The organism is Leifsonia sp. NPDC058194 (genome assembly GCF_042883605.1).
Classification (GTDB): Bacteria; Actinomycetota; Actinomycetes; order Actinomycetales; family Microbacteriaceae; genus Leifsonia.
On sequence record NZ_JBHVVL010000004.1, the window covers coordinates 395,320 to 508,907 of the forward strand.

99 protein-coding genes, 2 tRNA genes and 1 pseudogene (1 of these 102 running past the window's edge) are annotated in these 113,588 nt (G+C 70.0%); 56 read left to right on the forward strand and 46 right to left on the reverse strand.

Going from position 1 to position 113,588, the window contains the following annotated elements:
• The 4 genes from ACFVU2_RS16775 to ACFVU2_RS16790 all read right to left on the reverse strand — a co-directional run.
• Positions 1–572 carry the 5' portion of a 3-hydroxyacyl-CoA dehydrogenase family protein gene (locus tag ACFVU2_RS16775; RefSeq protein WP_387876581.1) on the reverse strand. The gene continues 358 nt to the left of window position 1, outside the view, so only the first 572 of its 930 coding nucleotides appear in the window; its start codon is at positions 570–572; its stop codon lies beyond the left edge, outside the window.
• Positions 569–1,303: an enoyl-CoA hydratase/isomerase family protein gene (locus ACFVU2_RS16780; RefSeq protein WP_387876584.1), complete on the reverse strand. Its 735-nt coding sequence runs from the start codon at positions 1,301–1,303 to the stop codon at positions 569–571. Before ACFVU2_RS16780 ends, ACFVU2_RS16775 begins: the two co-directional genes overlap by 4 nt.
• A 92-nt stretch (positions 1,304–1,395) precedes the next feature.
• Positions 1,396–2,559, reverse strand: a complete 1,164-nt coding sequence (locus ACFVU2_RS16785; protein ID WP_387876586.1) for a low temperature requirement protein A — start codon at positions 2,557–2,559, stop codon at positions 1,396–1,398.
• Positions 2,556–2,984, reverse strand: a complete 429-nt coding sequence (locus ACFVU2_RS16790; RefSeq protein ID WP_387876588.1) for an Lrp/AsnC family transcriptional regulator — start codon at positions 2,982–2,984, stop codon at positions 2,556–2,558. Before ACFVU2_RS16790 ends, ACFVU2_RS16785 begins: the two co-directional genes overlap by 4 nt.
• A gap of 127 nt (positions 2,985–3,111) precedes the next feature.
• Between ACFVU2_RS16790 and pdhA the strand changes: the two genes are divergently transcribed.
• The 5 genes from pdhA to ACFVU2_RS16815 are packed head-to-tail and all read left to right on the forward strand — an operon-like array spanning position 3,112 to position 7,693.
• Complete coding sequence (gene pdhA, locus ACFVU2_RS16795; RefSeq protein WP_387876591.1) at positions 3,112–4,188, forward strand: pyruvate dehydrogenase (acetyl-transferring) E1 component subunit alpha; 1,077 nt, start codon at positions 3,112–3,114, stop codon at positions 4,186–4,188.
• Positions 4,185–5,216, forward strand: a complete 1,032-nt coding sequence (locus ACFVU2_RS16800) for an alpha-ketoacid dehydrogenase subunit beta (protein ID WP_387876594.1) — start codon at positions 4,185–4,187, stop codon at positions 5,214–5,216. Before pdhA ends, ACFVU2_RS16800 begins: the two co-directional genes overlap by 4 nt.
• The gene (locus tag ACFVU2_RS16805; RefSeq protein ID WP_387876597.1) at positions 5,213–6,562 is read left to right on the forward strand and encodes a dihydrolipoamide acetyltransferase family protein; all 1,350 of its coding nucleotides are present in this window, start codon (positions 5,213–5,215) and stop codon (positions 6,560–6,562) included. Before ACFVU2_RS16800 ends, ACFVU2_RS16805 begins: the two co-directional genes overlap by 4 nt.
• A gap of 9 nt (positions 6,563–6,571) precedes the next feature.
• Positions 6,572–6,709: a hypothetical protein gene (locus tag ACFVU2_RS16810; RefSeq protein WP_387876600.1), complete on the forward strand. Its 138-nt coding sequence runs from the start codon at positions 6,572–6,574 to the stop codon at positions 6,707–6,709.
• Between the two features lie 33 nt (positions 6,710–6,742).
• A complete protein-coding gene (locus tag ACFVU2_RS16815; protein ID WP_387876602.1) occupies positions 6,743–7,693 on the forward strand; it encodes a DMT family transporter in 951 nt (316 codons plus the stop codon).
• Here the strand turns inward: ACFVU2_RS16815 and ACFVU2_RS16820 are convergent.
• Together ACFVU2_RS16820 and msrB are read right to left on the reverse strand one after the other, a co-directional pair.
• Positions 7,677–8,228: a nitroreductase family protein gene (locus ACFVU2_RS16820; protein ID WP_387876605.1), complete on the reverse strand. Its 552-nt coding sequence runs from the start codon at positions 8,226–8,228 to the stop codon at positions 7,677–7,679. The genes ACFVU2_RS16815 and ACFVU2_RS16820 overlap by 17 nt on opposite strands.
• Entirely contained in the window at positions 8,225–8,629 is a 405-nt protein-coding gene (gene msrB, locus ACFVU2_RS16825; RefSeq protein WP_387876607.1) for a peptide-methionine (R)-S-oxide reductase MsrB, read from the reverse strand. The genes ACFVU2_RS16820 and msrB overlap by 4 nt, the downstream gene beginning before the upstream one ends.
• A gap of 183 nt (positions 8,630–8,812) precedes the next feature.
• Between msrB and ACFVU2_RS16830 the strand changes: the two genes are divergently transcribed.
• The 5 genes from ACFVU2_RS16830 to ACFVU2_RS16850 all read left to right on the forward strand — a co-directional run bounded on the left by ACFVU2_RS16830 (position 8,813) and on the right by ACFVU2_RS16850 (position 13,196).
• Entirely contained in the window at positions 8,813–9,106 is a 294-nt protein-coding gene (locus ACFVU2_RS16830; protein ID WP_387876610.1) for a DUF3263 domain-containing protein, read from the forward strand.
• A 22-nt stretch (positions 9,107–9,128) separates the two neighbouring features.
• The gene (locus ACFVU2_RS16835) at positions 9,129–9,677 is read left to right on the forward strand and encodes a LytR C-terminal domain-containing protein (protein ID WP_387876613.1); all 549 of its coding nucleotides are present in this window, start codon (positions 9,129–9,131) and stop codon (positions 9,675–9,677) included.
• A 185-nt stretch (positions 9,678–9,862) separates the two neighbouring features.
• Positions 9,863–10,066: a cold-shock protein gene (locus ACFVU2_RS16840; RefSeq protein ID WP_387876616.1), complete on the forward strand. Its 204-nt coding sequence runs from the start codon at positions 9,863–9,865 to the stop codon at positions 10,064–10,066.
• A gap of 228 nt (positions 10,067–10,294) precedes the next feature.
• Positions 10,295–11,914: a chaperonin GroEL gene (groL, locus tag ACFVU2_RS16845; protein WP_387876619.1), complete on the forward strand. Its 1,620-nt coding sequence runs from the start codon at positions 10,295–10,297 to the stop codon at positions 11,912–11,914.
• 211 nt (positions 11,915–12,125) lie between these two features.
• Positions 12,126–13,196, forward strand: a complete 1,071-nt coding sequence (locus tag ACFVU2_RS16850; protein WP_387876621.1) for a hypothetical protein — start codon at positions 12,126–12,128, stop codon at positions 13,194–13,196.
• 130 nt (positions 13,197–13,326) lie between these two features.
• On the opposite strand, the gene ACFVU2_RS16855 is transcribed toward ACFVU2_RS16850, so the two are convergent.
• On the reverse strand, positions 13,327–15,051 hold the full coding sequence (locus tag ACFVU2_RS16855; protein WP_387876623.1) for a sensor histidine kinase: 1,725 nt from the start codon (positions 15,049–15,051) through the stop codon (positions 13,327–13,329).
• Positions 15,052–15,114: 63 nt separating this feature from the next.
• Entirely contained in the window at positions 15,115–15,807 is a 693-nt protein-coding gene (locus ACFVU2_RS16860) for a response regulator transcription factor (protein WP_018191755.1), read from the reverse strand.
• 104 nt (positions 15,808–15,911) lie between these two features.
• Here ACFVU2_RS16860 and ACFVU2_RS16865 point away from each other — a divergent pair, with 104 nt between their 5' ends.
• Genes ACFVU2_RS16865 through ACFVU2_RS16880 form a run of 4 tightly spaced genes read left to right on the forward strand, consistent with a single transcriptional unit; the run spans position 15,912 to position 19,715 of the window.
• On the forward strand, positions 15,912–17,129 hold the full coding sequence (locus tag ACFVU2_RS16865) for an NAD(P)/FAD-dependent oxidoreductase (RefSeq protein ID WP_387876627.1): 1,218 nt from the start codon (positions 15,912–15,914) through the stop codon (positions 17,127–17,129).
• Positions 17,130–17,151: 22 nt separating this feature from the next.
• Entirely contained in the window at positions 17,152–18,027 is an 876-nt protein-coding gene (gene folP / locus ACFVU2_RS16870) for a dihydropteroate synthase (RefSeq protein ID WP_387876629.1), read from the forward strand.
• A complete protein-coding gene (locus tag ACFVU2_RS16875) occupies positions 18,020–18,787 on the forward strand; it encodes a pyrimidine reductase family protein (RefSeq protein ID WP_387876631.1) in 768 nt (255 codons plus the stop codon). Before folP ends, ACFVU2_RS16875 begins: the two co-directional genes overlap by 8 nt.
• Positions 18,774–19,715, forward strand: a complete 942-nt coding sequence (locus tag ACFVU2_RS16880) for an aminoglycoside phosphotransferase family protein (protein WP_387876633.1) — start codon at positions 18,774–18,776, stop codon at positions 19,713–19,715. Before ACFVU2_RS16875 ends, ACFVU2_RS16880 begins: the two co-directional genes overlap by 14 nt.
• 271 nt (positions 19,716–19,986) lie before the next feature.
• Here the strand turns inward: ACFVU2_RS16880 and ACFVU2_RS16885 are convergent, their stop codons facing one another.
• From ACFVU2_RS16885 to ACFVU2_RS16895, 3 genes are all read right to left on the reverse strand, one after another.
• Positions 19,987–21,630 carry a DNA repair helicase XPB gene (locus tag ACFVU2_RS16885; RefSeq protein WP_387876636.1) on the reverse strand — a complete coding sequence of 548 codons (1,644 nt, stop codon included), beginning with the start codon at positions 21,628–21,630 and terminating at the stop codon, positions 19,987–19,989.
• Positions 21,631–21,699: 69 nt separating this feature from the next.
• Positions 21,700–23,670 carry a helicase-associated domain-containing protein gene (locus ACFVU2_RS16890; RefSeq protein WP_387876637.1) on the reverse strand — a complete coding sequence of 657 codons (1,971 nt, stop codon included), beginning with the start codon at positions 23,668–23,670 and terminating at the stop codon, positions 21,700–21,702.
• Between the two features lie 23 nt (positions 23,671–23,693).
• Positions 23,694–23,990, reverse strand: coding sequence for a hypothetical protein (locus tag ACFVU2_RS16895; RefSeq protein ID WP_387876640.1), 297 nt, complete (start codon positions 23,988–23,990; stop codon positions 23,694–23,696).
• Positions 23,991–24,046: 56 nt separating this feature from the next.
• Between ACFVU2_RS16895 and ACFVU2_RS16900 the strand changes: the two genes are divergently transcribed.
• Complete coding sequence (locus ACFVU2_RS16900; RefSeq protein ID WP_021754477.1) at positions 24,047–24,427, forward strand: cold-shock protein; 381 nt, start codon at positions 24,047–24,049, stop codon at positions 24,425–24,427.
• Positions 24,420–25,331 carry a DUF3027 domain-containing protein gene (locus ACFVU2_RS16905; protein WP_387876643.1) on the forward strand — a complete coding sequence of 304 codons (912 nt, stop codon included), beginning with the start codon at positions 24,420–24,422 and terminating at the stop codon, positions 25,329–25,331. The genes ACFVU2_RS16900 and ACFVU2_RS16905 overlap by 8 nt, the downstream gene beginning before the upstream one ends.
• Here the strand turns inward: ACFVU2_RS16905 and ACFVU2_RS16910 are convergent.
• Together ACFVU2_RS16910 and serC are read right to left on the reverse strand one after the other, a co-directional pair.
• Positions 25,278–25,430 (reverse strand): annotated as a pseudogene (locus ACFVU2_RS16910) (DUF2530 domain-containing protein); the annotation flags it as partial. The gene ACFVU2_RS16905 and the pseudogene ACFVU2_RS16910 sit on opposite strands and share 54 nt — an antisense overlap.
• Positions 25,431–25,438: 8 nt before the next feature.
• Positions 25,439–26,554, reverse strand: a complete 1,116-nt coding sequence (serC, locus tag ACFVU2_RS16915; RefSeq protein WP_387876646.1) for a phosphoserine transaminase — start codon at positions 26,552–26,554, stop codon at positions 25,439–25,441.
• A 130-nt stretch (positions 26,555–26,684) separates the two neighbouring features.
• Between serC and ACFVU2_RS16920 the strand changes: the two genes are divergently transcribed.
• From ACFVU2_RS16920 to ACFVU2_RS16935, 4 genes are all read left to right on the forward strand, one after another.
• The gene (locus tag ACFVU2_RS16920; protein WP_387876648.1) at positions 26,685–27,380 is read left to right on the forward strand and encodes a metal-dependent transcriptional regulator; all 696 of its coding nucleotides are present in this window, start codon (positions 26,685–26,687) and stop codon (positions 27,378–27,380) included.
• 221 nt (positions 27,381–27,601) lie between these two features.
• A complete protein-coding gene (locus ACFVU2_RS16925) occupies positions 27,602–28,564 on the forward strand; it encodes a C40 family peptidase (protein ID WP_387876650.1) in 963 nt (320 codons plus the stop codon).
• A 399-nt stretch (positions 28,565–28,963) separates the two neighbouring features.
• Positions 28,964–29,461, forward strand: a complete 498-nt coding sequence (locus ACFVU2_RS16930; protein ID WP_387876652.1) for an HNH endonuclease — start codon at positions 28,964–28,966, stop codon at positions 29,459–29,461.
• Positions 29,462–29,502: 41 nt separating this feature from the next.
• A tRNA-Arg gene (locus tag ACFVU2_RS16935) sits at positions 29,503–29,574 on the forward strand.
• Between the two features lie 142 nt (positions 29,575–29,716).
• Here the strand turns inward: ACFVU2_RS16935 and ACFVU2_RS16940 are convergent.
• The 7 genes from ACFVU2_RS16940 to ACFVU2_RS16970 form a co-directional block, all read right to left on the reverse strand.
• A complete protein-coding gene (locus ACFVU2_RS16940; RefSeq protein ID WP_387876654.1) occupies positions 29,717–31,996 on the reverse strand; it encodes a 3'-5' exonuclease in 2,280 nt (759 codons plus the stop codon).
• 10 nt (positions 31,997–32,006) lie between these two features.
• Positions 32,007–38,312 carry a DEAD/DEAH box helicase gene (locus tag ACFVU2_RS16945; RefSeq protein ID WP_387876656.1) on the reverse strand — a complete coding sequence of 2,102 codons (6,306 nt, stop codon included), beginning with the start codon at positions 38,310–38,312 and terminating at the stop codon, positions 32,007–32,009.
• A gap of 2 nt (positions 38,313–38,314) precedes the next feature.
• A complete protein-coding gene (locus tag ACFVU2_RS16950) occupies positions 38,315–42,871 on the reverse strand; it encodes a class I SAM-dependent DNA methyltransferase (protein ID WP_387876659.1) in 4,557 nt (1,518 codons plus the stop codon).
• Between the two features lies 1 nt (position 42,872).
• The gene (locus ACFVU2_RS16955) at positions 42,873–45,656 is read right to left on the reverse strand and encodes a helicase-related protein (protein WP_387876661.1); all 2,784 of its coding nucleotides are present in this window, start codon (positions 45,654–45,656) and stop codon (positions 42,873–42,875) included.
• A 267-nt stretch (positions 45,657–45,923) separates the two neighbouring features.
• Positions 45,924–46,553 carry an SHOCT domain-containing protein gene (locus ACFVU2_RS16960; protein WP_387876663.1) on the reverse strand — a complete coding sequence of 210 codons (630 nt, stop codon included), beginning with the start codon at positions 46,551–46,553 and terminating at the stop codon, positions 45,924–45,926.
• A 9-nt stretch (positions 46,554–46,562) separates the two neighbouring features.
• Complete coding sequence (locus ACFVU2_RS16965; RefSeq protein WP_387876666.1) at positions 46,563–47,714, reverse strand: McrC family protein; 1,152 nt, start codon at positions 47,712–47,714, stop codon at positions 46,563–46,565.
• Positions 47,715–47,800: 86 nt separating this feature from the next.
• Positions 47,801–49,567: an McrB family protein gene (locus ACFVU2_RS16970; RefSeq protein WP_387876669.1), complete on the reverse strand. Its 1,767-nt coding sequence runs from the start codon at positions 49,565–49,567 to the stop codon at positions 47,801–47,803.
• 165 nt (positions 49,568–49,732) lie between these two features.
• Between ACFVU2_RS16970 and ACFVU2_RS16975 the strand changes: the two genes are divergently transcribed.
• Complete coding sequence (locus ACFVU2_RS16975; protein WP_387876671.1) at positions 49,733–50,449, forward strand: DUF6994 family protein; 717 nt, start codon at positions 49,733–49,735, stop codon at positions 50,447–50,449.
• Between the two features lie 57 nt (positions 50,450–50,506).
• Here the strand turns inward: ACFVU2_RS16975 and ACFVU2_RS16980 are convergent, their stop codons facing one another.
• The 3 genes from ACFVU2_RS16980 to arfB all read right to left on the reverse strand — a co-directional run bounded on the left by ACFVU2_RS16980 (position 50,507) and on the right by arfB (position 53,029).
• Positions 50,507–50,662, reverse strand: a complete 156-nt coding sequence (locus ACFVU2_RS16980; RefSeq protein ID WP_387876674.1) for a hypothetical protein — start codon at positions 50,660–50,662, stop codon at positions 50,507–50,509.
• 1,332 nt (positions 50,663–51,994) lie between these two features.
• Entirely contained in the window at positions 51,995–52,555 is a 561-nt protein-coding gene (locus tag ACFVU2_RS16985) for a dihydrofolate reductase family protein (RefSeq protein WP_387876676.1), read from the reverse strand.
• Between the two features lie 36 nt (positions 52,556–52,591).
• Positions 52,592–53,029 (reverse strand): alternative ribosome rescue aminoacyl-tRNA hydrolase ArfB, encoded by a 438-nt coding sequence (arfB, locus tag ACFVU2_RS16990; RefSeq protein ID WP_387876679.1) that lies wholly within the window; start codon positions 53,027–53,029, stop codon positions 52,592–52,594.
• 78 nt (positions 53,030–53,107) lie between these two features.
• Here arfB and ACFVU2_RS16995 point away from each other — a divergent pair, with 78 nt between their 5' ends.
• The 7 genes from ACFVU2_RS16995 to ACFVU2_RS17025 all read left to right on the forward strand — a co-directional run bounded on the left by ACFVU2_RS16995 (position 53,108) and on the right by ACFVU2_RS17025 (position 60,006).
• A complete protein-coding gene (locus tag ACFVU2_RS16995; RefSeq protein ID WP_387876681.1) occupies positions 53,108–53,332 on the forward strand; it encodes an RNA-binding S4 domain-containing protein in 225 nt (74 codons plus the stop codon).
• 119 nt (positions 53,333–53,451) lie between these two features.
• A complete protein-coding gene (locus tag ACFVU2_RS17000; protein ID WP_387876683.1) occupies positions 53,452–53,799 on the forward strand; it encodes a LysR family transcriptional regulator in 348 nt (115 codons plus the stop codon).
• A 407-nt stretch (positions 53,800–54,206) separates the two neighbouring features.
• Complete coding sequence (locus ACFVU2_RS17005; RefSeq protein WP_387876686.1) at positions 54,207–55,454, forward strand: extracellular solute-binding protein; 1,248 nt, start codon at positions 54,207–54,209, stop codon at positions 55,452–55,454.
• A 53-nt stretch (positions 55,455–55,507) separates the two neighbouring features.
• Positions 55,508–56,386: a carbohydrate ABC transporter permease gene (locus ACFVU2_RS17010; RefSeq protein WP_387876688.1), complete on the forward strand. Its 879-nt coding sequence runs from the start codon at positions 55,508–55,510 to the stop codon at positions 56,384–56,386.
• Entirely contained in the window at positions 56,373–57,290 is a 918-nt protein-coding gene (locus tag ACFVU2_RS17015; RefSeq protein ID WP_387876691.1) for a carbohydrate ABC transporter permease, read from the forward strand. Before ACFVU2_RS17010 ends, ACFVU2_RS17015 begins: the two co-directional genes overlap by 14 nt.
• A gap of 26 nt (positions 57,291–57,316) precedes the next feature.
• Entirely contained in the window at positions 57,317–58,759 is a 1,443-nt protein-coding gene (locus ACFVU2_RS17020; protein WP_387876692.1) for a glycoside hydrolase family 5 protein, read from the forward strand.
• Positions 58,760–58,776: 17 nt separating this feature from the next.
• Complete coding sequence (locus ACFVU2_RS17025) at positions 58,777–60,006, forward strand: ROK family transcriptional regulator (RefSeq protein WP_387876694.1); 1,230 nt, start codon at positions 58,777–58,779, stop codon at positions 60,004–60,006.
• Positions 60,007–60,031: 25 nt separating this feature from the next.
• Here the strand turns inward: ACFVU2_RS17025 and ACFVU2_RS17030 are convergent, their stop codons facing one another.
• A complete protein-coding gene (locus ACFVU2_RS17030) occupies positions 60,032–60,970 on the reverse strand; it encodes an Lrp/AsnC family transcriptional regulator (protein ID WP_387876697.1) in 939 nt (312 codons plus the stop codon).
• A gap of 225 nt (positions 60,971–61,195) precedes the next feature.
• Here ACFVU2_RS17030 and ACFVU2_RS17035 point away from each other — a divergent pair, with 225 nt between their 5' ends.
• The 5 genes from ACFVU2_RS17035 to ACFVU2_RS17055 all read left to right on the forward strand — a co-directional run bounded on the left by ACFVU2_RS17035 (position 61,196) and on the right by ACFVU2_RS17055 (position 67,920).
• Complete coding sequence (locus tag ACFVU2_RS17035; RefSeq protein WP_387876700.1) at positions 61,196–62,542, forward strand: MFS transporter; 1,347 nt, start codon at positions 61,196–61,198, stop codon at positions 62,540–62,542.
• A 3-nt stretch (positions 62,543–62,545) separates the two neighbouring features.
• Complete coding sequence (locus ACFVU2_RS17040; RefSeq protein WP_387876703.1) at positions 62,546–64,219, forward strand: amidohydrolase; 1,674 nt, start codon at positions 62,546–62,548, stop codon at positions 64,217–64,219.
• Positions 64,220–64,256: 37 nt separating this feature from the next.
• Positions 64,257–65,885, forward strand: a complete 1,629-nt coding sequence (locus ACFVU2_RS17045; RefSeq protein ID WP_387876704.1) for a thiamine pyrophosphate-binding protein — start codon at positions 64,257–64,259, stop codon at positions 65,883–65,885.
• Positions 65,886–65,954: 69 nt separating this feature from the next.
• The gene (gene speB / locus ACFVU2_RS17050; protein WP_387876850.1) at positions 65,955–66,938 is read left to right on the forward strand and encodes an agmatinase; all 984 of its coding nucleotides are present in this window, start codon (positions 65,955–65,957) and stop codon (positions 66,936–66,938) included.
• The gene (locus ACFVU2_RS17055; protein ID WP_387876707.1) at positions 66,931–67,920 is read left to right on the forward strand and encodes a C-terminal binding protein; all 990 of its coding nucleotides are present in this window, start codon (positions 66,931–66,933) and stop codon (positions 67,918–67,920) included. Before speB ends, ACFVU2_RS17055 begins: the two co-directional genes overlap by 8 nt.
• A gap of 10 nt (positions 67,921–67,930) precedes the next feature.
• On the opposite strand, the gene ACFVU2_RS17060 is transcribed toward ACFVU2_RS17055, so the two are convergent.
• Positions 67,931–69,043, reverse strand: coding sequence for a nuclease-related domain-containing protein (locus ACFVU2_RS17060; protein ID WP_387876709.1), 1,113 nt, complete (start codon positions 69,041–69,043; stop codon positions 67,931–67,933).
• 158 nt (positions 69,044–69,201) lie between these two features.
• Between ACFVU2_RS17060 and ACFVU2_RS17065 the strand changes: the two genes are divergently transcribed.
• The 5 genes from ACFVU2_RS17065 to ACFVU2_RS17085 all read left to right on the forward strand — a co-directional run bounded on the left by ACFVU2_RS17065 (position 69,202) and on the right by ACFVU2_RS17085 (position 74,156).
• Entirely contained in the window at positions 69,202–69,399 is a 198-nt protein-coding gene (locus ACFVU2_RS17065; RefSeq protein ID WP_387876712.1) for a hypothetical protein, read from the forward strand.
• Between the two features lie 121 nt (positions 69,400–69,520).
• The gene (locus tag ACFVU2_RS17070) at positions 69,521–70,057 is read left to right on the forward strand and encodes a hypothetical protein (RefSeq protein WP_387876714.1); all 537 of its coding nucleotides are present in this window, start codon (positions 69,521–69,523) and stop codon (positions 70,055–70,057) included.
• 130 nt (positions 70,058–70,187) lie between these two features.
• Positions 70,188–70,961 (forward strand): SDR family NAD(P)-dependent oxidoreductase, encoded by a 774-nt coding sequence (locus tag ACFVU2_RS17075; RefSeq protein ID WP_387876717.1) that lies wholly within the window; start codon positions 70,188–70,190, stop codon positions 70,959–70,961.
• Between the two features lie 186 nt (positions 70,962–71,147).
• A complete protein-coding gene (locus ACFVU2_RS17080) occupies positions 71,148–72,611 on the forward strand; it encodes an FAD-dependent monooxygenase (protein WP_387876720.1) in 1,464 nt (487 codons plus the stop codon).
• 138 nt (positions 72,612–72,749) lie between these two features.
• Positions 72,750–74,156 carry an LPXTG cell wall anchor domain-containing protein gene (locus tag ACFVU2_RS17085; protein WP_387876723.1) on the forward strand — a complete coding sequence of 469 codons (1,407 nt, stop codon included), beginning with the start codon at positions 72,750–72,752 and terminating at the stop codon, positions 74,154–74,156.
• Positions 74,157–74,388: 232 nt separating this feature from the next.
• On the opposite strand, the gene ACFVU2_RS17090 is transcribed toward ACFVU2_RS17085, so the two are convergent.
• The 4 genes from ACFVU2_RS17090 to ACFVU2_RS17105 form a co-directional block, all read right to left on the reverse strand.
• Positions 74,389–74,982: a hypothetical protein gene (locus ACFVU2_RS17090; protein ID WP_387876726.1), complete on the reverse strand. Its 594-nt coding sequence runs from the start codon at positions 74,980–74,982 to the stop codon at positions 74,389–74,391.
• On the reverse strand, positions 74,979–76,442 hold the full coding sequence (locus tag ACFVU2_RS17095) for an MFS transporter (protein WP_387876728.1): 1,464 nt from the start codon (positions 76,440–76,442) through the stop codon (positions 74,979–74,981). The genes ACFVU2_RS17090 and ACFVU2_RS17095 overlap by 4 nt, the downstream gene beginning before the upstream one ends.
• Positions 76,443–76,499: 57 nt before the next feature.
• Positions 76,500–77,228: a hypothetical protein gene (locus tag ACFVU2_RS17100; protein WP_387876730.1), complete on the reverse strand. Its 729-nt coding sequence runs from the start codon at positions 77,226–77,228 to the stop codon at positions 76,500–76,502.
• Between the two features lie 228 nt (positions 77,229–77,456).
• On the reverse strand, positions 77,457–78,551 hold the full coding sequence (locus tag ACFVU2_RS17105; protein ID WP_387876732.1) for an epoxide hydrolase family protein: 1,095 nt from the start codon (positions 78,549–78,551) through the stop codon (positions 77,457–77,459).
• Positions 78,552–78,614: 63 nt separating this feature from the next.
• Between ACFVU2_RS17105 and ACFVU2_RS17110 the strand changes: the two genes are divergently transcribed.
• The gene (locus tag ACFVU2_RS17110) at positions 78,615–79,235 is read left to right on the forward strand and encodes a DUF1992 domain-containing protein (protein ID WP_387876734.1); all 621 of its coding nucleotides are present in this window, start codon (positions 78,615–78,617) and stop codon (positions 79,233–79,235) included.
• Between the two features lie 21 nt (positions 79,236–79,256).
• Here the strand turns inward: ACFVU2_RS17110 and ACFVU2_RS17115 are convergent, their stop codons facing one another.
• The 3 genes from ACFVU2_RS17115 to ACFVU2_RS17125 are packed head-to-tail and all read right to left on the reverse strand — an operon-like array spanning position 79,257 to position 81,102.
• Positions 79,257–80,018 carry a hypothetical protein gene (locus ACFVU2_RS17115; protein ID WP_387876736.1) on the reverse strand — a complete coding sequence of 254 codons (762 nt, stop codon included), beginning with the start codon at positions 80,016–80,018 and terminating at the stop codon, positions 79,257–79,259.
• Positions 80,015–80,515, reverse strand: coding sequence for a DUF6114 domain-containing protein (locus ACFVU2_RS17120; protein ID WP_387876739.1), 501 nt, complete (start codon positions 80,513–80,515; stop codon positions 80,015–80,017). The genes ACFVU2_RS17115 and ACFVU2_RS17120 overlap by 4 nt, the downstream gene beginning before the upstream one ends.
• A complete protein-coding gene (locus ACFVU2_RS17125; RefSeq protein WP_387876742.1) occupies positions 80,506–81,102 on the reverse strand; it encodes a DUF6230 family protein in 597 nt (198 codons plus the stop codon). Before ACFVU2_RS17125 ends, ACFVU2_RS17120 begins: the two co-directional genes overlap by 10 nt.
• A gap of 150 nt (positions 81,103–81,252) precedes the next feature.
• Here ACFVU2_RS17125 and ACFVU2_RS17130 point away from each other — a divergent pair, with 150 nt between their 5' ends.
• Together ACFVU2_RS17130 and ACFVU2_RS17135 are read left to right on the forward strand one after the other, a co-directional pair.
• Entirely contained in the window at positions 81,253–81,843 is a 591-nt protein-coding gene (locus ACFVU2_RS17130) for a TetR/AcrR family transcriptional regulator (RefSeq protein ID WP_387876745.1), read from the forward strand.
• A 9-nt stretch (positions 81,844–81,852) separates the two neighbouring features.
• A complete protein-coding gene (locus ACFVU2_RS17135) occupies positions 81,853–82,446 on the forward strand; it encodes a TetR/AcrR family transcriptional regulator (RefSeq protein WP_387876748.1) in 594 nt (197 codons plus the stop codon).
• Here ACFVU2_RS17135 and ACFVU2_RS17140 read toward each other — a convergent pair.
• Together ACFVU2_RS17140 and ACFVU2_RS17145 are read right to left on the reverse strand one after the other, a co-directional pair.
• Positions 82,443–82,739, reverse strand: coding sequence for a hypothetical protein (locus ACFVU2_RS17140; protein WP_387876750.1), 297 nt, complete (start codon positions 82,737–82,739; stop codon positions 82,443–82,445). The genes ACFVU2_RS17135 and ACFVU2_RS17140 overlap by 4 nt on opposite strands.
• Before the next feature lie 116 nt (positions 82,740–82,855).
• Positions 82,856–83,761 (reverse strand): DsbA family protein, encoded by a 906-nt coding sequence (locus ACFVU2_RS17145; protein ID WP_387876752.1) that lies wholly within the window; start codon positions 83,759–83,761, stop codon positions 82,856–82,858.
• Between the two features lie 182 nt (positions 83,762–83,943).
• Here ACFVU2_RS17145 and ACFVU2_RS17150 point away from each other — a divergent pair, with 182 nt between their 5' ends.
• Positions 83,944–84,273, forward strand: a complete 330-nt coding sequence (locus ACFVU2_RS17150) for a hypothetical protein (protein WP_387876856.1) — start codon at positions 83,944–83,946, stop codon at positions 84,271–84,273.
• Positions 84,274–84,291: 18 nt separating this feature from the next.
• On the opposite strand, the gene ACFVU2_RS17155 is transcribed toward ACFVU2_RS17150, so the two are convergent.
• From ACFVU2_RS17155 to ACFVU2_RS17165, 3 genes are all read right to left on the reverse strand, one after another.
• The gene (locus ACFVU2_RS17155) at positions 84,292–85,548 is read right to left on the reverse strand and encodes an alpha-hydroxy-acid oxidizing protein (RefSeq protein ID WP_387876754.1); all 1,257 of its coding nucleotides are present in this window, start codon (positions 85,546–85,548) and stop codon (positions 84,292–84,294) included.
• A gap of 10 nt (positions 85,549–85,558) precedes the next feature.
• Positions 85,559–86,305 carry a FadR/GntR family transcriptional regulator gene (locus ACFVU2_RS17160; protein ID WP_387876757.1) on the reverse strand — a complete coding sequence of 249 codons (747 nt, stop codon included), beginning with the start codon at positions 86,303–86,305 and terminating at the stop codon, positions 85,559–85,561.
• Between the two features lie 156 nt (positions 86,306–86,461).
• Positions 86,462–87,907 (reverse strand): MDR family MFS transporter, encoded by a 1,446-nt coding sequence (locus ACFVU2_RS17165; protein WP_387876758.1) that lies wholly within the window; start codon positions 87,905–87,907, stop codon positions 86,462–86,464.
• A 75-nt stretch (positions 87,908–87,982) separates the two neighbouring features.
• Here ACFVU2_RS17165 and ACFVU2_RS17170 point away from each other — a divergent pair, with 75 nt between their 5' ends.
• From ACFVU2_RS17170 to ACFVU2_RS17195, 6 genes are read left to right on the forward strand one after another with little or no spacing between them, the layout of a single operon-like run.
• Entirely contained in the window at positions 87,983–88,579 is a 597-nt protein-coding gene (locus ACFVU2_RS17170; protein WP_387876761.1) for an ArsR/SmtB family transcription factor, read from the forward strand.
• A complete protein-coding gene (locus tag ACFVU2_RS17175) occupies positions 88,576–89,853 on the forward strand; it encodes an MFS transporter (RefSeq protein WP_387876762.1) in 1,278 nt (425 codons plus the stop codon). The genes ACFVU2_RS17170 and ACFVU2_RS17175 overlap by 4 nt, the downstream gene beginning before the upstream one ends.
• Positions 89,854–89,862: 9 nt before the next feature.
• The gene (locus ACFVU2_RS17180) at positions 89,863–93,624 is read left to right on the forward strand and encodes an AAA family ATPase (protein WP_387876765.1); all 3,762 of its coding nucleotides are present in this window, start codon (positions 89,863–89,865) and stop codon (positions 93,622–93,624) included.
• A gap of 29 nt (positions 93,625–93,653) precedes the next feature.
• On the forward strand, positions 93,654–93,881 hold the full coding sequence (locus ACFVU2_RS17185; RefSeq protein WP_387876766.1) for a ribbon-helix-helix protein, CopG family: 228 nt from the start codon (positions 93,654–93,656) through the stop codon (positions 93,879–93,881).
• A complete protein-coding gene (locus ACFVU2_RS17190; RefSeq protein WP_387876768.1) occupies positions 93,878–94,240 on the forward strand; it encodes a type II toxin-antitoxin system PemK/MazF family toxin in 363 nt (120 codons plus the stop codon). Before ACFVU2_RS17185 ends, ACFVU2_RS17190 begins: the two co-directional genes overlap by 4 nt.
• Before the next feature lie 20 nt (positions 94,241–94,260).
• Positions 94,261–94,446, forward strand: coding sequence for a hypothetical protein (locus tag ACFVU2_RS17195; protein ID WP_387876771.1), 186 nt, complete (start codon positions 94,261–94,263; stop codon positions 94,444–94,446).
• Between the two features lie 32 nt (positions 94,447–94,478).
• Here the strand turns inward: ACFVU2_RS17195 and mscL are convergent, their stop codons facing one another.
• Genes mscL through ACFVU2_RS17210 form a run of 3 tightly spaced genes read right to left on the reverse strand, consistent with a single transcriptional unit; the run spans position 94,479 to position 95,940 of the window.
• Positions 94,479–94,916: a large conductance mechanosensitive channel protein MscL gene (mscL, locus tag ACFVU2_RS17200; RefSeq protein ID WP_387876774.1), complete on the reverse strand. Its 438-nt coding sequence runs from the start codon at positions 94,914–94,916 to the stop codon at positions 94,479–94,481.
• A 43-nt stretch (positions 94,917–94,959) separates the two neighbouring features.
• Positions 94,960–95,316 (reverse strand): FmdB family zinc ribbon protein, encoded by a 357-nt coding sequence (locus ACFVU2_RS17205; RefSeq protein ID WP_387876777.1) that lies wholly within the window; start codon positions 95,314–95,316, stop codon positions 94,960–94,962.
• A gap of 39 nt (positions 95,317–95,355) precedes the next feature.
• Positions 95,356–95,940, reverse strand: coding sequence for a 5-formyltetrahydrofolate cyclo-ligase (locus ACFVU2_RS17210; protein ID WP_387876780.1), 585 nt, complete (start codon positions 95,938–95,940; stop codon positions 95,356–95,358).
• 59 nt (positions 95,941–95,999) lie between these two features.
• On the opposite strand from ACFVU2_RS17210, the gene galU reads away from it, so the two are divergent.
• The 5 genes from galU (at position 96,000) to ACFVU2_RS17235 (ending at position 100,372) form a co-directional block, all read left to right on the forward strand.
• On the forward strand, positions 96,000–96,953 hold the full coding sequence (gene galU, locus ACFVU2_RS17215) for a UTP--glucose-1-phosphate uridylyltransferase GalU (protein ID WP_387876782.1): 954 nt from the start codon (positions 96,000–96,002) through the stop codon (positions 96,951–96,953).
• A 59-nt stretch (positions 96,954–97,012) separates the two neighbouring features.
• Entirely contained in the window at positions 97,013–97,681 is a 669-nt protein-coding gene (locus tag ACFVU2_RS17220; RefSeq protein WP_387876784.1) for a GNAT family N-acetyltransferase, read from the forward strand.
• A 65-nt stretch (positions 97,682–97,746) separates the two neighbouring features.
• Positions 97,747–98,832 (forward strand): hypothetical protein, encoded by a 1,086-nt coding sequence (locus ACFVU2_RS17225; protein ID WP_387876786.1) that lies wholly within the window; start codon positions 97,747–97,749, stop codon positions 98,830–98,832.
• Positions 98,833–98,890: 58 nt separating this feature from the next.
• Positions 98,891–98,963, forward strand: a tRNA-Ala gene (locus ACFVU2_RS17230).
• A 182-nt stretch (positions 98,964–99,145) separates the two neighbouring features.
• The gene (locus ACFVU2_RS17235; RefSeq protein WP_387876788.1) at positions 99,146–100,372 is read left to right on the forward strand and encodes an MFS transporter; all 1,227 of its coding nucleotides are present in this window, start codon (positions 99,146–99,148) and stop codon (positions 100,370–100,372) included.
• 24 nt (positions 100,373–100,396) lie between these two features.
• On the opposite strand, the gene ACFVU2_RS17240 is transcribed toward ACFVU2_RS17235, so the two are convergent.
• Positions 100,397–101,308, reverse strand: coding sequence for an AraC family transcriptional regulator (locus ACFVU2_RS17240; RefSeq protein ID WP_387876791.1), 912 nt, complete (start codon positions 101,306–101,308; stop codon positions 100,397–100,399).
• A gap of 53 nt (positions 101,309–101,361) precedes the next feature.
• Positions 101,362–104,178, reverse strand: coding sequence for a LuxR C-terminal-related transcriptional regulator (locus tag ACFVU2_RS17245; protein ID WP_387876793.1), 2,817 nt, complete (start codon positions 104,176–104,178; stop codon positions 101,362–101,364).
• A gap of 121 nt (positions 104,179–104,299) precedes the next feature.
• On the opposite strand from ACFVU2_RS17245, the gene ACFVU2_RS17250 reads away from it, so the two are divergent.
• Entirely contained in the window at positions 104,300–106,234 is a 1,935-nt protein-coding gene (locus ACFVU2_RS17250; RefSeq protein WP_387876794.1) for an Ig-like domain-containing protein, read from the forward strand.
• Between the two features lie 8 nt (positions 106,235–106,242).
• Here ACFVU2_RS17250 and ACFVU2_RS17255 read toward each other — a convergent pair whose 3' ends face one another.
• Complete coding sequence (locus tag ACFVU2_RS17255; RefSeq protein ID WP_387876797.1) at positions 106,243–106,842, reverse strand: LysE/ArgO family amino acid transporter; 600 nt, start codon at positions 106,840–106,842, stop codon at positions 106,243–106,245.
• 68 nt (positions 106,843–106,910) lie between these two features.
• Here ACFVU2_RS17255 and ACFVU2_RS17260 point away from each other — a divergent pair, with 68 nt between their 5' ends.
• Positions 106,911–107,801: a LysR family transcriptional regulator ArgP gene (locus ACFVU2_RS17260; RefSeq protein ID WP_387876800.1), complete on the forward strand. Its 891-nt coding sequence runs from the start codon at positions 106,911–106,913 to the stop codon at positions 107,799–107,801.
• Here the strand turns inward: ACFVU2_RS17260 and ACFVU2_RS17265 are convergent.
• The gene (locus ACFVU2_RS17265) at positions 107,798–110,668 is read right to left on the reverse strand and encodes an aminotransferase (RefSeq protein ID WP_387876802.1); all 2,871 of its coding nucleotides are present in this window, start codon (positions 110,666–110,668) and stop codon (positions 107,798–107,800) included. The two genes, ACFVU2_RS17260 and ACFVU2_RS17265, sit on opposite strands and share 4 nt — an antisense overlap.
• A 103-nt stretch (positions 110,669–110,771) precedes the next feature.
• Here ACFVU2_RS17265 and ACFVU2_RS17270 point away from each other — a divergent pair, with 103 nt between their 5' ends.
• Positions 110,772–111,155 carry a DUF3054 domain-containing protein gene (locus tag ACFVU2_RS17270; protein WP_387876804.1) on the forward strand — a complete coding sequence of 128 codons (384 nt, stop codon included), beginning with the start codon at positions 110,772–110,774 and terminating at the stop codon, positions 111,153–111,155.
• Between the two features lie 12 nt (positions 111,156–111,167).
• Here ACFVU2_RS17270 and ACFVU2_RS17275 read toward each other — a convergent pair whose 3' ends face one another.
• Positions 111,168–112,382 carry a DUF445 domain-containing protein gene (locus ACFVU2_RS17275; RefSeq protein ID WP_387876853.1) on the reverse strand — a complete coding sequence of 405 codons (1,215 nt, stop codon included), beginning with the start codon at positions 112,380–112,382 and terminating at the stop codon, positions 111,168–111,170.
• Positions 112,383–112,432: 50 nt separating this feature from the next.
• Positions 112,433–113,545, reverse strand: coding sequence for a M24 family metallopeptidase (locus ACFVU2_RS17280; RefSeq protein WP_387876806.1), 1,113 nt, complete (start codon positions 113,543–113,545; stop codon positions 112,433–112,435).
• Positions 113,546–113,588 lie beyond the last annotated feature (43 nt).

Consider the following 113,588-nt stretch of genomic DNA (forward strand, 5'->3'; position numbering starts at 1 on the left):
TCGCGGACGACGATCGCCGTCTTGCCGACGGCCTCCACCCATCCCGTCGCGGCCGCGATCGCCGAGGGGGCGGAGGCCGTGCCGGCGACCACCTCGACCAGGGCGGAGGCGGGGACGGGGTTGAAGAAATGCATCCCGACGAAGCCGCCCGGGCGGCGCAGCGAGCGGGCGAGGCCGTCGATCGACAGCGACGAGGTGTTCGTGGCGAGCAGCGCGTCGGGCGTGAGCAGCTCTTCGGCGCGTCGCAGCGCTTCCGCCTTGAGGTCGGGGAGCTCGGGCACCGCCTCCACGACGAGCCGGGCGCCGGCCAGGGTCTCCCAGGCCGTGCCCACCGTGAGCATCCCCTCGCCCGGCGGGTCGTCGCCGCGCGCGACACTCGTCGCGACCGAGCGGTGGATGCGCTCCCGTGCTGCGTCCGCGGCGGTCGCGTCGCGCTCGACGACGCTCACGTGCGCTCCCGCCATCAGGAAGGCGTGCGCGATGCCCGCCCCCATCCGGCCCCCGCCGATCACGCCGACGGCGTCGACGGGTGCACCTGCGCCGGCACCTGCACCGCCGCTCGGGCTGTTCACCGGCGCCTCCGCTCGAGGAAGTCCGTCATCCGCCGGTGCTTCTCGGGCGAGTCGAAGAGCACCGCCTGCGCCTCCCGTTCCGCGCGGGGGTGCTCGCTCTCGGGCGCCGCCAGCACCGCCTTCGTGTAGCGCGTCGCGAGCGGATCGTTCGCCGCGACGCGGTCGGCGAGGGCGTGCGCGCCGGCGAGCAGCTCGTCGGGGTCGAGGAGCTCCGAGACCAGCCGGACGGCGAGCGCCTCCTCCCCGGTGAGCACGCGCCCGGCGAGCACCATCTCCTTCGCCAAGGGCTCTCCGACGAGGCGGGGGAGCCGCCAGAGCGCTCCGGCCGCCGCGATGATCCCGAGCCCGGTCTCCGGGTTGCCGATCCGCAGCCGCGGTGTGCCGAGGCGCAGATCGGCGGCGTAGGCGAGCTCGGCGCCGCCGCCGAGGGCATAGCCGTCGAGAGCGGCGATCACGGGCATCGGCAGCTCGGCGATGCGGGTGAAGATCGTCGCGTTGATGGCGTGGCGGGCGTCCACCGCCGTGCGTTCGCGCAGCTCGGCGATGTCGGCGCCCGAGGCGAACACGCCGCCGGAGCCGGTCAGGATCAGGATGCGCGGCGTGCGCTCGAGGGCGTCGCAGATCTCGTGCAGCTCGTCGACCATGCGCTGGTCGATCGCATTGCGCCGCTGGGGCCGGTCGAGCGTCACGACGACCCGGTCGGCGCTCTCGGCGATCCGCAGCGTCTCCATCGCGTCTCTCCCTCGAATCGCGAATTACCGAACGAACGTTCAGTGAGTAAATAGTCGCAGAGCGTCGCCGCGCTGGCAACCCGCGCCGCGGTTCAGGCGAGCGCCGCCCGCGCCCGTCGTCGCGCGCCCGCCTCGGCCGCCGCGACGACCAGCACCACGACGGCGGCCGCGCATCCCACGCACACGCCGCCCGGCAGGCCGAGCCCGGCGAACACCAGCAGCACCGGCAGCACCACCGCCGGGACGGCCCAGCGCAGCACCGCACGCCACGGATCCCCGAACCGCCGGGCGATGAAGGCGTTGGTGAGGTAGAACAGGGCGATCCCACCGCCGAGCGAGGCCGCGGACGCCGGTGCGAGCGTGTCCCCCGGGTGCGCGATCGCCGACGCGAGCGCACCGGAGATCGCCGTGACGCCGGCGACCAGGAGGAACGGCAGGAACCCGACCGTGTCGCGGATGCCCCGCACATCCCCGGCCGCGAGCAGCCGCTCCAGCCCGACCTCCATGGCCTCCACGCCGTAGAGGAAGAACGACCAGGCCAGCCCCGCCGTCACCACCAGTCCCAGCACGGCGGTGACGCCGGCCGCGACCGTCCACGCCTCGCTCGTCGCCGTGACGATGCTCAGCACCGACTCGCCCAGCACGATGATCACGAGCAGCCCGAACCGCTCGGCCAGATGCTCGACGTTTAGCCGGGAGAAGGCGCTGCCGCTCCAGAGCCGCGCCGTGCTCGTCATGAGCACGATCTCCAGCACCACGGCGAACGCCCACACCGCGTAGTCGATCGGGTGCGGCAGCGCGATCGAGACCAGCCACAGCAGTGCAGTCGCTCCGTTGTAGGCGAGGATCCGCACCCGGGAGGCGACGCCGTTGCCCCACGCGACCCGCACCCACATCCCGAGCAGCAGGAGGCGCAGACCGGCGTTCCCCGCCGCGAACAGCCACGCCCGGTCGCCGACCGCCTCCGGAGCGGCGACGGCCAGCGCACCGACGGCGAGCATCGCCGTCAGCATCACCGCGGACAGCCCGCGCCGGGTGAGGTCGGGGGAGACGTTCACGGTGAACGTCAGGTTGACCCACGACCACCACACCGAGGCGAACAGCGCCACGAAGATCCCGAGCGCTGCGAACGACGGATGCGCGTGCAGGCCGTGGGCGAGCTGGCCGACCAGCGCGACGAAGATCAGATCGAAGAACAGCTCCATCCAGTGGACGCGCGACGGGTCGCGGTCCCCGGCGAAGAGCGGCGCCCTCATCGCAGATCGTGGTCCTCGAACACGAGCGAGGTCTTGGTGTCGCGCACCGACGGGATGCTCGTCAGCTCCTCGAGGATCACCCGCCGCAGGTCCTCGTTGTCGCGTGCCCGCACCAGCAGGATCACGTCGAAGTCGCCGCCCACCAGCGCGAAGTGCTCGACCTCCGGGATGCGCCCGAGCGTGTCCCGCAGATCGTGCCATTCCGACTGGTCGACCCGCAGCGTCACGTAGGCGGAGGACGCCCGGCCCGACTTGCGGGGGTCGAGCTTGGCGGTGAAGCCCGTGATCACGCCCTCGTCGACCAGCCGGGCCACGCGGGCGTAGGCGTTGGCCCGCGACACGTGGGCGGACTCGGCCACCGCGGTGATGGAGGCGCGGCCGTCGCGGCGCAGAGCGTCCAGGATGCGTACGTCGATGTCGTCCATGGTGGGAGACATCCTGCCACGAACATCCCATCGGCGGCACTGTTCGTCTCGATGATGGGGGATCGGTGGCGCAGCGGGTCCAGTGAAGTCATCCTGAGAGTGAGCGACGTCTTTCGAAGGAGAAACGATGCACTCGGATGATCTGCTGCCCGGCGACACCCCGCTGAGGCTCATCGACGAGGAGGGCTCGGGCCACCCGCACGAGCACTACCCGTTCCCGTCCGCCGACCGCCTGCTCGACGGCTACCGGCGTCTCGTGCTGGGCCGTCGCCTCAACGAGCAGGCCGACGCGCTCGTCCGCCAGGGCAAGCTCGCGGTCTACCCCTCGTCGTACGGGCAGGAGGCCGCCGAGGTCGCGGCCGCCCTCGTGCTCGACGAACAGGACTGGCTGTTCCCGACCTACCGCGACACCGTCGCCGTGATCACTCGCGGGGTCGATCCGTTCGACGTGCTGCTGATGCTGCGCGGCGACTGGCATTCCGGCTACGATCCGCGCGAGCACAACGTCGCACCGCAGGCCACACCGCTCGCGACCCAGCTGCTCCACGCCGTCGGGTTCGCGCATGCGGCGCGCCTGCGCGGCGAGGACACCGTCGTGCTCGCCCTGTGCGGCGACGGCGCGACCAGCGAGGGCGACTTCCACGAGGCGCTCAACTTCGCCGCCGTGTTCCACCTCCCCGTCGTCTTCCTCGTGCAGAACAACGGGTACGCGATCTCCGTGCCGCTGCGCAGGCAGACGGCGGCGCCGAGCCTCGCTCACAAGGGGATCGGCTACGGGATGCGCGGCCGCCGTGTCGACGGCAACGACCTCGCCGCCCTCCTGTCCCTCCTGGGCGAAGCCGTCGACGAAGCGCGCGAAGGTGGCGGCCCGACCCTCGTCGAGGCCGTCACCTACCGCGTCAAGCCGCACACCAACGCCGACGACGCCACCCGCTATCGCACCGCGGACGAGGTGGAGCCGTGGCTCGCGCGCGACCCGTTGCTGCGGCTGCGCACCTGGTTGCGCGACCAGGGCCGGTTGAGCGACGGGGACGACGCCGAAGCGCACGCCCACGCCGAGAGCGTCGCTGCCAAGGTCCGCGGGCAGCTGGTCGCGGAGGCGGAGCCGCATCCCGAAGACCTCTTCGCCCACGTCTACGCCACGCCCACCCCGCAGCTGCGCGAGCAGGCGCAGCAGCTCGCCGCCGAGGAGGCCGCCCGATGACCCTCATGCACGACGCGCCCGCCGAACGCGCCGCGGGCGAGCCCGAGGTCCTGACGCTGAGCATGGCGCAGGCACTGAACCGCGCCCTCGCCGACGAACTGGCCGCCGATCCCGCCGTCCTGGTCTTCGGGGAGGACGTCGGCCCGCTCGGCGGCGTGTTCCGCATCACCGACGGTCTCACGGCCCGCTTCGGCGAGAACCGCTGCTTCGACACCCCGCTCGCCGAGGCCGGCATCGTCGGCACCGCGGTCGGGATGGCCATGAACGGGATGCGCCCCGTCGTCGAGATGCAGTTCGACGCGTTCGCCTACCCCGCCTTCGAGCAGATCGTCGACCACGTCGCCAAGATGGGCAACCGCACCCGCGGGCGCATCCGCCTGCCGATGGTCATCCGCATCCCCTACGCGGGCGGCATCGGGGGAGTCGAGCACCACTCCGACTCCTCCGAGGCGTACTACGCGCACACGCCCGGGCTCACCGTCGTCTCGCCCGCCACCCCGCAGGACGCCTACGGGCTGCTGCGCGCCGCCATCCGCCTGCCCGATCCCGTCGTGTTCCTCGAGCCGAAGAAGCTGTACTGGGGGACCGGACCCGTCGACACCTCCGCGCCGCTCCCGGAGATCGGGCGCGCCCGCATCGCACGTGCGGGCACGGACGCCACCCTCCTCGCCTACGGGCCGTCCGTCCCGGTCGCGCTCGCCGCGGCGGAGGCCGCCGCCGAGCAGGGGCGCAGCGTCGGCGTCGTCGACCTGCGCAGCCTCGTGCCGTTCGACGACGAGACGGTCTGTGCGGCCGTGCGCGCCTCCGGCCGCGCCGTCGTGATCGCCGAGGCGCCGGGCTTCGCCAGCATGGCGAGCGAGATCGCGGCGCGGGTCTCGGAGCGCTGCTTCCACCATCTGCTCGCGCCCGTGCGCCGGGTGACCGGGTTCGACACCCCGTTCGCCCCGCCCAAGCTGGAGTCCTATTACCTGCCGGGTGTGGATCGGGTCCTGGACGCGATCGACACGCTCCAGTGGGAGGACGCATGACCGCACGCGTCTTCGCCCTGCCCGACCTCGGCGAGGGTCTCGCCGACGCCGAGCTTGTCCGCTGGCTGGTCGCGCGCGGCGATGCGGTCGTGATCGATCAGCCCATCGCCGAGGTCGAGACCGCCAAGTCCGTCGTGGAGGTGCCGTCGCCCTTCGCGGGCGTCGTCGCCGCCTTGCACGGCGAGGAGGGCGAGACGATCGCGGTGGGTGCGCCGCTGCTGGAGGTGGAGGAGGCCGGCGTACCGGCCGCATCCGCCGAGCCGGCCGTATCCGCCGAGCCCGTCGCGTCCGCGGGCGGCTCGGGCCAGGTGCTCGTCGGTTATGGCACCACGGACGTGACCACCACGGGTCGCCGGGCCCGCGCGGTCTCCCTCCAGGCGCCTCCCGCAGCCGCACCCGCGCCGGAGGTCGCGCGCATCGTCCCCGTCGTGTCCCCGGTGGTCCGGTCCCTCGCCCGCAGCCACGGCGTCGACCTCGCGACGGTCCACGCCTCGGGGGACGGCGGTGTCGTCACCCGCGCCGACGTCGAAGCGGCCTTCGCCCGGCCCGACCGCGAACGCCTCGACCGCGAACCGGCCGACCGCGAACCGGCCGCAGGCGAGGGCGACGCCGACGCGCGCACCGGCCTCCTCGTGCGCTCCACCGAACCGTTCTCCCGGTTCCGCCGCACCGTCGCCGAGACGATGACGCGCAGCCGTGGCGAGATCCCCGAGGCGACGGTGTGGGTCGACGTGGATGCCACCGACCTCTGGAACGGACGTCGCCGCCTGCAGTTCGACGGCCGCACCCCGTCCCTGCTCTCCTTCGTCGCCCGCTTCGCCCTCGCCGCCCTCGCGCGGCATCCGGAGCTCGCCGGGCGCGTGACCGCCGACGGTGCCGGCCTGCAGACCTTCGACGGAGTGAACCTCGGCGTCGCCGTCGACACCCCGCGCGGGCTCGTCGTCCCGGCGATCCGCCGTGCCGACCTGCTCTCGGTGCGCGGGCTGGACGCCGAGTTCGACCGCGTCGCCCGGGCCGCGCGCGACGGAGCCCTCGCCCCGGCCGAGCTGACCGGATCCACCTTCACCATCAACAACTACGGCAGCCTCGGCGTCGACGGCAGCGCGGCGATCATCAACCACCCCGAGGTCGCCATCCTCGGCATCGGGCGCGTGCTGGAGCGGCCCTGGGTCGTCGACGGCGCGGTCGTCCCGCGCCGCATCGCCCAGCTCTCGCTCGTCTTCGACCACCGCGTGACGGACGGCGGCGTGGCCGCCGGCTTCCTGCGCGAGATCGCCGACGCGATCGAGTCGCCGCTCGGGGTGCTGGCCGACACGCCTCCGGCCGGCGGCGCGGGCCGGGCATAGGCTGAGCGCATGACCGACGAGAAGAACCCCGCGAAGGAGGACGGCGAGGACTACGACCTCTCCGTCGAGAAGCTGGTGGCGCCCGAAGAGAACATCGACTGGCTCCCTCACCCGGAGCCCACGGACGGCGAAGCGCCCGCCCCCTGATCGGCGATCACGGGCGGCGATAGGGTTGGGGGAGTGACCCCCCGTACCTTCCCCCTCTGGCTGGCGCTCCTCATCGCGATGGTCTGCGGTGCCGGAGTCGCCCTCCAGTCCCGCATCAACGGTGAGCTCGGCCGGCGGCTCGACGACGGCTTCACCGCCGCCGCGATCTCCTTCGGTTCCGGCCTCGTGATCCTGCTGGTCGCACTGGCGGTCGCCCCTGCCGGCCGGCGGGGCCTCCGCCGGGTCCGCGACGCATTACGCGGCGGCGAGCTGCGCTGGTGGTACGTCTGCGGCGGCGCGGCGGGCTCGTTCCTCGTGCTCTCGCAGGGTCTCACCGCGGCGGTCCTCGGGGTCGCGCTCTTCACCGTCTCGGTCGTCGCCGGCCAGACGGTGAGCGGCCTGGTCCTCGACCGGATCGGCCTGGGCCCCGGCGGACGCCGCCCGCTCACCCCGGCTCGCGTCGCCGGCGCGGTCATCGCTCTGCTCGCGGTCACGTGGGCCGTCTCCGCGCAGTTCGGCGGCAGCGTCCCGGTGTGGATGATGATCCTGCCGCTGATCGCCGGGCTCGGGATGGGCTGGCAGCAGGCCGTCAACGGCCAGGTCCGCGTCGTCGCCGAGAGCGCCCTGACCGCGACCTTCATCAACTTCGTCGTCGGCACCACCGTGCTGGTGGTGCTGATGCTCGTCCACTGGTCGCTCGCCGGGCTGCCGAAGCCGCTGCCGGCCGAGCCCTGGCTCTACTTCGGCGGGGCGATCGGCTGCGTGTTCATCGCGGGCGCCGCCCTGCTCGTGCGCATCACGGGCGTGCTGCTGCTCGGCCTGGCGACCGTCGCCGGTCAGCTCCTGACGGCCCTGCTGCTCGATCTGCTCGCGCCGACGTCGTCGGAGCCGGTGCCGTTCTCGACGATCGGCGGAACGCTGCTCGCCATCGTCGCCGTGGGCGTCGCGAGCGTGCGGTGGGGCTCGCTCAGTCGAGAACGCTGAGGTAGCGCTCCGCGGCCAGCGGCTTGCGGTGCCCTTCCTTGCTCCCGTCCGGGATCCCGCCCACATACAGCCAGCCGAGCAGACGCTCGTTCTTCGTCAGCCCGTGCATCTGATGCACCGCCTTGACGCGCGTCTGGTGGCCGGTGCGCCAGATGACGCCCCAGCCCGCATCGTGCAACAGCAGACTCAGGATGTGCGCGACGCCCGAGGCGACGGCGTCCTGCTCCCAGCCGGGCACCTTGCTGCTCTTCTTGCGGTCGGCGACGATCGCCAGCAGCAGCGGGGCGCGCAGGGGCTTGGTCGTGAGCTTCTCGGCCTCCGACCCGCGGGCCTTCGCGTCCTTCGCGAACGCGCGACCCAGGCGCAGCCGGGCGTCGCCGCGCAGCTCGATCACGCGCCACGGGTGCAGTGCGCTGTGGTCGGCGACCCGCCCCGCGGCGGCGACGAGGGGCAGCAGCTCCTCGTGCGTCGGCGCGGCGTCGGTCACCCGGGAGTACGACCGGCGCGCGCCGACCCGGGCGGGGAGGTCGCTCATCCGGCGTCCGGCGCGAAGTTCAGCGAGACCGAGTTCATGCAGTAACGGTCGCCGGTCGGCGTTCCGAGACCGTCGGGGAAGACGTGCCCCAGGTGCGAACCGCAGTTCGCGCAGCGCACCTCGGTGCGCACCATGCCGAGGCTGTCGTCCTCGAGCAGCTGCACGGCCTCCGGGCGCACCGACTCGTAGAAGCTCGGCCAGCCGCAGCCGCTGTCGAACTTGGTGCCCGACTTGAACAGCTCCGCGTTGCACGCCGCACAGGTGTACAGGCCGGCGCGCTCCTCGTCGAGCAGCTCGCCCGTCCACGGTCGTTCGGTGCCGGCTTCGCGCAGCACGGCGTACTGCTCGTCGCTCAGCTCCTCGCGCCACTGGTCGTCGGTCTTCGAGACCTGGTAATCCATGTGCGGTGCCTCCATGCGGGGTTCGGTGGTCTGACTACACCCTAAACGGGCGGAGTACGCCTCCTGTTCCCTGTTTCAACCGCGACCTGCCGCGGCCAAACGGCCAACACACAGGACCTCCCGCCTAGGATGAGCGGCGAGCGTTCAACGGAAGGCGGCGGTTCGAGGGAAGGCGGCACGCGCGTGGCCGAGGCTGCAGAGCACCACGGGTCAGAGCCCCAGCGGTCCGGCCTGAGCGAACGAGACACCGCGATCCTCGCCTTCGAACGCCAATGGTGGCGGCACGCCGGCGCCAAGGAGCAGGCCATCCGCGAGGAGTTCGGCCTTTCCGCCGCACGGTACTATCAGCTCCTCGGAGCCCTGATCGATCGTCCGGCCGCTCTCACGCACGACCCGATGCTCGTCAAGCGGCTGCTCCGGCTCCGCGAGACGCGGCAGGCCGCACGTCGGACCAGGGCGCTCCCCTCCGACGACTGACCTACGAGGAAACCACCCCAAGATGGCAGAGAAGTTCCCCCGCGACCGGTTCGACGAGATCCCGGGCGACATCCAGCGCGTCGGCGCGCACCGTGCCCCACGACCCCGTGGCCGCGGCTGGATCGCCGTCGGCTGGGCCGCACTCGCGGTCGTCGTGCTCGTCGGGGCCGGGATCTTCGGCCTGTCGCTCGTGAACGGGTCCATCTCGTTCACCGGCTCGACCTCCTCGGGGTCCGCGACGCCCACGCCGACGCCGACGCCGACCCCCACGATCGTTCCCACCGTGGATCCCAGCCTGACCGTGAACGTGCTCAACGGCACCGCGACGGCGGGCCTCGGCGGCAAGGTCGGCGACGTGCTGACGGCGGCCGGCTGGAAGGTCGGTGCGGTGGCCAACGCCGACATGACCGATCTGGCGAAGACGGTCGTCTACTACTCCGACCCGGCCAAGGAGGCGGCGGCCCTCGGCGTCGCCCAGTCGCTGCCCGGTGCGACCATCCAGAACACTCAGGATTTCGCAGACACGGGTGCCGACATCACGGTCGTCATCGGCTCCGACTACGCCGGCTGACGCCGTCCCGGGGTCGCGGGCCCGGTCACGGCCCGCGGAATCCCTTTGTTTCCGGCGTGTTTAACTTTCGGCGGAATTCGTAACGGTTTCGCAAAAAAGCTGGCAATCACCCGTATTCCACGCATTATTATCGGTCCAACGCGCGGCGCTGGACCGCGCCCGCGACACAGCAATGGGAGTAATGCATGGCGAACGGAACCGTGAAGTGGTTCAACGCTGAAAAGGGCTACGGATTCATCACCGTCGATGATGGGGGGCAGGACGTCTTCGTTCACTACTCCGCCATCGACATGTCCGGGTACAAGGTCCTCGAGGAGGGCCAGCAGGTCGTGTTCGAGGTCGGTTCGGGGAACAAGGGTCCCCAGGCCGAGTCGGTGCGCCTGGCCTAGAACCCAGCGATTCGACGAGTGGAGCGCCGCCCCGTGGGGCGGCGCTCTCCTGTGCGCGGGGCATCGACGCCCCGCGCACACTCGTCTCGCCGCCGCATCCACCGTGACGCGGCTCCTGCCTCGTCTTGCACTCCACCGCAGCGAGTGCCAGAATCGCTTTAGCACTCCATCTGATCGAGTGCTAACAGACGGAATCTTTCGCAGACGTCCGGGAGGGACGAGAAACACATGGCAAAGATCATTGCTTTCAACGAGGACGCGCGCCGCGGCCTCGAGCGCGGCCTGAACATCCTGGCCGACACGGTCAAGGTGACCCTCGGCCCGCGCGGCCGCAACGTCGTCCTCGAGAAGAAGTGGGGCGCCCCCACCATCACGAACGACGGTGTCTCCATCGCGAAGGAGATCGAGCTCGACGACCCGTACGAGAAGATCGGCGCGGAGCTCGTCAAGGAGGTCGCCAAGAAGACCGACGACGTCGCCGGTGACGGAACCACCACCGCGACCGTCCTCGCTCAGGCGCTCGTCAAGGAGGGCCTCCGCAACGTGGCCGCCGGCGCCGACCCGATCACCCTCAAGCGGGGCATCGAGAAGGCCGTCAAGGCCGTCACCGAGGAGCTCATCTCCAGCGCCAAGGAGGTCGAGACCAAGGAGGAGATCGCCGCCACCGCGTCCATCTCCGCCGGCGACACCACCATCGGCGACATCATCGCCGAGGCGATCGACAAGGTCGGCAAGGAGGGCGTCGTCACCGTCGAGGAGTCGAACACCTTCGGCACCGAACTCGAGCTGACCGAGGGCATGCGCTTCGACAAGGGCTACCTGTCGCAGTACTTCGTCACCGACCAGGACCGCCAGGAGGCGGTCTTCGAGGACCCGTACATCCTGATCGTCAACCAGAAGGTCTCCTCGATCAAGGATCTGCTCCCCATCGTCGACAAGGTCATCCAGGCCAACAAGCAGCTCCTCATCATCGCTGAGGATGTCGACGGCGAGGCCCTCGCGACCCTGATCGTCAACAAGATCCGCGGCATCTTCAAGTCCGTCGCCGTCAAGGCTCCGGGCTTCGGCGACCGTCGCAAGGCCATGCTGCAGGACATCGCGATCCTCACCGGCGGCCAGGTCATCTCCGAGGAGGTCGGCCTCAAGCTCGAGAACGTCACCCTCGACCTGCTCGGTCAGGCCCGCAAGGTCGTCATCACCAAGGACGAGACCACCATCGTCGAGGGCGCGGGCGACCCGGAGCAGATCGCCGGCCGCGTGGCCCAGATCCGCAACGAGATCGACGCGACCGACAGCGACTACGACCGTGAGAAGCTGCAGGAGCGCCTCGCCAAGCTCGCGGGCGGCGTCGCCGTCATCAAGGCGGGCGCGGCCACCGAGGTCGAGCTCAAGGAGCGCAAGCACCGCATCGAGGACGCCGTCCGCAACGCGAAGGCCGCCGTCGAGGAGGGCATCGTCGCCGGAGGTGGCGTCGCGCTCATCCAGGCAGGCAAGCTCGCCTTCGAGAAGCTGGAGCTCGTCGGTGACGAGGCGACCGGTGCGAACATCGTCAAGGTCGCCATCGAGGCGCCGCTGAAGCAGATCGCGATCAACGCGGGCCTCGAGGCCGGCGTCGTCGTCGAGAAGGTCCGCAACCTCCCGGTCGGACACGGCCTCAACGCCGCGACCGGCGAGTACGTCGACATGCTCGCTTCGGGCATCAACGACCCGGTGAAGGTCACCCGCTCGGCGCTGCAGAACGCGGCGTCGATCGCCGGCCTGTTCCTCACCACCGAGGCCGTCGTCGCCGACAAGCCCGAGAAGAACCCGGCTCCGGTCGGCGACCCGACCGGCGGCATGGACTTCTGAGTCCTGCCGCGTCGAGTCTTCTCACGCACTGAACGAGAGGGCGTCTCCCGCACGGGAGGCGCCCTCTCGTCGTTTCGATACGCCACCGTTATGCGCGGTGGGAGTGTGCCGCGGCTGCCACCGGATAGTCTTCTCGGCAGGGGGATGCAGCATGTGCCGCATCGGGAATGCGCCAGCATCGGCCAAGGCCGGGCGGGCGGGACGCGGAGGAATGGTGCGCTCACATCGTCTGTCCATCATCGGCGCAGCCGCCGTCCTGATCGCGCTGAGCGGCTGCTCGGCGCTCGGCCTGGGAGCGCCGGACGGGCCGGCCACCCGCACGCCGAGTCCGACGCCGACGCCGACGGCAGTCGCGCTGGACTGCCCGACGATCGTGGCCGGCACCGATCTGACCGCACTGCTCGGCGCGCAGGCGGCCGTCGTGACGACGCCTCCCGGCATCGTGGAGTCCGTCGCCGCAGGGGGTCCCCTGGCGCTGCCGGCCACCGGGGGTGCCGCCTGCCGCTGGAGGCACGGCGATGACACCCTGACCGTGGAGGTTCTCCCGCACGCGGCGGCCGCCTGGAAGACGCTCTCCGAGGCGAATCCGACCGTCGCCACGCCCGGGGCGGGTTATGACGGTGGAGCCTCGCTCGGAGGTGACTGCACCCTGGTTCCGACGGTCTCGTGCCGGACGAACGTCCTCGTGGCGGATGCCTGGCTGTCCGTTGTCCTCGATACCGCCTCCGCCCCCGGGCTGACCGAGGCCGGATTCCATGACGCGGTCCAGCGGATGCTGCCACCGGTCACAGCGGCCGTCGCGAACGCGCCGACACCACCAGCCGAAGCGCCTCTCGACTGCGCTGCCGCCGACCTTCGAACGGAGCTCCAGCGCGCCTTCGCCCTCCCCGGCGTGATGACGTTGCCGGTCGAGCCGACCTTCCACCTCAGCGACGGCGTCCTCCGCGCGCCGGGCGTGACCCAGTGCGATTTCCAGCCGACCGACGACAGCGGAAGCGGAAGGGGCACCTACCTCGGCAGCCTCTCGGTCCTCCCCGGCACCCCTGCCGTGTTCGAGCAGCTCCGCACCGCAGTTCTTGCCGAGGACGCGAGTGCACGGAGCGAGCTGATGACGGTGAAGGGCGAGCAGGTGCCGGCCCTGGTCTGGGGCGGAACGGTCGAGGGCACGCCGTTCGTGTCGGTCGACGCGATGGTCGGCTCGCACTGGGTCGAGTTCCAGTCGTCCGACCTGGACGACACGCGCTCGCTCGCCGTCGTCCAGTGGATCGCCGCGACGCTCTGAGTGACCGCAAGCGACCGCAGCGCCCCGGGACGACTGCGGTCTGGCGCCGCGCCGCAAACGTCCCGAGCGGCCGCAGTCGCCGACTGAGCGACACAGGCACGCGAGCCCGCGACCGGGACGCGCAGCCGCCTTACGGCTGCAGCGGCTTCGGCGCTGCCGCCGAGCCTGCCAGCGGCAGGGTGACGCGGAAGGTGGCTCCGCCGCCCTCGGTCTCCGAGACGTCCACCGTGCCGTTGTGCGCCGCCACGATCGAGGAGACGATCGCGAGCCCGAGGCCGCTGCCGCCGGTCTCGCGGGCGCGGGAGGTGTCGGCGCGCCAGAAGCGCTGGAAGATCTTCTCGCGGATCTGCGGCGGGATGCCCTCGCCGTGGTCGCGCACCTCCAGCGACGCCCGTTCGGTGCGGTGATCGATCTGCACCGCGATCTCGATCGGGCTGTCCTCCGGCGTGTAGCGCAGGGCGTTGCCCATCAGGTTCGTGACGACCTGACGCAGCTTGTTCTCCTCCGCGAGCACGATCGCCGGCTCGGCCGGAGCCGGGTTCGCGAGCACGACCTTCTCGGTCGTCGTCACCGGGATCGGCTCGGTCCCGCGGCGCGGCCGGCTGCGCCGCAGGCGCGCGAGGGCCGAGCCGGCGAAGGCGATCGGCCCGGTCGCGTTCGAGACCTTGTTCGGCCCGGTGGGGGTCGGGAGGTCGGAGAGCTCCATCGGGACCGTGTCCAGCGTCGGCTCCTCGGGGTCGGCCGGGCGGGTCAGCGCCGGGACCGGGGCCGGGGTGAGCACCGTGACGGTCCGTCCGGGAGAGCCGGCCATCGCATCCATCGCGGCGTCCTGGGCGATGCGCACCAGGTCGACCGCGTGCAGGTCGAGGGGCTTGGCCTCGTCGAGGCGGGCGAGCTCGAGGAGGTCCTCCACGAGGATGCCCATCCGGATCGCCTCCTTCTCGATGCGCTCCATCGCCTGGGCGACGTCCTCCGGGGTCTGCAGTGCGCCCATCCGGTACAGCTCGGCGTAGCCGCGGACCGAGACGAGCGGCGTGCGCAGTTCGTGGGAGGCGTCGCCGACGAAGCGCCGCATCTGGTCGATCGTGCGCGCGCGGTCGCTGAACGCCCGGTCGATGCGGTTCAGCATGGTGTTGAGCGAGCGGTTGAGCCGGCCGACCTCCGTGTTCGGCGTGGCGCCGCCGAGACGCTGGCTGAAGTCGCCGTCGGCGATCCGCGCGGCCGTCTGCTCCACCTCCCGCAACGGCTGGAAGGTCGTGGTCACCAGCATCCGCGTGAGCCCGGCGCCGACGATGATCACGATCACGCCGAACCCGAGGAAGATGGCGAGGAAGCTCGCCATGACGGTGTCGATCTGCGTGGTCGTCGTCGCGACGATCGCCGTGCCGAGCGCCCCCGGCGGGTTCGTCAGCGTCACCGTCTGCGCCAGCGCGCGGTAGGTGGTGTGGCCGTCGTTGCTCTGCAGCGGGTACCCGCCGGAGGGCAGCTTCTTGCCGTCGGCGACGCTCAGGGTCTCGGGAACGGCAGGCCGGTGCGAGAACGGGATGTTGGTCCAGTTGGTCTTGACCAAGTTGCCGTCCGCGTCGTACAGCGCGGCGAAGTAGTCCGACGGGCTCGCGTCGGAGGCGATCTTCTCGCTGTCGGACGACGTGCCGTACAGGTACGTGTTCAGGTACGACGCGCCGGATGCCGCCGAGAGCTGCGCATCCAGCTGGTCGAGCAGCACCGGTTTGAGCATCGACATGGTGCCGATGCCCGTCACGAGCAGCCCGAGCGTCAGCATGAGCACGGTGACACCCGTGATCTTCGTGCGCAGGGAGATCGCGTTCCAGCGGTCGAGCAGGCGTGAGTGCATCAGGCCGTCAGTCTACGCAGCGCATGCTGTGTGCCCCCGGTGCGCACGGAGCGCAGGCGGGGCTCACGCCTTGGCGGCCTTGAGCATGTAGCCGAACCCGCGCTTGGTCTGGATGAGCGGCTCGCTCGAGTGCGCGTCGACCTTGCGGCGCAGGTACGAGATGTACGACTCCACGATGCCCGCGTCGCCGTTGAAGTCGTACTCCCAGACGTGGTCGAGGATCTGCGCCTTCGAGAGCACGCGGTTCGGGTTGAGCATCAGGTAGCGCAGCAGCTTGAACTCGGTGGGGCTCAGCTCGATCGGGGTGTCGCCGACGAACACCTCGTGGGTGTCCTGATCCATGGTCAGCTCGCCGGCGCGGATGACCGCGTCCTCGTCGGCCTGCATCGTGCGGCGGAGGATCGCCTTGATGCGCGCGACGATCTCGTCGAGGCTGAACGGCTTGGTGACGTAGTCGTCGCCGCCGACCGTGAGGCCGGTGATCTTGTCCTCGGTGTCGTCTTTCGCGGTGAGGAACAGGATGGGCGCGGTGTAGCCCGCGCCGCGGAGTCGCTTGGTGACGCCGAAGCCGTTCATGTCCGGCAGCATGACGTCGAGGATGATGAGGTCTGGCTCCTCTTCGAGGACCGCGGAGATCGCCTGTGCACCGTTGCCGACCGCCCGCACGGCGAAGCCGGCGAAGCGGAGGCTCGTGGTCAGCAGATCGCGGATGTTCGGCTCGTCGTCGACGATGAGAATGCGTGGTCCGGCGTTCATGGTGCCTAGTATCTGCGCGCTGGCTGTGTCTTATCTGTGAGCGGCTGGGGTGCGACCTACGCGGGGGTCTGGCGCAGGCCGTGCGATGAGTGGATGCTGTCAGCATGTCGAATCCCACCGTCGTCATCGCCGGAGCCGGCCTCGCGGGCGCGACCACGGCCGTCGAGCTGCGCGAGCGCGGGTTCGACGGCCGCATCCTGCTGCTCGGCGCCGAGGAGCACCACCCGTACATCCGGCCGCCGCTGTCGAAGGAGTACCTCAAGGGCGAGGGGGACGTCGGCGACACCTACGTGAAGCCGGGGGAGTGGTATCCCGAGCACGACGTCGAGTTCCTCCCCGGCACCGAGGCGGGCTCGTTCGACCCCGCCGCGCACGAGCTCTTCGTCACCGGCGGCGCACGGCTCACCTACGACAGCCTCGTGCTGGCGACCGGCGCGAAGCCGCGATCGCTCGATGTTCCCGGCAGCGGGGGCGGGGACGTGCTCCGGCTGCGCACCATCGAGGACAGCCAGCGGCTCTACGCGGCGCTGGAGGTCGGCGCGCGGCGCGTGGTCGTCGTCGGGTCGGGCTGGATCGGGATGGAGGTCGCCGCCGCCGCGCGCGGCTACGGCAACGAGGTGACCGTCGTCGGCCGCCAGGTCGTCCCGCTGGCCGGCGCGATCGGCCCCGAGCTCGGCGGCGTGTTCGAGCAGCTGCACCGCGACCACGGGGTGCGCTTCGTGACGGGCGCGGTCGCCGCGGTCGAGGGCGGCGCGGGACACGCGGTCGTGCTCGCGTCGGGCGAGCGCATCCCGGCCGACCTCGTCGTCGCGGGAGTCGGCGCGACGCCCGACGTGCTCGTCGCCGAGCGCTCCGGCCTGACGATCCAGAACGGCGTGCTCACCGACAAGGGGATGCGCACCTCCGCCGAGGACGTCTACGCCGTCGGAGACGTGGCCAACCCCTTCCTGCCCGCCATCGGCCGCCACCTGCGCAACGAGCACTGGGCCAACGCGATCGCCGGCGGCACGGTGGCCGCGCGCAGCATCCTGGGCGAGCGGGCGAGCTACGACGACATCCCGTACTTCTACTCGGACCAATACGATCTGGGCATGGAGTACTCGGGATACGCACCCCTCGCGGCCGACGCCCGCGTCGTCTTCCGCGGCGACGTGGACGCGCGCGAGTTCATCGCGTTCTGGCTGCGCGACGACCGCGTCGTCGCCGGCATGAACGTCAACGTGTGGGACGTGCAGGACGACATCCAGCACCTCATCCGCACCGGCGACCGCCTCGACCCCGCCCGCCTGACGGACGAGAGCGTGGACCTTGCCGCGCTCTGAGCCCTACCTTCCCCCGCTGCGCTTGCCCGTCCGCACCATCGGCGCGCGCACGTTCGACTTCTCGCGGCAGGTCGCCGTCATGGCGGTCGTGAACCGCACGCCGGACTCGTTCTTCGACCAGGGGCGCACCTACGCGCTGGATGCCGCCGTCGACGCCTGCTTCAAGGCCGTCGCCCTCGGAGCCGACTGGGTCGACATCGGCGGTGCGCCCTTCGCGCCCGGCGACCCCGTGCCCGTCGAGGACGAGATCGAGCGCGTCGTGCCCGTCGTGAGCAGGCTGCGCGACGGATCCGACGTCGTCATCTCCGTCGACACCTTCCACTCCCGGGTCGCGCGCGCCTCCATCGACGCCGGGGCCACGGTCGTCAACGACACGACCGGGCTCAGCGACCCCGACCTGGCCCGGGTGGTGGCCGACAGCACGGCGACCCTGGTCATCACGCACAGCCTCGCCGAGCCGCGCACCGTGTACCCGCGGCCGCAGTACGGGGATGTCGTCGCCGACGTCTCGGCGTTCCTCCTCGACCGTGTCGACCGGGCCCTCGCCGCGGGAGTGCCCGAGGAGCGCATCATCGTGGACCCGGGGCACGACCTGAACAAGAACACCCTCCACTCGCTCGAGATCACCCGGCGGCTCTCCGAGATCGCCGACCTCGGCTACCCCACCTTGGCGGCGGTCTCCAACAAGGACTTCATCGGAGAGACACTGGACGCGCCGCGCGGGGAACGGCTGGAGGGGTCGCTCGCGGCCGCCGTCGTGTCGATCGTCAACGGCGCCCGCATCATCCGGATGCACGACGTGCACGCCTCCGTCGCCGCCGCGCGCATGACGGAGGCCATCCTCGGCCTGCGCGCGCCCGCCTACCTGAAGCACAACATGGGAGACGTGAATGAGTGACGCCGCCATCGGACGGCTGTTCCCCGTACCGGCGTCGGATGCGGCTGCGCAGGGCGCGCTGACCGACGACGAGCTCGTCGCCCTCTACGACGCGCCCACGCGCTCACCCTGGGTGCGGGTCAACTTCGTGAGCAGCGTCGACGGCGCGGCCACCGTGCAGGGTCTCTCCGCCGGGCTCGGCGACGACGCGGACCACCGCGTCTTCGACCTCCTGCGCCGGCTCTGCGACGTCGTCGTGGTCGGCGCGGGCACGGTGCGGGCCGAGGGCTACGGCCCGATGCGGGTGGATCGGGCCGCGCAGCACGCGCGCGTCGCGGCCGGGCTCGCCGAGCAGCCCGTCTTCGCCATCGTCTCCGCCGGTCTCGACCTCGACCCCGGCAGCCCGATCTTCACCGACGCGCCCGTGCGCCCGATCGTCGTGACCGCGGGCACCTCGCCGCAGGCCAAGCGGGATGCGCTCGGGAGCGTCGCCGACGTGCTGGTCTGCGGCGTCGACCGTGTGGACACGGCGGCGATGGTCGCGGCGCTCGCGGAGCGGGGGCTCGTGCGCATCCACTGCGAAGGCGGCCCGCATCTGTTCGGCGACCTCATCGCCGCCGAAGCCGTCGACGAGCTCTGCCTGACCGTCAGCCCCTCGCTCGTGGCCGGGACGGCCTCCCGGATCGCCACCGGGGCGATGCCCACCGCCCCGGTCGGGCTGGAGCTGGCCCACGTACTCCGGAGCGGAGACACCCTGCTGCTGCGCTATGTCCGCCGCTGAGCCGGGTGCTGAGGGCACTCCGAAGGCGCGGCCGGTCGTCGACGCCGCGCCGGAGGTGCGCCCGGTCATCGATGCCGCGCTCGTGCGCCGGCTGGTGGACGCGCAGTTCCCGCACTGGCGGTCGCTGCCGGTGCGCCCGGTCGACCACGACGGCTGGGACAACCGGACGTTCCGCCTCGGCGACGACCTGAGCGTGCGGCTGCCGAGCGCGACCGGCTACGCGGCGCAGGTCGCGAAGGAGCAGGAGTGGCTCCCGCGCCTCGCGCCCCTGCTGACGCTGCCCATCCCGCAGCCCGTGGCCGTGGGCGTGCCCGACGAGCGATACCCGTTCCCCTGGTCGGTGTACCGCTGGCTGCCCGGCCGGCCGCTCGTGCTCGCGCGGGAGGACGTCGATGCCGACGTGGATGACGTGACCCTCGCCCGCGAGATCGGGGAGTTCCTCGTCGCGCTGCGTGGTGTGGACGCCACCGACGGGCCCGTGCCCGGTGCCCACAACTTCTTCCGCGGCGATCCCCCTGCTGTCTACGGGGACGAAGCGCTCGCAGCCATCGCTCTGCTCGGCGACGACGCGCCTCGGGCGCGTGGCATCTGGGAGCGGGCGATCGGGTCGCGCTGGGAGGCCGCCCCGGTGTGGTTTCACGGGGACGTCGCCGAAGGCAACCTCCTGGTGCGCGACGGTCGTCTCAGCGCCGTCATCGACTTCGGCACCTCCGGCGTCGGCGACCCCGCCTGCGACCTCGTCCCCGCCTGGACCCTGTTCGACGGAGCCGCCCGCGCCGCCTTCCGCGACGCCGTCGCCCTCGACCCCGACACCTGGGCCCGCGCCGCCGGCTGGGCGCTCTGGAAGGCCGCCATCACGCTGCGCGACCGCCCCGACGACCGCGGCTCCCGCACGACCCTGCGCCGGCTCCTCGCCGATCCCGCCTGACCTGACCCCGCCGTGCCTGCGGGGTCACGTGCGTACGTAACGGAGGAGAACTCCCTCCACACACCCGCGATCTCCTCCGCAACCGGCGTTTCGCCCTCCACGGGGCAGAGATCTCCTCCGCTGCCGACACCGGGAGCCGCGGTCGCCAACGGAGGGAGGCAGCGCCGGGTGACGGCGTGTCGACCGCGAGCGGAGGAGGTCGGGCCCGGTTCGGCTGCGATGTCCTCCGTTACCGACGCCCAGCGCGCGCCGGAACGCCGGAACTCCGGACCTACGCCGCCTGCAGCGTGTGCGCGTCCAGGATCGTGTACGAGTAGCCCTGCTCGGCGAGGAACCGCTGGCGGTTCTGCGCGAAGTCCTGGTCGACCGTGTCGCGCGAGACCAGCGTGTAGAAGTTCGCAGACAGGCCCGACTCCTTGGGGCGCAGGAGGCGGCCGAGACGCTGCGCCTCCTCCTGCCGCGAGCCGTACGAGCCGGAGACCTGGATGGCGACCGTCGCCTCCGGCAGGTCGACCGAGAAGTTCGCGACCTTGCTCACGACCAGCACCTGCGTGCGCCCCTCACGGAACTCCTGGTACAGCCGCTCGCGCTCGTCCACCGGCGTCGCGCCCGTGAGCTGCGGTGCGCCGAGCGCCTCCGCGAGCTCGTCGATCTGGTCGAGGTACTGCCCGATGACCAGGATGCGCTCGCCCGCGTGCCTCTCGACCAGCTGCCGCACCACGTCGAGCTTGGCCGGCGCCGTCGCCGCGAGCCGGTAGCGCTCGTCGTCGGCCGCGGCCGCGTAGCTGAGCCGTTCGGAGGCGGGCAGGTCGATGCGCACCTCGTAGCAGGCGGCGGGGGAGATGAAGCCCTGCGCCTCGATCTCCTTCCAGGGGGCGTCGAACCGCTTCGGGCCGATCAGGCTGAAGACGTCGCCCTCGCGGCCGTCCTCGCGCACCAGGGTGGCGGTGAGGCCGAGACGGCGGCGGGCCTGCAGCTCGGCGGTCAGCTTGAACACCGGCGCCGGCAGGAGGTGCACCTCGTCATACACGACGAGCCCCCAGTCGAGCGCGTCGAGCAGCGCCAGGTGAGCGTACTCGCCCTTCCGCTTGGCCGTGAGGATCTGGTAGGTCGCGATCGTGACCGGCTTGACCTCCTTCACCTGGCCCGAGTACTCGCCGATCTCGTCCGCGGTCAGGGTCGTGCGCTTGAGCAGCTCGTCGCGCCACTGGCGTGCCGAGACCGTGTTGGTGACGAGGATGAGCGTCGTGGTCTTGGAGGTCGCCATCGCGCCCGCGCCGACGAGCGTCTTGCCCGCCCCGCACGGCAGCACGACGACGCCGGAGCCGCCGTCGAAGAAGTTGGTGACGGCCTTGCGCTGGTAGTCGCGCAGCGCCCAGCCGTCCTCGATCAGGCCGATGTCGTGCGGCGTGCCGGGGGTGTAGCCCGCGAGGTCCTCGGCCGGCCAGCCGAGCTTGACGAGCTCCTGCTTGAGTTGGCCGCGCGCCCAGGCCTGCACCGCGAAGGTGGTGTCGCCGCGGCGCTCCAGCAGCAGCGGGGCGATGCGCTTGGCGCTCGCGACCTCCGTCAGCACCGCCAGGTCGTCCGACCGCAGCACCAGCTCGCCCTCGTCGTCCCGTGCGATCGCCAGCCGGCCGTAGCGGGCGACGGTCTCGGCGACATCCACCGTCACCGTCTGCGGGATGGGGAACTTCGAGTACCGCTCCAGCGTGCCCAGCATGTCCTCGGCGGTGTGGCCGGCGGCCCGTGCGTTCCACAGCCCGAGCCGGGTGATCCGGTAGGTGTGGATGTGCTCGGGCGCGCGCTCCAGCTCGGCGAAGACGGCGAGGTCGTGGCGGGCGTCTTCGGCGGCGGGGTGGGCGACCTCCAGCAGGACGGTGCGGTCGCTCTGGACGATCAGGGGGCCATCGGACATAACCGCTGAGTCTACGCCGCGCAGGTGACGCTCAGGCTGGACGCGCGCCCCTCACACCAGTCGCACGCCTCAGGCCGGGCGCACGCCCTTCACGCTCGAGAGGGGGAGGGTGCGCTCGATGTCGGCCGCCCGGTCGCGGCCACGCAGGCGACCGCCGCCGACGCCGGTCGGCTCCAGCAGGTAGTCCACGGTGCGTCCGTCGGGCATCGCGACCTCGACGATCACCGGCTGGCGGGCGCGCACGGCCTGGTCGAGCTGGCGCGCGAGCCACTGCTCGCCGGTGCCCTCGGTCGCGGCCGCGTCGACGGCGCGCAGCCGTTCGACGAGTTCGCGGTCCTGGTCGCGGGAGGTCGTGGGATGCGGATGCGCGTACCGCTGCCTCCGCAGCGCCACCGGGACGCCGTCGGCGTCTTCGGCCACCACCGGGTAGCGGGCGTCTGACAGGGCCCAGAAGACCACGTCGCGCGGGAACCGGCTGTGCAGCACGTCGGCCCGCGCCGGGGTGAGGCGCAGCGCGGCGAGCGACTGGTCGACCTCGATCGTGCGCAGCAGCGTGGTGTCGGCGGAGTAGACGGCGGACGAGACGGCGCTGCGGACGGCGCTGCCAGCGTCCCCGTCGTCGACCGTCCGTACCCGCACACGCCCGTGCCGGTCGGTCACGTCGGTGATCAGGTAGTCGAGCGGCTGGGGCAGGCCGGTGAGCGAGATCCCGGCCAGGAACTCCCGGATGCTCGCCGCGGTCTCGCCCGCCGTGATCGCGCGGTCGATGGAGGCGGGGGAGAAGCGGAAGGTGGAGGCCAGCGCCCGGCTCTCGAGGTCGGCCATGCCGCGCAGCCGCGCCTCCAGGTCGGGGGCGAGCGGCCCGGGGGAGATGACGGTGAGGTCGTGCTGCAGGTACACGCCGCGCACCTGGGCGGGGAACGCAGGGGCGAGCACCTGGGCCGCCGGCGCCGGGCCGTCCTCGACCAGCGTCGTCCCGGCGCTGGAGGGAGCGCCGGCGGCAGTGATGCCGAGCCATTCGGCGTCGCGCAGGTGGGCGTCCACCCGCTGCTGCGCCTGCTCGGGAGCGGCCGGGTAGAGCCAGGCGACGTGCTCGCGCAGGCTGTCGCCCCACGCGGCACGGCTGCGGGCGGCGACCAGCGAGCGCAGGTCGTCCGGCAGCGCGTCGAGCCAGGCCGCGGCGAGGGCGCGCCAGCGCTCGGGGGTGGAGGCGTGCAGCCATTCGGCCGCGGGCTCGGCGGGCAGCCACGTGCCGTCCTCCAGGGCGGCGAGGCCGGCGCGGGAGGCGACCGAGACCACGGTCGGCACGACGGAGGCGTCGACCGCCAGCGCCTCCGCGATCCGCTTGACCGCCGGCAGCGCGAGGCCGCCGCGCTGGAGCTCGCGGGCGCCCTCCCGCGACAGCTCGGCCAGCAGCTCGGACACCGCGACGACCGCGTCGAACCCGCGCTCTGCGGCGAGGCGGTCGGTGAAGCGGCGCTCGGTGTCGGGCACCGGGGCGAGGGCGGGAGGCGGCGCGGTCTGCAGGAGCTCGTCCGGCGACGGGAGGTCGGTCTCGGGCCACGCGGTCAGCCGTGCGAAGACGGCGGCATAGCCGGTGAAGGGCCCGGTGGCGGGATCGCCGGCCCGGCGGTCGCTTCGGTCGCCGTCGTCCGATCCGGGCTGCTGATCGCTCGCATCCGGTGCCGCATCCTGCGACGCGGCGGGCTGGACGAGCAGCAGGGCACCGAGCGCCTCCACGGCCGACGATGCCGTGTGCGTCGAGAGGTCGGCGGTCGCGGGCTCCGTCGTCAGGGCGGCGACGATGCCCTCGACGTCGAGGGGATGCCCGGCGCGGCCGAGCACGATCAGCACGGCGAGGCGCGTGCGGTCGAGCCCGACCAGTACCCGCTGCACCGAGTCGGGCTCCAGCAGGGCCTCGGCGAGGTCGAAGAAGTCGGAGATCCCCGCGCGCCGCACGCTGCGGGAATGCAGGGAGGTGACGAGCGCGTCGTCGCCGAGCGCTCGCAGACGCGCCGCCAGGGCGAGCGTCGTCGTCATCGCGCTGGTCCGCGGCCGCTCGTCTAGCGCCGGGCCTTGGGGTCCACGGCCTTCGCGGCCTTGACGGCCTTGCTGCGCTGACGGCCGACGACGATGATCAGCGCGATGATCAGCACGAAGGCGATCGGGAGGGCGATCAGGGGCAGCACGAACACCGCCGGCCACAGCCCCTCACCCGATCCCTGCTGCGCGAAACCGCCCACAGCGGTGCCGATCAGGATGGCCGCGATGCAGACCAATGAGACGATCACGAGCGCCGCGATGATGTACGAGAGGATGCGCTGCACACGCGATGCGGGCGCTGGGGTCTGCTGGGTCACGAAATCAAGGATAATTGAGGTTGGTCATTCGATCCCCCATGTGAAGTGAGGTTCCCATGCCAACCGGCAAGGTCAAGTTCTACGACGATGAGAAAGGCTTCGGCTTCATCAGCGCCGACGACGGTCAGGAGGTCTTCCTGCACGCCTCCGCGCTGCCCGCCGGCGCCGTCGTCAAGGCGGGATCACGTCTCGAGTTCGGTATCGCCGACGGCAAGCGCGGCGCGCAGGCCCTGTCGGTGCGTGTGCTGGAGACGCCCCCGAGCCTCGTGAAGATGAAGCGCAAATCCGCGGACGACATGGCGATCATCGTGGAGGACCTCGTCAAGCTCCTCGATGGGATCGGCTCCAACCTGCGTCGCGGCAAGTACCCCGACAAGCAGCACGGCGCGAAGATCGCCGCTGTGCTGCGGCGCGTTGCGGACGACCTGGATGCCTGACGCCGGGATCGACGATCTGCTGGCGGCCGAGCCGCTCGCCCGCCGCGCGCTCGCGGAGATCACCCCCGAGTCGACCGTCGGCGCTGCTGTCGGCCACGTCGTCGAGGGGGAGGGGGTCGTCTCCCTGCTGTTCGAGAGCACTCTCGCCGGGTATCCCGGATGGCGCTGGACGGTCACCATCGGCCGCGCCGACGAGGACGCCGCGCCGACCGTGCTGGAGGCGGAGCTGATGCCCGCCGACGGCGCGCTGCTCGCGCCCGACTGGGTGCCGTGGTCGGAGCGTCTGGCCGACTACCAGGCCGCTCAGGAGGCGATCGCCGCCGAGGCGGCCGCCGCCGGCGACGGTGAGGACGACGACAGCGACGACGACGGTGACGACGACGACGGTGACGACGACGGCGAGCCCGGCGACGACTCCTCGGACGATGACGACTCCGACGACGATTCGGACGACGACGATTCGGACGACGACGACGACTTCGACGACGAGGACGACGACTCGGACGACGACGACCGCGACGTGCACGACCTCCACGGCGACGACGACCTCGACGGCGTGGACATCGACAGCCTCCACGGCGAGGACGACGACTCCGCCGACGATGCGGACGCTGACGACGCGGACGCCGACGATGCGGAAGACGATGCCGACGCCGTCGACCCCGAGTTCGACGAGGTCACCGATCTCGACGCCGATCTCGACCTCCCGGCCGAGGAGGCCGCCGCGCTCGAGGAGCCGACGGCCCTCGACGACGCCGCCGACCTCGACGACGCGGCGTCAGCCGCGCTTGCGCCGGGTGACGGTGAGGTAGGCGAGCCCGAGGACGCCGAGGGCCAGGCCGACCACGACGGTCCAGAGCCAGACGCCGCCCGGGGCGAAGATCAGCACGGGGATCAGGGCTAGAACCCACAGCACGAGACCGACGAGCACGGCCCGCCGATCATCCGTCTTCACGGGGATCGGGTCGGGCCGTCTCTCGTCGTCTCGGAGCCAGAGCCGCATGGCGGTCGTCAGCCCAGCCGCTCCACCACGTACTCGACGCAGCCGATGAGCGCGCGGACGTCCGACGGCTCGATCGCCGTGAACGTCGCGATGCGCAGCTGGTTGCGTCCGAGCTTGCGGTAAGGCTCGGTGTCGACCACGCCGTTGGCGCGGAGGGTCTTGGCGATCGCGGCGGCGTCGATGCGGTCGTCGAAGTCGATCGTGACGACGACCTGCGAACGGTGCGCCGGGTCGGCGACGAACGGAGTGGCGTATTCCACGCCCTCGGCCCACGCGTAGAGGGCGTCGGACGACTCGCGGGTGCGGGCGTCGGCCCAGGCGAGACCGCCGTTGCCGTTCATCCACTCGATCTGGTTGTCGAGCAGCGCGAGGGTCGCGACGGCCGGGGTGTTCAGCGTCTGGTTGAGGCGCGAGTTGTCGATCGCGTTCTTGATGCTGAGGAACTCGGGGATGTAGCGGCCGCTCGCGGCGATGCGCTCGACGCGCTCGATCGCGGCGGGGGAGAAGAGGGCGAGCCAGAGGCCGCCGTCCGACGCGAAGTTCTTCTGCGGGGCGAAGTAGTAGACGTCGGCCTGCGACGCGTCGATGTCGACGCCTCCCGCCGCGCTCGTCGCGTCGATCACGGTCAGCGCGCCGGCGTCGCCGGTCACGCGGGTGACGGGGGCCATCACACCGGTCGAGGTCTCGTTGTGCGGCCAGGCGTACACGTCGACGCCCGCGACGACCTCGGCGGCGCTGCGGGATCCCGCAGCCGCCTCGATCACGTGGGGGGCCTCCAGCCACGGCGCGGCCGCGGCCTTGGCGAACTTGCCGCCGAACTCGCCGAAGACGAGGTTCTGGCTGCGCTTCTCGATGAGGGAGAACGCGGCGGCGTCCCAGAAGGCGGTGGAGCCGCCGTTGCCGATGACGACCTCGTAGCCCTCCGGCAGGCGGAACAGGTCGGAGAGGCCCTGACGCACGCTCCCGACGAGGTTCTTGACCGGGGCCTGGCGGTGGGATGTGCCCAGCAGCGCCGCGCCCTGGCCGGCGAGGTACGCCAGCTGCTCGGGGCGGACCTTGGACGGGCCGCAACCGAAGCGGCCGTCGGCGGGCAGGAGGTCAGTGGGAATGGTCACATCCGGCATAAAGAGAGTGTATTGGCTGTTGAATGACGCGATGGGCCGCACGGGCCCCATCGACGTGCCTGCACGTTTCTGTCACCGGCAGCAAGTAGGCTCTAGTGCGACATTCGCGCGCCTGCATGTGGAGGGGTTCATGACCGATCTGATCGACACGACCGAGATGTACCTTCGCACCATCTTGGAGCTCGAGGAGGACAACATCGTCCCCCTGCGGGCGCGCATCTCCGAGCGCCTCGGGCACTCCGGCCCCACCGTCTCGCAGACCGTCGGCCGCATGGAGCGCGACGGCCTCGTCGTCGTCTCGGGCGACCGCCACCTGGAGCTGACCGACGAGGGCCGTCGCAAGGCCGTCAACGTCATGCGCAAGCACCGCCTGGCGGAGCGCCTGCTCAGCGACGTGATCGAACTCGAGTGGGAGTACGTCCACGAAGAGGCCTGCCGCTGGGAGCACGTCATGAGCGAGCAGGTGGAGCGCAAGCTGCTCACCATGCTCGGCCACCCGACGGAGTCGCCGTACGGCAACCCCATCCCGGGCCTCGGTGACCTCGGTGACCTCGGCACCAGCGAGGCCTCCACGCAGAACCTCGTGAACCTCGTCGACGTCGTGCGCGGCTCCGACTCGGGGGTGACTGCCAGGATCCGTCGTCTGGGCGAGCCCGCGCAGGTCGACCCCGAGCTGCTGCTGCAGCTCAAGCAGGCAGGCGTTTTCCCCGGCTCTACCGGCACGTTCTCGTCCGCCGGCTCGTACGTCGGCGTGCAGATCGAGGGCTTCGAGACCGGTCTCGAGCTGCCCAACGAGCTCGCTGCGCACATCTTCGTCGAAGCCTGACTTCCGTTACCAGTTCGTTAAAAAACCTGCGAAAAGATGTGACAAACGGGGAGTCGTCCCGTAGTCTCTTACGAGTCCGAACGGGCCGAAATCGGCCCACCAGGACCCGAACCGGGACGCTCCACACCCCCTGAACCCGTCTCCCGGTTCGTGAAGCCGAAGCCAATTCGCATCGGGCGGGGGCAGCAACCCTAGTGCTGCCGGAGCGCAGGAGGTTGCACTTGGCACACTCGAGTACGCCCGGCCCTGCCCAGGACCGCACGAGCACCGAAGCCACACCGACGACCGATGAGACGGGCACCCCCGCCGACTCCGCACTCGTCTCCCGCCGCTCTCTCCGCGCCGAGCGGACCGCGCAGGCTCACGCCCCGAAGCGCACGGCCGCCGCCGCCCGTGTCGCCGCTCCGGCGAAGCCCGCCGCGACGAAGGCCGCCGCGACCACCGGCTCCACGGCTACCGCCAAGAAGCCCGCCGCGAAGCGCAAGGGTGGCTGGGCCATCAACGCCGCCGTCATGACCGTCGCCACCGGCATCATCGCCACCATGGCCATCCCCGCCTTCGCCTTCAACCAGGCGAACGCCGAGACCTCCGCCTTCGGCCCCAGCGCCGCGGACAGCATGAAGAAGGCCCAGTCGCAGACCGTCGAGGTCGGCACCACGGTCGCCTCCGCCGCCGTCGCCCGCGACGCCGCCTCGGCCACCACCGAGGAGCAGCTCGCCACGCAGAAGGCCGCTGCCGCCGCCGAGGCCGCCCGTCAGCGCGCCGCCGTCACCCTGACGAACTACGCGAACAGCTACTCCGGCCCGTCGGTCACTGACTTCCTGGCCAACCCGCCGTATCCGAACTTCAGCCTCGACTCCGTCTTCTCGGTGGCGCAGCAGTACATCGGCACCCCCTACGTCTTCGGCGGCGCTTCGCCCGCCGGCTTCGACTGCTCCGGCTACGTGCAGTTCGTGTACGCCCAGTTCGGCGTCTCCCTCCCGCACTCCGTGTCGGGTCAGGCCGCCGCCGGCACGCGCATCTCGATCGAGGACGCCAAGCCCGGCGACATCGTCATCATGCCCGGCCACGACGGCTTCTACGCCGGCAACGGCAACATCATGGACGCCCCCGAGGTCGGCCGCTCCATCTCGGTGCGCCCGATCTGGACGAGCAACTTCTACATCGTCCGCCTCGGCATCTGATTCCCGTCCGGCGGGTGAACGCCTTCGTTGCCAGAAGGTGAACACTGGCCGACCGCAGCTGAGAAACGGCGCGCCTCGAATAGGAGGCGCGCCGTTTCTGCGTTACTCTGAACGCCTGATGCCGCTTCATCCGGTTGACGATGTGCCCGGAGTCAGGTCGCCGCGAGCGACCCGACGGGCGGAGCGCGGCCTTCTGCGGGCCGAACGCCGACGCGACTTCCTCCTCTGCCGTCACCATGTCGAGGCGTGCCTCCACCATCACGTGGTGCGTCACCACCACCATGCCGTTCCTTCATTGGGCGCTGTCCGCACGGACAGTGCCCTTTTTGTTTGCCCGGCGCCTGTTCGCCCCGCGGCGCCCCTCACCCCGTCGTCCCTCGCCCTCCCGGAAGGTCGCAGATGAAGACTCTCGTCCTCAACGCCGGCTACGAACCGCTCGCGGTCGTCTCTTACAAGCGCGCCATCGTCCTGGTCCTGAATCAGAAGGCGACCGTGCTCTCCAGTGACGGCGAACATCCCGTGTGGAGCATCTCCGGCAGCTACGAGAGACCGTCCGTCATCCTGCTCACCCGCTACGTGCGCCTCCCGCACGGCCGCACCGTGCCGGTCAGCCGCCGCGGCGTGCTGCGCCGGGACATGCACCGCTGCGGCTACTGCGGCAAGTCGGCCACCACCATCGACCACGTGCAGCCCCGCTCGCGCGGCGGCCGCGACAGCTGGGAGAACCTCGTCGCCTGCTGCCTGCGCTGCAACAACCTCAAGAGCGACCGCACCCCCGCCGAAATGGGCTGGACGCTGAACATCACCCCCCGCGCCCCCCGCGACGCCTCCTGGGTCGTGCGCGGCACCGAGGTGTCGCAACCGGACTGGGAGGACTTCCTGGCTCCGGCGGCGTGATTCCTGGTCCTACTGTCGGTTTCGCTAGACTCGATGGGCTGGCCTCTGTAGCTCAATGGAAGAGCTGCTCCGTCCTAAGGAGAAGGTTGGGGGTTCGAGTCCCTCCAGGGGCACTTTCGCTTTGCATCAAAAGTATTGGTCAGTCGGCCTTTCGCGGAGATCAACTTGTATAGTTTTCTTCGATTCGTCTACATCGCCGTCGCGAACGAGCAACAGGTAGGAGCTGGCGGCCTGACCAAAACTGACGTGACGTATTCAAGCCTCGACGCGCAACAACTTCGACGGCGCACCCGTCGCCGTGACGACGAGTTCATCGCGCGCGCGGCTCGCCGCTACGTAGAGAAGCGAACGCGCTTTCGAGATCGCCTCTGGCATCTCCTCCGAAGGCACATTCTTGATGCTCGCCGGCGGCGGGTACGTTCCCTCCGACACGTCGTAAAGTACGACGCGACTGAACTCAAGACCCTTAGCTTTATGCATTGTCAGCACGGCTGCTTTCGCGGTCGGGAGGTTGTCTCCCTTTGGCTCAGCGACAGGGGTACCGATGCTAGCGAGTTTCTCCTGAAGTTGCGGCGCGCGCGTTGCGGTCAGGATGGCGATCGATGACGCTTGCACACCGTCGTTGATCCAGCTCTCAACAGCCTCGTGAATCGATGCCAGCATCGCGCCCTGCGAATCGCTGACTATCTCGCGCGGCATCGGTCCTCTTCGCGCGGACCGGTATGGTCCGACGAGACCCTCGTCTGCGCCTTCTGGGTCGGGGTATTCGCCACCTTCGAGCACCGTGAAGGCGTAACGCAAGTTTTCGGCCGTGGTGCGGTAATTGAGCGAAAGCCGTCGGGAGCGCCCACGAAGGGGTATGCCGTATCGCGACAGCACGACCGGCTGGCCGTAGATGCGCTGGTGACTGTCCTCAGCGAGGAAGAGGTCGTTCGGACCGGGCGCCACGAGCGCCCGCAACAACTTCCAGTGCGATGGAGCGAGGTCCTGACCCTCATCGACGAGCACATGATCAGCAGGCCGTAACTCGGCATCGTCGAGATACGCGGCACCGATCTCGGCCGCATCCGCAAATGGGAGTCGGTTGCTCAGTCGTGCTGTGCGTCGCTGGCGCTCGATTACAGTCCATACGGCGTTGCGCTTCGTCCTGTCGAGCATGACGCGTCGGCCGGGCCGTCGAACGGTGCGGTACTCGTCGAGCGTCGTGATCCGATTGGGTAGAACGGCTTGAAGGTATTCGGCCTCGAAGAACTGAGGCGACTGGAGCCCGTGGGGGAGGCCACCGCCCGCGATTGCGATGGCTTCGTCCCACCCATCACTGTTCCCGACGGGCGAGCCTCCTGCACCGGCGAGCGGCTCTCCGATCACCCCGGTCGCGGCGGCGTTGTACTCGTTGCCTCCGAGCTTTCGCACGGCGACGGCGAGCTGGTCGATGCCTCGGATGAGCACGCCAGCGGCACCCAATTCCTCCGCAATAGGCACCGAGGGGTCAAGGCGCTCGAGGTCCCGCTTCAGATTTTCGGCGAGCTGCCGGGTGAAGGTCGTGAGGATGACGCGAGCACCGGGATTCGCGAGCGCCAGCCGCCGCGCACGGTGAAGCAGCACGACGGTCTTACCGGTACCGGCGCCGCCGGTCAGACGGAAGGCGCCCTTGAAATCGCGATCCACGTAGCGGCGCTGCTCGGGGTGCAGGAACACTCGCCAGTCGGCAAGGTCGCCAGACTCGATGATGTCCCGCAGTTCGGCGTTGTCGTCGATAAATGTCCACTGGGCTCGGGCGGCTGGATGCTTGAGCGCGGCGAGGATCTGCTCATCCTCGGAGGCCGCCGCCGAAACCGTCTCCACCTCGCCTGTGGCCAGTTCCGTAGGCGCGTCAGGCTCGACGATTCCTTCAGCGTCCGCGGCTTCAAGCGTCTCGACTGCTAGGCCGAGAGCGCTTCTGATATCGTCGACCGTCATGCCCGCGAGCATCCCGTCCAGCACCTCACCATGCCACGTCGTTGGCAGCGTTGCGGCGTAGCCCCGAACGTCATCCTCGGTCACGAGGGTGAAGACGTGATCGGCGAAGCCCTGCGATAGGCCGAACCCATCGACGAGGTCGGACGGGAAGTAGCTCTTGGCCTTGAGGATCGGCGTCGACTCTGCCGCCACCTCAGCGGCGGACGCGTCGGCTGCAGCGATGACCGGCGCGTCCGGCTCCGACTTCTCGATCAGTTCGGCGACGCCGTTGACTGGATTCACACGTAGCACATGCGTCCTGGCGTACTTGATCGCGTCGTCGTGATTCCAGACGCCGGCGAAGAGGTACGTGGGCTCGCCGTTCTCGTGGCCGATCTTGTAGATGACTGCGCGGTACTGGATATTTACGCGTCCGGTCCGCACACGCGGGTCTGCCGAGTTGTTGATCGGTTCGATGTGCAGGCCGGGAGAGGCGTCATCCGACGACAGCTTGGTGAGGAACTCGAAGGCGAGCGCCCGGACGTCCTTCTCCAGCTGCTGCTTTGCGAACGTACCTGACATGACGAGGTTCGGCATACGATCCTTCCTATCCCTCTGCCTGAAGCGCTTCTGAGATCACTGCGGCGTCGGGGGCTATAAGAGACCAGCCGAGGTCCCCGAGCTGCGCTCTGTCTTCATCGATGACCCCGAGGTCGGCTGCGAGTTGGCGACCGGGCCAGCAGATCGCCAGCGGGATGCCGTCTCCGACCTCGACGCCGAGCTCCGGGATCGGCACCCCGTCGATCATCGCAAGTTGCGTCAGTAACGGTCGCTCGGCAGCCGTGGCGCCCGCAATTAGACCGGCCCAGTCTGACGGGACCTGCGGCTCGGCCGCAACGTCGAACGGGAGCGGGGCAGAAAGCACTTCAGATGACGCACCGATGAACGTGGACGCGGCGGCCGGGCGGATCCCCAGCAGGTTCGACCATCGGAGCCAGGTGCGCCATGCGTCTCCGAAGTCATCCTGGGCGACTGCCGCTGCGCGGTCGTCGAGCACGAGCGCAGCATCGAAGTCGGTCGGACTATTGGACCGTGCCGCAAGCACGACGAAGTCGCGTCTTGTCATGACCGACAGCGGCGGAGCCTGCGCGCCGATGCCGGCTGCGGTCTCCAGCAAAACGTCCGCAGCCCACCGTTTCACCGGGGCACCGCCAAGATCGTGGAAGGTGGCACCGTCCCAGAGCAGCATCGGCAGGGCCGCACCGATGCTCTGCCAAGTCGGCAGCACGCCGGGGTCTTGCACGTACTCGATGATCTGGTCGATCGGGTTCTTGACCACATGCGACAAGGCGTGCGCGGGGATGTTCCACATCTGTGCGAGCTGAGTCGCTCGTGCCAGATCGAACCAGCCGGGCGGCTGAGCGGCGGTCGTCGCAAGGACGTGATCGACATCGTCCCAGGTGACGGCGAAGACCAGATAGCCCGCGTCTCGCAGCCAACGTCGTTTTGCGGAGTCATCGGCGATTCGGTTGATATCGGGTGCCGCGTGATACCGCTGGCCATCGGTGAAGATGGCCATGCGGTGGGGGCTGCCGAACATTTCGAGCACGAAGTCGGGCTTCACAATGCCGCCGACGAGTACTTGCTCACGCAGTACCCAGACGACCCCGCCCGGCAAGGTGGCAGTAAGCCGCTGGCCATTTGCGTCGACGCTTTCCGCGAGACTCGCGCCGAGCGTCTGTAGCCGGTCTTTAAGCACAGCTCGGAACGCCGATTCCAAAGGCGGCTCGGGTTTCGGTGGCTCCTGTTCGACGACGACCCACGCGGCCGGATTTTCCTTGCCGTCAGTGAGCAGTTCGGCGAGTATCTGCTCGGCTGCGGCCCGCGAGATGTTCCGTGCTGCGCGGCCCGGTGCAAACGGGAGGAGGCAGCGGTAGCAGGCTGCCTTCCCTTCGCCCTGGCATGGGCAGTCCCTGACCACCGTGTAGGCGGCGTCGAACACGCGGCGGATGCGTTCTGGAGCGGCGAGGTCGGCAAGATAACCGGTTCCACCCGGAACCGCATCGTGAATCAAGAGTGCAGTCGCGTTCTCGGAACCGTCGGACAGTACCGGGTCGGTGATCGGCTCGACCCGGAGGTGGTCGGGGTCGCCGCCGATCGTCTCCCGTAACCCGAGCAGCAGCGCGGCCATCAAGCTATGGAGTTGGAGCCCCCGATCGAGTGAAACCGCTGGCGGCACTCGCAGCACTAGACCCTGTGTGCGGAGTTCGCGCATCAGCGCCAGCTGCTTGGCGTCTTCCTGCGTGGACGTGCGATTCGGACACCAGGCGCGGTGCTCTGTACGGGAGTTCGCGTTCGTGCTCCGGTCGAGTTTGCCGCACAGCCGGCAGACACGGAACAAGGGTGTCTTGAGTTCCTCGCCGGCAAGGAACTTTGGCAGCCCACCCTGCGACTGGGGTCCGAGGTTGATCCACCGGATCGGCATATCACGGCAGAACCGCACAGCGATGCCCTTGCCCTCGACGTACCACTGAGAGGTCACATTTGCGGGGTCGACATCAGCCGAGGCGTACACGGTGAAGTTCTGCTGACGCCGTTCGTCGGCCCGGTCGGTAATCGCCGATTCGTCACGTCGCACTTCCGCGCTGACGCGTTCGAGGGGGAGGATCGGCAGACGCTGGCCTGTGTCGGCGATCTTCGCGTCTCCGCATCGAGGGCAACTTGTGACTGGCGCGTCAGCGAGGGTGAGGTCGAGCCCGAACCCGCATGAAGGGCACAACTGCCACTCGTGCACGTTGCCGCCGTCGGCGCCGAGTTCGATCGCATCGACCGTCATCTCCAGGCCGTGGGCGTAGAACACCGCTCCGGGTGCGAGCTCGCGGATTGCAGTGCTTGCGCCACGCTCGTAGCTGCTGGTCTCGGTTTCGTACGCGTTGCTGTCGGGGTCATACCAGCTCAGGGCGACGTCGAGGCGCACGCTGTCGTCGAGCAGTGTGTAATTCGGCAGGAGGCCGAGAGCCTCCAGCGCCCCTACCCAGTGCTCGCGGCGCGTCTCACCGATCTGCCTGGAGATGCCGCGCTGCGCGCTGAGAGCCGCCCGGTAGTCGATCTTGTCGTTCTCCTCGGCAGCGGGGTGCTCGGCCTTCTGCTTGAGGTCCGGCAAACTCGCCTCGACTTGCTGCAGCCGATAGGTGAGCTGTTCGAGACGTGCCTGCCAGCGGTGCACCGCACTGTAGACGGTCGCGGCAAGTGGGCTGGTTCCTTCGCCAGCTGTCGGGGTGGCCCAGGTCGTCAGGCTCTCGATCGCCCACGGCTCCAGATCGTGGAACGCGGCAAGGAACTGCTGGACGTACTCGGCCGCGTTCCCTTCGGCATCGGCGACGAGGTCGCCTAGGAAGGTGCCCGCCGCTGCTGAGGCGAGAGCTTGGCCGGCGGTGTTCGGCTGATCCACCGACGCCGCTCCTGCGGCGCGCCGGTCCAGCACGGACGCGAGGTACTGCCGTTGCAGAATCTCCTCAGCGTTCAGATAGGTGGCAGGTGGAAGAACGGCCCCATCGATCACGCTCAACGGCTCCGCAAGCCGCGGCAGCTGGTCGCCCCGGCCGGAGACGAACGCGAGATTGAGCGCATTTCCCGTCAGGCGCCCCGCGCGACCGACACGCTGAAGGTAGCTCGCGACGGACCGGGGCAGTCCCGCCAGCATGACGGTTGATAGGTCGCCGATGTCGATGCCCATTTCGAGCGTGGGTGTGGCCACGAGCACGTTGGGGGCATCCGGATTCTCTGCGGACGCCTTGAATTGAGTCTCGTACCTGAGCCGGTCGGCGTCGGTGAGCAGTCCAGTGTGTTCACGTGCGACGACGCGGCGCATATCTCCGCTGGTGTAGAGCGTGCGGTAGTAGTTGTCACCGCCGAGAGCGCGCTGCAGCGATCCCGCGCACCTTGGCGAGGTGCAGGGCGCGCCGTTGAGCTGGTCGACGACCTCCTCGCGGCCGACGACCTTGTTCTCGCAGACGGGGCAGGTGAGCAAATAGCTTCCCGATTCCCAGCCGGATAGATCGGTGGCGGTGACGGTGACACGTTCCTCAGGGATGGCGTAAACCGTGGCGCTGCTCTTGGTGGTGTACTCGGTGAGGATGTGGGCCCGCTCTAGTTCGGCCAGCAAGGCCCGGGTGAGGTGCGTTCCCGTCTGCGCCGTGACACCGAGAGTGTCCCGGGCCCACGTCGAATACCAGCTCTGAGCATTGAGCGCGTTGTCGAGCCCCGATTTCTTTGCTCGCTCCGGTGTGAGCCGACTGCCGAGACGGGGGTATGCCGGGGCATCGCGTCCCTCCGGGAAGGCGGGCATGCCCTCGCCGCGTGGGCGACCACCGGAGATGAACCACCGCGCGCCGTCGTCGGCGATGTACTTCTGATACCACGGGTGATCGATTGCGCCGCGCTCGCGCAGGCGCTCGAGCACTCCGCGAATCCACCACAGGACTGTTGTCTCCGGAAGCGACTCCTCCGGGCGCTCGATGTCTAACGCGTCCGCGCTCAGCGTCGTGGCAATCGCTTTCCGCCCGATCGTCTCCAACTGCCGGGCATCGCCGGCGGATACCCCGGCGGCTACCGCGCCGGTCAGCTCGAGAGTGCGACCGACGCGAGACTGAAGGCCAAATTCGAGCGCGACGTCGAGCAGCAGCCGCCGGCGCACCCGGCGTTTGACCTTGTCTCCGATTCTCCGTTTCGAAGTCTCGTTCCAGAACTCGACGAAGTTGTCGTTGCCGGCGATCTCGGGGGCGAGAAGCAGGTAGCGCTTTGAAGGGGTATCTGCCTGCTCGATCATCAGATCGACGAGGTCACTGAGGTTCAGGGGGTCGCTGCTGCTCGCCACAGCGCGCGTGATGGCGTTGCGCAGCGCGAATACGTGCGCGCGACTCTGTACGAATCCCGCACGATGCGCGGCGTCCTGAACGCTGTCAGTGAAGACTAGCGTCTTCTTCTCGGTCTCAGTAAGTCCGGGGTCACCGAAGAGCGTCGTGATGGCCACGGAGAGCTGCGTGGCGATAGCGCTGCCCACGAACCGGATGCCCTCAGCGCGTCCGCATGACGGGCATACATCGTTCCGTGCTGCTTCCTCAGCGCCCTCGCCAGTGATCGCGAGCACGGGAAGTGCTTCGTCGGTCTCCCCGGCACTGGCGAGGAGCTGGCGCTGTCTTGGTTCGAGCCAGTGCAGGCCGTCGACCGGCGTGCCCTCGTCGAACTCGACGCCCTCACGGGGCGCGTGGATGAGGGCGCGGAACCTCCCATTTCCGGCCAGGCGCTGCGCACCGGGCTCAACCCCATTCCCTTCGAGGTCGTTTCCGATGGGGGCAAGTACGACCCCCCATCCGCTGCGCCCGCAATGCCGACAGTACAAGGCGGGGAACCGAGTCGGAGGCTCTTCCTCTGCGGGGGTCGCGTCTCCGTCATCCCGCCAGTCGAAAAAGACCTGCGCGGTGGCGTGCCGATCCATTCGGGTCAGCTCACGGACCCACAGATGCACGTTCACGTCCAGGGCCTGCCCGAAGTCGGCGGCGGCGCGCACGTGGCTCAAGGCCGCAAGCAGATTCGCCACGAAGACCCGACGCTCTGCCGCGCGCCCGGTCTCGGTCTGAGAAGGCAGGTAGCCGCGGGGGAGGAGCGACTCTGCGAGATCGTCCACTTTGATCGCGCGCTCGGTAAGCGCGATCAGTTCGCGCAGTGCCGGGTGTGCCTTGACCAGGGAGAGCAGATCGGTCCCGCCCAGAGCGCCAGGATCGGTGAAGAGGGAGGTTAGGACGATGTGTGCGCGTTCTTCATCGTTGCTCACGCCCTCGACCGCCGCGTTGATCTCGCGCGCGAGATGATTGGTCAGCTCGGCGGGGAGGATGCCGAACGCAGCGAGGTCCGCCTCGACCGAACCCGCCCAATCGGTCACGGACAGGCGCGTCTCCGTCACCACGTCCTCGGGTGTGAATTCCACACCGAACACGGTTTGGGCGAACGCCATCATCGCTTCCGGGTCGCCCTTGTCGCCGAGCGTCGCGGAGGTGGCAACCGGTGTCATGTACCCAAGCGGGCGCGCGAGTATTGCGTCATCGGTGGCAGCCGGAAGCCATCGCTTCAGCACGAGACCGAGCCGCCGGAGCAGCATCGCCACATCCGTGCCCTGGGCGCCGTCATAGGTGTGAAATTCATCGAGGACGAGGTAGCGCAGGCTCTCCGCGGACTCCGCCCACAACTTTCGGTCCGAATGTCGAAGCAGGAGCTGATCGAGCATCTTGTAGTTGGTCAGCAGGATGTCCGGAGGGTCGTCCCGGATCGCGTCGCGACTCGTGATGAGCGACTCGGCCGTGACCTTGGAGGTCGAGCTCCCGGTCTGGCCGGTATAGAGAGCAGCGCGGATTCCGCGGAGTTGTGGAACTCCTGTGATGAGCGATGCGATACGACGCGCCTGGTCGTTGGCGAGGGCGTTCATCGGGTAGAGGATGAGTGCCTTAATGCCGCCCTGACCTGCAGCCTTCATCCGCACGACATGGTCGAGCACTGGGTAAAGGAACGCCTCCGTCTTACCCGAGCCGGTACCGGTCGTGACCAGGGTGGGATGCGGGCCCGAGTCGCCGTCGCCGAGGTCCCGACTCGTCAGTCGGCGCCAGGCTGCCGCCTGATGGGCGTGCGGCGGATACGGCGGCGTCCACGCGAGCAATTCCTGCCACCCGTCCGCTGCGCCTTCAAACGGCAGACGCAGGCGCGCATACGGTCCGCGGAAGATGCCTCGGTCGGGATCGGTCAGCAATCGATCGAGCTCTTCCTCGGCCTCCGTGTCGGCGAACGCGAACGTCGTCGTGAGGAAGTTCGTGAGAGCACGTCGAAACTGTTCGGCCTCGAGGCTGGGCAATAGTGCACTCACCGTTACACCCTAGCGATCAGCTCCGACGCTCTGCTCACGGCTGGCCCGGCGAACTCATCGTAAGCGCGTCGAAGGTCCGCTTCGCGATCCAGGGTCGTGAAAGGCAGATCGTATCGGTACGCCAGTCCCGATCCCGGGTGTACTGCCGTGCGCTCGGACTCCGGGAATCGTGCAGCATCAGTCGGCTCACCGAGTCGCCTCCAGGTCTGGCGGATACTGGTCGGCACGATCCTGCCGTTGACGTCGTAGAGATAGTCGTCGTGATCGTACTTGTAGAGCACCGGGAACTGCGTCCGATAGAGCGTCAAAAGTTCATCGATTGTGATGCCGAGCGATAGCGCGACGAGGGCGTCAATCTCGAGAGCAGCCCTCCGACGATCGCGAGCCAGACGGAGCGGGGAAGCGGGTGACCACGCTCTCCCCACGACTGCTGCCCACATGCTGGCGTACTTCGAGGACAGGGCGTTCAATTGCAGCACTCGTTCGACGATCAGGGGCCCGTATAGGTCGTGTCGGGCGAGCGGCAGCCGCTCGAAAACCCCTTGATAGATTCCGCTCTTGGGCGTGGCACGCACGCTGAAGTCTGCGATGAGAGATGAGGCCGACCCGAGCCCGAGGAGCAAGTCTTCCGTCCGGCCGTCTGGCAGTCCGAAACTGAAAAGTCCGTTGACGTGAGCAGCACCTGGCGGAATGAGAGCTGGAATCAGCGTGCGTTCGCCAGTATTGGCCGCCATCGCTCGGTAAGCAATTCGGAAGTGCTTGCGGATGGGCGTGGGCCCGTTCGCGGACTTCCATGTGCCAAAAGCCCCTGCATACGTTGCAACGTCGCCATTGGCTTTGTATTGGGTCGCGGGGATGGCGTCAGGTGGGAGGGCTTCGAGGTCGACGGCGGTCCAGTCCTGGTTGTGCAGCATCGTCGGGTTCGGTGATTTGTAGAACGGCGTGCCGACATGCAGGTGCGGGCCCTGCAGGATCACGGAATCCCATGACTCCGGCACGCCCCACTCGGAATCGAAATAGCCCTTCGTGCGGTCGTTCTTCTCATGCCAGCCGGCGGAGAATTGGAGCCCGAGCGAGCCGATTCGTGGGGCGGCGGCCAGCTTGGCCAGGACCGCAGCCGACGCCCGGTTCACGGTGTACACCATGCGTGTATGTGCGACAGGAACCGCCGCGTCCTCCAAGACCTCATGCCATGTGGAGAGTGTGGCGTCGTCAACGCGCTGGATTCGCGATGCGTGGGGCCGGAGGTCCCAGCGCCCCTCGCCGTCCTTCAACCCGGGTTCACTGCCCGAGCCATCGTGTTTGAGGGATCCCTCGACCGTACTCGGGTGATAGAGCGATGTCGCCTGGATGAAGGACGGCGATCGGTCGCCGCCGTAGACATGGACACCGTACGAGACGAGGTGGTGCACCTCAAACAGCGATAGCTCATTCACGAACTGCCAATGCCGACGAAGGCGCCCGTAGGTCCCCTTCCGAAGCCGGCCGGCCTTCTCATCGGTGAAGTGCGACTCCGGATGGATGAGTCCCACAGAACCTCCCGGCCTCGCATGCGTCCACGTCTGCGACATGAAGCATCGGTAGAGGTCAGGCTGGAGTCCCGCAAGGTAGGGGTACTGCTGTGGGTTGCCGACGAATGCTGCGGTCGCAGCGACCTCGGCCGTACCATCCACGACGAGTTCCGCGACTCCTTCAACAGCGAGGGCGTCCACACGGTGCCGCTTGTCTTCGTCTGCCGTCGACTTCGCCTTGAGCTGCCACCACGGGTCGCCCTCCGCAAGGAGCGCGTCCACGTCCGATCGCGGGCGCACCCACGGCGGATTTCCCACCTGCAGGTCGAAGCCGCCCTTGGCGAAGATCGGTGCGAAGTCGAGCTCCCAGTGGAAGAACCCATATTGCCTGGCGATTCTCTCGGCTGCACGCAGCCAGGGCGTGCTGGCGAGCACGTCCTCCAGTGGCTGCGCGCTAGCGAAGCCGAGCTCGATCTCTTCCGTGGTGTTCAGCTCATCCCAGCCGCTCGGAAGGGAGAGTGACTCACCGCCTCGCGTCCGACCTTTGCCCTCGACGTGTATGCCAAGGATCGCTTGGAGGCCACTAATCCACTGATCGAGCGTGGGCGGCTGCGCGCCGTCGGTAAGTGTCCCAGTGAGCGGCCAGAACCACAGGGCGCACCAGGCGTCCATAACGCGGCGCAAACGCTGATACGCGCTGTCCGGGTCGCCGAGCTTGCTCTCGATCTCCTCGCGCCCGACCGAATGCGGTAGATCGTCGCGGGCGCTCTCTGGCCGGCCCCAAAGCGAGATGGGCCGCCGCGCCTCCGCTTCCGCAATCTCGAGCCGGCGCTGCGCCAACTCCCAGAGTGTCTCGACTCGGATCGCTAGGTTCGCGAGGGCGTCCACTTGCTTCTTGGAGGGCTTGGCCCGCAGCGCGTGTCGCCACGTGTTCAGTGCCTTTTGCTCATCCCCCGCAAGGCTCTTTGCTTCCTTTGCCTCCGCTGTCGAACCCCAGCTGTCGGCGGGGAGAAGGAAGTGGTGGATGCCTCCGTTGGTCGATTCGCCGAGCGGCCGATCTGTCGGAATATCTTTAAGCCAGCCTTTGGAGTTGACTTGCTCACGGGAGAATGTCGCGCGACGAGCGCCGATGAGGGAATTGCCGCGGCGAAGATGAAGGCCAAACCACGGCGCGGTCAACCCCTCGCTCATGGTGTCGAGCCAGAGCGATATCTCGGCGAGCTCGACCGCGGTGGCATTGAGGTCGACTCCGTAGACCTGATGAAGCGCGATCGACGCCTTCACCTTCTGGAGTTCGCGGGGACGCTCGTCGGGGTCTACGCGTACGCCCAACTCGGCCTCCTTGCGGTCGAGGTAGTGGTCGGCGAGCTGACGTACGGCCTCAATTGCGAACGCGCCCGAGCCCAGCGCCGGCTCGCAGACGGTGAGTTTCAGGATGTCGTCGGCGGACGTTTCAGGACTGAGTAGTTCTTCGAGCGCCTGCGACACGGTGAAGCGGGTGAGCACCTCGGGCGTGTAGTACGACGCCGACTGTTGGCGGTCGCGACCTGAGAGCCGGTAGACGAAGCTGCCTTTGCGGTGCACGACCGACGTCTGCTCGCCGGTCAGAGGATCCTCCGCCTTGACGAAGTGCTTTTCGTCGAGGTGGCCCGATCTGTCGACGGGGACCACCCACGATCCTTTCTCGGCATTGCCGTCGGGCGCTACCTCGTGCAGGTCTTCCGTAGCGAAAAAACCCGTGTACGACATCAGGCCTTCATAGACCGCGCCGAGCTGGTTAATGCCGAGGTCGGCGTAGGAGATGAAGCCGCGGTCTTTGCCCTTCTGAGCTTTCGACAGCAGCAACCGGTCGAGTACGCGCTGTAGTGCGCCATCCGAAAGTTTCGATTCGGCGATGAGCGCGATCGCCTCGGGCTTGAAGAGATCGGCTCGGAGCGAGTTGAACGTCAGGCCATCGGTCAGGCCGGGCTCATCGCGCACTGGTGAGCCTGTGTCGATCAGCCGGAACAGCACCGCCAGTGAGTCGTACAAATGAGTGCGGTCGACCGCGTCGCCGGTCAGTTCCACGAGGACGAGCTCCCGCATCCGGTCGAGGCTGTAGCCTTCCTCGAACTCGGCCGCCCCTACGGGCAGGACCTTTAGCTCCGGGCTGGCTTCGGCGTAGAGCAGGAAGAGGATGCGATAAATGAAGCGGAGCGACTGCTTGGCGAGGTCCTGAGCATGATCCTGTCTGATCGGATCCTGGCCGAGCTCGATGCGGCGTTGAACGACGTCGTTGGCGATCGTCTCGATCGACAGTCGCACGCCTTCACGGAGGTCTTGGGAGACGCCCACCGTGTGCTTGACGGACTCGTCCCGCACCTTCTGCCACCAGACTGTGCCTTCCGCGTCGGCGAAGACAGATTCGGCGGCGAGTATCGCGGTGAGGCGGTCGAGTTCGCCGCCCTTCTTGGTTTCGTTGCGCTCGGAGGCAAGCTGCACGTCGACCGCAAGGTAGCGGCCCTCAGGCCACCGCTCACGGTCGACGAGGAGTGCCCATCGGCCGGCGAACACGATGACGAACTCAGGTGCGTCATCGGCGACGAGGATGGTGGAGAGCAAACGCGCCAGGCTGGTGACGGGCTTGTCTTCCTCCGGCTCGTAAGGCATGAGCAAGGTGTCGCCGTCTTTGGCGAGGACGTCTTCGACCGTTTCGCTGCTCTTCGCCTCGACGACCGCGACCGCTGATGTAGCGACGCCTCCGACGGTCAACCACGTGACCGGGCCACTCACGGTCCGGTGATAAAGCGGGTCGGTGTAGCCGAGCGCGTCGAGGAGAGGGCGGGTGATCTCCGAGTGCTGCTCGTCGTCCCCGACCTCGTCGAGGCTCGCGAGGGCCTTCGACAGCTGGCCGACAAGCGCCCCGACACGCGCACGCGGTGAATCGTTCAGGGCATCCCATTGCTTGCGGCGCTCTAGTACACGCTGGTGGAAGGACTGCTTGCCCTCCGTGGTGAAGTAGTGCTCGCTAATCCAGCTTTCACCGACGATGAACGCGTCGCTCGCCATGTCAGCCCTCCTTCGGAACGATGACGAGAAGGGGACGCACGAGAGTCTGGCTCGGAAGCATGGACTGCGCGATTGCTTGCTCCGCGGCGACCCGTTCGGTGCGTTCTCGGAGCGCGTGGACTTGCACGAGCGCGCTCGCTTCGTGCTCCCACTCCTCGACGCGAGCGGACCACATCTGCACGCGGTCCTCAATGTCAGCCCGTGCGAATATCTCGAAGTTCTGCATGTTTCGCTTCGCCGTCTCGACGGCCAGCGGAATCAAGTACTGCCAACGCTCAGGATCCAGCGAGCCGGAGTTGGACAGCGGCTTCGTGATGCCGAGCGCGTGCAGGGCATCGCGAGCGGTCGCGTGGACCGACAAGGTGAGACCCGTCGGCGTGATGGCCTCAACCGTCATATATGAGGCTCCCACCACCTGGCCGCGCAGATTCGTGAGCGTGCCGACGAGCAGCACGGTCGGGACAGAGACGTCGCCGGGGATCGCGAAGACCTCGTTGCGCGCCAGCTTGGCCAATGCGCGGTCGCTGGCCCAGTCGAGGACCGGATGCAGAGGGCCAAGGTAATGGGCCTCGGGCCAGAGTGAGGAGGTCTGGGCGTTATCGCGAGCCTGCTTGAGTGCGACGTTCGCCGTCTGCGGACGTGTGGCGAGCGTGAGGGATTCGACGACGTGCCTGGTCTGAAGATACGCCTGCGGGAGCACGGCCAACCGTTGTGCAAGATCGCGCGGAGGCGTGACCGTTAGCACGCCATGATCCGTACGGGCGTCGAGGCCAAAGCCGCCGCGGGCGAGACTTGCCTCGGGTGTGTCGGACAGCTCGCGGAGTGCCTCGACGAAGTACTCGTCGGCCCGATCGAAAAGCGCGAGGTCGGGAACTTCCTCGATCGTCACCGCCGGATGTGCCTCCGCTTCCGCCGCGAGTGCTAGGAACGCAGCGAACGGATCGTCCGAGTGCTTCACCTCTGACACCTCAGGAACAACCTCGTCGAAGTCGATGCCTGCCGCGAGCGCCTCGATGATGGCGCGCTCCTCCGCCTCCGCGTCATACTTGCCCATCAGGCTCGCGGAGTCGCCCAGTGCAGTGTGCGCCTCGTTCTCGCGGTTGAGCAGCCGCGTGAGCACTCGCACGTCACCGCGGAACTTGTCGTTTTCGGGGTTCAGCAACAGTGTCGTGATCCGCGGCGGATGCTTCTGCCCGTAACGATCGATGCGGCCGTTGCGCTGCTCGACGCGGATCAGGCTCCACGGGATGTCGTAGTGGATCAGCTCATGACATTGGGCATGCAGATTGACGCCTTCGGAGGCGATGTCACCGGTGACGAGCACGCGGATCGGGCTCGACGCGAGCTTGAAGCTCTCGACGACCTCCTGCTGCTCAACATCACTCAGTCCGCCGTGGAGGACGGCCACCTGATCGGGCCTGAGCTTGAGGTCTTTGCGGAGTTGCGTCTGCAACCAGGCGAGCGTCGGGACGCGCTCTGAAAAGATCACTGCGCGTTCGCTCGACGCCGGACCGACTCCGATGCCGCGGAGCGTCTCCAGGAGCTTCCCGTACTTGGCCGACGATGCCGGCGCCACGTTCTCGGACAAGTCCAGCAGGCGCTGGAGCGCAGCCCGCTCGATCGCGGCCTTGTCGCCCGCCTTGAGCCGCTTCAACCGCTCGGAAACAGTGTCTTGAAATGCAGGCAGCGACGAGAGAAACGCCTTGGCGAGCGTCCAAGGGAAAAGGGAGGCGTTTTGACCCGAGTACGGACTCTGGCCGCCCTCCGGATGGAGCCAGACCCTCGCGAGTTCATCGGCGAGTGCGTTCTCGGCTTGCGACGCGGGAATGAGCACATTGTTCGGCGGGAGCCGCTCGGCCCAGTCGCTGCCGACCTCGACCTTGACCTCCGGACTATAGCGATGGCGACGAATCACGAGTTTCTTTAGGAGGGCCGGATTGATGTCTCCCTGAGGGGATACCGCCGTCGGTTCCAGGAGACGAATCAGCTCGGCGAACGACTCCTTCTTGCCGTTGTGCGGGGTCGCGCTGGCAAGGATTAGCGCCTCGGTCTGCGGCGCGAGAATGCGGGCGAGCCGGTTATTCAACGTGACGCCGGTAATGTTGTGCGACTCGTCGATGACAACCGCGTCCCACTTGAAGTCGCGCAGATGCTGGATGTACCGATCTTGCTTGAGAGTGTCGATCGAGATGATCGCCCGCTTGAACTTGCTAAACGGGTTGCGTGTCGCCGGCAGCTCCTGCCGCACTCGCTGGATCCCGACCGAGTCGAGGCGGACGAATGGCAACGCGAACCGGGTCCACATCTCGAACTGCATTTGCTCCAGCACGTGCTTCGGCGTAACGATCAGAATGCGTTCGCCCCGACCCCGGCGGACCAGCTCGGAGAGGATCATCCCAATCTCGATCGTCTTGCCCAGGCCTACGGCGTCGGCAATGAGCAGACGAGGCCGCAGAAGGTCCCGATCGAACGCCTGCCGCACGGCGGCGCGCTGGTAGCCGAGAGTGTCAGCGAGCATGTGCGACGAGACGCTCAGCTCGGTACCGCCGAGCGGAAGAGGCGTCTTGCGAATAGTGGCTTCGAGCCAGAGCTTCGCGCGGCGATAGCCGGGCGAATTGTCGGCCTTTATCGTCGCCGCCGCGGGGTCGAGCGGTTCGATCTCGTCGAAGTCGCTGTAGAAGCTCGCCGTCGTGCCACGCACCAGCTCACTTAGTCCTTGCACGCGAACGAGGCGCCCGGACTTCGTCTCCTCGGTTGCGAGCACCAGCCATTCCGCGTCGCGCACGATAACTATGGAGCCGGGTGCTATCGCAGCTCCTGAGCTAATAGACACGCCTGCTCCTATTCTTGCTGAACTGTTCTGTCCTCAGGGTAGTGAGACGAGAAGGGGTGGCTGGGGTTGTGCGCAACCGAGTAACACTATCGGTGAAACCTGCTCACACGTTATGTGCGACGGGTCGCAGTGGGTCGACAACTAGACGAACGCCGGAGCGTCTCGTTAGGAGTCATCGCAGCGTTGCCGAAAACGAGACGCTCGGCGCAGCCATGGTACTCAGAGCCGATCCAGCAACTCCGCCTTCTTGGACAGAAACTCCTCTTCCGTGAGGACACCCGAGTCGCGCAGGGCAGCAAGCCGCTCAAGCAGGTCTGCGACGTCGGTAGCGGGCCTGTCTGTCTCCTCCGACCGCTTAGGGACGGGAAGACGATCTCTGATAAGGCCGGAAACCATTGTGAATGCCTGCTCTGCCACGGTCGGCTTCTCCGGTGGCATCGGCGCCACATCAAGCTCTGCGGGGGACGGCTCAGCTGGTGTGGCACGCTGATCTTCGAGAACGAGCTCGAGGTGCTTATACATTCCGTCGGTCAGCTTGATGAGAGATCGCTTGCCGTCGGCCCAGTTGACTCTTATAACGCGCGATCGGTTAATGGAGTCCAGGGTGGCATCGACCGCTGCCGATGCTGCCTTGCCGAAGCGGCCGGGGAGAGTGGCACCTGCGACGGCAACGCCCACTTTGGCGATCGGATTTCCAGTGCCGTCGGTGACGACGTCGTCCCACTCTTCCACATTATCGGGAGTCAGCTTGCGGAACTTCAGCCCGGCTTGCACCACCAGAGTGCTTCCCACAGGCGTCGACACTGTCGCGCCCTTGTAGTCCCCGCCGATGACACGCCCATATCCCATGGCGTTACTCTAGCCACGCCGGGGGACAGCCGACGACGGCGATCTCCGTGTTGCGCTCCAAGGAGCTTCGACTGGAGCGGAGGTCACAATCGCCCCCGCGACGCGGTCGACGCTCGCAAGAATCTCCTCAGGCGAGCCGGTCAACTCAAGAGCGTGGCAATGCACCGTGATGGGAGCTCCGATGATGCTCACGGTCTTGGGCGTCTCCTCGCCGGATGCGTAGACAAGGTGGCCGTCCCGAAGGCCGTACCGTGTGCAGTACGTCGCCATCTGGTAGAGGTCGGCGTTCGGATAGCCGGTCGGCTTTTCTGCCTTGTATTTGGCATCGATCACGGCGTCGATCTGTTCGTGGCGCTGCCAGACGATGTCCGGGCGAACCACTGCATGCCCGGACACGTCGAGCCGGTCGCTTCGCTGGCTGAGCACCCGGCCGCCCGAACTTTCCAGCGACTCTCGAAGCGCGGCAGAGACGAAGTCCTCGAAGACCTGTGCGACGTCGACCAAGAATGCCGACGCAGTGTGCTCACCGACGCTGTGCTCAATGGACGTGTTCGCGAGAATGAGCCGAGCCAGGGATAGCGCGGGCTGATAGTGCTCGTTGCGGCGATTCTCGCGGGTGGGAGGCAGAGGTAGACCGCGAGGCAGCGCCTCGACCTCGACGAACATGCCCCGAAAGTGGAGCAGCTTGCGCCTCGAAGCAGGGTCCAGAAGGGGGAGTCGTAGAAGTCGTTCCAGAGCGGCCGCGAGAATCCTGTTCTCGTCGATGTCGACGGTGAACTCGTCGAATCGCAGTTCGAGCGGTGAGGCGAGCCCTGGCCGTTGTTTGAATTGCTCGACGAAGTCGATCCGCCCGCGCACGACAGTGTCGCTCTCGAGGCGCTCGCGGTACCCCTGGAGGAGGCCCTGTGCGACGGCAACGCTGAGTTTCCGCAGAAACGCGATTGCGATCGCGGGCACGAGGTCGGGTGCGGAGTCGAGTTGCGTGTCTTCCGCCAACCATAACCGGCGGCGCTGGGCATAACCGAATAGGAAGAACAGTCGACTGACAGGGAGCTTTGGACGAATGTCGACGCGGTGTTCGTCGATGGTGAGCGAACCAACTTTTCGGACCTGGCTCACGGTCCAACGACCATCGATGTCTGTAGGGACCACCGATGCCACCTGGCGAGAATTCAGTGCGGATGCGACCGCACGCGGAAGGTCGACCTCCCGCGGCGGCGCCCACTCGTCGAGCTCAATGTGCATTGTCAGGCAGAACGGCGGTCGAGTTCGGCCCTGAGCGCCTTCAACCCGTAGCGGGCGTTCACGTCCACCCCATCGCCGTAGTGATGCTCCGCGAGCAGAGGGAGTACTTCAAACGTCCAGATCTCTTCGAGCCGGGCAGGGCTCAGGTCGCCATCGCGCGCCATCAGGTAGCTCGGTCCGATGCGGAAGTCTCCGTCCTCGATGCGATCGTTGAGGAGCGTGAACAGTACTCCAACCTCTGCTGCGAGATCGTTGGCCTGCAGCCAGCTCGGGAGAACGTCGGCAACTGGCGCTTCTCCGGGATGAAGCTCGATAAAGGCGAATCGCCTGCGCATGGCGGCATCCATGAGCGCGATCGATCGGTCGCTGGTGTTCATCGTGCCGATGATGTACACGTTCGCCGGGAGGGCGAAGGTTGTCTCCGGCTCGTACAAGAGGGTGACACGCTCGTCGCGATACTCGAGAAGGAAGTACAACTCGCCGAAGATCTTGGCGAGGTTGCCGCGGTTGATCTCGTCGATGATCAGGACGTAGTTGAGTTCTGGATTCTTCGTGGCCTCGTCCGCAATCCGCTTCATTGGTCCTGCCTGGAGCGTGTAGGCCAGCGCACCATCCTTCGTGCTGGGCCTGAGGCCCTCGAAGAAGTCCTCGTACGAGTAGCTGGGGTGGAACTGGACGAGTCGGACGCCGCCGTCGCCCCCGGTGATGTGGTCGGCCAGCGCGCGAGCGATGAAGGTCTTGCCAGTGCCGGGCGGGCCGTAGAAGATGATCTGCTTGCGGCGGTGCAAGACCGCCAGAGTCCGGTCGAGCCACTCGGTTCCGATGAAGACCCGCCGTGCCAGTCCCTCGGTCGCCGGTGGGTAGTCAGAGATCGGAGTTGGTGCGAAGTCGTCTGTGTCTTCCGGCTGCGGAGCCTCCTCGGGTCGCCACACCCGGAGGTACTCCTCGTCGTAGAAGTCGAACGGCCTGCCGCCTTTCACCTGCAGGGCGAGTGAGATGCGGTTCAGGTCTGTGTCGATGTCGTCGGCTGTGCCGCCCGCGTCGCCGATGAAGGCGTCCCGGATGGCGAGCTTGTGGTCGGCCGCCACGATGGACTGGAAGTAATCCGGCCGGATCAGATAGAGAAGGGCGTTCCGCTGCGTCGGGAACGACTCGCCCGCGACCTCGTCGCGGATGAAGTCTCGCAGGTGCAGCGGGTGTTCGAGGAGGTCTTCCTGCCGCTCAGGTGAGAGCTGAGTCCACGCCTTCACCATATTGACGATGATCGTCATGGCCTCGTACAACTGGCTGCCCATCCGTGTGCCGGGATTGAAGGCGCCGGCCGGGAATGCGGCGAGGATCGTCTCGGGGATGGTGACCGGGTGCTCCATCAGGCGGAGGACGGCTTCGATCCGGGCCCGCTTCTTCTTCTCGCCGATCGTGCCGATCCAGATGGGGAGCAGCTGCCAGGTCACTAGCTCCGCCATGAGCAGCTTGGCGTCGTCAGACGCATCCTGCAGTTGCAGGGCAAGCTTCTCAAGGAAGGATCCACCTGCCACGTGCGGTTGCTGGACGAAACGGGTCACCAGCTCGTCGACGTTCACCTGCGTCCACACTGCGCGTCCGGGCGCGAAGACCGAATTGCCTCGCCTGAGGCCGGCGTCGACGAAGAGAGCTGCGGCATCGCGCACGGATTGGTCGCCCCGTCCATTGGGGAGGATGAGGGAGGCCAGTTGCTGTTGAAGCTCGGTCTCGTGTTGGACCTGCGTCGGCGTCTCAGCGAAACTCATCTTCGTCCTTTCGATGGCGGCGGGCGGCACACTGAACCATATCGACCGGGATGCGCAGGGCGTCAGCGCTGGGTGCGCGCCCGTACATGGCGTGTGCTGCAGTACCCGCTCCAATAGCCTGTGGGTCAGGGGTCAAGGGTGCCCAAATGGGTGTGGAGGACCGGCATGGACGACGACATCGACATCGACTTCGACCTGCGATCAGACGCGAACGGTCGAGATCCGGACGCTGCAAGCCCGACACTGAGGCGCTACCACCAACTTTTGTGGAGCAAGCCGCTGCCGAACGGGCACGGCCTTCAGCTCAACCCTGGAACTCGCGGTGTCTACCTTCGCCACGAATCCGAGGAGATCGGCGTCCACACCGTGGCCAGCGACACAATCGTGACCTCTCACCGGGGAACGCTCCGCGCGCTGTATCAACTGATGCCGCCGGAGGAGAATCTCGACTTCCATCGACGTGGATACTCGATCGGCGGTTCCATCATCTTCCCGGTAGGAGGCAAGGCACGGGGATGGAGCATCAACCAGCACCGCGGAATGAGTCCACGCATTCGCGATCGATTCGATCTCACACTCGAGTGCATTCGCCGCTTCTACTGGGGAGAGTCGAGTCCGCTGGATGCGACCCTCGACCGCTACCGGGACTTCTTCAAGCTGTTCGTGGACTTCTCCGGGTACGTGAGGTTCTTCCACCTCCAAGACCTCGTCAGCGAGACAGGCGAAATCGCTTTTCTGGCGCCTTTCGACGGCTTCGACGGCGATGCGCTACCGCGGACACTCCCGCAATATGCGGAGTACCGCGACGCCACCCTGCGTTTCGTCGCTGCTCGGAATCAGCGTATCCGGGCGTGGCAGACCGAGGCGATCTCGACCGAGTGATCTTTAGTGGGGGCGCGCGCGGCCTCCTGCGCCGCTCGCAATCAAACCCATGCCGGGCTATCCACCCGGCCGAAACCGCAGCGCCGTCACCCCCGACCGGAACTCCTGCCGATCCACGAGCTCGAGCTGGATCCGCTCCCGCAGCCCGGCAAGCAGCGTCGGCCCATGTCCCGCGAGCACCGGCTGCACGACGAACACGTACTCGTCGATCAACCAGCAGGAGTGTAACCTCGCCGACGAAGACACCTCGCCGGACTCGTTCTTGAGTTTTACGACGGCGTGGCGCAGGTCGCCTCGGGCGTCAAGCAACGGGGCAAACAGCCCGTCACTTGCTATACATCGGGGTCGGTAAGCGCTTGAGTCCGCGAACGGATCTGCGGAATCCGAATCGCCTTGCGTCGGACCACTCTGAACCACAGGTGGGTGGTGAAACGCCGCGAGCATCACTAGATTGTGGGCAATCTAGTGATAAAGGCGTCGTCAGGAGGGCAGAAGTGGCGCGTAAGCCAGGAAGGCGCGATGTGCGCCCAATCGTCTGCCCGGTCTGCGAGCGCACCGCGACAAAGCGTGCGGATGGCACCGTCGTGCCTCATCTGGTCGGGGAATGGTGGTGCTACGGCTCCCGGCGGCGAAACGCGCAAGTAGCTCGGTCGTCGCCGAAAAACATGCAGAATACGGTCGGATGCGCAACGTGTCCGCGCTGCCGACAGCTCGTGGCGGTTGAAGGCACGATTCCTCATCTTGCCCGACACGACGCTCACGGTAGCTATTGCCTCGGTTCACACTCGCGTGTCGCCTTGGACAGTGTCGTCGCTGCTAGGCGTTCCGCATTGGATTCACCGCACAGGGCAACGAGGGCTCAACCACCGGAGCGCGCAAAGCCCGTTGAATCGTTGGCGGTGGAACGTGAAGTACGGCTAGGTAGCGCAAGAGGGCTTTGTTCAGAATGCGGATCGCTCATTCAGCTATCGCTCGACAGCACTCGACACGTCGTATATAGACCGCACAAGAATCGAGAGGGCTTGAAGTGCAACGGGAGCTCTGCATCGGTGAAAGCCGAAACGATTGCGGAACTAGAGCGCGAAGTCAATGCCAGGCTTCCAGAGCTTTCTGCGGCCACGGCAGGTGAATCAGTCACCACTTACCAGCAAGACGTTCTCGCAAGCTCTGAGCGCGACGCTCTGAAGGATCGCGACCGCCCCTACGATTACGGCTAAGTGGAGACTCACTGCCGACGCGGCTCGCCGCAGCGGTGTGCACGGACCAGGGTCGCCGGAGGGAGTAGTCCCATTAAGGACGAAGCGGAACCGCGACAGCTGACGCGCTCACCCTTGACAACAAGGGTCATGACCAACGTTGCCCACAATCGTGTGAGCTTCGATGTGATTGCAGTCATCTCTGTGCGGTCCAAAGGCTCCGAAACCCGAGGATTTTGCGACCTCGCCAGTTTTGGTTGCGGGCGGTCGCAGTTCTTGAGACTCCCTAGGCGCAGCCCCTGGCGACACGAAGGACCTGGCTGGAGACGATAGTCTTTAACGTATCGCGCTACCCGCCGGCCCTAAAACGCAGCGCCGTCACCCCCGACCGAAACTCCTCCCGATCCACGAGCTCGAGCTGGATGCGCTCGCGTAGCCCAGCGAGCAGCGTCGGCCCATGTCCCGCGAGCACGGGCTGCACGACGAACACGTACTCGTCGATGAGCTCGAGGTCCGCCAGAGCCAGGGGGAGCATCACTCCGCCGACGAAGAGGCCCTCGCCGGGTCCATTCTTGAGCTGTTCGACGGCGTCGCGCAGGTCACCCCGGAGCAACTCGGCGTTCCAGTCGACCTCGGGCAGCGTGCTCGAGACGACGTGCTTCCTGGCGCCGTCGATGGTCTCGGCGAAGGGGATCTGCCACGCATCCATCCACGAAGGCCAGGTGCCGGATGTCGGCCGCCGCCAGGCGGATTCCATCATTTCGTAGGTGACGCGGCCGAAGAGCAGGGCGTCGGCGCGCTCCAGCTCGGCGGTCCAGAAGCGCATCGACTCTTCGTCCGGGGGAAGGCCCGCCTCGTGGTGACAGCAGCCGTCGAGCGTGACGTTGATGGCGTAGCGGAGTGGTCTCATCTCGTTCCTTTCGTGGATGCCGGCTGCAGTCGGGTGCTAGTCGTGGGGCGGGCGGCGCAGTTTCTTGATGTCGGTGCGCTGCTTCTTGGCCGTCAACCTGCGCTCTTTGGCGCCGCGGCTCGGCTTGGTCGGTCGTCGCGGAGGCGCGGGCGGGCGGAGGGCGTCGGCGACGAGCTCCACCAGCCGTGCGCGCGCGGCTTCCCGGTTGCGCAATTGGGCGCGGTGCTCGGAGGCCGCGATCGTCAGCACGCCGTCGGCGATGCGATTGCCGAGACGCTCACGAATGCGATCGCGCTGCGAGGGGGAGAGGGCGGCGGAAGCCTCCACATCCCATACGAGCTCCGCGCGAGAGTCGGCGGTGTTCACGCCCTGTCCGCCCGGGCCCGACGACCGCGAGAACCGCCAGGACAGCTCGGACTCGGGGATCGTGAGTCCGGCGTCGACCTGGAGGCCGGGGCGGTGAGCGGCGGGCATGGGTCCATCATCCTCGCGCGCCCGGACCGAGCACCACCGGCATCGAACAGAAGCAGCCGGTGGACTACCATTTCGAGGGTGACTCCCGCACCGATCGACGACATCTCCATCGGCGGCGACGCCATCCGCCTCGGGCAGTTCATCAAGTTCGCGGGGCTGCTGGACTCCGGTGGGGACGTGAAAGAGGCGATCATCGACGGCTATGTGACCGTGAACGGCGAGGTCGACCGCCGGCGCGGGCGGCAGCTGCAGCTGGGCGACGTCGTCACGTTCGAGGGGCGCAGCGTTCGCGTCTGCGCGTGACGACACCAGCCGACAACAGTCGTGACCAGCCGTCGGTCGTGCGGCCCTGTCCACCGACGTACGGTTGAGGTGTGCGCGATCGCGACCCACGCGCATCCACCATCCCTGAAGGGCCTCCTGTGAACATCACCCTGCTGGTGCGCTTCGTCGCCGTCGCCGAGGAGCTGCACTTCCCGCGCGCGGCGATCGCTCTCAACATCCCGCTGGCGTCCCTCTACTCGTCGATCGCGAAGCTGGAGGAGCAGGTGGGTGCGCCGCTCTTCGTCCGCGACTCGGCGGAGACGCGGCTGACGAACGCGGGAGTGCTCTTCCTCGCCACGGCGAAGGACGAGATCGCCGCAGCGCCCGCTCCGGCGGCGAAGCCGGTCGTCCCGGCCGGCGGCAAGGCCAAGGCCTCCAAGGGCAAGGGGCGCGCGCCGGCCGTGAAGGGGCAGCCGAAGCCGTACAAGAAGCGGCAGGGGCGGTAGCCCGCGGCGCCGACTCTCCCGTCGGCGGCTCCGTAGAGCCGAAGCACTAGGGGCGTGACCTGACGGAGGTCCTGGCACAGCCCCCGCCGATCGCCGTCCTGACCGTGCGACGGAACGACCAGACGTTCCGCGCGGATCAACGAGGTGGGCGAAACGACAAGTCCTGGCCGTGTTGGTGGCAGCAGCGGCCATGGCGGTGACGGCCGTCTCATCCGTCCCTGCGGTGAAGGCCGCGGGCGGTCCCTGCGCTGGTCCTCGGTCGTGCTGATCCGCGCCGGGTGGCCGCCGCGAAACGAGGCTGGAATAGCCTCTTGCGCTCCAACTTATCCATACCTTAATCTAAGCCGTAGATAAAGGCGTCAGCACCTGCACCTCACCTGCACTTGCACACCCGAAAGGAAATCTCGATGAAGAGAATGCGCTGGCTCGCCCTGGGCACCGCCGCCCTGGCCGCCGCCACCCTCGCCGGCTGCTCGTCCGCCGGATCCGGCGACGACAAGACCGTCGGCAAAGCCCTGACCGTCTGGGTCATGGGCGACAGCTCCGCCCACTTCGACGCGCTGGTCAAGCCGTTCGAGGAGAAGTCTGGGATCGACGTCAAGACCGTCGCCATCCCGTGGGACAACGTCGACCAGAAGTTCACCACGGCCGTCGCCTCGGGCAGCGGCCCCGACGTGATCCAGATCGGCCTCTCCAAGCTGCGCACCTACGCCGACAGCGGCGCACTGCTCACGCTCGACGACGCGGCGCTCGGCAACTACCCCAACCTCGCGGCATCGAACTTCGTCGACGGCGTCGCGGGCGACGCGACCGCGATCGGCGGCAAGATCGTCTCGATGCCGTGGGTGTCGGACACGCGTGTGCTCTTCTACCGCAGCGACATCCTCTCGACCGCGGGCATCGACGCGCCGCCGGCGACCTGGGACGAGCTCCGCGCGGACGCCAAGACGCTCACCGCACGCGGCGACGGATCGTACGGCTACTACATCCCCCAGTGGGACAGCGCCCTCCCGGTTATCATGACCTGGGACCAGGGCGGGGAGATCGTGGACTCGAAGGGGAAGATCGACTTCGACACCCCCGCGTTCGACAAGGCGGTCGACCTCTACACCGGGCTGTACTCCGACAAGAGCGTCCCCACGAACAGCGACTTCGACCAGACGCAGGGCTTCATCACCGGCACCACGCCGATGCTGGTCAGCGGTCCCTACCTCGCCGCCGCAATCTCGCAGGCCGCCCCCGACCTCGCCGGCAAGTGGAGCGTGACCACCGTCCCCGCGGCCGACAAGGACACCTCGCTGCTCGCCGGTTCGAACCTCGGCGTCTGGGGCTCCACGAAGAACAAGGCGGGCGCGCTCCAGCTGCTCGACTACCTCTCGCAGCCCGACGTGCAGGTCAAGTGGTACGAGGCCGACGGGCAGCTCCCGACGGTGAAGAAGGCGCTCGAGGATGAGAAGCTCGCCGCCGACCCGCTCGTCGCGGTCTACACGAAGCAGCTCGCCTCCTCCCGCCTCCTCCCGCTCGTCCCCAACTGGGACGGCGAGACCGGCAAGGCGCTGCTCGACTCGCTCAACTCGATCGTGCTCACCGGCGCGAACCGGGACGACGCGTTGAAGACCCTGTTCACGACCACCAGCGGAACCTCCGCGAAATGAACCCCGGCGGTGCGCGGCGGCACCGGTCGCCGCGCATCGCCGGCCATGAGGCCATGAAGACCCGACTCGTCCCCTACACATTCGTCGCGCCGGCGATGCTGCTGCTGATCGCCTTCGGCATCCTGCCGATCGCGGTCGCCCTGCTGGTCAGCTTCACCGACATGAACCTCGCCGGGCTCGGCGACTGGTCGCGCATCCAATTCGTCGGCGGCGACAACTACGCCGCACTGTTCGCCGACCCCGCCTTCTGGCAGGCGCTCGGCAACACCGCCCTCTTCGCCGTGATCGGCGTCCCCAGCGTGATCGTGCTCTCGCTCGTGATCGCCCTCGCCCTGAACCGCTCGCAGGGCCGCTTCTTCCGGGCGCTGCGCTCCTTCTACTTCGTTCCGGCCATCACCGCGATCGTCGCGGTGGCGCTGGTGTGGGGCTACCTCTACAACACCCAGTTCGGGCTCTTCAACTACCTGCTCTCGGTGGTGGGGCTCCCGCCCGTCCCGTGGCTCTCCGACCCGACGGTCGTGAAATTCTCGGTCGTGCTGGTCGCGGTCTGGCGCGGGCTCGGCCTGAACGTCATCATCTTCCTCGCGGCCCTGCAGGGCGTGCCGAAGGAGTACCTGGAGGCGGCCGCGATCGATGGCGCCTCCGGCGTGCGGCGCACCGTGTCGATCGTCATCCCGCTGCTGCGCTTCGCGATCTTCTTCGTGACCATCACCACCGTGATCGCGTGGCTGCAGTTCTTCGACGAGCCGTTCGTGCTCACCAAGGGCGGGCCGCTCGGCGCCTCCACGTCGATCGCGCTCTTCCTCTACCAGAAGGGCTTCTCGTCGAGCCAGTTCGGCTACGCGAGTGCGGGCTCCGTCGTCCTCGTCGCGATCATCGCCATCATCACCGTCGTCCAGCTGCGCCTGAGGAGATCCGATGTCGACTACTGAGCTGCTCGCACGCGGGAGCCGGAGCCTCGCCGCCGGCGGAGACGACAGTGCAGGCGGCGACGGCCCCGGTCGGCCCCGCCGCCGCGCTCGCCGCGGCCGCGCCGGGACGATCGTCATCGGCGCCCTGCTCGGTGTGGGGGCCCTTGCCACGGCGTTCCCCTTCCTGTGGATGGTGTTCGCGTCGGTCAAGCCGCGCAGCGAGTCGGTCGCCTACCCGCCGCAGCTGCTGCCGAAGCAGCCGACGTTCGAGTACTTCGTCCAGCTGTTCACCGAGCTCGACTTCGGCCGCTACCTGCTGAACACGCTCATCATCGTCGTGATCTGCATGCTGGGGCTCCTGCTGATGGCCGCAGCGGGATACGGCTTCGCCAAGTTCCGTTTCCCAGGCCGCGATGCTTTGTTCTTCCTCGTGCTCGTCACGATGATGATCCCGGGCCAGGTCACGATGATCCCCAGCTATCTGATCCTCAACGGCATGAAGCTGACGAACACCCTGGTCGGCATCGCGCTCCCGATGCTGGTGTCGGGTTTCGCGGTGTTCCTGTTCCGGCAGTTCATGGCGACGATCCCGACCGAGATCGTCGAAGCGGCCCGGATGGACGGCGCGGGGGAGTGGCGGATCTTCTTCCGCATCATCCTCCCCATGTCGGGCCCGATCCTGGCGGTGCAGGTCGTGCTGACCTTCATCGCCGGGTGGAACAGCTTCCTCTGGCCGCTCATCATCGCCAACGACCAGAACCTGTACACGCTGTCGGTCGGCCTCTCGCTGCTCAACCAGCAGATTGCGACGAACCCGTCGCTGCAGATGGCGGCGTCCACCCTCATGGTCGTGCCGATCCTGATCGTCTTCGTCATCTTCCAGCGCTACGTCGTGCAAGGCTTCGCGCTCTCCGGCCTCAAGTGAGCAATCCACAACCCGTGAAGGACACCATGAACACTCCCGCCCACCGTCAGCCCGCCGGATTCGTGCGCGCCGAGGGGACGCACCTGGTCGACGACCACGGACCGCTGCTGCTGCGCGGCGTCGGGCTCGGCAACTGGCTGCTCGCCGAGGGGTACATGTGGACGTTCGGCGACGAGATGTCGTCGCCGCGGCAGATCGAACGGCGGATCTCCGACCTGGTGGGGCCGGAGCGCGCCGCCGCGTTCTGGCGGCGCTTCCGTGACGAGTTCATCACCGAGCGGGACTTCGAACTGATCGCGGCGCTGGGGTTCGACCACGTGCGCCTGCCGATCAACGCCCGCGGGGTCATGGACGACGACGGCGCCTTCCTCGAGGACGGCTTCGAGCTCATCGAGCGCGCCGTGCGCTGGAGCGAGCAGCAGGGGCTGCGCATCCTGCTGGACCTGCACGGAGCCCCGGGCGGCCAGACCGGCACGAACATCGACGACTCCCCGAACGGCATCCCCGAGCTGTTCATGTCGGCGCGCTACCGGGCCCAGACGGTCGAGCTCTGGCGCGAGCTGGCGCGGCGCTACCGCGACCGCGAGTCCGTGCTCGGCTACGACCTGCTCAACGAGCCGCTGCCGAACGAGTGGCAGCACCGCTACAACGACGACCTGGTCGCGGTGTACCGGGAGCTGACGGCCGCGATCCGCGAGATCGACGACCGCCACCTCCTGATGTACGAGGGAAGCCACTGGGCCACCAATCCGGAGCCGGTGCGGGTGCGCTTCGATGACAACCAGGCCGTGCAGTTCCACCGCTACTGGTGCGCACCCGACGAGACGAGCATCGCCGACTTCCTGCAGCTGCGGGACGACCTGGGCGCACCCATCTACATGGGCGAGGGAGGCGAGAACACGCCGGGCTGGATCTACGCGGCGACGCAGCTCTACGAGCGGCACGGAATCGGCTGGAACTTCTGGCCGTGGAAGAAGCTCGACACGATGACCTCGCCGCTGTCGGTGCGGCCTCCCGAGGGATGGGACCTCATCGCCGATCCGTCGGCGCGGCCCGACGCCGGGCAGGCGGAGCGCATCCTCGAGGGGTTCCTGACCGCTTCGGCCGCCGACCGCTGCGACGTGCGCACCCCTGTGCTGGACGCCCTCTTCGCCCGGCCCGAGCTGCACCTCCCGGCGTGGACGGGCGTGCGCGATGCAGCCGAGACGCCGATCGTCCAGCTCACCCCCGCGGCCGTCCCCGAGGGGATCTGGCACCACACGGCCGGGCGCCCCTACGCCTCCGACGAATATGTGCCGGTCGAGCTCGGCGCGGGATCGCGACTGGCGTTCGGCTTCTCGTCGCAGCCCACGGCGTGGAGCATCGACGCCGACCTGCCGCACGCGGTAACCGCGAGCTGGGAGGGCGGGACGCTGACCCTCGCCGCCGACGAGCGGGTGCTGGTGCGCCGCCTCGAGGTGAGCGTGTGACGGGCTATCGTCGAACCATGAGCGCACAGGCCCGGCCCGCCGGCCCCGCACCCCGGGAATCGGCGACCGTCACGACCCTGCGCCAGCAGAACCGCGCCGCCGCCCTGAAGTTCGTGCTGCAGGAGGGCGAGACGACGCGCGCGGATCTCGCCCGGCGCTGCGGGTTCTCTTCGGCGTCCGCCGCGAACATCACCGCCGAGCTCATCGAGGACGGTCTGATCGCGGAGGTCGGGTCCGTCGCCTCCCGCGGCGGTCGCCCGATCTCGGTCATCGCCCCGCGCGCCGACGGCGCCTACGCGATCGGTGTGGATGTGGGCGAGCGCGGGGTCGCCGTCGAGCTGTTCGACCTCTCGCTGGCCATGGTCGACCGCGAGTTCCGCGGCGGCGGCCGCGAGGAGTCGTACGACGACATCCACCGCGACCTGCAGGATGCGGTGGCGGCGCTGCGCGAGCGCAATCGCGAGCGCTGGCCGCGTGTGCTCGGCATCGGTCTCGGCCTGCCCGGCGTGGTGGAGACGGAGCCCGACGGCTCGCAGGTGCTCTACGCGCAGAGCCTCGGCTGGGAACCCCGCCCGATCCCGCTCGACCTCGATCCCGATCTGCCCGTCTTCGCCGAGAACGGCGCCAAGACCCAGGCGCGCGCCGAGCTCTGGTACGGGGCCGCCCGCGGCATCGACCAGGCTCTCGTCGCCCTGCTGGGCCGCGGCGTCGGCCTCGGCATCATCAGCGACGGCCAGCTCGCGCACGGCGCCTTCAGCAGCGCGGGCGAGTGGGGGCACACCAAGATCCGCTTCGGCGGAGCGCTCTGCCGCTGCGGCCAGCGCGGCTGCGTGGAGGCGTACCTCGGTGCCAACGCCATCCTGAGCTCCTGGCACGAGCAGGGTGGGGCGTTCGACGGCAGCGGGTGGCAGGCCATCGGCGCGCTCCTCACGGCCGCCGAGACCGACCCGGACGCGCGCGGGGTGGTCGACGAAGCGATCGAGGCTCTCGGCGCGGCTCTCGGCAGCGTCGTGAACCTCACCAACCCGCAGCGCATCGTGATCGGCGGATGGGTCGGGATGCGGCTGATGGAGCAGCACGTCGATCGGATCGCCGACGCGGTGCGCCGCAACTGCCTGGACCGGCTGGGCGCCCAGTTCGAGATCGTCCCGGCGACATTCGGCGGGGACACGGTGGCCCTCGGCTCCGCCTTGATGCCGATCATGGCTCTGATCGACACCCCGCGCGCGTCGTTGTTCGCGGTCTGAGCGAACAGCCGGGCGGCCTGCAGAGCTACCCCCGCACGATCCTCCCCAACGTCCGCGTGTAGTCCTCTTTGATGATGTCGAGGTGGGCCCAGGTCTCTACCGCGCCGACCTCGGGCAGCGCCCGCAGGTCCTCGATGACCTCCAGCACGCCGGTCCGGGTGGTGCCGACGATGGTGGCGACCACGTCGTAGGCGCCGTGGGCGTCCGCGGCGAGGTCGACGGCGGTCGTGTCCACGAGGTAGCGGTGCACGGGCCCGGCCGAGCCGCGCAGGGCGATGCCGACGCCGACGGCGACGCGGTTGCGGGAGAGGCCGCCGGCGTCGATGGCGGCGATGCGGATGACGCCGGCGTCGAGGAGGCGCTTGACGCGGGCGCGCGCGGACGACGGGGACAGGCGTACGCGGTCGGCGAGTTCGCGGTAGCTGGCGCGGCCGTCGTCTTGCAGAACGGCGATGAGGTCGTGGTCGAGGCGGTCCAGCTTCACGGAGGTGACGGAGGCGGCGGTGATGAACTCCTTGAGCAGGGCGTCGTAGGTGCTGACGCGCAGGCCGCGGACGCCGGGGATGTCGCGGATGGCGGTGAGGGTGGCGTGCAGTTCGTCGGTGTCGCCGTGGCGGGACTCGAAGACGATGGGGGAGGAGCCGCTGACCAGCGAGACGAACACGGTGTCGGGGAGGTCGGCGATCCGCTCGGCGACGGGGCGAGCACGGCCGTCGACGGCGACCATGCCGTGGATCAGCACGTTCAGGCCCGCGAAACCGGGGTCGAGGGCGGCGACGACGCGGAGCCCGTCCCGGCCGATGAGGGTGCCGAGGCGGCGGGAGACGAGGTCGCGGGAGACGCCGAGGGTGCGGGCGAGCTCGTGGATGCTGGCGCGGCCGTCGGACTGCAGGGCGCGGACGAGGCTGCTGTCGAGGGCGTCGCTGTCGCGCTCGGGAGTGGTTCGGTCGGGGCGGATCGGCACATCCGCAGAATACCCGGAAACACCCGCGGTGGGCCGCAGATCGATGGCGAACACGAACCAGTCCGGACGATCCGCGATAGTTTTGATCATCCCCGACGTCAAAACGATGGCAGAGCGCTGCGCCTGACGCCGAACTGCGCTTGCGCATTCATCGCGACGGGAAGAGACTTCACGTCGAAACGAGCACGACAATCGAACCAGGCAATGCAAGCAAAGGAGCTTCGTGTGTCTCTAACCGCAACGCAACCCCCCGGGCACGCCCGCGCGTTGAAGGCCGGGCTGGCGTCCGTCGTCGGCACGACCATCGAGTGGTACGACTTCTACGTCTACGCGACGGCCGCGGCCATCGTGTTCCCCCAGGTGTTCTTCCCGGAGGTGAACCACGCGCTCGGCACGCTCGCCTCGTTCGGCACCTACGCGGTGGCGTACTTCATGCGGCCGCTGGGCGGGATCATCTTCGGCCACATCGGCGACAAGCTGGGCCGCAAGCGTGCTCTGACGATCACCCTCTTCATCATGGGCGTCGCGACCGTGCTGGTCGGCTGCCTGCCCGGCTACAACACGATCGGGATCCTCGCGCCCATCCTGCTCATCGTGCTCCGCATCGCGCAGGGCCTCGCGGTCGGCGGCGAATGGGGAGGCGCGAGCCTCATGTCGGTGGAGAGCGCACCTCCGAAGTTCAAGAACTTCTACGGCGGGTTCACCCAGCTGGGCAACCCGCTCGGCGCTCTGCTCGCCTCCGGCGCGTTCTGGATCCTCGCCGGGATGGGCGACGACGTGCTGCTGACCTGGGGCTGGCGCGTGCCGTTCCTGTTCAGCATCGTTCTCATCGGCGTCGGCATCTGGGTGCGCTACCGCGTGGAGGAGACGCCGGTCTTCGAGGAGAAGATCGAGGGGCACACGCAGTCCACCCCGATCCTGTTCGCGCTGCGCAACAACTGGCTCGCCATCATCCTCGGCTTCTGCATCATCGCGATGTCGTCGGGCGGCTACGTGATCGCCACGGTCTTCGTGCAGAACTTCGCCACGAGCCCGGAGGTCGGCCTCAACGCCGGCGTCATCCTCGGGGCGATGACGGTCGCCTCGTTCATCGAGGCGCTGGTCACCCTGCCGCTGGCGCTGCTCGGCGACAAGTGGGGAGGCAAGCGGGTCATCATGCTCGGATCGCTGCTCTCGTTCGTGGCCGTGATCCCGCTGGTGCTGGTCATCCAGAACCACCAGGTGACGCTCATCTACATCTTCGTCAGCGTCATCCGCATCACGCTGAGCGGCGCGTGGGCTCCGCTCTCGACCGTCATGACGCAGATGTTCCGCCCGCAGGCGCGCTACACCTCGATGTCCCTCTCGTACGGGATCGGCGCCGCGGTCTGGGGCGGCCTGTCGCCGGCCATCGCGACCGGCCTGATCGCCATCACCGGGACCTTCTGGTCCGCAATCTGGTTCTTCGGCGCCCTCGCGCTGATCGCCATCGTCGGCACCTGGTTCGCGCCGCAGCACTCCGACACCGCACCGGCGACGGGATCCTTCAACCCCCGCCTGGACACCACCGCCATCAAGACCACGAGGATCTGACCCATGCGACACCTGGCAACGTTCGACGACCGCGACTCGGCCCCCACCATCGTGACGGCCGACGCGATCCTGACCGTCGACGACGACGCGCCCCGAGCGGAGGCGCTGCTCACCGCCGGCGGCCGCATCCTCGCCGTGGGCACGCTCGCCGAGGTGGAGGCGGCGGCGGACGCTGCCGGTGTCGCGGCGGCCCGCGCGGACTACCCGGGCGCGACGATCGTCCCCGGCTTCATCGACGCGCACGCGCACCCGCTGATGTACGGGCAGCTGCTCACCTGGGTGGACGTCAGCCCCGCGAAGGCGGCGTCCATCCCGGAGATCGTGGAGCTGATGCGGGAGGGCGCCCACCGGCTCCCGGCCGGCGTCCCGCTGCGCGGCTACGGCTACGAGCAGCGCAACCTCGCCGAGCAGCGCCACCCCACGAAGGAGGAGCTGGACCGCATCGCGACCGACCGCGAGGTGTACATCATGAACGCCTCCGGCCACGGCGGCGTGGTCAACAGCTACACGCTCGAGAAGTACGGCATCACCCGCGACTCGGCCAACCCCGAGGGCGGCGAGTTCTTCCGGGATGCGGACGGCGAGCTCACCGGCGAGCTGTCCGACGCGGCCTGCAACGTGCTCACCGGGCTGCACGGGGTGAAGATCGGCCACCACGGCCCGAACTTCCACCTCGGCGACGAGCCGGCCGAGCACCAGCGGCAGCTCGACATCGCGCAGCGCGAGTTCCTGTCGTCCGGCGTGACCGCGCTCGGCGACGCGCAGGTGTCCAAGCGCGAGCTGGCCGCCTACCTGGCGATGGCCGACCGCGGCGAGCTGTCGGTGCGCGTCTCGATGTACTTCCTGTCGCACCTGCTCGACCAGGTGATCGACCTCGGCCTCACCGGTCCGTTCGGCAACGCGTTCCTCTCGGTGGCGGGCATCAAGCTCTACGCCGACGGCACGCTCGGCGGCTGGACCGCCTACTTCCCCGAGGGGTACGTCGGCGACCCGTGCCGCACCGGCCAGCTCTACCACGAGCCCGCCGAGTACGCCGGGCTCGTGGCCAAGGCGCACGCCGCTGGCCTGCAGACCGCGACGCACGCCCAGTCGCCGACGGCGATCGCGATGGTGGTGGATGCGGTGGAGCAGGTGCTGACCGAGCACCCGGACGCCGACGCGCGCCACCGGATCGAGCACTGCGGCCTCCCGGACCCGAAGGAGATCGCGCGGATGGCGAAGCTCGGCATCCGCCCGGTGAACCAGACGCAGCACTACTACAACTGGGGCGAGGGCGTGGAGCAGGCCATCGGGACCCCGGGCGAGCGGTTCAACCCGCTGGGTGAGTTCATCGAGGCGGGGGTGCCGGTGACGATCTCCTCCGACGCCCCGGTCGCCGAGCCGCGTCCGCTGGAGGCGATCCAGGCCGCCGTGACCCGCGTCACGCGCCGCGGGCACAAGCTCGGCCCCGACACGCTGCGCATCAGCGCGGAGGAGGCGCTGCGCGCGCACACGCTGGAGGGTGCGATCACCCTCGGCCGCGAGAACGAGCTCGGCTCCCTCGTCGCCGGCAAGCGCGCCGACTTCGTGGTGCTGGGCGCGAACCCGCTCACGGTCGACGCCGACGCGATCTCGGCCATCCCGGTCCGCGCGACCTGGGTCGACGGCACGCCCCGGTTCGACGCCGATGACCACTGAGACCGCAACCGACACCGCTCCGGGAGGACGACCAGGCATGGAGACACGCGCCAGACGCACGACCGGATGGGTGCTGATCGAGACCCTCCGCAACTATGGTGTCGACACGGTGTTCGGCATCCCGGGCACCCACAACCTCGAGTTCTACCGGCCGCTGGCCGCGCTCGGCGTGCATCCCGTGACCACCCGCCACGAGCAGGGTGCGGGATACGCGGCCGACGGCTGGTCGCTGCAGACCGGCCTGCCGGGCGTCGTGATCACGACGAGCGGGCCGGGCCTGCTGAACGCGCTCTCGGCGGCGGGCACCGCGTACTGCGAGTCGCGGCCGATGATCCTGCTCTCGCCGGGGCCGGCGCGCGGGCGCGAGTTCGCCGACGTGGGCACGCTGCACGAGACGAAGGATCAGCTCGGCGCCGCCTCCGCGATCGTCGAGTGGGGGCGCCGGGTGCAGTCGGCCGAGGAGGCCGTGCAGGCCGTACACGACGCGTTCGCGCTGTTCGCGACCGGGCGCCCGCGTCCGGTCTACATCGAGGTGCCGCTCGACCTGCTCGAAGAGGAGGTGGAGGTGCCGGCCGACGCACTGGTCGCGTGCACGGCTGCCGCACCCGCGGCTCCCGATGCGCAGGCGATCCAGGAGGCGGCACGCCTGCTGGCCTCCGCCACCGACCCGGTCATCCTCGCCGGTGGCGGGTCGCGTGCGGCGTCGGCCGAGCTGAGGGCCCTCGCCGAGCGTCTCGGCGCGCCGGTCGTCACGACGCTGAACGCCAAGGGCGTGCTCGACGAGCACCACCCGCTCTCGCTCGGCTCCAACCTGCGGCTGGCGGCCGCGCGCAACCGCGCCCGCGACGCCGACGTGCTGCTGGTCGTCGGCTCGAAGCTGGGCGAGGCCGAGCTGTGGGTGGATGCGCTGGAGGCCCGCGGGCACGTCATCCGCATCGACCTGGTCGCCTCGCAGCTCGACAAGAACCAGGAGGCGGAGGTGCGCGTCGTCGCCGACGCCGCGGTCGCGCTCGCCGCGATCACGGCGGCGCTCGGCGAGTCCGCACAGGCGGATGCCGACACTGTCGACGCCCGTGCCGCCCGTGTCGCCGAGACGCTGGAGGCCGTGCGCGCGGAGTGCGCCGAGCTCTCCGCCGTCAACACCGACCTCGCGGAAGCCATCGCGGCGGCGCTCCCCGCCGACGCCATCGTCGCGACCGACTCGTCGCAGATCGCGTACTGGGGCCTCCTGAACACGCTGCGGGCGAGCACGCCGAACTCGACGCCCTACATGGCCACCTATGCGACCCTCGGCTACGGCCTGCCCGCCGCGATCGGCTCGCGGGTCGCCCGGCCCGACCGGCCGGTGTTCGCCGTGGTCGGCGACGGCGCGCTGATGTTCTCGCTGCAGGAGTTCATGACGGTCGTCGAGCAGCGTCTCGATGTGACGGTGATCGTCGTCGACAACGGCGGCTACGCCGAGATCAAGCAGAACGAGGCGGACGCGGGCATCGCACCCGTCGGCGTCGACCTGGCGCAGCCGGACTGGGCCGCCCTCGCCGACGCGTTCGGCGGCACCGGACGCCGCGTGGCCTCGGCCGCCGAGCTGGCCGAGGCCGTCGCCGCCGCGGGCGCCGCCGGTGGACTGCAGGTCGTCCACCTCCCGCAGCACACGTTCACGAAGTAGGAGAGACCCATGAGCACGACGCCGTCCGGCACCCCGGCCATCCCGCCCCAGGGGAATCCAGCCCAGGGCATGCCTCCCATCGGCCCGCTCGATGCGTCGAAGACGCCGCGCTACGCCGGACTCTCGACGTTCGCCCGGCTACCCCGCCTGGAAGACGTCCCCGCTGTCGACCTCGCCGTCGTCGGCATCCCCTTCGACACCGGGGTCAGCTACCGGCCGGGCGCGCGCTTCGGCCCGGAGCACGTGCGCGCCTCCAGCCGGCTGCTGCGGCCCTACAACCCCGCGCAGGACTTCTCGGGCTGGGAGGCCGTGCAGGTCGCCGACGCCGGCGACATCGCAGTGAACCCGTTCCACATCGACGAAGCGGTGCGGCAGATCGCCGAGGCCGCGAGCGATCTGGGCAGCCGGGTGCATCGCATCCTCACGATCGGCGGCGACCACACCATCGCCTACCCGCTGCTGAAGGCGGTCAGCGAGAAGCACGGCCCGGTCGCCGTGCTGCACTTCGACGCGCACCTCGACACCTGGGACACCTACTTCGACGAGCCGATCACGCACGGCACGCCCTTCCGCCGGGCATCGGAGGAGGGCTACCTCGACCGCACCGCGTCCGTCCACGTCGGCACCCGCGGCCCCCTGTACAGCAAGCAGGATCTGGAGGACGACGAGCGTCTCGGCTTCGCGATCGTGTCGAGCGAGTACATCGAGGAGCACGGGATCCCCGCCGCGCTCGAACGCATCCGCACGCGCATCGGCGACCGGCCGCTCTACATCTCCATCGACATCGACGTGCTCGACCCGGCGCACGCCCCCGGCACCGGCACTCCGGAGGCCGGCGGCCTCACCAGCCGCGAGCTGCTGCGTCTGCTGCGCGGTCTGACGGACCTCAACATCGTCGGCGCCGACGTGGTCGAGGTCGCGCCCGCCTACGACCACGCCCAGGTGACCGGGATCGCCGCCGCGCACGTCGCGTACGAGCTGATGACGGCGATGGCCCAGGTGATCGTGCGCGAGGGCAGCGCCCACCCGCGCGGAGCAGGCAGCGATGAGTGACGCCTCCCGGCGCCCGGTCGCCGTCTACACCGACGTCGAGGACACCGACCCGGCACCCGGGATCGCTCTGCTCGAATCCCACGGCTTCGAGGTGCGCGTGCTCGGCACCCGCGACCCGGCGGCGATCGTCGCGGGCGCGCAGGACGCCGACGCGCTGCTGCCCGGGTACGCCGCCGTCACCCGCGAGATGATCGCGTCCCTCCCGCGCCTGAAGGTCATCGCGCTGATGTCGATGGGCTTCGACTACGTGGACGTGGAGGCCGCGACCGAGCACGGCGTCTGGGTGACGAACGTGCCCGGCGCCGCGACGGAGGAGGTGGCGACGCACGCGCTCGCCCTGCTGCTGGCGAGTGCCCGGCAGCTCCCCTTCTACACGTCCTCGGCCACCCCGGACCGCTGGAACGAGCGTGCCCCCGAGGCACCGCCGCGCCTGAGCGAGCGGACCCTCGGCATCCTCGGGCTCGGGCGGATCGGCCGCGAGTTCGCCCGGCTCGCCGGGCCGCTGTTCGGCCGCGTGCTCGGCTACGACCCGATGCTGCCCGACACCCCCGAGGTGACCGCCGAGCTGAACCGGCTCGGGATCGCCCGTGCGAGCCTCGACGACGTCCGTCGCGGCGCGGACGTGCTGTCGCTGCACATGCCGCTCACCACCGAGACGACCCGGATGGTGGATGCGGCGTTCCTCGAGCAGATGCCGGTCGGATCCATCCTGGTCAACGTGTCGCGCGGCGGTCTGATCGACAATGACGCGCTCGTCGCAGCGCTCGAGAGCGGCCGGCTCTCGGGGGCCGCGCTCGACGTGCTCGACCAGGAGCCGCCCGCGCCCGGCCATCCGCTCGTCGGGCGGGACGATGTCGTGCTCACCCCGCACATCGCCTACTTCTCGCGCTTCACCGAGGTGGAGTACGTGCGGGTGCAGGCGCAGAACGCGGCCGACGCCGTGCAGACGGGGGAGCCGGAGGCGGCGGTCAACCGGGTATGAGACGACGGCATCAGCGCCTTCTCGAACGGGATGACCCTCCCTGTCCGCGGAACGTGAGCAGCACCGCCCTCCCGATGAGGGCGATCCCCGCGACGATCAGGAGCGGCTTCCACGCTGAATAGAGGGCGGGGAGCATGCACGCCGCCGGTCCGGTGCAGGGCTGGGCGGCGAGGTCGCGGATGATCAGGATCGCGCCGATGGCAGCGGCCGTGGTCAGCCAGAGCCCGAGCAGCCGGGGCAAGGTGGACCCCTCCTTCAATCTCGTCGAGGATCGCCTCGCGCCGACGTTCGTCCCTCGGTCACCTCGCTGCCGACTCGATCGAGGAGAGGTGCTCCCTGTTCCCGCTCGGGCTGCGGAGGCTACCGGTGACCGGGGCGCACCGACCCGTGCCACGAGCCGCTCGAAGCGTTGCATGACGCAAAGGGTGTCTGCAGCCCGCGGGTCCGAATGCCAGGTCCCGGGTTCCTCCGCTGCGAGCATGATCAGCTCGGTCTTCGCCGGCGGCAGCAGGGATCGCTGGGACTTCAGCCAGCCGACGAGCGACGAGGCGGGAAGGACGGCGACAGACCTGCTGCTCGCCGACCGGCCGTCCTTGACGGTACGGGCGTTCAGGATCGCCACGACGGGTGTCACGGGAACGGGGAAGCCCGCCTTCGCCGCTAGTCGTCGGGCGACGTCCGCACCATCGCGGTGCGCTGAGGCAAGGTGGTGAGTGTTCGCGTTGTTGACCCGCAGGACGTGGTCGCCGACCCAGATCGCGGCGCCCGAGTGGTGCTTCGTGTTGATCGCGAAGACGCCGCCCGGGCCGATCACGAGATGGTCCACATCCTTCGTGCCTGCGCCGATCGGCACGGCATGTCGCACGAACCAGCCTGGTCCGAGGGCCTCCAGCAACGCCCCCACCGCGATCTCGCCGAGGGCTCCCTGATACCAGGATTCGGCATCCGGATGCAGGATCTCCCGCGCGCCGGATCGCAGAGCGGGATCGACGTCGACCGCGTCCGCCTGCACCTGGAGGCACTTCAACGCGACGGCGTACCCGGCCGGCCGCGACGACAACGCCATGATGCCGGCGAAATCGACCCGCGGCGTCGGCGCCGGGGCAGCTCGCTCGTCCCCCATGACGCCCGACGCTAGTGGACAAGGCACCCCACGGCCCCGCCCCAGAGCAGGGGCCGTGCTGGGCGGCTCCACACGAGTGCGACAACCGCCCCTGGCCCATCCGCCGTCTCGGGTGGAGGATCGGACCAGACGATCGGACCAGGTGGAGGGAGCGGCGCATGTCGAACACGGGTGGGGTCGAGTATCCGGACGAGGCCGGGTATCCGGACGGCGAAGGGACGCTGGACGAGGGGACCGGCGCGTTCCGGGCGCCCGATGCCGAATCCGATGAGGGCGGTGTGGAGGTGGAGGTCGAGGTGCCGCAGGGCGCCGATCAGCTGGACGAGTTCGACGAGGCGGACGCCCGCGACGAGTAGCGTCGCCCTGCAACGCGGCGGCGGTCACCCGAAATGGGGTGCGCCGTGCACGCCGGCCGGGGTGCGGCGCATGCCATGATTTCGTTCGCGCGTCACGGTGATGCGCGAACGGGGGATGAGCATGACTGACGCGACCGACTCTGCACCAGGAGCGCCGAACGAGGCCGTGCCGACTCCGGAGGCCGCAGCGGCACCCACCGCCGGTCCCTTCACCGAGGGGGAGCGAGTCGCCCGTGGCATCGCGCTCGCCCTGCTGATCATCCCGGTCGGGGTGGTCGCCTGGACCATCCTCTGGAACATCGGCTTCATCGCCTCCATCGTGTCGTGGGGTGTGGCCGTCGGAGCGCTGTGGCTGTACCGGGTGGGATCGAAGGCCCGTGTGACCCGTGGCGCGTTCTGGGGGATCGTCGCGATCGTCGTCGTCACCGTGGCGCTCTGCCTGCTGGCCGGCATCTTCAGCGAGCTCGCCGGCGCCGTCGACATCCCGCTCGTCGAAGCGCTCACGCGGCCCGAGTTCTGGCGGCTGTTCGCCGAGAACATCTTCGACAACCCCGAGATGTGGCAGGCGTACCTGCCGCAGGTCGGCCTCGCGCTCCTCTTCGCGGCACTCGGCTGCTTCATGACCTTCCGGCGGCTGTCGCAGGAGTCGCGGAGGTAGGTCTTCGCGCGCGCGCCATCCGTTACCGGAGCGCTACCACCAGCTGCAGGACCCGGAGGGCGACGGGTTCTGCCTCCAGTGACACGGTCACCCCTGGTGCTCACACCCGCGCGCACGGCATAGTCGCGACGTGGACCTTCAGCTGAAAGACAAATCCGCCGTCGTCACCGGAGCCAGCCGGGGGATCGGTCTCGCGACCGTCCGCGCGCTGCTCGCCGAAGGTGCGACCGTCGTCGGAGTCGCCCGCAGCGCGACCGACGAGATCACCGCGCTCACCGCGGGCCCGGCCTTCCGCTTCGTCGCGGCCGACCTGTCCGACCCGGCTCAGATCGACCGGCTGGCGGGCGAGGTGGGGGAGCGCGTCGACGTGCTCGTCAACAATGTGGGGTCGGCGCCGCCGCGGCCGGGTGGGTTCGCCTCCATCACCGACGACGACTGGCTGCGGACGTACGAGCTGAACGCGCTCGCCGGGGTCCGGGTGACGCGGGCGCTGCTGGATCGGCTGCCCGACGGAGCCGCGATCGTCACGATCGCGAGCGAGAACTCGATGCTCGCCGACCCGTTGGTGATGGACTACAGCGCATCCAAGGCGGCAGCGTTGAGCTTCTCGAAATCGCTCTCCAAAGAGCTCGGGCCGCGCGGCATCCGGGTCAACTCGATCAGCCCGGGGCCGGTGGCGACGGCCCTCTGGCTCGGGGCCGGCGGCGTGGCGCAGACGGTGTCCGCGGCGGGTGGGCCGTCGCCGGAGGAGGTGCGGCACGGCGCGGAACAGGCGATGGTGACGGGGCGGTTCACCACACCGGAGGAGGTCGCCGCCCTGGTGGCGATGCTCGCGAGCCCGGTGCTCGGCAACCTGACCGGGGCGGATGTCGTGATCGACGGCGGGATGCGCCAGACAATGTGATCAGCCGGACGATGTGATCAGCCCGGCGATGTGATCAGCCCGGCGATGTGATCAGCCGGACGATGTGACCATCGGCGCCCGCATTTCCAGGATACCGGAGGGCCGGGGGCTTGCGGCAAGGGCCCCTCGGTGCACCAGAATTGCTGGTCGCGGCTGCAATCCGGTCGCGGAGAGGCAGGGGTGCGGATGAATTTGGTGGCGTACGACGTGATCATCGGTGGCGGCGGCCCGACCGGGATGATGCTGGCGGCCGAGCTGCGGCTGCACGGGGTGGACGTGCTCGTGCTCGAACGGGATGAGGAGCCGACGACCGCCGTCCGGGCGCTCGGGCTGCAGCCGCGCACGGTCGAGATCCTGGACCAGCGCGGACTGCTGGAACGATTCCTGGAGCACGGCACGAAGTACCCGGGAGGCGTCGGCTCGTTCGCCGGGATCACCGGCCCGCGGCCCGTCGAACTGGACAGCGCGCACGCGTACCTCCTGGGCATCCCGCAGCCGATCACGGACCGGCTGCTCACCGAGCACGCCGCCGAACTGGGCGCGCACATCCGGCGTGGAGCGGAGCTGACCGGGTTCGCGCAGGACGACGACGGCGTGACCGTCGAGCTCGCGGACGGCACGCGACTGCGGTCCCAGTGGCTGGTCGGCGCCGACGGCGGCCGCAGCCTCGTGCGCAAGCGGCTCGGCGTCGGATTCCCGGGTGAGGCCGCCACCGTCGAATGGCTCCTCGCAGAACTGGAGCTGACGGCTCCCGCCGCCGAGATCGCGGCCGTGGGGGAGAAGGTGCGTGCGACGCACCGCGGGTTCGGGATCGGGCCGACTGTGGACGGTACCTATCGCGCGGTGGTTCCGGCCGCCACGGTCGCCGAGGACCGCTCGGTGCCGCCGACGTTCGAGGAGTTCCTCACCCGACTGAGAGCCTTCGCGGGCACCGACTTCGGGGCGCACTCCCCGCGCTCGCTCACCCGCTTCACCGATGCGACGCGGCTCGCCGAACGGTACCGGGTGGGTCGTGTCTTCCTGGCGGGCGACGCGGCGCACGTGCACCCTCCGCTCGGTGGCCAGGGTCTGAACCTGGGCGTGCAGGACGCCGTGAACCTCGGCTGGAAACTCGCGGCGTCGGTTGCGGGATGGGCGCCGCACGACCTCCTCGACTCCTACTTCGCCGAGCGTCATCCGGTCGCAGAGGGTGTGCTGACGATCACGCGCGCCCAGAGCGTGCTGATCTCGCCCGAACCGGGACCCCAGGCGGTCCGGCGGCTGATGGGGGAGCTGATGGCGTTCGACGACGTCAGCCGGCTCCTGGCCGAACGCGTCAGCGGCACCGGCATCCGGTACGACCTGGGCGAGGGCCCGGACCCGCTCGGACGCAGGCTGCGCGACCTCCCGTTGGGCCGGGGCGGCCGGGTCTACGAGCACCTGCGTACCGGCCGCGGGCTGCTGCTCGATCAGACCGGTGCGCTGACGGTCCGCGGATGGACGGGACGGGTCGATCGGGTCGCCGATTTCGGCGGCGAGCCGGGCGAGCTGGGGGAGCTGGATGCGCCGGCGGTGCTCCTGCGCCCCGACGGGTATGTCGCGTGGATCGGCGGCGAACAGGGCTCGCTCGACGAGGCGCTCGCGCGCTGGTTCGGCACGGTTGAATCGTGAAAATCACCCCTATCCGGGGGATAGTTGCATTTGTCAACCAACCGTAGAGTCGAATGAATAACGGGGGAAATCGCATGTTCACGCGCGCGCCCCGAATCACCAGACGAGCGACACCGACGTGAATGGGTCATTGACAACGTGAATTCGAAGAAGAACAACACCTGGGCCGCACGCGCTGCGGCCCTCGGTCTGAGTGTGGCGATCGCGGGCGGGGCGGCGCTCGTCGCGGCCGCTCCTGCACAGGCGGGCGCCCCGGCGGCCGTGACGGTCGACGGAAGCCAGATCCGCTCGAACGAGGACACCTACCCGGGATGGCACCAGGGCTACGACAACGCAGCCGACCGTGCCGTCGTCGGAGCCAACGGCCTCGAGCTCACCGGGGAATCGCAGATCCTCTACGGCTACACGGAGCAGGAGCGCCTCACCGGTGCACAGCTCGAATCGTCGGTCACCGCGGGCGGCGTCTCGTGGAAGACCTCGTGGAACTCCGCATACTTCCAGCTGCCGCTCTTCTACGGCGACTCGTCGGCGCCGAAGTTCACCACCCTCCGTCCCGCGTCGCCGACAGAGGGCACCAACACGGCCTCGCTCGGCGACCAGTGGGTCACGAGCACGGCGATCAAGGACGCCGACGACACCGTCGTCTTCGAGAAGAACGCCACGGCGTCGCTCGGCGACCTCCTCTCCGCCCTCGACCTGAGCACCGTGCAGGTGCTGGGCTTCGGTGTGCTGACCGAGGCCGGGACGCAGGCTGACGTCGACTCCGTCACGTTCAACGGCACGACCTACACCTTCGCGCCCACCGGTACAGTCGCCGTCGCCGGCGCCCCGGTGGTCGGCACCACGTTGACCGGCTCCACCTCCGGATTCGCGCAGGGCAGCACGCTGTCCTACCAGTGGTTCGAGGCGACTGCCAACTCGGGCGGCGAGGTCGGCGACGCCACCGCGACCTACACCGTGACGGACGACAACGTCGGTCGGGGCATCGGCCTCCAGGTCACCGCGACCCTCCCCGGCTACACGACGACGTGGGCGAACAGCCCGCTGTCGGCTCCGGTCACCGCCCCGCAGAAGCCCGCGGCGGCCGCCCCCGTCGCGAACTCGACGGACCTGCCGGCCTTCCTCGCCTCGCAGAACGTCACTCCGGGAACCCCGCTCTCCGCGGGACTTCCGGCCACGCTGGACCCGACCAAGGGCTACACGGCCTCGGTCGAGTGGGTCTCGAACGACTCGTTCGTCGACGTCTACCTCTACTCGACCCCGATCCTCGTCGGCACCTTCCCGGTCGTCGACGGCAAGGTCCAGGTCACGTTGAGCGCCGACGTGCTCGCCAAGCTCGCCGCCGGCTCGCACACCCTCGTGCTCGTCGGTCAGAGCTCGGGCGACGTCCAGGCCGTGGCGCTGAGCGTCGCCGCCGTCACCTCCACCGCGGCCCTCGCCGCCACGGGTGACAACACCGTGATCCCGGCGACGCTCGCCGGCCTGCTCGTCCTGCTCGGAGCGGCCGGCGTGTTCGTCGCCCGCCGCCGCACCGTCAAGGCGTAACGCACCTCACCCGCGAAGGCCCCCGCTCGCTGAGCGGGGGCCTTCGTCGTGCACCGAGACGGACGTTGTACGCGGTGTCCACGAATCGGCGACGATTGGCCAGCGCGTCCATTCGGCCGCCCAGGGGCAGCGCCGTAACATCCAGTGCATGTCCGCCAGTGTCGCCGTCGAAGACGAGCTCGAGTTCGATCGGTTGCGAGACGAGGACGTCGTCATCCTCGGCTACGACTGACTACTCCCAGATGGGGCGCACCGCTGCCGCGAGCTCGCGCAGAGGCGCGCTGTCGATCACGACGCGCGACTCGCCGACACCCTCGGCCGGCCACTGGGCCACGATCTCGATCGATCCCTCGGGCGGTAGCGGCCACAGCCACATGCCGTCCTGGTTGACATAGATGTCGCCGCTCCCGCTGCCGTTCCCGTTGGTCGGGAACAGGGAGTGGCCGGCCGGCTCCGCCTCCTCACCGAGGTGCATCATCCCGAACGCGTCGAGGAGCACGTGCTGCCCGTCGCCGAGGGCGACACCGTAGCGCAGGCGCCCCGGGTCGGGGCGGCCGTGCATGCCGTGGAACTGCCACTGCGCCACGTGCCACTCCTGCTCGGTCCGCTCCCCGCGGCGCATCCGGCGCTCGATCATGAACTCCACACCGGTGCTGTAGACGCGGGCGCCCATCACGATGATCGCCACGGTGTCCGTGACGACGAGGGCCTCGGCGATCGGGAACAGGCGCGGGAGCTCGAGATCGGACGGCTTCCATCGAGGGTTCTGCGGCGTCTCGAACTCCGGCTGGTCGTCGGCGGGCGGGTCGTCGGGAAAGAAGTTCACTCCTGCAGCCCACCACGCGGGCCCGGATCCGCACAAGACTCGTCCGCGACGGCCGGACGTGCGCGGAGGGAAAACCTCGGCACCCGGCCGGGCACCATCGCGACCGCCACGGCCGAGGCGCCGATCAGCAGAGCTCCGCACACGGCCAGACCGGCCTGCAGCCCGTCCCGACTCACGGCGACGCCGATCCCGCCGAACGCGACTCCGGTCACCAGCGCCACGCAGAACGTCGCCGACAACCGCTGAGCGAGCTGCAGGAACGACGCCGCGAGCCCGTATTCGCCCGGCCGTGCATGGGCGAGCGTGAGCGCGCGCATCGGCGGCTCGAACGCTCCGCTTGCGGCGCCGATCAGCGCTTCGAGCACGATGATCCAGACCAGCAGTGCCACGCCGTCGGTGACGCCGGTGAGTGCGATCAGGGCGATGCTGCACGCGGTCTGCGCTCCGAGGAACGTGACGAGCGTCCACCGCCCCAGTGCGTCGTGAAGGCGGGAGCTGAGCGCCGACGTCGCGATCCGCGCGGCCGCACTCGGCGCCAGGACGAGGGCGACGACGACGGCGGGCATCCCGAGACTCTGCAGCAGGAACACCGTGACGATCGCCGACTGCGCGACGGCCGCACCGAACCAGAGGAGGGCGACGACGCTCCCGCCGGTGAAGCCGCGGGAGCGCAGCAGCGTCGGCGAGAAGAGCGGGCGTCCCCCGCGACGCGCGTACCGCCGCTCCCACCAGACGAGGGCGGCAGATCCGACGGCGACCCCGCCGATCGCGAGGCCGGTGCGCAGCGCGCCGAGGCCCGGGTCGATGACCGGGGCCGTGGCGAGCAGCACGACGGCGGCCGTCACCGCGATCCCGACGAGGTCGAGGGAGGGGCGGCCCGCCACACCTCCGCCCCGCGGAACGAACCGCGCCGCGAGCACGGCGACGGCGAGGATGAACGGGACGTTGATCGCGAGCACGACCCGCCACGCGACCGGCTCGGGCAGCAGCGCGATGGTCGCCCCTGCGGCGAGCGGTCCGACGATCGCGGACGCCGACGCGGCCATGCCGTAGGCCGCGAGCGCCCGGATGCGCGCCCGCCCGGCGAAGACATCCTGGATGACGCCCAGGACCTGCGCGCTCACGACGCCGGCCCCGAACCCCTGCACGGCGCGACCGGCGATGGCCCAGCCGATCCCCGGCGCGAACACCGACAGGGCGGCTCCCAGGAGGAAGAGCACGAGGCCGCCGACGAACATCCCGCGCCGGCCGTAGGCGTCACCGAGCCGGCCGCCGGGCACGAGCCCGACGCCGAACGTCAGCGAGTAGACGGCGAGGAACCACTGCACGCCGCCCGTCGTCGCTCCCAGCTGCGGGCCGAGCGACGGGATGGTGTACGTGACGACGGACTGGTCGAGCAGGGTGGCGAAGCCGGCGCCGACGCACGCGGCCAGGGCGAAGCGGTCGCGGGAGGATGCCATCCGACCGTTCTACCGAGCGCGGCCGGTGCGGCTCCAGAAGCGTGACGGACCGTGTCGTTACCGGCGGAACGCGTTGTCGCGCGCGAGCTCGACGACGATCGTGCGCGCATTGCCCGGGGCGGCGGCGTCGTACCAGAGGCGCGTCTCCTGGCCTTCGACGATCGGGTCGGACTGGTGGACGACCATCGTCTTCTGCACCCAGCGCTGCGTGCCCTGCAGATCGCGGAAGGTGAAGGTGACGGTGGTCAGGATGCGCGAGCTGTCGTGGAAGAAGTCGTAGCCCTTGTCGCTGACGGTGGCCGTGGTCAGCATGCCCGACCGCGCGGTCTCGTCCTCACGCGAGCGCTGCCGGCGGCGTGCGCCCGCCGCGATGACGCCGACGACGAGGAAGAGCAGGCCGAGGCCCAGCAGGGCGACCGCGACGGTGAGGGCGATCGTGGGGAACCCGTTCGGCTCGGCGGCGACGAGGAGGCCGCTCCCGGCGCCGATCAGCGTGGCGGCCGCTCCGTAGCCGAAGCCGATGTCGGACCGTTTCATCGCGGTGACCGCCCAGAGCCCGCTGCCGGCGATCGTGAGCAACATCCCGCCGATGACGCCGAGCACCGCGGTCCAGGGCGGTTCGCCGAACTCGTCCAGCATCCCGAGCCCGCCCCAGCCGTAGCCGAGCCCGAACCCGCCGGCGATCAGCACGACCAGCAGGATGAGCACGCGCGCGGCGCCCGGTCGCGTGGCCGTGCGCCGCGCCTCACGCTGCGCCTTGGCGATCGACGGATCCACGGTGCTCATGCGGCCCCCTCGACGGTCAGTCCACCCGGCATCGTCGCCCCCCCATTCGCGTGACGGTTTCTGCCGTCACCCTACCGTGCGCATCGAAACGGCCCGCGCGCATCGAAACGGCCCGATCACACGAGACGACGGCCGGCTCACCCGAAAAGCCGACCGTCGCAGTCACCGCACACAGTAGGGCGGACCGCGGCGAAGTCAACCTGTGCGGACGGAAACGATGCCCGTCGATCAGCCGCGCACCTGCTCTTCGAGTGCCAGCACGGCGGCGGCGACGGCCTCCGGCGCCTCCCAGGCGGTGAAGTGGCCGCCGCGATCGAGGCGTGCGAACGACCGGATGTCCGTGTAGGTCTTCTCCGCCAGGGAGCGCGGGTAGGCGGCCTCGTGCGTCTGGATGAGGATGCTCGCCGGCACCGCGATCAGCGGGTGCACCGGATCCGTCGCGTCGTCGCTGTACGGCCGGAAGCTCGTCCCGATCGACCGGGACACCCAGTACAGCATCGCGTTGGTGAGCACGTCGTCGACGTCGAAGCGTTCGAGCGCGGTGCCGTCGCTCCACCGGGCGACCTTCTCGGTGATCCAGTCGAGCAGGCCGGCGGGGGAGTCGAGGAGTGCGGCGGCGAGCGTGTCGGGACGGGTGCCCTGCGCGTGCGCGTAGCCCGACTCCGCGGGCGTCGCGACAGAGGCGAGGAACGCGCGCTCGGCGTCGTCCAGCTCCACACCCGGGCGCTCCCGCGCCGAGAACGACGCGTGCGACGCGATGATCCCCGCCACGGCCTCGGGATGCGCTGCCGCGAGCCAGTCGCTGAGCTCGGCGCCGACGTCCTCCCCGTAGACGAGGTAGCGGTCGTGGCCGAGCACCTGCGTCATCAGCGTGTGCCAGCGTTCGGCCGCCGCCCGGCTGCCGTAGAGCCCGGGCAACGGCGCCGAGAAGCCGTACCCCGGCAGAGACGGCACCACGACCTCCAGCTCTTCGCGCAGAGCGTCGGCCAGCGGCAGCATCGCGGCGAACGTGTACGGCCAGCCGTGGGTCAGCACGATCGGCAGGCGGCCGGGTCGGTGCTCGCCGACCCGGGCGAAGTGGATGCGGCAGCAGTCGATCTCGGCCGTGTGCTGCTCGGAGGCGTTGAGCCGGCGCTCCACGGCCCGCCAGTCGTAGACCGTGCGCCAGTACTCGACCAGGTCGGCGAGCACGGCCGGCGGGATCCCGGCACTCCAGTCGGACGCGTCGGCGCCTGGACGCGCCTCGGGCAGGATGGCGGCGTCGAGCCGGTGGTCGAGGTCGGCGAGCTCGTCGTCGGTGACGTGGATGCGGAAGTCCTCCATGCGCCGAGGCTACGACCGGCCACCGACGCCCGGCCCGGACGATGACGCGCGTAATCTGGAGGCATGCCCGAGTCGCGTGAGCCCGCCGCACCGCAGCCGGGCGACGCGCGCCTCGACGCGGTCCGCTACCGGCTGCGCCGCGAGGCGGAGGCGCGCGGCGAAGAAGTGGATGAGCCCAATGCCGGCCAGCCGAGCATGGACCAGCGGTCCCACGTGATCGAGAACGCCATCCAGCAGGCCATCCGCCGCGGCGAGTTCGACGACCTGCCGGGCGCAGGCAAGCCGTTGCCCGGCCTGACCGGCACCCACGACCCGGACTGGTGGATCCGCCGCAAGATCGAGCGCGAGCAGCTGACCGGGCTCGGCCCTCCCGCGCTGACGCTCCGCACCGAGGACGCCGAGTTCACCGCCCGGCTCGATCGGCTGGGGTCCGAACGGGCCGTGCGCGAGCATGTCGAGGACTTCAACCGCCGGGTGCGGGAGGCGAGACGCCAGCTCCAGGGCGGCCCTCCGGTCGTCACCCCGCTGCGCGATGCGGACGCCGAGGCGCAGGCCTGGCTCGAACGTCGCACCGCCCGCCTCCGGGCGGCCGAGGAGCAGCGGCGGGCCGAGGCGGAGGCGCTCGCCGCTCTCAGCCCCCGGGAACGCCGCCGGGAACGGCGCCGCCTGCGTCGCGGTCGCTGACGGAGGGCGGCCCTCCCGCACTCACTCGGACAGGTGCTGCTTCGTGTTCGTGTAGACGATGGAGTCGGCGGTCGCTCCGACGAGCCCGAGGGTCACCCGCAGCAGGTCGTTCGGCATGCCGTCCGCCGGGGGAGGGGTCGCGGCGCCGAGGGTGAGCGCGTGTCCGTCGGCGGTCGTGGCGGTGATCGAGTTCAGGTACACCTGCACGTGCCCCCGCAGCGTCATCGTGTCCGCCGTCGTGGCGAGCGACGGCCCGGTCTCGTGCCGGACCGTGAGGCTGAAGCCGCCGATGGTGATGCTGTCGGCGGAGATCTTCAGCGCCGCGACGCGGCTGCCGTCGGCGAGCGGCACGGTCACGATGCTGATCCCGGAGAGGCCGGTGAACGAGAGGGACTGGCTGCCGAGCTGGGCCGGCGGCTGGGTGAAGACCGGTGCCGACGTGTCGTCGGTCGGTGCAGGCGCCGGGGTGGCGGGCGCCGTGGGCGTCGATCCCGGTGCGGAGGGGGTCGGGGAGGGGAGCAGCGGGTCGAGCGGGGAGCCCGGCGTCCCGGATCCCGTCCCTGAGCCCGTCCCTGAACCTGTCCCTGGCACCGACGGCGACGGCGTCGGGGTCGGGGTCGGGGTCGAGCAGGGGATCAGGATGGGGATGCAGAACTGGGTGTGCGCCGCCGACGGGATGCGCGCGGCGCCCAGCCCGGCGACGGCCACGACGACGCACGCCAGCAGGGCGCCGACGACCGTGCCGGGGCGGTTGCCGGAGTGGCGCCGACGTCGCGCGCTCATCGTCCGGTGTCCTCGCCGGTTCCGGCCTCCGCCTCCGACTCCGCGCGTTCGGTCGCTGCGGCGGCGTTCTTCGGCATCCACGCGACCGTCAGCACGCCGCCCACGGCGGACAGCAGCATCCCCACGAAGAAGCCGCCGAGGTTCACGCCGACGAGCGAGTACACGGCGACGGCGAGGGCGATGACCCCGTAGAACACCCGGTGGGCGGGCATCGCGATGACCAGGATGCCGAGCAGCACCAGCACGATCGGGATGATCGTCGCCTGGAGGCCTTCGATGCCCAGCTGCACGTGGATCTTGCCGATGTCGAGCTGCCCCGAGAAGAACAGCTCCACGCCGCCGAGCGCGGTCAGCAGGCCGCCGACGAACGGCCGGGAGCGCCGCCAGGTGCGGAAGCGGGCGCGCGCGGATCCGGTGGCGCGGACTCCCGTCGCGCTACTGGCTCCCGCTTCGCCGCCGACTCCCGCCGCCGCGGCGCCCGGCGCGTTCAGAAGCACCCCTTGGATCCGTCGGTCAGCTGCACGTGCATGCCCGTGAGCGTGAACACCGACGCCTGCGTGCTCCACGCGGTCTGCTGGAGGTTGTCGATCGTGACCGTGTCGGCGTCCTGTGCGAAGTCGCCGGCGGTGCCCTTGGCGGCGGTGTTCACGGCCGACGCGTCCACGCCGATGCGGATGTTGCCGAACTTCGAGTCGCCCTTGAGGTCGGTCATCCCGATCTGCAGGTCGGAGGCCGATGCCGGGTTCCCGCCGCCGCCCGCGGTGATGAGCATGCCCACCTTGCCGAGCGGGGTGTCGGTGACGACCGACTGGCAGAGGTCGGCGAGGGTCGCCGATTTGATGTTGGCGATCGCGACCTGGTGCTCGTTGCCAGCGGTGTCGGGTGCGACCCCGGCGTACTGCGAGAACCCGCTGCCGTCGAGCTTGGAGGCGCTGATCTGGAACTGGCTGCCGGAGACCGCGAACGACACGGGAACGGCGCCCTGCGCGACTCCCGCCATCAGCAGCGTCGACACCACGGCGACGGGGACGGCCGCGAGCACGATGCGGCCCGTGTGCGTGCCGGCGAACTTTCGAAACGTCATCGATCCTCCTGTTCGGGGGCTTGACGCGCCAGTGCGGTCAGGCCCACGGGCAAACCTAGACGCTATTGACGGATTGTCAATAGGTGGCACCCGTTTGAGGGGGTGACGGGGTCGGATCCCGGTCTGGCACGACCGTGCTAATCTCCGACCATGCCGCGCACGATCGACCGGGATGCCCGCAGGGCCGAGCTGGCCGAGGCGGTCTGGCGGGTCATCGTCGAGCGCGGGATCGGCGCGGTGTCGGTGCGCACCGTCGCCGCGGAGGCGGGGGTGGCCGTCGGCTCACTGCGGCATCTGTTCCCCACCCGCACCGAGCTGCTGGAGTTCTCCGCCGGACTCATGGTCGACCGCGCCACGAGACGCATCGCCGCCCTGCCCGGCGGGGGAGAAGCGACGGAGCACGCGCTCGACGTCCTCCGCCAGCTCCTGCCGCTGTCGCCGGACAGCCGCGCCGAGCTGGAGGTCACCATCGCGCTGATCGCCGAGACGCCGGCCCTGCCCGGCCTCTCCCGGATCCGCGACGAAGCGGACCGCGCGCTCACCGGCGTGTGCCGACAGCTCGTCGACGACCTCGCGGGCGACACGTCGTCCGCATCGCGGGCGCAGCCGGAGCGCCAGCAGGACGCCCTCCGCCTGCACGCGCTCGTCGACGGTCTGGCCATGCACCTGCTCGTGCGCGGGGGCGACCCCGGCTGGGCGCTCGACGTGCTCCGGGCCGAGATCGGCCGGCTCGCCGGTTAGTCTCGAACCATGTCCACGGATCGGCGCACGCGGCTCACTCCGGATGAGCGCCGCGCGCAGCTCGTCGCCCTCGGCGTCGCCTTCCTCGCCGAGAATCCGCTGGACGAGCTCACCATCGACGTGCTCTCCGAACGGGCAGGCGTCTCGCGCGCCCTCCTCTTCCACTACTTCGGCTCGAAGCAGGGGCTGCATCGGGAGGTCGTCCGCACCGCCCGCGACAGCATGCTCCACGCCACCGAGCCGGTGCCCGAGCTGCCGCCGCTGGAGCGGCTGCGCGACACGCTGGAGCGCATCGTGCGATTCGTCCGCGAGCACCGCTGCACGTTCTACTCGCTCGTGCGCGGGGTGGCGAGCGGCGACAGCGACGTGCGCGCCGTCGTCCAGGAGGCGCGCGAAGAGCAGGCCGACCGCGTCGTCGCCGCCTTCCTCGAACTCGGCGTCGCCGACACCCCGTTGCTGCGGATCGCGCTGCGCTCCTGGGTGGCGTTCGCCGAGGAGGCACTCGTCGAGAGCGCCCTCGGCACCGAACTCGCGGCGGACGAGATCGTCGGCTTCCTCGAGCGGATTGCCCGCGGGGTCGTCGCGGCGCTGCCCGCGGACTAGATCCCTTCGTCCTCGAGATCGTCCTCGGTGAGCACGCCCTCGTCGGGGTCGTCAAGCGGGTCGTGCTCGTCCTCGATCGGCGACGCCTCGTCTCCGGCGGGGTTGCCCCACACGGTCTCGCCGGCGACGCCGTCCGTCGTCACGAGCTCGTCGGCGAAGTCGGCCTCGGCGATCGGGTCGTCCGCGGCGTAGTCGACGTCGCCGTCGGCGGAGTCGACCCAACCCGCGGTGTCTCCGGCGTCGCCGTCCGGGTACTGCTCGTCCTCGACGCCGTCCTCGGGGATGCGGTCCATGCTGGTCTCCTGTCGTCTCGCGTGCGGTGGGGAGAACCTACACCCGCGGCCGGGTGCGCAGAAGGCGGCCGGCCCCGGAGGGTCGGCCGCCTTCGAGAGCGGTGCGTGCGGGCGGGTCAGCTCGCCTTGGGGAAGGTGACCGAGCCGCTGTCGCCGGCGTCCTTCACGGCAGTGGCGACGAACGTGGCGAACTGCGTCGCGTCGGTGAAGCCGCCCTGGTAGCGCTCGCCGTTGACGAACACCGTCGGCGTGCCGAAGCCGCCGCTGGTGGGGTTCGCGAGCTGCTTGCTGGCGACCGCCTCCTTGGTGCGGTTCGTCACGAACTGCGCGTAGGTCTGGTTGTTGACGCAGTCGGTGATCTGCTTGGACTCGACGCCCGCGTCCTTGAACAGCTTCAGGATCTCGGCGTTCGTGAGTCCGGAGCCGGTCTGCTCGTCCGGCTGGTTGGCGAACAGGGCGCTGTTGATGTCGAAGAACTTGTCCGGCTCGTAGTTGGCGACGCACGATGCCGCGGCCGCCGCCCGGGTGGAGTACTTGTTGTTCGTCGAGGAGTCGAGGATCGCGACCGGGTGGATCTCGAGCGTCGCGGTGCCGGCGGCCATCATCTGCTTCATCTGGTCGCTGTTGGTGGTCTCGAACTGGTCGCAGTACGGGCACTGGTAGTCGAGCCAGATCTGGATGTGCGCCGTCTTGCCGTCGAGCTTCTGCGTCGTGGGGGTGGGGGCGTCGCCGCCCGAGATCGCGGCACTGGTGACGGCCTGGTCGGCCTGGGTCAGCACGATGCCGCCGCTGATCATGTTCTTCGGGTTCGCCACGTTGCTGGAGGCGCTGACGCTCGAGTAGATGACGAGGCCGACGACGGTGAGCACGGCGAGCACGCCCACGATGACCGAGCTCTGGACGATGACCTTGCGGCGCTTCGCCTTCTTGGCGGCCTCTTCGCGCATCACTCGTGCGGTCTCGCGTGCCTCTTCGCGACGATCGCGCTTGGTCGGGCCGGAGGCCCCTCTACCCGTTGCCATTCAGTTCATCCCATTTCGACCGTGGACATTCCCTCACCGATCGTAGGGGTAATTTCCTTTGAGAGGGCTGGTGGTCTCGACGCGCCCCGGGGGGGCTGCCGTCGCGCGCCCCTCGTTCGGGTCCCTTGCCGCGGTGCCGCCGGATCGGCAGACTGCTGCGAGCACGACCCGAAGGAGCGACCGTGGCGAGACCCAGGCCGGGAAGGACGGGCTGGTCCGTCGTCGGTGGCGCCGTCGTCCTGGCGGTCCTGGTCGGCGTGTCGTCGTACGCCGACGGCGGGCAGGCGCCCGCCGAGGTCGCCGAGACAGACGCCTCCTCCTTCGTCTTGTCGGCTGCACCGGAGGGCGCCTGCGATCCGAACTACGCCGGTGCCTGCGTGCCGATCGCGAGCGACGTGGACTGTGCGGGCGGGAACGGGAACGGACCGGCCTATGTCGAGGGCCCGGTCCAGGTCGTCGGGACCGACATCTACGACCTGGACCGCGACGGCGACGGGGTCGGCTGCGAGTAGCGCCCCGGCTGTGCGCGTCTAGCCGACGTTCACCGGGCTGGTCGCCGCGACCGGCACCAGGCGCTGCAGCTGGGTGACGTGCGCGGGGGTCAGCTCAGCCAGCGACGAGACCTCGAGGAGCTGCATCGTCCGGACGATCTGGTCGGAGAGGATCTGGATGGTGCGGTCGACGCCCGCGCGGCCTCCCGCCATCAGCCCGTACAGGTAGGCGCGGCCGATCAGCGTGAACTTGGCGCCGAGTGCGTAAGCGGCGACGATGTCGGCGCCGTTCATGATGCCCGTGTCGATGGCGACCTCGGTGTGGTGGCCGACCTCCTGAACCACCTTCGGCAGGAGGTGGAACGGGATGGGCGCGCGGTCGAGCTGGCGGCCGCCGTGGTTGGAGAGCACGATGCCGTCGACGCCGAGGTCGACCAGCTTGGCGGAGTCCTCGACGTTCTGGACGCCCTTGACCACGATCTTGCCCGGGAACAGGTCGCGGATGATCTTCAGGTCGTCGAAGCTGATCGACGGGTCCATCGCCGCGTTGAGCAGGTCGCCGACGGTCCCGCCGGTCGAGGACAGCGACGCGAACTCGAGCTTCGGCGTGGTCAGGAAGTCGTACCACCACCAGGGGCGGGGGATGGCGTTGACGATCGTGCCGAGAGTGAGCTGCGGCGGGATCGAGAAGCCGTTGCGCTTGTCGCGCAGGCGGGCGCCGGCGACCGGGGTGTCGACCGTGAAGAACAGGGTGTCGAAGCCGGCGGCGGCGGCGCGGCGCACGAGCTCGTACGAGATCTCGCGCTCGCGCATCACGTAGAGCTGGAACCAGTTGCGGCCGGTCGGGTTCGCGGCCTTCACGTTCTCGATGGAGGTCGTCCCCAGCGTCGAGAGGGTGAAGGGGATGCCCGCGGCGCCGGCTGCTCCCGCTCCCGCGATCTCGCCCTCGGTCTGCATCAGCCGGGTGAATCCGGTCGGGGCGATGCCGAACGGGAGGGCCGACGGTCCGCCCCAGATCTCGCAGGAGGTGTCGACGACGGAGACGTCGCGCAGGATCGACGGGTGGAACTCGATGTCCTGGAACGCCTGGCGGGCGCGGGCGAGCGAGAGCTCGCCTTCGGCCGCGCCCTCGGTGTAGTCGAAGGCGGCCTTCGGCGTGCGGCGCTTGGCGATGCGCTGCAGGTCCTCGATGGTGAGGGCGCTCTGCAGGCGGCGCTTCTTGCCGTCCAGCTCGGGCTTCTTGAACTTCATCAGGTCGAGCAGTTCGGCGGGCTTGGGGACTTGACGGGTGACCATGTGCGGCTGCCTATCTGGGGTCGTGGGCGGAGGTGGTGTCGGTGCTGTCGTGCAGCGGGTCGGGGGAGGCGTCGCGGTAGTAGCCGCTGATGTGCTCGTGGATGCGCGTGCGTGCGGCTGCGGAGTCGCCGGCGGTGATCGCGGCCACCACCTCCCGGTGCTCGGCACGGAGCCGGGCGGCCATGGCCTCCCAGTCCGGGATGCGCGCGAGGCCGGCGAGCACGTAACCCTCGATCGAGCTGCGCAGGCCGGCCATGGTCGCGGCGACCACGGTGTTGCCGGACGCCTCGGCGAGGGCGAGGTGGAACTGCGCGTCCAGGGCGAGGAACTCCTGCGGGGTGAGCGCGGGATCGTCCATCGCGTCGAGCAGTTGGCCGGCGTCGGCGAGGTCGACGGTCGTGGGGCGCTCGGCGAGCTCCTCGGCGACGGCCGTCTCGAGCAGCAGTCGCGTGCGCACCACGTCGGCGACGGGGAAACCGCTGGCGGCCACCTGGAGGCGCATCAGCGCCTGCATCCCGCCGACCGGGCGGGCGACGATGATGGCGCCGGAGCTCGGACCCGAGCCGGTCTGGGTGCGCACCAGGCCCATCGCCTCGAGGACCCGGATGGCCTCCCTGACGCTCGACCGCGAGACGCCGAGGTCGGCCGAGAGAGTGCGCTCCGCGGGCAGGTGGTCGCCGGGGCGCAGACGCCCGTCGACGAGACGCGCCTCGATGTGGGCGAGCACGCCCTCCCAGGCCCGCGGCTCCGCGGTCATAGCGCCTCCTGTGGTCAGACCATGTGGTCGGACCACACTAGCACGCGCACGAGACGGCCTCGACGCACCCCCGAGGAGGCATCGAGGGGGCGAATTGTCCGCCGCCTCGCGTCGAGAAGGCGAACTGTTCGCCGCCTCGCGCGGCGGGCGGGCGCGCTAGTCGGCGGCGGGGGCCGCGCGGCGCAGCTCCACGTCTTCGACGCGGGAGCGTGGCATCGCGAGGCCGGCGATGATCGTCAGAGCCGCGGCGATCGCGACCGCGACGAAGACGGCGGTGGAGGCCGCCTGCACGGTTCCGGGATCCTGCGCGCCGCCGGCGGAGGAGGCGATGATCCCGTTCGCGATCGCTCCGAAGAGGGCGACGCCGACCGAGCTGCCGATCGAGCGCGAGAACATGTTGGTGCCGGTCACGACGCCGCGCTCGTTCCAGGCGACGCTCGACTGCGCGGCGATGAGGGTCGGCGTCGCGACCAGGCCCATCCCGAGCCCGACGACGAAGCAGCTGATCGCCACGAAGGCGACGCTGGGGTGCACCGAGGTCGCGGCCAACGCGATCGCGCCCACGATCGCGATCGACGTGCCCAGGAGGGCGGTGCTGCGGAAGCCGATGCGCAGGTAGAAGCGTCCCGAGAGGCTCGCCGCGATCGGCCAGCCGAGGGTGAGGGCGGCGACCGCGAGACCGGCGATCAGCGGGGAGGCGCCCGTCGTCGACTCGAGATAGGTCGGCACGTACGAGGTGAGGCCGATGAGGATCGCACCGATGCCGAGCGAGATGAAGGTCGTGGTCACGAGCAGCCGGCGCGAGAAGACCCAGAGCGGGAGGATCGGCTCGGCGGCCCGGCGCTCCACCAGCAGGAAGGCGCCGAGCAGCAGTGCGCCCAGCACGAAGGAGCCGATGCTCCACGTCGAGTCCCAGGCCCAGGCCTGGCCGCCCTCGAGCACGGCGAGGATGAGGAGGCTCATCCCGAGCGTGAGCAGCGTCGCCCCCGCGTAGTCGATGCGGTGCGGGCGCCGCTCCACCTTCTCGTGGAAGTTGCGCGCGAGCATCCAGGCGGCGAGGAGGCAGAGGGGGATGTTGACGAAGAAGATCCAGCGCCACGACGTGAACTGCGAGAACACGCCGCCGAGTGTCGGCCCGACCACCGAGGAGATCGCCCAGACGCTCGCGAGGTAGCCCTGCACCTTCGCGCGCTCGACGACGGTGTAGATGTCTCCGGCGATCGTGATCGCCATCGGCTGGATGGCGCCGGCGCCGAGGCCCTGGACGACGCGGAATGCGATGAGGGCGGGCATGGACCAGGCGAGCCCGCAGAGGATCGAGCCGAGGAGGAAGAGCCCGATGCCGATCAGCACGAGCGGTTTGCGCCCGACCGTGTCGGCGAGTTTCGCGTAGACGGCGACGGAGACGGCCTGAGCGAGGAGGTAGACGGAGAACAGCCACGGGAACTGCGAGAAGCCGCCCAGATCCGACACGATCGACGGCACCGCGGTCGCGAGGATCGTGGAGTCGATCGCGACGAGGCCGGTGGTCAGCATGAGCGCGATGAGCACGGGGCCGCGCTCGGACCGGAAGCCGACGTTCGTTCGAGTGGGTTGGTTCACACGTGTGAACAACGCATCGCAGAGGGGAGCATTCCCGACTTGACGTGAAAGAGAAGGGGGCGCACAATCTGAAACATGTCTTTCAGACCAGCCGAACGGCGCACCATCACTGACCCGAAGGCCCTGCGCGCCCTCGCGCACCCGCTGCGCCTCGCGCTGCTTGACCACCTGATGTCGTTCGGTCCGCGCACGGCGAGCGAGTGCGCCGAGGTCGTCGGTTCGACGGCATCCAACTGCAGCTACCACCTGCGCACCCTGGCCCGGTTCGGGCTGGTGGAGGCGGTGGAGGCGGCCGACGGGCGCGAGCGGCCCTGGCAGTCCACGGCGACAGGCCTCTCGTTCGGCCGCACGGAGGACCCGGGCTTCCGGCTCGGCGCCGACACCGCCGAGCGTCTGCTCGCCGATCGGCAGATCGACGACGAGGCCGCACTCGCGCATCGTGCGCTCGCCCAGCGCGACGACCAGCCGGAGGAGTGGCGCGACGCCAGCATGCTCACCGGCTACGCCCTCCGGGTGAGCCCCGCCGAGCTGAAGGAGCTGGGAGCGGCGCTCGACGCGCTCATCCGCCCCTACATCGGACTGACGCGGGCCGACGCGCCGGACGACGCGGACGTTGTCGCCCTACACCTGAACGCCTTCCGGCACCCCGACGCGATGGGGGACCCCTCATGACCTCCCGCTCCCCGCTCTTCCGCCGCGACTACGCGCTGGTCTGGACCGCCGGTCTCGTCTCCGACACCGGCGACTGGCTGCTGATGATCGCGCTGCCGCTCTTCGCGTTCGCCGCCACCGGCTCGGCGCTCGGCGCCTCCACCGTCTTCCTGGTCGAGCTGGTGCCGATGCTGCTGCTGGGAACGTTCATCGGGGTGTTCGTGGACCGGTGGGACCGCCGCCGCACCATCATCGTCACGTCCCTGCTTCAGGCGGTCGCCCTGCTGCCGCTGCTCGCCGCCACGGCCGACAAGATGTGGATCGTGTACACGGTCGCCGGGGTCGAGGCCGTGCTCGGCGCCGTCATCAATCCCGCACGCCAGGCGCTGGTCCCGAGCCTGGTGGAGCCGGATCAGCTCGCCCGCGGCAATGCGCTCATCGCCGTGAGCGACAGCATCGCCCGGCTCGTCGGCTCGCCTCTGGGCGGCCTCGCCTTCGCCGCGGGCGGGCTTCCCGGGGTCGTGATCGCCGATGCCGCGACCTTCCTCGTCACGGCCGGGCTCGTGACCTTCATGAGACGGCAGCCCGACCCCGCGTCGCTCGACGGGGACGCGCCCGCCGTCGACGTCGAACGCCGGCTCCTGCGCGAATGGACGGAGGGTCTCGTCCTGATCGCGCGCTCCGGCACCCTGCGGACCATCGCCGCCATCACGGCGCTCGGGAGCGTCTCGCAAGGTCTGTTCCTCGTCCTCTTCATCGTCTACGTGACACAGGATCTGGGAGCCGGGGATGCCGGCGTCGGCCTCCTGCGCGGCGTGCAAGCCATCGGCGGGGTGCTCGGCGGCCTCCTGTCGGGCATGCTGGTGCGCCGGCTGAGCCCGCGCCTGCTGGTCGGCGGCGGCTACCTCGTGTTCGGCCTCCTGTCGCTGATCACCTGGAACCTCGCCCCGGTCACCACCGCCCTCGGCGTCTACGCCGGGCTGTTCATCGCGATGGGGATCCCGGCCGTCGCCACCGCGACCGGGGAGATCACCCTCGTCCAGACCGGCACGCCGCCGAACGCGCTCGGCCGCGTCATCGCCGCGATGACCACCGTCGCCGGCGCGGCCCAGGGCGTCGGCCTCCTCGCGGGCGGCCTCCTCGCCGAGCGGTTCGACGTCGTCGCCATCCTCGACGGGCAGGCGGCGCTGTATCTGCTCTGCGGGGTGATCGCCGTGCTGGCGCTGCGCCCTCCGACTCCCGTATTGCCGCGAAACCCGCCCGGGTTGCCGGGAGTTTCGGAGATTCGCACGTAGGGTGTCCGTGTGTGGCGACTGGATAGGAAGAACGAGGACGACCTGGTCGGGTCCGACCTCGCGGACGACGACGCCCTGCACCCGGTCGCGAATTCGACCGCACCGCATCAGCTGAGCCTGGGGGATCCGTCGCTGGTCGCGGGCAACATCGCCGACCCGGTCCGGCAGCGCTGGCAGGACGAGATCGCGTCCATCGGCGGCGTCTCGCCGCTCCTGCACTTCGAGGACAGCCCCCGTGCGCGTATCGAGCTGAGCACGACCCACCCCGGCGGGCTTCCGCAGTTCATCACGGGCAAGAGCACGCTGCTGTCGAGCCTCATCCGCGACGAGCTGGCCCTGCGCACGGCGCGGGCGGCCGCGAACGCGATCACCACCAAGGGCATCGAGCTGCGCACGGTGCGCGGCATCGAGTCCGTGCACCTGGCCATCGGTCTGGCGCGGTGGCGGCACGGCGGCGACGAGCTGACCGCGCCCATCCTGCTGCGCCCTCTCGCGATCCGCCGGTACGGCCGCGACTTCGAGCTGAAGCTGAAGGGGCAGCCCTTCCTGAACCCGGAGCTGTCGCGCGCGCTCGCCGAGCAGTTCCAGATCACTCTCGACGCCGACGCGTTCGTCGCGCTCGCCCTCAACAACGGCGTCTTCAAGCCGCAGCCGGTCATCGACCGCCTGCGCGGCCTGACCTCGCACCTGCCGTGGTTCAACGTGCAGCCGCGGCTCGTGGTGTCGTCCTTCGCCGACGTCGCCCCGGCGCTGCGTGCGGAGGCCGAGGACCTCGACACGCCCCTCCTGAACGCGCTGGCGGGCAACCCGTCGGCGCGCACGACCATCGAGAGCGCGTTCAACCCGGTGGAGCAGATCCGCCAGGACGAGCGCCCGCCGGCGACCGACTCCCTGCTGCTCGACGCAGACGAAGAGCAGGAGACCGTGGTCGCCCAGATCGCGGCGGGCAACTCCCTGGTCGTCAAGACCCTCCCCGGCACCGGCGGCACCCAGACGGTCGTCAACGCGATCGGCGCCCTCGTCGCCCAGCACAAGCGCGTGCTCGTGGTGAGCCCGCGGCGCTCCAGCCTCGACGACATCGCCCAGCGGCTCACCCGCGTCGGCCTGCCCGGGCTCGCCGTGACCCCGCGCACCCTGCGCCGCGACCTCATCCAGTCCATCGGCCGCAACGAGAAGGCCACTCAGCCGCGGGTGACCGACGTGGACGAGGCGCTCGTGCGCCTGCGCAAGGTCCTGCTGGACTACCGCTCGGCGCTCGCCCGCCGCGACCCGGTGCTGAAGGTCTCGGTGCTCGACGCCCTGCGCGAGCTCTCGCGGCTCGCCCTGCTGCCGTCGCCGCCGTCGACCACGGCCCGCCTCGGCCGCTCCTCCATCGAAGCGCTCGCCAGCGCGCGCGACGACGCCTCCGACGCCCTCATCCGCGCCGCCCGACTCGGAGAGTTCCGCTACGGGCCGAACGACTCGCCCTGGTACGGGGCGTCGTTCAGCACCACCGAGGAGGGCAAGGCCGCCCACGACCTCGCGAAGAAGCTCAACCGCGCCGAGCTGCCGCGTCTCATCGACCGCGCCCGCGCGCTGATCGGTCAGACCAGGATGCGGCCGTTCGAGTCGATCGCCGAACTCGGCGTCTACCTGCGGCTGCTGCTCGACATCCGCGAGACGCTCGACCGGTTCACCCCCGCGGTGTTCGACCGCTCGCTCGCCGAGCTGATCGCCGCCACGGCCTCCCGCCGCGAATCCGCGACCATGACGAGCGCGAACCGGCGCCGCCTGCGCAAGCTCGCGCTCGAGTACGTGCGGCCCGGCGTCCACGTCACCGACCTCAACGAGAGCCTGCGCCGCATCCAGCAGCAGCGCATCCTCTGGAACCGCTTCGCCGTCGCCGGTGTGGTGCCGGAGGTCCCGGTCGGGATCGCCGATGTGCAGGTGGCGTACCAGCGCGTCGCGGAAGATCTCGCCCGTCTCGACATCCCGCTGCGCCGCACCGGCACGGCGCAGTCGCTCGCGGCGCTGCCGATCGAGGTGCTCACCCGGCAGATCGCCGGGCTCGCAGCCGAATCCGAGGTGCTCGCCAACCTGCAGGAGCGCACCGCCCTGCTCGGTCAGCTGCGCGACCTCGACCTCGACCCGCTCATCCAAGACCTCTCGGTGCGCCACGTGCCCGAGTCGCAGGTCAGCGCCGAGCTCGAACTCGCCTGGTGGCAGTCGGTGCTGGAGTCGCTTCTCGCGGCCGACCGCGCCCTCCTGAGTGCGAACACCGGTGTGCTCGACCGTCTCGAGGCCGACTTCCGTCTCGTGGACGAGGCGCACGCCTCCGCGACGGGCAAGCAGCTCGCCTGGCTGCTCGCCGAGACCTGGAAGATCGGCATCGTCGACTGGCCCGACGAGGCCACGGCGCTGAAGCGGCTGCTCAAGGCCGGGTATCCGACGGCCGCGTCGCTCGACGCCGCCGCTCCCCACCTGTCGCGCCCGCTCGCACCCGTCTGGCTCGTGTCGCCGTACGAGGTGCCCGAGCTCGGCACCGACCTCCCGTTCGACGCGGTCGTCCTCGTCGACGCCGGGGCCTCCACCCTCGCCGAGAACATCCCGGTGCTGCGACGGGCCAAGCAGCTCGTCGCGTTCGGCGACCCGGTCACGCAGACCCCGTCGCGCTTCGACATCGGCGTGCACGAGTACGGCACGTCGTTCGAGGGCGTCCTCGAGGACGTGGATGCGATGCACGCCGACTCCGCCCTCGCCCGCCTCGCCGAGCTGCTCCCGGTCTACACGCTCAAGCGCAGCTACCGGGCCGGCGGCGAAGACCTCGCCGAGCTCGTCAACCGCCGCTTCTACGGCGGGATGATCGACTCCCTGCCGTGGGCGGGCACCTACCTCGGGCACGGCAGCCTCGCGCTGCACTACGTGACCGGCGGCCAGGGGATGCCCGACAACGACACGGGCGCGGTCGAGAGCACCGACGCCGAGGTCGCCAAGGTCGTCGAGCTGGTCCTCCAGCACGCGATCGAACGGCCCCGCGAGTCCCTCATGGTGATCTCGGCGAGCGACCGGCACGCCGTGCGCGTGAACCAGGCGGTCCTCGCCGCGTTCGCCAAGCGAACCGATCTCGCCGACTTCATCCTCGGTGACCGCGCCGAGCCGTTCTCGGTCGTGACGCTCGACCAGTCGGTCGGGCAGAGCCGCGACCGCGTGATCTTCTCGATCGGCTACGGCCGCACCCCGCACGGCCGCCTGCTCTCGAACTTCGGCGCGCTCGCCGAGCCGGGCGGTGACCGCCTGCTCGCCATCGGCATGACCCGCGCGCGGCGTGGCATGGACATCGTCTCGTGCTTCAAGCCAGACGACATCGACGAGACCCGCATGCGTCACGGCATCGCCGCGCTCGCGCAGGTGCTCGGGGAGGCCGACGAGATCCAGGCGGCGGCCCCGGAGCACCTGAGCCCCGACGCCGACCCGATGATCGTCGACCTCGCCAAGCGGCTCGCCCGGCGCGGACTCGACGTCCACCTCGGTTACCGCGGCAAGCTGACGCTCATCGCCTCGAACGAGGGCCGCGCCGTCGTGGTCGAGACCGACGAGGACGTCCACACGGGCAGCCTGCGCGAGTCGCTGCGCCTGCGTCCCGACGTGCTCCGCCGCCTCGGCTGGCACTACCTCCGCGTGCACAGCTTCGAGCTGTTCGCCGACCCGGACGCCGTCGCCGTGCGCATCGCGCGCCTCATCGGCGCGGGGGAGCCCGGCACCGAGACGGCGCCGATCACCATCCCCGCCTGACCCCGATGCCACCGTGGTAGCATCGCGGTATGACCAAGCTGAGCGTGAGTCTCTCCGAGGATGATGTCGCGTACCTCGACCGTGTCGCGCGTGCAGAGCGAGACGGGAATCGCTCCGCCGTCATCCATGACATGGTGCGCCTCTTCCGTGAGATTCGGTCCGAAGACGACTACGTGAAGGTGTTCGAGGAGTGGGAGGGCTCTGAAGATCAGAAGCTCTGGGACTCGACCGCAGGCGATGGATTGGACGACGAGTGAGACGCGGGACGGTCCTCCTGGCACAGTTCGACCCTGCCCTCTTCGGCGAGGCATCGAAGACTCGACCGTGCATCGTCGTCAGCAACCATGGGGCGTTGCGCGCGGTGGCGAGGGTCAATCGCGGCAGCCTCGTGGCGGTGCCGCTCACGACCAAGGTCGGTTTCGTTCATCCTGAAGCACAGGTGTTGGTGGACGAGGACGACGACATGGCTTCGATGGGACTCTCCGCCCCATCGAAGGTGCAAATCGAGCAGATCCGCGCGATATCTCTCGAACGGGTTCATCGCGAGCTCGGGCAGACCCCGCCCTGGATCATGCATCAGGTCGACGACGCCCTCCGCTTCCATCTCTCCCTGTGAGCGGCGGCTACGCTGGAGGGATGACCGAGAGCACCCCCGAGCGTCCGTCTGTGCGCCGTCACCGGCGCGTGCAGCGCGCGGGAGCGCCCGGTGCGGATCCGACGCCGCAGGTGCGCGCGGAGGGGGAGCGGGAGGACACCGATCACTCGCCGTCCTTCGGCTCGAACGACGAGCAGCTGCGCCGGGACGTCCCGCCGCACTACTGACGCGCGGGTCGGCGCCGGGTCCGACTCGCCGCTCAGACCTGCGGGTCGGAGTGCTTGCCGGTCGCCTGCGGCGGCGACTGCTGCGCCTGCAGGATGTCGCGGATCTCGGTGAGCAGGTCCAGGTCGGTGACCGGCGCGTCGGGCTCGACGACGCCCTTCTTGCGGAGACGCTCCGACCGCTCCTTGACCAGGTTCAACGGGTACACGAAGACGAAGTAGACCACGGCAGCGACGATCACAAAGCTGATGATCGCCCCGACGACGGCGCCGAACTTGATCGTGGCGTCTCCGATCTTCACGTCGAGCGCATTGTCCAGGCTGTCCGCCCGGAAGAGCGCGCTCACGATCGGATTGAAGATGTTGCTTACGATCGAGTTGACGACGGCCGTGAACGCGGCGCCGATGACCACGGCGACCGCCAGATCGATCACGTTCCCGCGGAGGATGAACTCTTTGAAGCCTTTGATCATGATCGGTCCTTTCGCCAGGGGTGGTGCAAGGGTCGTGGGGGTCCTACGACGAGCTGCCGGAGGACGAGCCGCCGGAGGAGGATGAGCCGCCCGACGACGAGCCGCCGGACGATGAGGTTCCCGACGACGAGCTTCCCGATGACGAAGAACCCGACGACGAGGAACTCGAGGTCGACGAGCCTCCGGACGACGACGAGCCGCTCGGAGCCCCCGCACTCTTCGTACCACGGGAGTCGGTCCGGTAGAACCCGGAGCCGTTGAAGGTCACCCCGACGGCGCCGAACACCTTGCGCAGGTGTCCGCCGCAGTTCGGGCAGACCGAGAGCGCGTCGTCGGTGAACGCCTGCTGGATGTCGAAGGAATGGCCGCAGTCGCGGCAGGCATAAGAGTAGGTGGGCATCAGGTTCCGTCTATCGCAGCGCGTGGGTCGGTGGGTGCATCAGGTGAACTGGACGATACGGGTCGGGGTGACGACTCCGTCGATCGCCTGGTCGTGCCGCTCGCGCGGGACCTCGTCCACGAGTTCGCCGTCGAAGAGGACGGCGTACACAGGAGGACATTTTTCCATGCTGCCGAGCGTCTTGTCGAAATAGCCGCGCCCCCAGCCCATGCGCATGCCCGACGCGTCGACCGCGGCGGCCGGCACGATGATGAGGTCCACGTCGTTGATCGCGATGGGGCCGAGCAGTTCGCCGACCGCTTCGGGCATCCCGAAGAGCCCCTCGGTCTCGGTCTCGCCGTCGCCCGTCGTCCAGTCGAGCAGGCCGTCCTCCCGCGAGATCGGCAGCAGCACGCGCAGACCCTGTGCGTGCGCCCAGTTCAGGAACGGGCGGGTGTCGGGCTCGATCGTGGTGGAGAGGAAGCAGGCGAGCGACCGCACGTCCAGATCGGTCGTCAGATCGACGAGGTTGCGCGTGATCCCGGCGGTCGCGGCGGTGCGCTCGGTGGTCGTGAGGTTCTGTCGTCGCTCCCGCAATTCGGCGCGCAGAGCGCGTTTGCGGTGGGCGGCAGTATCCGGGTCCATAGCGCAATCCTAGAAGATGGGGCCCTGACGCCGGAGGAAATGCGGATACTGTAGGCGGCATGACCAACCACGTCACCAAAGCTGTCATCCCCGCGGCAGGTCTCGGCACCCGGTTCCTGCCCGCTACGAAGGCGATGCCGAAGGAGATGCTGCCGGTGGTCGACAAGCCGGCCATCCAGTACGTGGTCGAGGAGGCGGTCGACGCCGGCCTCCACGACGTGCTGATGATCACCGGGCGCAACAAGAACGCGCTCGAGAACCACTTCGACCGCAACGCCGAGCTCGAGGACATGCTCCGGGCCAAGGGCGACACGGACCGCCTGGAGAAGGTCAACTACTCCACCTCCCTCGCCGACATGCACTACGTGCGCCAGGGCGACCCCAAGGGACTCGGCCACGCCGTGCTGCGCGCCAAGATGCACGTGGGCCGCGAGCCGTTCGCCGTGCTCCTCGGCGACGACATCATCGACGCACGGGACCCGCTCCTGAAGCGGATGCTCGAGGTGCAGCACCAGCTCAACACCACGGTCGTCGCCTTGATGGAGGTGGACCCCGACAGCATCCACCTCTACGGCGCCGCAGCCGTGGAGGAGACGGACGAGGACGACGTCGTGCGCATCACGGGCCTCGTCGAGAAGCCCGAGAAGAAGGACGCGCCGTCCAACTACGCGATCATCGGCCGCTACATCCTGCGCCCCGAGGTCTTCGACGTGCTGGAGCGCACCGAGCCCGGCCGCGGCAACGAGATCCAGCTCACCGACGCGCTGCAGTCGATGGCCCACGCCCCGGACTGGACCGGCGGCGTCTACGGCGTCGTCTTCCGCGGCCGCCGCTACGACACCGGCGACCGGCTCGACTACATCAAGGCGATCGTGCAGCTCGCCGCCGACCGCGAGGATCTCGGCCCCGACCTGCGTCCGTGGCTGCGCGACTTCGCGAAGGGGCTGGACGACGCCCCCGACGAGGCCGTCGAGGAGATGCCCGTCGAGCCGGCCGGCGAGCCGGTCGCGTAAGCCGCCGCACGACCGCACCGCTGCCGAACGCAACTGCACAGTAGCCCGCACGAAGGAGAATGCCCGTGGCGATCGTCGTCCCCACCCTCGGTGAGGGGCCGGTGGGGTTGCGCCCCATCCGGCTGCGCGACGCCCGCGCCCTCGAACGCTCCCTGCTCGACAACCGGGGCTGGCTGCGGCAGTGGGAAGCGACGAGCCCGTACGCGCCGGGGTCGTTCGACACGCGTGCCAGCATCCGCTCGCTCCTGTCGAACGCGCGCGCCGGGCACGGCCTGCCGTTCATCGTCGAGTACGAGGGCAAGCTCGCCGGGCAGCTGAACGTCTCGTCGATCGCTTACGGCTCGCTGTCGAGCGCGACGATCGGCTATTGGATCGCGCAGGAGTTCGCCGGCCGTGACATCACGCCGACGGCCGTCGCCCTCGCCACCGACTACTGCTTCTACCAGCTCGGGCTGCACCGGATGGAGATCTGCATCCGCCCCGAGAACAAGCCCAGCCTGCGCGTGGTCGAGAAGCTCGGTTTCCGCTACGAAGGGCTGCGCCGCCGCTACATCCACATCAACGGCGACTGGCGCGACCACTTCTGCTTCGGGCTCGTCTCGGAGGAGTTGACCCAGGGCGTGCTGCGACGCTGGCGCGACGGGGCCGTCCCCCCGGACGCCGCGACGGTGACGGCGGAGGACATCGCGGCGGCCGCGCTGCCGCTGCCCGTCGCCCGGATTCGCTGAGACGCGGCGGAGACACACCCCCCGCCTGCCCCAGCCCGGCGGGCGACGCCCCCTAGCGTAGAGACATGAATGGGGATGTGATGGGCGGAGGGGTGGTCGTCGCCATCGCGGCCGTCCTGTGGCTGGCCTATCTGATCCCGGTCTGGCTGCGGCGTCGCGAGTACATGGCGACCGAGCGCAACGCGGTCAGGCTGCAGCAGACGCTGCGGATCCTCGCCGAGACCAGCGAGCTGCCCGACGAGGTGCGTGTGGAGGCCACGGCCCGCACGGTCGCGGAGCAGCAGCGGGTGCTGCGCCGTGCCGAGCATCGACAGCTCGTCGAGGTGCGCGCGGAGGCCGCGGCCCACGCGCGCCGTGAGCAGGCCATCGCCGAAGAACGCCGGCTCGCCGCCGAGGAGGCCGAGCGCGCTGCCACGTCCGCGATCGCCGTCGAGCGCGCGTCCCGGGCCGCTGCGGCCCAGCGGGCACGCGCCATCGCCACAGCCCAGAGCAGCAGACCCGCGCTCTCGCCCTCCCGTCGCCGTCGCCTGCGCCGGGCGCGCGCCCTCAGCACTCTCGTCCTCGTCGCCGGCGTCATCGGCGTGATCGCAGGCACCGGGGTGATGCTCTCGACCGGCGCCTGGATCGTCCCCGCGCTCTCCGCGGCCGTGTCGGTCGCCGCGCTCGGCATGCTCGGGCGGCTCGCCCAGCCCCAGGAGGCTCCGGCCGTGCCGAAGCGTGCCGTCACCATCCCCGCCGCACCCGCTCTCTACGACGACGCCCAGCACGACCTGCCCGTGCAGGAGCGCCTGCGCCAGAGCTGGACGCCCCGACCGCTCCCGCGCCCCCTCCACCTGTCGCCGGGCACCGTCGCCGCCGCGGCGATGGCGTCCGTGGATGCGGCCACCGAGCTGCGACGCGCCGCCGCCCGTGCCGACTTCGAGCGCAAGGCGGCGGAGGTCGCGCCGGCGACTCCGGTCGCCCCTCCCGTCCCCCTGCGGCCGGTCGCGGTCGCGGCGCCTGCAGCCGCACCGGCAGCACGCATCGCCGCCGTGGTGCCCGGCCCGGAGCCCATCCCGAGCCGCTACGCCAGCATGGGCATCGTCGGCGATTCGGCCGACGGCGCCATCGATCTGGACGCGGTGCTCCGCCGCCGCCGGGCCGCGAGCTGAGCGGTGCTCGATTTCAGCTCGGCACCGGTGGGGTGCTAGGCTTTCAGAGCAGTTCCCCGGGGCTATGGCGCAGTTGGTAGCGCGCTTCGTTCGCATCGAAGAGGTCAGGAGTTCGAATCTCCTTAGCTCCACCGGACAGTGTTGGAATACGACACGATGACAGAAGGGCCGCTCGGAAGAGCGGCCCTTCTGCGTTCCACCTCGTCTCACGGCGACCCCCTTCATCCCGGACGCAGAAGCATCCCGGACGCAGAGTCATTCCTGGCGGACGACCGATCAGGTGGGCCGGCTCGCGCGCCGCCAGCATGGTGGAATGACAGTCAGCGACACCGCCCCCACCTCTCCGACCGCAGCCGTTCCCGTTCCGGGTGACGCCGGCGGCGGAGACGTCGCGCGCTGGGGCGGGGTGGTCGCCCTTCTCGTCGGAGTGTTCGTCCTCGTGACCAGCGAGTTCCTGCCGGCGAGCCTGTTGCCGTCGATGGCGGCCGAATTCGGCGTGACCGAGGGCGTCGCCGGTCAGGTCGTGACCGCGACGGCCCTGGTGGGCGTCGTCGCAGGCCCCGCGACCGCGCTGGTCTTCCCGCGCCTCGACCGTCGCCGCCTGTTGCTCGGCCTGCTGGTGCTCGCCCTGGCCGCCAACCTCGTGACCGCGGTGGCGCCGGCGTTCTGGATGGTCGTGGTGGCGCGGATCGCGCTGGGCATGGCGATCTCGGGCACGTGGTCGATGGCGCTCGCGGTCTCCGCGCACCTCGTTCCCGCCCGTCACCTGGGCCGCGCGATGATGGTCGTCAACACCGGTGTCTCCGCGGCGACCGTCGCGGCCGTGCCGCTCGGCGCCCTGATCAGCTCGTTCGCCGGCTGGCGAGTCGTCTTCTTCGCCGTCGCCGGTGCGACGGTGATCGCCATCGTGGTGATGGCCCTCGCCATGCCGTCGGTTCCCGCAGCGGCGGGAACCGGGCTGCGTGCGTTGGGCGAGACGATCCGCTCGAAGGCGATGGTCGTCGGGCTCGTCGGTGTGCTGCTGATCGTCGCGGGCCACTTCGCCAGCTTCACGTACATCCGTCCCGCCGCGGAGAGCGTCTCGGGACTGGGCGCGACCGGGATCGCCGTGCTCCTCGCGGTCTACGGCGTCGGCGGCCTGATCGGCAACCTGGTGACCGGCTCGGTGGTCGACAAGCGGCTCGCGACCACGCTCGTGGTGCTACCGACGGTCCTGGGCGTCGCCGTCGTTTTCTTCTCGTTCTCGACCGGCTCGATCGTGCTCGCCTTCGTCGCCGCGGCGATCTGGGGCATGGCGTTCGGCGGCGTGCCGACGATGGCGCAGACCTGGTCGGCCCGCGTGGAGCCGGAGCGGATGGAGAGCGCCGGCGGCCTGACGGTCGCGACCTTCCAGCTCGGCATCTCGACCGGCGCCGTCGTCGGCGGGGTGCTGATCGATGCCACCAGCGTCTCGGTCGTCTTCGTGGCCGGCGGCATCTCCGCCGTGCTCGGCGGTCTGCTCATCGCCTCCACCCGGCGCTGGTTCGCCCGGCGTCCCTGACCTGCGCGGTCCGTCGGGCTCCGGTCAGGCGACGGCGGCCGTCTTGCGCCAGGCGGTCGGGTTCGACCCGGTGTGGCGGCGGAACGCGCGGCTGAAGGCGGCCTCCGATCCGTAGCCGAGCGAGACGGCCGTCTGGGCGACGCTGACCCGCCCGTCGGCGAGCAGCGTCTTGGCGCGCTCCATCCGCACCCGGAGCAGGTAGCGCGCGGGCGGCTCGCCGACCACGGTGTGGAACCGCTCGGCGAAGGCGGAGCGCGAGGTGCTGGCGACGCGGGCCAGCCGCTCGATCGTCCACGCGCCTCCCGGGTCGTCGCGGATCGCGTCGACGGCCCGTGCGATGTGGGGGTCGCTCGCCGGGAGGAGCCAGCCGTCGGGTGCGCAGCCGTTCTCGACCCAGGCGCGTACCGCCGATGCCGCGAGCACGCTCACCAGGCGCCCGGCGAACGCGCACGACGCGGGCCGAGCGCTCGCGACCTCGGCGACGAGCGCCTCCGCGAGAGCGTTCAGGTGGGCATCCCGCCGCAGCAGCTGGCACGCGATGAGCGCATCGGGCAACGATCGCGCGAGGGGATGCTCGGCGCCCGAGGCCAGGCGCAACGACCCGGCGACGATCACGGTGTCGGCCTGCGCGTGCACGCGGTACGCGGTCGGCCGGGTGCGCAGCACGAAATCGCCTCCGCGCAGCAGGGTGGTCTCGGCGTCCGTCCGCAACTCGAGCTCGCCGCTCATCACCAGGAAGAACGGGACCTCGTGCACCCGGCCGCCGATCGCCTCGCCGGAGGTGAGCTCGTGCCGGGCGAAGTCGACGAGCGTCCAGTCCATGGCGGCGAGCATCTGCTCGAGCATCCGCGCCGTGCGCTCGGTGAGCGCGCCGGTCGCGACCGGCGCCAGGGGGAAGGCGCCGGCGGGCGGCGCGTCCGTTTCGATGATGCTCACGAGGGGGCCAACCGCCGCGGCGCATCAGGGATTCCCGACGCGCAGGACATGCGTCACGCGCCGCTCGGCAGCACTCCGCCCAGTTCGCGGCGGGAGCGCAGCCCGAGCTTGGCGAGCACCTTGCGCATGTGGAAGGCGACGGTCGGTGCGGAGAGGAAGAGCGCGTCAGCGATCTCGGCGTTGGTGAGGCCGCGGGCGGCCAGCTGGGCGACCTCGCGCTCTCGTCCGCTCAGCGTCTCGAGACCGTCGGGGTGCGCGGGGTCTGCGCCCTCCTCGTCGCCGTCCAGGAGTGCCAGTGCGCGCAGGAGCGCCGGTCGTGCCCCGAGCACCCGGAAGCCGTCGGCGGCCGAGCGCAGCATCCGCTCTCCGGCGCGCCTGTCCCCGTGCCGGAGCAGGAGGCGTCCCGCGTCGAGCGCGACCTGTGCGCGGGAGCGCGGCGAGCCGTGGCCGGCGGCGGCCCGATAGGAGCGGACGGCCTGCTCCGTGAGATCGAATGCCTCGGCGACCCGGCCCTCCAGCCACTCCAGCGACCCGTAGATCGGCGACCAGCCGGTGCCGGCGAGCGCACGGAGCCGTGTCAGCTCGCGGTCCGCCTCCTCGGCCCGGCCCAGCTCGGCCAGCGCCTCCACCCGGTACGTGAAGATCGCGGAACCCGCGAGCCAGCGCGCGCCGATCGCTTCGGGGGAGAGCGCGGCGACGACCTCCTCCGGGCGTCCCGCCGAGCGTGCCTGCTGCACGGCGGCGAGCAGTTCGAGCTCCACCCCGAAGGTGTCGTAGTCGGTGACGGTCACGTCGCGGGCGACGCGCCGGTTCGTCTCGTACGCGTCGCCGTCGCCGGCTTCTGCGGCGAGCACTGCCCGCAGCAGGTACACCAGCGGACGGGAGGAGACATCGATGCTGTCGAGGGCGGCGACGGCGGCGTCCTCCAGCATCCCGGCGGCCTCGACGGGGCGGCCCTGCACCCACCAGCAGTAGGCGAGCAGGACGCGGGCGTGGCCGAGGCTCCAGCCGATCACGCCGCGGGAGGCGAGGGCGAGGGCGCGTTCGAGGTCGGCGGCGGCGGCGTCGACTCCGCCGATCCCGGCGAGCACGCCCGCCCGGCAGGTGAGGGCGTCGCTGAGCGCGGGGCTGTCCGCTGCCGAGGCGATGGCGATGGAGAGCGCACCCAGCTCGGCGGCGACGCGGTCGCCGTCGCCGATGCGCGCTGCGGCCACGATGGCCAGCCCCGTCGCCCGCAACCGAATCTCCTCGGCGGACGGCAGCGGCGCCAGGCGGCGGTCGGCGAGGTCGCGCGGCCGGGCGAGGAGGTCTTCGGCGACGGCGCGCGTCCGGTCGAGGAGGGCGAGCACGGGGCCGTAGTCGTCGGTCGTCAGCTGGACCATGACCGCCATCATCGCCGCGTGCATCCGGAGCGTCTCCGCGTCGGGATGGCCGGACTCCTGCTCGGCGAGCTCGGCGGCGAACGCGACGGCCCACTCCACGTCCCCGGTGATCTGGCGGGTCTGGAGCACGGCCAGATCGCGCACCGGGTCGCGGGGGAGCCCCTCCAGCTCCGGGAGCAGGTCGAGCACGACCGGGCTCACGAACGCCGCGCCGGCGAGCACGCAGGCTTCGACGACCAGCTCACCGCGCAGCGTGCCGTCGGCGAGGTCGGCGGCGCGCCGGAGGTAGTCGACGGCCCGCTCCGGATGCCCGTCGCGTGCCGCCTCCGCGGCCCGGGCGCGCACGGCGCTCAGCAGGTCGGCGTCGAGCGCCCCGGTATCGAGCGCTCCGGGATCGCGGGCTCCGGTGTCGCGCCCGGAGGCCGCATCCAGCCGGCAGATCAGTGCCCGGTGCGGGTTGTCCAGCACGCCGGCGGCCGTCGTCAAGATGGCCGATCGGCGCTCCGGGGCGAGTCTCGCGCGCACGTCGGTGGCGTAGAGGTCGTGGAACGCGCGGACCGTGTCGGCGTCGGCGCGCACGAGAAGACCTGCCGAGACGGCCGCCTCCACGTCGATCCTCTCGTGCAGGGCGTCCGCGATCGCGGCGAGCTCGTTCGTCCCGATCGCGTCGCGCAGCGCCGCGCAGATCTCGACGGCGGCGATCACGGCCGCGGGCTGGTCGGCGCCGGCGGAACGGAACGGGTTCTCCGGCTGGTGCGGCAGACGGACGTCCTCGTCCCAGTGGGTCCGTCGGCCGTCGGCAGACCGCTCCATCGCGCCGACCACGGCGTCGAGGAGCACCGGGAGGCCGCCGGAGAGCTCCCGGATCCGGGAGGCCAGACGCAGGGAGACCTCGGCGTCGTGCACCCGCGAGATGTACTCGCGCACCCCGGCGGCGTCGAGCGGTTCGAGCACGATCCGTCGCACGTCGTCCCATGCCCCGGGCTCGGCGTCGACCAGCGCCGCCGCGATCTCATCGGTGCGCGGCGCGTGACCGGCGAGCACCACGCAGACGCCGTCATGGGCGATTCTGCCGAGGACGAAGCGCAGCGCCTGCACGGACGGCTCGTCGATCCACTGCGCGTTGTCGATCACGAGCGCGAGCCGGCGCGATGCGGAGGTGCCACGCGCGAGCGCCGGGAGCAGCACGCGCGCGACCGCCAGCAGAGCGGGGACCCCGGCATCCCCGAGCACGCCGAGCCGGACGCCGGCCGCGTGCGCCAGCTTGTCCGCCAGCGCGAACGGGAACGAGGACTCGAACGCGTCTGCGCTGACCGACACGACCCGCAGCCGGTCGGACGCAGCGGCGAACTGCCGCAGCCAGGTGCTCTTGCCGACGCCGGCGAGACCGCTGACGGCGACGAGCGTGCCGTTGGCGCGGCGTGCGCGGGCGGCCACGGCCTCCGGGCGGTCCTCCGGGGCGAGCGCGGGGTGCGGGCAGGTGGGCATCGTGCCCACATGCTAGCGGGCCAGCGCACTATCCGGACCGGATAGTCCTCGGCCTCCTCCGGCAGCGGACCGCTCGCGCGCGTTTAGCGTTGCGGGAGTCTCTGGTCTCGAAAGGTCTCTCATGCACCGAACACAGCCGCGTTCGCGGCGCCTCGTCCCCTCTGCTGCCGGTCTCGCCGCGCTGGCCCTCGTCACGACGGGGCTGCTGGCGGGCTCCCCCGCATCGGCGGCCACGGTCGTCACGGATCAGTCGATCGGCGCCCCGGGCGGCACGGTGTGGATGGTCCCCGCGGGGGTCCACTCGATCGACGTCGTGGTCGCCGGCTCGGCGGGCGGGGGCGGGGGACCGGTCAACTTCCCGGGGACCGACTGGACGATCACCGCCGACGGCAACGGCGGAGCGGGTGGCCTCGTGCAGGCGACGATCCCGGTGGAGCCCGGCCAGACCCTCGTGTTCTACTCGAGCACCATGGGCGGGCCCACCAACTCCGACAAGGCCTCGCCCGGCGCCGGCGGAGCCGGCTACTTCACCGGAGGCTCCGGTGACACCGGCTCCCTCGAAGCCCACGCGGGCGGCGGGGGCGGCGGGGCGAGCGCCGTGCTGCTGCGCACCGGGGGAGCGGACACGCCCCTGATCGTCGCCGGCGGCGGCGGAGGCGGCGGCGGCCTCGGCGCGGCGTTCATCGGGTACGAGGGCGGTCGGGGCGGCGCCGCGGGTCAGACCGGCGGCAACGGCTCGGGTGCCGGCCACGGCAACGGCGGGGCGATCTCGCCCCCGGGGTACGGCGGCGGCCGCACGGGCGGCAACGCGGCGACCAGCAGCTCGGCCGGCGGCGGAGGAGGCGGAGGCGGAGGCACGCCCGCCGGCGACGGCGGCGGTGGCGGCCAGGCCGGTGGCGGTGGCGGTGGCGGCGGCGCGGGCGGTTCCAACTGGACCGACTCGAGCCGGGTGCAGGTCGGCGGCACCACCTACTGGAACGGCAACGGCTACGTCCTGCTCTCCTACAGTCAGGCGCAGGGCACCGCGCTGACAGTGACCTCCTCCGACGCCGACTCGGTGTACGGCGCACCGGCCGACCTCACCGTCACCGTCGCGAACACCGAGGGCGGCACCGTCCCAGTCGGCGACATCGTCGTCAGCGAGGGCGGCACGCAGATCGCCTCGGCGGCGGTGGGCGAGGACGGCACGGCCTCCTTCCCCGCGCTCGTCTCCGCTGTCGGCGTACACGACCTGACGTTCGCGTACGATCCCGGAACCGAGCCGTTCGCCGCGGCGACGGAACCGTTCGTCCAGACGGTCACTGCGGCGCCGACGCAGTTCACCGAGCTCGTCTCCACCAAGCCGGCGTCGACCGGCGCACCCGTGACGGTGACGGGATCCATCGTCCCCACGACGCCGCCGGGCGACGGGTACGCCCTGCCCTCGGGAGACGTCGTGGTCTCGGTGCGCGGGGCGACCCTCGCCACCGTGCCGCTCGCGGCCGACGGCACGTTCTCGTTCACCCCGGCCTGGGCGCCGGGCACGCTCCCGCTCGCGTTCGGCTACGCCGGAGACGCGAACTACGCGGCGGCGGACGACGCGGACCTCGACGTCGCGATCGCCAAGGCGCCGACGCAGACGTCGGTGACGCTCGACGTGTCCGACATCCGGGTCGGCAAGCGGGCGACCGCGACGGTGCGGATGGCGCCCAGCGGCCCGGCCGTCATCGACCCGACCGGGTTCGTGCAGGTGACCGTGGACGGTGCGCCGTACGGGGCTCCGCTGCCGGCCGCCGCCGTCGTCGATGCGACGGTCGCGCTCGCGGGGCTCTCGACAGGCGATCACACGATCCGGGCCGAGTACCTCGGCGACGCGGCGTTCTCCGCCTCGCGCAGTGTGGAGGCGACCCTGACGGTCTCCGCCGCGGCCATCCCGCTCGCGCTCGCGCAGACGGGATCCGATCCGGAGCCGTTCGGCAGCCTCCTGCTCGTCGTGCTGCTCGTCGGATCGGGCGCCGTGCTGTGGCTCGCCCAGGCCCGCCGGAGCAAGCGACCGGCGCAACCGCCGATGGAGTGACCGGCCGGTCACACCACGAGCAGCACCGCCAGGACGACCATCAGCACCGCGATCCCCGCGTCCAGGATCCGCCAGGCGACCGGCCGGGCGAAGAGCGGTGCGGCCACGCGGGCGCCGAACCCGAGCACGCTGAACCAGAGCAGGCTCGCGGTCGCGGCGCCCGCGCCGAACACCCAGCGCCCGGGGTCGCCGTGGTCGGCCGAGAGCGACCCGAGGAGCAGCACGGTGTCGAGGTAGACGTGCGGGTTGAGCCAGGTGATCGCCAGGCACATGCCCAGCGTGGCGGCCAGCGAGGGCGCCGCTCCGGAGGCTGCGGTCAGTGTCGAGGGCTTCAGCGCACGGCGGGCGGCGAACACGGCGTAGCCCAGGAGGAAGGCGAAGCCGACCCAGCGTACGATCTCCAGCGCGAGCGGCGCTGCCTTCACGAGTGCTCCGATCCCGGCGACGCCGGCCGCGATCAGCAGAGCGTCGCTGAGCACGCAGATCGCCACGACCGGGAGCACGTGCTCGCGCCGGAGACCCTGCCGCAGCACGAAGGCGTTCTGTGCGCCGATGGCGACGATGAGGGACGCGCCCGAGCCGAGCCCGGTCAGGAAGATCGTGAACACCCCTCGACCGTACGGAGTCGGCGCAGTGTAGTACAGCTTGTTTTTCTTACGAAGCATTAGCATCGTTGATGATGGATGCCCATGCCGAGCACTTGAAGACCCTGGCGGCCGTGATCGACCACGGCACCTTCGAGCGTGCCGCCGCCGCCCTGCACGTCACCCCGTCGGCGATCAGCCAGCGGGTGAAGGCGCTGGAGGAGCAGGCCGGCCGGGTGCTCGTGCGGCGCAGCAAGCCGATCGAGCCCACCGATGCGGGCCGGGTGCTGCTGCGGCTCGCACGGCAGGTGGCGCTGCTGGAGGCGGAGGCGGCAGCCGAACTGGATGCCGGGGGCGGCGCGTCGACCACCATCCCGCTCGTCGTCAACGCCGACTCCCTCGCCACCTGGGTCCTGCCCGCGCTCGCCGGCCTCCCGGCTCTCGCGTTCGAGATCACGCTCGACGACCAGGAGCACACGCTCGACCGGCTGCGCGACGGGACCGCGATGGCGGCGATCGGCTCGGACTCCGAGGCCGTCCAGGGCTGCACGGTCTCTCCGCTCGGCGCGATGGTCTACCGCGCCGTGGCGAGCCCGGCGTTCGTGGACCGCTGGGCGCCGCACGGCTGGACTCCGGAGGCCGCGGCGGCCGCGCCGATGCTGGTCTTCGACCGCAAGGACGCCCTGCAGGACCGCTACCTCTCCCGCTTCGCCCCCGGCGCCCACCCGCCACGCCAGTACGTGCCCGCGTCGACCGAGTTCGCGCGTGCCGCGGAGCTCGGGCTCGGCTGGGGGATGCTGCCCGACCTCCAGACCGCCGAAGCGCTCGCCGACGGCCGGCTCGTGGTGCTCGACGAGTCGGGAGCCGAGTCGGTGACTCTGCACTGGCACCAGTGGTCGATGCGGTCGGCGGCGCTCACCTCGGTCGCGGACGCCATCGCGGCGCGTGCGGCCGCGGAGCTGCAGCCTCCCGGACGCTCCTAGAGGGTCGCCAGCACCAGGTCCAGGGCGTCGGCGAAGCGGTCGGCGCTCTCGCGCGTGATGCAGAGCGGCGGCTTGATCTTGAGCACGTTCTTGAAGTCGCCGGTGGGCTGCACGATCGCGCCCTCGGCCAGCATCCGGTCGCAGACGAGCGTCGCCTCGGCGGTCGCCGGGGTCATCTCCGTGCGGTCGAGGACGAGCTCGACGCCCAGGTAGAGGCCCATCCCGTGCACCGCGCCGACGATGGGGTGACGCTCGCCCAGCTCGCGCAGCCGGTCGGCGAGATGATCGCCGACCACGACCGCGTTCTCCTGGAGGCGCTCGTCGCGCATCACGTCGAGCACCGTGAGCCCGACGACCGAGCTGACCGGGCTGCCGCCTGCCGACGAGAAGAACGAGCCCTCGGCGGCGAACGACTCGGCGATCTCGCGACGGGTGATGACCGCCCCGAGCGGCTGGCCGTTGCCCACCGCCTTCGCGATCGTGATGACATCCGGGACCACGCCCTGCTGCTGCGAGCCCCAGAAGTAGTGGCCGAGCCGGCCGAAGCCGACCTGCACCTCGTCGGCGATGCAGACGCCGCCGCGGGTGCGGATGCGCTCGTAGACGCCGGCCAGATAGCCGTCCGGCAGCATGAGCCCGCCCGCGTTTCCGAACACCGGTTCGGCGATGTACCCGGCCACGTCGACGCCGGCCGCGTCGAGCGCGGCGAGGTCGTCGTCGAGATCGGCCAGGTAGTCGGCTGCCGAGTCGGGGCCGCGGTGCACGCCGCGCAGCGAGTTCGGTGCCGCGACGAGCTTCACCCAGTCGGGCCGGGTCTCCAGCGCTCGCGGGTTGTCCCCGAGGGACGAGGAGACGGAGTCGGAGCCGACGGTCCAGCCGTGGTACGCCTCCTTCACCGCGAGCACCGTGCGGCGACCGGTGTGCGTCTGCGCGAGCCGCAGCGCCAGGTCGACCGCCTCGCTGCCCGAGTTCACCAGGAAGACGGTGTCGAGGCCCTCCGGAGCCAGCTCCGCCAGACGCTCGGTGTAGCGGGAGAGCTCCTCGTAGTGGAAGCGCGAGTTCGTGTTGAGCCGGGCCCACTGGTCCCGCACGGCCTCGACGAGGCGCGGGTGGCCGTGGCCGATCTGCGTCACGTTGTTCACCATGTCGAGGTAGCTCTGGGCGCGGGTGTCGAACAGGTGGTGCCGCCAACCGCGCTCGATGAGCGGGGGATGGGCGAAGTAGTGCTCCTGCACGCGCGCGAACGTGTCGTCACGGCGGGCGAGGGCTCCTGCCGCGTCCGGCACGGCGGCGGTGACGTCGAGCCCGAAGAGATCGGACGGGTCGGGGGAGACCGAGGCCCACAGGGCGAACGGCGCGGTCGGCGTGACGAACGCCGGGGGCCGGTGGCCCACGGAACGGCTGAGCTGCGCGGTGAGACGGATGGTCGTGCCGATCTCGTCGCCCGCGGCGACCGTCGCGGTCGTCAGCGGGCGGGTCAGGCCGTCGAGCCAGAGCTCGACGCCGTCGCCGCGCAGCGTCCACGCGCCTTCGACCAGGGAGAGCTCGCCGGCGAACGGGGCGGTGACCGGGACGCCGACCGGGGCATCCAGCGTGACGCCCAGGGCGATCGCCGCGGTCGCCGTCGAGCGGTCCCGCACGGCCCGGGTCAATCGGCCCTCGCCGTAGCGGGTGATCGCATGGCCCGACTCCCGGCACACCCGGGCGAGCACCTCGTCCTCCGCCGAGGTGTCCGCCCACGCGCCGCAGTCCTGATCGCGACCCAGCACCGACAGATCGGCCAGGTTGGCATCGCCGCTCTCCAGGGCGACCAGGCGGCCGAGCTGGGGGAGTGAGGCCGGGGCGCCGAGGCGATGACGCAGGAGCGCCTCCATCTCGTCCGCGTCGATGCGGCGGGCGACATCGAAGGCGACCCACTCGTGGGCGCGGTTCTCGTCCGCGTAGAGGTTGTCCGAGTCCAGTGCCACCTGCTGCTCGCCGCTGACCACCAGCACCGCGCCGCGCAGCACCACGAGGGGCCAGAGCGCGGCGAGGTCGGCGTCGTCGAGCGGCGAGCACTCGTGGAACGCCTCCACCACATCGAGCACGGCCGCGAACGGCTCCTCGGGCACATGGTGGAGCACACTGGCGACGGTGGCGGCGAGATCGCCGGCGAGCCAGCCGTCGGCGACGTCGCCGAAGTCGATGACGCCCGGCCCGGAGGCACCGAGCACGATGTTGTCGTCGGTCACGTCTCCGTGGGTCGCCTGCACGCGCAGGCGAGACCGCAGCGGCTCGAGGCGCGCGAGGGCGTCGTCCGCCGCAGCCCGCACGACGCGGCGCTTGGCGGGCTGCTCCACGTGATCGAGCAGCAGGTCCACGACCTCGCCGCCGATCCGCGAGTCCCACTGGGTCGTGCGGTCCAAGCCCGGGTGCTGCAGCGCGGCGAGACCGGCCGCGATCCCGCCGGCGAGCGCGCCGAGGGTGCGCAGCTGGTCGGGGCTCGGGTGCGCGACATCGGTCAGCGGCTCGCCCTCGAGGAAGCTGAGGACGCGGGCGTGGAGCTCGACCCCGCGCACGTCGACCGGGACCAGCTCGCGGTCGCCGGCGGCGGCGATCACGGAGGGCACGCGGATACCCGAGTCGGCGAGCGCCGTGAGGGCCGCGTTCTGCGCCAGCAGCTCGTCGACGGAGAAGACGGGGTTCGCGATCTTCAGCACGTAGCGTGCGCCGCCGGCCTCGATGAGGTAGTTGCGATCCTGCTGGCTGCCGAGCTCGGTGACCGTGCCGGACAGCCCGAAGTGCTCGGACGCGATGGCGCCGGCGTCGTCCGGGGTGATGTCCGGGCGGGGAAGCGATGGCTGGTCGAGGAAGTCGAAGTTCGGCACGGATGCTCCAGGGCTCGTCGGCGGGCTGAGACCAAGTCTAGTGAGGGCCCGCACCCCGCCAGCACCCAGCGAACGCACGGGCATCGGCGCGTAGCATCAACGCGTGAAAACCTGGAGGACGGCGGTCGCGGCATTCGTCGTCGACGCCGCCCTCGTCCTCGTCTTCGTGCTCGTCGGGCGCCGCAGCCATGGCGAGTCGGCGGGCTTCACCGGCCTGATGACGACCCTCTGGCCGTTCCTGCTCGGCCTCGTGGCCGGCTGGCTGGTGACCTGGGCCTGGCGGCGTCCGCTGGCGGTCGTCTGGCCCGGCGTGCCGATCTGGCTGATGACCGTGGCCCTCGGGATGCTCATCCGCACCTCCGCGGGCCAGGGGGTGCAGCCGAGCTTCATCGCGGTGGCCTTCGTGGTGCTCGGCGTCTTCCTGGTCGGCTGGCGACTCGTCGCGATGCCGTTCGTGCGGCGTCGCGCCCTGCGCCGGACCGCCTGAGCCGGCCTCCGGTCAGCGCACGGCGGCGGCGATCAGCGTCGCGACCGTGTAGATCGCCAGACCCGCGAGCGCACCGACCACCGTCCCGTTGATGCGGATGAACTGGAGGTCGCGGCCCACCTGGGTCTCGATCTTGTCCGTCGTCTCGGCCGCATCCCAGCCCCGCACGGTCTCGCTGATGACCCCCGCGATGTCGTGTCGATAGGCCGTCACCAGGTGCAGTGCGGCGTCCACCAGGCGCGCGTTGAGGGAGTCACGGAGCGCGGGCTCGGCGGCGATCCGTCGCGCCGCGTCGGCGAGGGCGGCCTCGGCCCGGCGGCGCAGCTCGCTCCCGGGGTCCGAGAGGGCGTCGACGGCGGCGGTGCGCGCGGCCTCCCACGCCGACGCCGCGAGTTCCCGGATGCGCGGATCGTCGAAGGCGCGCGCCTTGGCCGACTCCAACCGGGCGATCGTGTCGGGGTCGTGCTGCAGCCGCTCGGCGAGCTGGCCGAGCGCGTCGTCGATCGCGTGCCGGAGCCGGTGGTCGGGGTCGCGTCGCACGTCGCCGATGAAGCGCCGGGCCTCCGTGTGCAGCCGGTCGTCCACCAGCCGGTCCACGAACGACGGGACCCACGACGGCAGCCGCCGCGACACGAGCGTGGCGAACGCGTCGGGATGGGCGGCGAGCCAGTCGTCCACGCGGTCCAGCACCAGGTCGACCACCTCGCGCTGACCGCCCGACTCGAGCACCTTCTCGCCCAGGCGGCCGAGTGGCGGCCCCCACTCCGGATCGATCAGGTGCGTGCGCACCACCGCTTCGATCGCATCCCGCATCCGCTCGTCGTCGAGCAACCCGGCGAGCCCGACGACCGCGGCCGAGCCTTCGGCCACCACGCGGCGGGCGTTCTCGGGTTCGGCCAGCCAGCCGGCGATCGCCCCGGCGATGTCGACGGACGCGAGCTTCGCGGACACGACCTCGTCGGCGAGGAAGTTGGTCTCGACGAACTCGCCCAGGCTCTCGCCGATCTCGTCCTTGCGGGTCGGGATGATCGCCGTGTGCGGGATGCGCAGCCCGAGCGGATAGCGGAACAGGGCGGTCACCGCGAACCAGTCCGCGAGCGCGCCGACCATCGCGCCCTCGGCGGCCGCCCGCACGTAACCCAGCCAGGGGTAGCGGTCCTGCAGCGCGAACGCGACGGTGAACACGATCGCGGCGACGATGAGCAGTGATGTCGCGAGGGTCTTCATCCGCCGCAGTGCACGGCGACGCTCGGCGTCGTGCAGGGCGATGTCCGCGCTCACTGCACCAGGTGGAGTTCGCGGCTGGTGTTGTTCAGCCGGTGGGCGCCGTCATCGGCCGCCACCACGATGTCCTCGATGCGCACGCCGAACCGGCCGGGCAGGTAGATGCCGGGCTCCAGGGAGAAGCACATCCCGGCCTCGATCGGCCGCTCCTCGCCCTCCACCAGGTAGGGCGGCTCGTGCGTCGTGGTGCCGATGCCGTGACCCACCCGGTGGATGAAGTACTCCCCGTAGCCTGCATCGCTGATGACGGCGCGCGCGGCGCGGTCGATGTCCTGGCAGGGGACGCCGACGGCGACGGCGTCGAACGCCGCCTGCTGGGCGCGCTTCACGATCTCGAAGACCTCGTGCTCCTCGTCGGTCGGCTCCCCGACGTGGACGGTACGGGTGGTGTCCGATCCGTAGCCGTCCATCAGGCCGCCGAAGTCGAGCACGACCATGTCGCCCTCCGCGATCACGCGGTCCCCGACCTCGTGGTGCGGATTCGCGCCGTTCGGGCCCGAGGCGACGATCGTGAAGTCGACCTGGGAGTGGCCGTGCTCGCGCAGGAGCCGGTCGAGGTCGGCCGCGACCTCCCGTTCGGCGCGTCCGGCGAACCGCGCGCCGAGGATGTCGTCGAAGGTCGCGTCTGCCGCGGCGCCGGCCGCCGCGAGACGATCGATCTCGTCGGCGTCCTTGACGGCGCGCAGCATCGGCAGCGCGTGCGAGATCGCTTCGAACCGTGCGCCCGGGAGCTTCTGCTGCAGGCCGAGCAGATGCATCGCCCAGAGTGCGTCCGACACCGCGAACCGTCCCGACGGCTCCATCAGCGCCGATGTCGGCACGTACTCGTCCTCGCCGTCCGACCAGTCGACGAGCCGGAAGGCATCGGCCGCCCGGGTGGCGGCCGCTCCGTCATGCTCCAGGGCGGGCACGACCATCGCCGGCTCGCCGTCGACCGGGACCACGAGCAGGGTGATCCGCTCGGTGGTCGCGACGGGCAGGTAGTCGGCGAAGTACGCGAGGTCGGGGCCGGGCGCGATCAGCAGCGCGTCGAAACCTGCGGCGCGCGCCTGCGCCGCTCCCCGTCGGATCCGCTCGGCGAAGTGCTGGGCCGTGATCTGCTGCATGATGCCTCCGATGCGCTGGGATGGGGCTGTGCGGTGCCGTGCC

Excerpts from the sequence above, each read along its gene's own strand:
- ACFVU2_RS16780 (WP_387876584.1), bottom strand. The coding sequence starts at position 1,303 with ATGGAGACGCTGCGGATCGCCGAGAGCGCCGACCGGGTCGTCGTGACG.
- ACFVU2_RS16785 (WP_387876586.1), bottom strand. The coding sequence starts at position 2,559 with ATGAGGGCGCCGCTCTTCGCCGGGGACCGCGACCCGTCGCGCGTCCAC.
- ACFVU2_RS16790 (WP_387876588.1), bottom strand. The coding sequence starts at position 2,984 with ATGGACGACATCGACGTACGCATCCTGGACGCTCTGCGCCGCGACGGC.
- pdhA (WP_387876591.1), top strand. The coding sequence starts at position 3,112 with ATGCACTCGGATGATCTGCTGCCCGGCGACACCCCGCTGAGGCTCATC.
- ACFVU2_RS16800 (WP_387876594.1), top strand. The coding sequence starts at position 4,185 with ATGACCCTCATGCACGACGCGCCCGCCGAACGCGCCGCGGGCGAGCCC.
- ACFVU2_RS16805 (WP_387876597.1), top strand. The coding sequence starts at position 5,213 with ATGACCGCACGCGTCTTCGCCCTGCCCGACCTCGGCGAGGGTCTCGCC.
- ACFVU2_RS16810 (WP_387876600.1), top strand. The coding sequence starts at position 6,572 with ATGACCGACGAGAAGAACCCCGCGAAGGAGGACGGCGAGGACTACGAC.
- ACFVU2_RS16820 (WP_387876605.1), bottom strand. The coding sequence starts at position 8,228 with ATGAGCGACCTCCCCGCCCGGGTCGGCGCGCGCCGGTCGTACTCCCGG.
- msrB (WP_387876607.1), bottom strand. The coding sequence starts at position 8,629 with ATGGATTACCAGGTCTCGAAGACCGACGACCAGTGGCGCGAGGAGCTG.
- ACFVU2_RS16835 (WP_387876613.1), top strand. The coding sequence starts at position 9,129 with ATGGCAGAGAAGTTCCCCCGCGACCGGTTCGACGAGATCCCGGGCGAC.
- ACFVU2_RS16840 (WP_387876616.1), top strand. The coding sequence starts at position 9,863 with ATGGCGAACGGAACCGTGAAGTGGTTCAACGCTGAAAAGGGCTACGGA.
- groL (WP_387876619.1), top strand. The coding sequence starts at position 10,295 with ATGGCAAAGATCATTGCTTTCAACGAGGACGCGCGCCGCGGCCTCGAG.
- ACFVU2_RS16850 (WP_387876621.1), top strand. The coding sequence starts at position 12,126 with ATGGTGCGCTCACATCGTCTGTCCATCATCGGCGCAGCCGCCGTCCTG.
- ACFVU2_RS16855 (WP_387876623.1), bottom strand. The coding sequence starts at position 15,051 with ATGCACTCACGCCTGCTCGACCGCTGGAACGCGATCTCCCTGCGCACG.
- ACFVU2_RS16860 (WP_018191755.1), bottom strand. The coding sequence starts at position 15,807 with ATGAACGCCGGACCACGCATTCTCATCGTCGACGACGAGCCGAACATC.
- ACFVU2_RS16865 (WP_387876627.1), top strand. The coding sequence starts at position 15,912 with ATGTCGAATCCCACCGTCGTCATCGCCGGAGCCGGCCTCGCGGGCGCG.
- ACFVU2_RS16875 (WP_387876631.1), top strand. The coding sequence starts at position 18,020 with ATGAGTGACGCCGCCATCGGACGGCTGTTCCCCGTACCGGCGTCGGAT.
- ACFVU2_RS16880 (WP_387876633.1), top strand. The coding sequence starts at position 18,774 with ATGTCCGCCGCTGAGCCGGGTGCTGAGGGCACTCCGAAGGCGCGGCCG.
- ACFVU2_RS16885 (WP_387876636.1), bottom strand. The coding sequence starts at position 21,630 with ATGTCCGATGGCCCCCTGATCGTCCAGAGCGACCGCACCGTCCTGCTG.
- ACFVU2_RS16890 (WP_387876637.1), bottom strand. The coding sequence starts at position 23,670 with ATGACGACGACGCTCGCCCTGGCGGCGCGTCTGCGAGCGCTCGGCGAC.
- ACFVU2_RS16900 (WP_021754477.1), top strand. The coding sequence starts at position 24,047 with ATGCCAACCGGCAAGGTCAAGTTCTACGACGATGAGAAAGGCTTCGGC.
- ACFVU2_RS16905 (WP_387876643.1), top strand. The coding sequence starts at position 24,420 with ATGCCTGACGCCGGGATCGACGATCTGCTGGCGGCCGAGCCGCTCGCC.
- serC (WP_387876646.1), bottom strand. The coding sequence starts at position 26,554 with ATGCCGGATGTGACCATTCCCACTGACCTCCTGCCCGCCGACGGCCGC.
- ACFVU2_RS16920 (WP_387876648.1), top strand. The coding sequence starts at position 26,685 with ATGACCGATCTGATCGACACGACCGAGATGTACCTTCGCACCATCTTG.
- ACFVU2_RS16930 (WP_387876652.1), top strand. The coding sequence starts at position 28,964 with ATGAAGACTCTCGTCCTCAACGCCGGCTACGAACCGCTCGCGGTCGTC.
- ACFVU2_RS16940 (WP_387876654.1), bottom strand. The coding sequence starts at position 31,996 with ATGCCGAACCTCGTCATGTCAGGTACGTTCGCAAAGCAGCAGCTGGAG.
- ACFVU2_RS16950 (WP_387876659.1), bottom strand. The coding sequence starts at position 42,871 with ATGGCGAGCGACGCGTTCATCGTCGGTGAAAGCTGGATTAGCGAGCAC.
- ACFVU2_RS16960 (WP_387876663.1), bottom strand. The coding sequence starts at position 46,553 with ATGGGATATGGGCGTGTCATCGGCGGGGACTACAAGGGCGCGACAGTG.
- ACFVU2_RS16970 (WP_387876669.1), bottom strand. The coding sequence starts at position 49,567 with ATGAGTTTCGCTGAGACGCCGACGCAGGTCCAACACGAGACCGAGCTT.
- ACFVU2_RS16975 (WP_387876671.1), top strand. The coding sequence starts at position 49,733 with ATGGACGACGACATCGACATCGACTTCGACCTGCGATCAGACGCGAAC.
- ACFVU2_RS16985 (WP_387876676.1), bottom strand. The coding sequence starts at position 52,555 with ATGAGACCACTCCGCTACGCCATCAACGTCACGCTCGACGGCTGCTGT.
- arfB (WP_387876679.1), bottom strand. The coding sequence starts at position 53,029 with ATGCCCGCCGCTCACCGCCCCGGCCTCCAGGTCGACGCCGGACTCACG.
- ACFVU2_RS17005 (WP_387876686.1), top strand. The coding sequence starts at position 54,207 with ATGAAGAGAATGCGCTGGCTCGCCCTGGGCACCGCCGCCCTGGCCGCC.
- ACFVU2_RS17010 (WP_387876688.1), top strand. The coding sequence starts at position 55,508 with ATGAAGACCCGACTCGTCCCCTACACATTCGTCGCGCCGGCGATGCTG.
- ACFVU2_RS17015 (WP_387876691.1), top strand. The coding sequence starts at position 56,373 with ATGTCGACTACTGAGCTGCTCGCACGCGGGAGCCGGAGCCTCGCCGCC.
- ACFVU2_RS17020 (WP_387876692.1), top strand. The coding sequence starts at position 57,317 with ATGAACACTCCCGCCCACCGTCAGCCCGCCGGATTCGTGCGCGCCGAG.
- ACFVU2_RS17025 (WP_387876694.1), top strand. The coding sequence starts at position 58,777 with ATGAGCGCACAGGCCCGGCCCGCCGGCCCCGCACCCCGGGAATCGGCG.
- ACFVU2_RS17040 (WP_387876703.1), top strand. The coding sequence starts at position 62,546 with ATGCGACACCTGGCAACGTTCGACGACCGCGACTCGGCCCCCACCATC.
- ACFVU2_RS17045 (WP_387876704.1), top strand. The coding sequence starts at position 64,257 with ATGGAGACACGCGCCAGACGCACGACCGGATGGGTGCTGATCGAGACC.
- speB (WP_387876850.1), top strand. The coding sequence starts at position 65,955 with ATGCCTCCCATCGGCCCGCTCGATGCGTCGAAGACGCCGCGCTACGCC.
- ACFVU2_RS17055 (WP_387876707.1), top strand. The coding sequence starts at position 66,931 with ATGAGTGACGCCTCCCGGCGCCCGGTCGCCGTCTACACCGACGTCGAG.
- ACFVU2_RS17060 (WP_387876709.1), bottom strand. The coding sequence starts at position 69,043 with ATGGGGGACGAGCGAGCTGCCCCGGCGCCGACGCCGCGGGTCGATTTC.
- ACFVU2_RS17065 (WP_387876712.1), top strand. The coding sequence starts at position 69,202 with ATGTCGAACACGGGTGGGGTCGAGTATCCGGACGAGGCCGGGTATCCG.
- ACFVU2_RS17070 (WP_387876714.1), top strand. The coding sequence starts at position 69,521 with ATGACTGACGCGACCGACTCTGCACCAGGAGCGCCGAACGAGGCCGTG.
- ACFVU2_RS17080 (WP_387876720.1), top strand. The coding sequence starts at position 71,148 with ATGAATTTGGTGGCGTACGACGTGATCATCGGTGGCGGCGGCCCGACC.
- ACFVU2_RS17095 (WP_387876728.1), bottom strand. The coding sequence starts at position 76,442 with ATGGCATCCTCCCGCGACCGCTTCGCCCTGGCCGCGTGCGTCGGCGCC.
- ACFVU2_RS17100 (WP_387876730.1), bottom strand. The coding sequence starts at position 77,228 with ATGAGCACCGTGGATCCGTCGATCGCCAAGGCGCAGCGTGAGGCGCGG.
- ACFVU2_RS17105 (WP_387876732.1), bottom strand. The coding sequence starts at position 78,551 with ATGGAGGACTTCCGCATCCACGTCACCGACGACGAGCTCGCCGACCTC.
- ACFVU2_RS17110 (WP_387876734.1), top strand. The coding sequence starts at position 78,615 with ATGCCCGAGTCGCGTGAGCCCGCCGCACCGCAGCCGGGCGACGCGCGC.
- ACFVU2_RS17115 (WP_387876736.1), bottom strand. The coding sequence starts at position 80,018 with ATGAGCGCGCGACGTCGGCGCCACTCCGGCAACCGCCCCGGCACGGTC.
- ACFVU2_RS17125 (WP_387876742.1), bottom strand. The coding sequence starts at position 81,102 with ATGACGTTTCGAAAGTTCGCCGGCACGCACACGGGCCGCATCGTGCTC.
- ACFVU2_RS17130 (WP_387876745.1), top strand. The coding sequence starts at position 81,253 with ATGCCGCGCACGATCGACCGGGATGCCCGCAGGGCCGAGCTGGCCGAG.
- ACFVU2_RS17135 (WP_387876748.1), top strand. The coding sequence starts at position 81,853 with ATGTCCACGGATCGGCGCACGCGGCTCACTCCGGATGAGCGCCGCGCG.
- ACFVU2_RS17140 (WP_387876750.1), bottom strand. The coding sequence starts at position 82,739 with ATGGACCGCATCCCCGAGGACGGCGTCGAGGACGAGCAGTACCCGGAC.
- ACFVU2_RS17145 (WP_387876752.1), bottom strand. The coding sequence starts at position 83,761 with ATGGCAACGGGTAGAGGGGCCTCCGGCCCGACCAAGCGCGATCGTCGC.
- ACFVU2_RS17155 (WP_387876754.1), bottom strand. The coding sequence starts at position 85,548 with ATGGTCACCCGTCAAGTCCCCAAGCCCGCCGAACTGCTCGACCTGATG.
- ACFVU2_RS17160 (WP_387876757.1), bottom strand. The coding sequence starts at position 86,305 with ATGACCGCGGAGCCGCGGGCCTGGGAGGGCGTGCTCGCCCACATCGAG.
- ACFVU2_RS17170 (WP_387876761.1), top strand. The coding sequence starts at position 87,983 with ATGTCTTTCAGACCAGCCGAACGGCGCACCATCACTGACCCGAAGGCC.
- ACFVU2_RS17175 (WP_387876762.1), top strand. The coding sequence starts at position 88,576 with ATGACCTCCCGCTCCCCGCTCTTCCGCCGCGACTACGCGCTGGTCTGG.
- ACFVU2_RS17185 (WP_387876766.1), top strand. The coding sequence starts at position 93,654 with ATGACCAAGCTGAGCGTGAGTCTCTCCGAGGATGATGTCGCGTACCTC.
- ACFVU2_RS17195 (WP_387876771.1), top strand. The coding sequence starts at position 94,261 with ATGACCGAGAGCACCCCCGAGCGTCCGTCTGTGCGCCGTCACCGGCGC.
- mscL (WP_387876774.1), bottom strand. The coding sequence starts at position 94,916 with ATGATCAAAGGCTTCAAAGAGTTCATCCTCCGCGGGAACGTGATCGAT.
- ACFVU2_RS17205 (WP_387876777.1), bottom strand. The coding sequence starts at position 95,316 with ATGCCCACCTACTCTTATGCCTGCCGCGACTGCGGCCATTCCTTCGAC.
- ACFVU2_RS17210 (WP_387876780.1), bottom strand. The coding sequence starts at position 95,940 with ATGGACCCGGATACTGCCGCCCACCGCAAACGCGCTCTGCGCGCCGAA.
- galU (WP_387876782.1), top strand. The coding sequence starts at position 96,000 with ATGACCAACCACGTCACCAAAGCTGTCATCCCCGCGGCAGGTCTCGGC.
- ACFVU2_RS17220 (WP_387876784.1), top strand. The coding sequence starts at position 97,013 with ATGCCCGTGGCGATCGTCGTCCCCACCCTCGGTGAGGGGCCGGTGGGG.
- ACFVU2_RS17225 (WP_387876786.1), top strand. The coding sequence starts at position 97,747 with ATGAATGGGGATGTGATGGGCGGAGGGGTGGTCGTCGCCATCGCGGCC.
- ACFVU2_RS17235 (WP_387876788.1), top strand. The coding sequence starts at position 99,146 with ATGACAGTCAGCGACACCGCCCCCACCTCTCCGACCGCAGCCGTTCCC.
- ACFVU2_RS17245 (WP_387876793.1), bottom strand. The coding sequence starts at position 104,178 with ATGCCCACCTGCCCGCACCCCGCGCTCGCCCCGGAGGACCGCCCGGAG.
- ACFVU2_RS17250 (WP_387876794.1), top strand. The coding sequence starts at position 104,300 with ATGCACCGAACACAGCCGCGTTCGCGGCGCCTCGTCCCCTCTGCTGCC.
- ACFVU2_RS17260 (WP_387876800.1), top strand. The coding sequence starts at position 106,911 with ATGATGGATGCCCATGCCGAGCACTTGAAGACCCTGGCGGCCGTGATC.
- ACFVU2_RS17275 (WP_387876853.1), bottom strand. The coding sequence starts at position 112,382 with ATGAAGACCCTCGCGACATCACTGCTCATCGTCGCCGCGATCGTGTTC.
- ACFVU2_RS17280 (WP_387876806.1), bottom strand. The coding sequence starts at position 113,545 with ATGCAGCAGATCACGGCCCAGCACTTCGCCGAGCGGATCCGACGGGGA.